Origin of the sequence: Burkholderia sp. AU17457, assembly GCF_002223255.1 — a bacterium.
Classification (GTDB): domain Bacteria; phylum Pseudomonadota; class Gammaproteobacteria; order Burkholderiales; family Burkholderiaceae; genus Burkholderia; species Burkholderia sola.
The window spans coordinates 1,605,208-1,719,061 of sequence record NZ_NKFB01000005.1 but is presented as its reverse complement, the minus strand read 5'-3'; the positions used below and the strand labels follow the sequence as shown (position 1 = coordinate 1,719,061).

Here is a 113,854-nt window from a genome sequence, read left to right as displayed (position 1 = left end):
CCGCATCGTGGTCACCTGAACGTGCTGAAGTCGGCACTGAGCCGGGCCGAGCGCGTCTGCGTGCTGATCGGATCGACCGACAAGCCTCGCACCATCAAGGATCCGTTCTCGTTCGACGAGCGCCGCCAGATGCTGGCTTCGCTGCTCGACGCGTCCGAGCGCGACCGCGTGACGATCGCGCCGCTGCAGGATTCGACCTACAACGACGGCGACTGGGTGCGCTGGGTGCAGGATGCGGTGGCCGGCGCGCTCGGCGACGTCGCGCAGCGCAAGGTCGGGCTGATCGGCCACGAGAAGGACGCCACGTCGTATTACCTGCGGATGTTCCCGCAATGGGAACTCGTCGACGTCGACGCGACGGAAGACATTTCCGCGACCGAGATCCGCGACCAGTACTTCGCCGAACGAACCAACAGCTTCGTGCAGTGGGCCGTGCCGGAACCCGTGTTCGGCTGGCTCGAGCGGTTCCGCACGCAGCCGGAATTCGCGCAACTGAAGTCGGAAGCCGAATTCATCGCCGCGTATCGCAAGGCCTGGGCGGCCGCGCCGTATCCCGTCACGTTCGTGACGGTCGACGCGGTGGTCGTGCACTCGGGGCATATCCTGCTCGTGCGCCGCCGCAGCGAACCGGGCCGCGGCCTGTGGGCGCTGCCGGGCGGTTTCGTGAACCAGGACGAGCGGCTCGATGCGGCGTGCATTCGCGAACTGCGCGAGGAAACCGGCCTCAAGCTGCCGGAGCCCGTGCTGCGCGGCTCGATCAAGGATCGTCAGGTGTTCGATCACCCGACGCGTTCGCTGCGCGGCCGCACGATCACGCACGCGTGCCTGTTCAACTTTCCGACCGGCGAGCTGCCGCGCGTGAAGGGCAGCGACGACGCCGACAAGGCGCGCTGGGTCCCGCTCAACGAATTCGCGCAGATGCGCAACGTGATGTTCGAGGATCACTTCGACATCGCATATCACTTCCTGGGGAAGCTGTGACGCGCTGATTCCCCGCATTCGGTCCGCCGCGACAGACGCGGCGGCACTTCAACGGCCTAGAGGAGCTCTAGCCATGCAAAACGATCCCGGCGGCTTTGCCGCGGTTCTCGCCAATCCGATTCTCAACACGGATTCGTACAAGGCTTCCCACTTCCTGCAATATCCGCCGGACGCATCGGCGATGTTCTCGTACGTCGAATCGCGCGGCGGCCGTTACGACCGCACGCTGTTCTTCGGGCTGCAGATGCTGCTGAAGGAGTATCTGTGCAAGCCGGTCACGCACGCGATGATCGACGACGCGCGCGATTTCTTCGCCGTGCACGGCGAGCCGTTCAACGAAGCCGGATGGCGTCATATCGTCGAGCACTACGACGGCTATCTGCCGGTGAAGATCCGCGCGGTGCCGGAAGGTTCGATCGTGCCGGTGCACAACGTGCTGATGACGGTCGAATGCGACGATCCGCAGGTGTTCTGGCTCGCGTCGTATCTCGAGACGATGCTGTTGCGCATCTGGTATCCGGTGACGGTGGCGACGCGCAGCTGGCATCTGCGGCAAACGATTCGCCGCTTCCTCGACAGGACCGACGACGATCTCGCGCAACTGCCGTTCAAGCTGCACGACTTCGGCGCGCGCGGCGTGTCGAGCGCGGAATCGGCCGCGATCGGCGGCGCCGCGCACCTCGTGAGCTTCATGGGCTCGGACACGGTGCTCGGCGTGCTGGCCGCGAACCGCTTCTATCGCGAGCCGATGGCCGCCTACTCGGTGCCGGCGGCCGAGCACAGCACGATCACGTCGTGGGGGCGCGAAGGCGAGGCCGATGCGTACCGCAACATGATCAGCCGCTTCGGCTTGCCGGGCGCAATCGTATCGGTCGTATCGGACTCCTATGATCTGTTCGCCGCGCTCGATCTGTGGGGCGGCGAACTTCGGCAGGCGGTGATCGATTCGGGCGCGACGCTGGTCGTGCGTCCCGATTCCGGCGACCCGGTGACGATCGTGCTGCAAACGGTGCGGGCGCTCGACGCATCGTTCGGATCGACCGTGAACGGCAAGGGGCGGCGCGTGCTGAACCACGTGCGCGTGATCCAGGGCGACGGTGTCGACGAGCAGTCGATCGAAGCGATCCTCGTCGCGCTCGACGATGCGGGCTATGCGGCCGGCAACGTGGTGTTCGGCATGGGCGGTGCGCTGTTGCAGCGGGTGAATCGCGATACGCAGCGCTTCGCGATGAAGTGTTCGGCCATCCGGCGCGGCGGCGTGTGGCACGACGTCCGCAAGGACCCGGTCACCGATCAGGGCAAGCGCTCGAAGCAGGGGCGGTTGACGTTGCTGCGCAATTGGCGCACCGGCGAGTATCGGACGGTGACGCTGCCGGTTGCGTGGGACGATCGTGTGCTGGAAGGCGAATGGGACGAGGCGCTCGAGACGGTGTTCGACACCGGGCGTCTGCTCGTCGATACGTCGTTCGCCGAGGTCAGGGCGAGGGCGCACGCGGGGGAGGTGTGACGCGGGCAGCGGGGTAACCCGTCGCGGGACGGCCGGTTCGCGTCACTTGCCGGCCAGCAAACGGCCGCCGGCATCCGCCGGCGCGCCGCCGCGCTCCACCACCCGCGCCGCGTCCATCGCCCGCGCGAGCGCATCGAACACGGCGGGCCCCTTGCAGCGCGACACGTTGAAGCGCAGGTACGACGTCGCGTTGCGCGACGCACTGAACACGTCGCCGGGTGCGAGCACCACGTCGTGGTCGAGCGCATGACGCGCGACGCGCGCCGCGTCGAGCCCGTCCGGCAATTGCGCCCACACGAACAGCCCGCCGCGCGGCTCCGTCCAGATGCCGAGCCCGGCCCGCGCGAGGCGCCGGATCGTTTCGCCCATCGCATCCGCGAGACGCGCGCGCAGGCTGTCGAGATGGCGACGATACGTGCCATCGATCAGCAGCCGATGCACGACGTTGGCGCCGATCTGCGCGTTGCCGAACGACGTCGCGAGCTTCAGGTCGACGAGCGCGTCGATCCATTCCGGCCGCGCGGCGACATAGCCGCAGCGGATCGCGGCCGACAGCGTCTTCGAGAAGCTGCCGATCGACACCACGCGCGACAGCCCGTCGAACGCCGCGAGCCGCGGCGCGGGCGTGCTCTCGAAATCCGCGAAGATGTCGTCCTCGACGATCAGCAGCCCGTGCTCGGCCGCGAGCGTCAGCAGCCGGTGCGCGACGGGCGGCGCGAGCGTCGCGCCGGTCGGGTTGTGCAGCGCGGCGTTGGTGATGTACAGGCGCGGTCGATGCTCGGCGAGGACTTGCTCGAAGCGCACGAGATCGGGCCCGTTCGGCGTGAACGGCACGCTGACGATTCGTGCACGGTGCGCGCGCAGCAGCGCCTGGAAGTTGAAGTAGCACGGATCGTCGAGCACGACGGTATCGCCGGGCTCCAGCAGCAGGCGGCACACGAGGTCGAGCGCATGCGTGCCGCCGTCGGTCAGCATGATCTGCGCGGGTTCCGCGTGAACGCCATGCTGCGCGAGCCGCCATGCGAGCTGCTGGCGCAGCGCGGGCAGGCCGAGCGGCGTCGCATAGTCGGTCAGCGCATCGGCTTCGTCGCGCGACACGGCGCGCAGCGCGCGACGCAGGCTTTCGTCGGGCAGCCACGACGCCGGCAGCCACCCGCAGCCGGGCTTCACCGACGTCGGCGCCGCCTCGAGCGACTGGCGCGACAGCCATAGCGGATCGAGTTCGCGATCGAGGCGCGGGCCCAGCTCGGCGAGCGCGAGCGGCGGCGCGTGGCCCGACACGTAGAAGCCCGAACCGCGCCGGGCGACGAGCACGCCTTCGCTCGCGAGCCGCTCGTACGCATCGACGACCGTCGATTTCGACACGCCGAGCCCGTCGGCCATCATCCGGATCGACGGCACGCGCGCACCGGGCATCAGCGCGCGGCTCGCGATCCGTGCGCGCAGGGTGTCCATGACGGTTTCCACGCGCGTGCGCGACGGCGCGGGCGGAGCGGGCATCGGGGCGGAAGGGCTCATGGCGAACGATGAACTGTACGGTTGGTTGTCCAGTACAGTTTGTCTGAATTGTATTGGGCTGTAGCTTACGCTGTTTTCGCCGGCGGCGGATCATCGGTCATCCATTCTCCATTCAGGGTTGACCGTGCAAAAGACGACCGACGGATGGCTCAGCGGCATGCTGGGCGTCATCATCTTCAGTGGCTCGCTGCCCGCGACGCGGGTCGCGGTGCAAGGGCTCGACCCGTTGTTTCTCACGTTCGCCCGCGCGACGATCGCCGGCGCGCTCGGCCTGCTGCTGCTCGTCGTGCTGAAGCAGAAGCGGCCGTCGCGCGCCGAGGCCGTGTCGCTGGCCATCGTCGCGCTCGGCGTCGTGGTCGGCTTCCCGTTGCTGACGGCGCTTGCGCTGAAGCACGTGACGTCCGCGCATGCGATCGTGTTCGTCGGGCTGCTGCCGCTCGCGACCGCGCTGTTCGGCGTGTGGCGCGGCGGCGAGCGGCCGCGGCTGCCGTTCTGGATATTCTCGATCGTCGGCAGCGGCGCGGTGGCCGCGTTCGCGCTGCGCAACGGCGGGCAGGCGTCGGTGATCGGCGATGCGCTGATGCTGGCCGCGATCGTCGCGTGCGGGCTCGGTTATGCGGAAGGCGCGCGCCTGTCGCGCCAGCTCGGCGGCTGGCAGGTGATCTCGTGGGCGCTCGTGCTGTCGCTGCCGCTGATGCTGCCGCTCACGTGGCTGACCTGGCCCGCGTCGTTCGACGGCGTCGATGCCGCCGCGCTGGGGGGGCTCGCGTACGTGTCGCTGTTCAGCATGTTGATCGGCTTCGTGTTCTGGTATCGCGGGCTGGCGCTCGGCGGGATCGCGGGCGTCGGCCAGTTGCAGCTGCTGCAGCCGTTCTTCGGCTTCCTGCTCGCGGCCGGGCTGCTGCACGAGACGGTGCCGCCGTCGATGGTCGTCGTGACGGTAATCGTGGTCGGCTGCGTGGCGGGCGCGAAGTACTTCTCGAAGATGGCGCCCGTGCAGCGCGCGGGGTGACGCAGACGCCGCGGCGTGCCGCGCATCGGGCCGACGTTACCCGATGCGATGGCGGCAAGCCGGTTGCGATCGATGCGCATGATCGCGATCGTGAGCCCGACGGCGAGACGCCAAGCAAAACGGCCAGGCTGCCGGCAGCGGCAAGCCTGGCCGTTGGCGTTCGTCACGCCGGACGCGGGTTACTCGAACGTTTCGAGCGCGAGCAATTCGCCGATCGTCTGCCGGCGACGGATGAGCCGCGGCGCGCCGCGATCGACCAGCACTTCCGGCGCGAGCGGCCGGCTGTTGTAGTTCGAGGACATCGACGCGCCATACGCGCCGGCGTCGTGCAGGAACAGCAGGTCGCCGATCTGCGGCTGCGGGAGTTTGCGGTGCGTGACCACGCCGCCTGCGTCCTGCGTGAACACGTCGCCCGATTCGCACAGCGGCCCGGCGATCGCGAGGTCGACGAGCGGCCGGCCGGCGGGCAGCGCGCCGTCGTGCGCGTGCACCGACACCGCGTGATAGCTGCCGTACATCGACGGGCGCATCAGGTCGTTGAAGCCCGCGTCGATCAGCACGAAATCGTGCTTCGGCCGACGGTTGACGGCCTGCACCTCGGTGACGAGCGTGCCGGCTTCGGCCACCAGAAAGCGACCCGGCTCGATCTCGATGCGCACCGGATGGCCGAGATGTCGTTCGATCCGCTTGCGCGCGGCGTCCCACTGGCTGAAGTAGTGTCCGACGTCGACGCGCGGCTCGCCGTCGCGATACGGAATCGACAGGCCGCCGCCGGCCGAGATCGCGTCGATGTCGTGGCCGAGCGACGTGACGAGATCGACCATCGCATCGCACACCTGCGACAGGTGGCCGTAGTCGACGCCCGAACCGATGTGCATATGGATCCCGACCAGCTTCAGCCCGTACTGGCGCACGATCTCGATCGCACGCGGGACGTCGTCGATCCAGATGCCGTGCTTGCTCTGCGGGCCGCCGGTGTTGGTCTTGTTGCTGTGGCCATGGCCGAAACCGGGGTTGACGCGCAGCCACACGCGGTGGCCGGGCGCGTGCTCGCCGATGCGCGCGAGCATGTCGAGCGAGCCTGCGTTCACGGTCACGCCGTGCTTCAGCACCGCCGCGAGCGTCGGGCGGTCGATCAGGTCGGCCGTGAACACGACGCCTTCCGGCTCGCCTGCGGGGCTGAACCCGGCCGCGAGGCTGCGCTCGATCTCGCCGAGCGACACGGCGTCGACGCATGCGCCTTCGTCGCGCATCAGCTTCAGGATATGGACGTTCGAGTTCGCCTTCTGTGCGTAGCGGATCACGTCGAACTGGCGCAGTTGGGCGATGCGGTCGCGGATGACGTCGGCGTCGTACACCCACAGCGGGGTGCCGTATTGCTGCGCGAGCGTCGCGAGCTGGCGGGAATCGAGGGACATGGCGGATGAATCGGATCGGGTGAACGGATAGCCGGATGATGCGCCTGATTGGCTATACAGTAAAATGCCTGTTCATCTTCATTCGATTCATTTCTGATATATAAGATCATGCTGACGCACCGTCATATCGAGGTCTTCCGTGCGCTGATGGTCACCGGCAGCACGATCCGCGCGGCCGAGATGCTGTACACGTCGCAGCCGACGATCAGCCGCGAGCTGGCGCGGATGGAGCAGGTCGTCGGCTTTGCGTTGTTCGAACGCGCGCACGGCCGGCTGCGCCCGACGATGGCCGCGCTCACGCTGTTCGACGACGTGCGGCTCGCGTATGTGGGGCTCGAACGGGTCGCGGCGACGGCCGCGCGCCTGCGCGAGTTTCGCGACGGGCAACTGTCGGTGATCGCGTTGCCGGCGTTCTCGCACGCGATCCTGCCCGGGGCGTGCCGGCGCTTTCACGACGCGCATGCGGGCGTCAGCGTGTCGGTCGCGACGCAGGAGTCGCCGGTGCTCGAAGAATGGCTCACCGCGCAGCGTTACGATCTCGGGCTGACCGAGCGCGACGTCGCGCCGGCCGGCACCGTGCTCACGCCGCTGCTCGAAGTCGATGAAGTGTGCGTGCTGCCCGATGGCCATCCGCTGCTCGCGCAGGACGCGATCGACCTGCTGGATCTCGCCGATCGCCCGTTCGTGAGCCTGTCGCTGAACGATCCGTATCGCATCCTGATCGACGAGGCGTTCGCGCAGCTCGGCGTCGCGCCGCGCTCGGTGGTGGACACGCCGTCGGCCGTGTCGGTGTGTGCGTTCGTGCGGCAGGGGCTGGGGGCCGCGATCGTCAACCCGCTCACCGCACTCGATTTCGTCGGCCGCGACCTGCACGTGCGGCCGCTGACGCGGTCGTTTCCGTACCGGGTCAGCGTGATCGTGCCCGAGCACCGGCCGAAGAACCTGCTCGTCGACGCATTCGCCGATGCGCTGCGCGCCGAAGCGAAGGCGATTCGCCGCCGGCTGGCCGCCTACCTCGGCTAGCGGCACCGCCGTATGATGGGCGTTTCGCCGCCATCGCCGTCATCGCCATTTTCCGGAATCCCGTCATGACCGACGCATCGTCCTTCCTCGAACAACCGACCCTCACCGGCGCACGTGTCGTCCTGCGCCCGCTCGATGCATCCGACCGGCAGGCGCTGCTGGACGCCGCGGCCGACGGCGAGTTGTGGAACCTGACGGTCACGGTCGTGCCGGGCGCGCAGACGATCGACGCCTACATCGACGCGGCGTTGCAGGGGCGGGCGGCCGGCACCGTGATGCCGTTCGCGATCGTCGATCGTGCGTCGGGCCGCGCCATCGGCAGCACGCGCTTCTGGAAGATCGACCGCCAGAATCGCAAGCTCGAGATCGGCCATACGTGGCTGAGCGAATCGGCGCAGCGTACGCGCGCGAATACCGAAGCGAAGCGATTGCTGCTGGCCTATGCGTTCGACACGCTGCAATGCGTGCGCGTGCAGTTCACGACGGACGAGCTGAACGAGAAATCGCGCGCGGCGATCCTGCGGCTCGCTCGGTGCGCTTCAGCATCATCGACGACGAATGGCCGGAAGTACGGGCGCGACTCGACGCGAAGCTGGCGACGTAACGTGTGACGGATGACGCGGGGCGCTTGATGCTTCAGTCGTGCGTCGCGCCGCCGGCAGGGGAGGCGGCGGCGCGACGGCGGGGGAAACGGTGCGCCGCGCGCGATGCGCGGCGCCGCACAGGATGAATTACTGCGCCGATGCGAGGTGATGACGCTGCGCGAGCTTCTGTGCATCCGCGTAGTGCGCCTGCAGGATCGGCAGCGCCTGGCGTGCGACTTCCTTCAGCTTGGTGTCGCGGCCCGATGCGATTTCGGCCTGGAACGCCGAGATCGCCTTCTGCTGGCCGGCGAGCGCGACCTGTTCGATATACGCCTTGTCGAACTCGGCGCCGCGCAGGCTCTTGATGCTGTTCAGCACTGACGTGTCCGGGTCGTTGGCCGGCACGTCGACGCCGCGCGGGCTGGCCGCGCGCATTGCCTGGATGATCTTCGCATCGTCGGTCGACACGCGTTGCGCGAACGCCTTGACCTGGCTGTCCGACGTGCGCGAATCGGCGATGCGCGCGGCGTCGTGCTGGGTCGACACGGTCTTCGTGCCGTCGGTGATGAAGGTCTGGTCGGCTTCGTGGATGCGCGTCGTGGTCGCGGCCGGCGCCGCCGATGCGCCGGGTGCCGGTTGCGCGGTTTGCGCGGTCGCCGTCACGGCGACGAGAAGCAGGCCAGCGGCAGACAAGGCAAGGCGCGAAATATGGGGAAAGCGGTTCATGGGACCTCCTTTCGATCGGGGCTCTGGTAAAAAAACGGATCGTGCGATCCGTCGCTGGGCGAGAGACCGGGCGCGCCCGGGCCGGATTCGACTGCCGCTCTGCCGCGGCGGCGTTCGAAGTGCTTTCCGGCCCGACTGATTCTAGGAGAGCGGTCGGGTAGCAGGTGCAACCGTGCTGTGGCTTGTGTAACGGTTGGTAAGACGAATCGATGGGCACGCGCGCAGGCCGGTAGCGCGTACCTGATGCGCGTGCGGCGGTGGCAATTTTTGCGTGCGCGTGGCGCATGCAATGGATGAGATGCGCGTGCGCGTCATCGGCACTTCAGCGACGTGATGCCGTCGCGGCTGTTGCCGTGGCGGCGCGTCGGGCGAGGGGCGGTGTGTGAGCGTGGCGTGCGTGAAAGCGTTACACGCGATCGAGCAGCGCATCGAGGCGCGGCAGCAACGGCGTCGCGCAATGTGCCTGCAATGCGTCGGGTGCCGTGTAGCCCCACGCGACGCCCTGAAATGCGATATGCGCACGCCGCGCCGCGTCGGCATCGCGGATTTCGTCGCCGACGTACAGCACTTCGTCGGCGCGCACACCGGCCTCGCGGACGAGCGCACGCAGGCGGCGCGCCTTGCCGAACAGCGGAATGCCGCATGCGAAATGGTCGACGCGCGCGCCGGCGCGCGGGCCGAGCCGGTCACGCACGATCTCCTCGGTATTCGACGTGGCGATCGCGACGCGGATGCCGCGCGCGGCGAGCGCGTCGAACGTTTCGGCGACGCCGGGAAAGAGCCGCACGTGCGCGACGCGCGGCCGCATCAGGCGGCGTATGTCGATCGTCACGCGCGGCACTTTCCACATCGGCACGTCGAGCGCGCGAATGATGTCGCGCGCCGACATCCCGCGCAGCGCCGGGCGCAGTTCGGGCGTGGCGTCGTGAAAGCCGTGCAGGCGCGACGCTTCCGACAGCGCGGCGAGAAAACTGTCGAGCGAATCGGCGAGCGTGCCGTCGAAGTCGAAGGCGATGAGGCGGTAGGTCATGAAGCAGCGTCTCGGGTTTATCGGCGGATGCCATTGTCGCCGAATCGAGGGTGGCAGTGCGGCTGTTCGTCCACGGCGGATTCCAGTGCCCCTTGTCCCGTATCCCACGGCGCGGTATCGTCGATGCTCCGCTTGCCGCCCCTCGAACCGGAGAACAGACGTGCCCGCAGCCACTCCCGCCACGCTGAGAATTTCCACCGACAAGCGCGAGCTCGACATCGACACGATCTTCGATTTCCTGCATCGCGACGCGTACTGGTCGCAGGGCATTCCGCGCGACGTGGTCGAGCGGGCGATCGAGGGCTCGCTGTGCTTCGGCGCGTATGTCGGCGACCGGCTCGTCGGGTTTGCGCGGCTCGTCACCGATCACGCGACGTTCGCGTATCTGTGCGACGTGTTCGTGCTGCCGGCCGAACGCGGCAACGGCTACGGCCGCGCACTGATCGACCATATATTCGCGCAGGAGATGGTGCAGCGGCTGCGCCGCATCATGCTCGTCACGACCGACGCGCACGAACTCTACCGGCCGGTCGGTTTCGGTCCTTCCGCGAACCCCGAGCGGCTGATGGAGATCCGCCGGCCCGACATCTACACGAAACGCTGACGCGGCGCAGCGCATACAATACGCGCTTTCCGTTTTTGCCGAAGAGAAGCACACCATGACCGAACAGGAAGCCGAACAGCTCGCGACGCACCGCCACTACAAGGGTGGCCTGTACCGCTACATCGGCGTTGCCCGCCATTCCGAAACCGAGGAATCGGTGGTCGTCTACGAGCATCTGTGGCCGCATGCGCGCGGGCTGTGGGTGCGCCCGGAAGCGATGTTCAACGGCAACCTCGAAGACGGCACCCCGCGTTTTCGCAAGCTGCGCGACTGAGCGGGCGGCACCGGAGCCGGTGTCTAGCCGGCGCTGCCCGGCTTGTCGTGCGGCGCCTGTTGCCGCAGCGCCATCGCAAAGAAGCGCCGGATTTCATCCATCAATTCCGCGCGGGCCGACGCGAAATCGAACGCACGCCGGTTTTCATGCGCGTAGCGCCGGCGCCAGTCGTCGGCCGCATGCCGCGCTTCGCGTGCGCGCAAGTCGTCGAGTTCGGGCGTGCGCAACGCGTGATCGGCGATCAGCGTCACGCCGTCGCGGCTGACCTCCAGCACGCCGCCCGCGACGAGCAGGCGGCGATGCTCGCCGGTCGGTGCATCGACGAGCATCACGACGCCCGGCCGGATCCGCGTGAGCAGCGGCGCGTGGTGCGGATAGATCCCCAGTTCTCCGCTTTCCCCGGGAACGACGACGAAATGCGCGTCGCCGGCATACAGCACCGCTTCCACGCTGACGATGTCGAGCCTCATCGACGTTTTCATGCGTACTCCTTCAGACCGCCGCCGCGCCGGCGACGATTTCGCACAGCTCGGTGGTGATCTGTGCCTGTCGCGTCTTCTGGTACAGGTGCCGCAGTTCGCGCAACACGCGGTCGGCATTGTCCGTCGCGGTCTGCATGCTGAACATCCGCGCGCATTGCTCGCATGCGTAGTTCTCGACGACGGCCTGATAGAGCGTCGCCTCGACGTAGCGCAGCAGCAACGTGTCGACGACCGGTTTGGGCGCGGGCTCGTACAGATAGTCGGACGCGGCCGCGCCGTCGGTCGGCGCGCCGGTGTCGAGCCCCACGATCGGCAGCATCGCATCGATGCGCGGCTCGTACGCGAGCGGGCTCGTCAGCCGGTTGTATGCGACGTGTACTTCGTCGAGCTCGCCGTTGACGAACGCGGTCAGCGGCACGAGCAGCGCACCGAGCAACTGCTCGAAGTGCGGCTCGGCGGCCAGGCCGCTCGCACGTGCGGCGATGGTCGCGCCGTGGCGCAGCAGCGGCGCGAGGCCGCGCGCCCCGATCACGCTCAGTTCGCACGCGACGCCGGCCCGGTCCCAGCGTTCGAGCGCATCCACGCATTCGACGAGCAGCCGCGCATTGAGCGGGCCGCACAGCCCGCGATCGGTGCTGACGACGATCAGGCCGACGCGGCGCACGGTATCGCGTCGCGCCATCAGCGCCGATACGTGGTCGGGACGGTCGCGCAGCACGCGTTCCGCCATCGCGCCGATGCGCGCCGCGTACGGGCGGAATTCGCGCGCGCGTCGCTGCGCGCTCGCCATCTTGGTGCGCGCCATCATTTCCATCGCCTTGGTGATCTTGCGCGTGGACGAGGTACTGGCGATTTTCGAGCGGATTTCGCGTATGTGCATGTCAGGGGGGCGTCGCGGCCATCCGGATGTCATCGTGCGGATTCATGCTATCGGGACTTCACCTGAAACAATTGACGGAAATCAAACGACTTCACCCGGTCCCGCACCAGAATCCGTTCACATGATCCTTGCGAAGGGGCAGCCGATGACCGAGTTGCGCACGCATCAGAAATACGAAGCGCTGATTGCGCGTTGCCGCGCATTGCGCCCGGTGACGGTCGCGGTCGCGCATCCCTGCGACGAGGTATCGCTGCACGCGGCGGCCGCCGCCGCGCGGGCCGGCATCATCGTGCCCGTGCTGGTCGGCCCGGTGGCGCGGATCACGATGCTCGCCGCGACGCTCGGTGTCGACCTGTCCGGCTATCGGCTCGTGGACGCGCCGCACAGTCATGCGTCGGCGGCGCGCGCCGTCGAGCTGGTGCGCGCGGGCGACGCGCAGGCGCTGATGAAGGGCAGCCTGCACACCGACGAGTTGCTGGCGGAGGTGGTGCGCGCCGACACGGGGCTGCGCACCGGGCGGCGCCTGAGCCACGTGTTCATCATGGACGTGCCGACTTACCCCAAGCCGCTGTTCATCACCGACGCGGCCGTCAATATCCGTCCGACGCTCGAACAGAAGGTCGACATCGCGCAGAACGCGATCGATCTCGCGCATGCGCTCGGCATCGCCCGGCCGAAGGTAGCGATCCTGTCGGCGGTCGAGACGGTCAGCTCGAAGTTGCCGTCGACGCTCGACGCGGCCGCGCTGTGCAAGATGGCCGAGCGCGGCCAGATCACCGGCGCGCTGCTCGACGGGCCGCTCGCGTTCGACAATGCGATCAGCCCGGAGGCCGCGCGGCTCAAGCATCTCGGTTCCGCGGTCGCGGGCGACGCGGACATCCTGCTCGTGCCCGACCTCGAGTCCGGCAACATGCTCGCGAAGGAGTTGACGTTCCTCGCGAATGCCGATGCGGCCGGCATCGTGCTCGGCGCGCGCGTGCCGGTGATCCTGACGAGTCGCGCCGACAGCGAACGCACGCGCCTGGCGAGTTGCGCGGTCGCGGCGCTCGTCGCGGCGGCGGCGCGCGCCACGGCGGCGCCCGTGGACGCGCCGGCGGTTGCGGCCGACGCACACTGACGAGGCCGCGATGCGACATCCCGTCCTGGTGCTCAACGCCGGCTCGTCGAGCCTCAAGTTCTCGGTCTACGACACGCGCGACGATCGTTCGCTCGATGCGGGCCTGCACGGACAGGTCGAGAATCTGCATGGCGCACCGCATCTGTTCGTGGCCGACGCGCACGGTGCGACGCTCGCCGATGGCCCCGTCGCGCGACCAGGGCATCAAGGCGCGATCGAGGCGCTGCACGCGTGGTTCGCGGCTCACGTCGGGCGGGAGGCCGCGTTCGACGGCGTCGGGCACCGGGTCGTGCATGGCGGCCCGTATTTCACCGCGCCGGTGCGGATCGACGCGCGCGTGCTCGATGCAATCGCGTCGCTTTCGCCGCTCGCGCCGCTGCACCAGCCGCATCACGTCGACGCGATTCGCGCGGTTGCCGCGGTTGCGCCGAACCTGCCGCAGGTCGCGTGTTTCGATACCGCGTTTCATTCGACGGTGCCGGCGCTCGAACGGGAGTTCGCATTGCCGCGCGCGCTGACCGGGCAGGGCATCGTGCGCTACGGGTTTCACGGGCTGTCGTACGAGTACATCGCGACCGCGCTCGCGGCCCTCGATCCGTCGTGGGCGCAGCAACGGACGGTCGTCGCGCACCTCGGCAACGGCGCGAGCCTGTGTGCGCTCGCGAACGGCCGCAGCGTCGCGACGACGATGGGGTTCACGGCCGTCGACGGGCTGCCGATGGGCACGCGTACGGGCGCGCTGGACCCGGGCGTGATCCTGTACCTGCAGCGTCACGCAGGCCGGTCGCTCGACGAGGTCGAGCATCTGATCTATGCCGAATCGGGCTTGCTCGGCGTGTCCGGCGTGTCGAGCGACATGCGCACGCTGCTCGCGAGCGACGCACCGTCGGCCGCGCATGCGGTCGAACTGTTCGCCTATCGCGCGGCCCGCGAACTCGCCGCGCTGGCCGGTGTGCTCGGCGGTCTCGACACGCTCGTGTTCACGGCGGGTATCGGCGAGCACGCGCCGCCCGTGCGTGAACGGATCTGCAGTCGCGCGGCGTGGCTCGGCATCGTGCTCGACGACGCGGCGAACGCCGCCGGCCTGCCGGTGATTTCGAGCGACGCGTCGCGCGTGACGGTGCGCGTGATCCCGACCGACGAGAACCTGATGATCGCGCGGCACACGCGCCGCGTGCTGGACGACGCGACTCCTTCCACGCCGTATCCGACCCGGTGAGACTTCCGATGACAGCACGCGACACGCCTTCCCCTGCCGTCAGCGCCCCCGCGCTGCCGATTTTCTGGCCGATGGCCGCCGCCACGGCGATGTTTGCGGCCGGCTCCGAGATCGCGGCGCGCAATCTCCGCTTCCTCGCGGAAGAGGAGAAGCTCCATTTCGAAGCGCATCCGGCGCTGGCATCGGCGAACCGGCCGTTGCTGGAGCTGCGGACGATGACGTTTCGCGATTATTCGGCCGCGCCGGCGCACGGGTTGCCGACGATCGTCGATGCGCCGTACGCGGGGCACAGCGCGATGATCGCCGACTACCAGCCGGGGCAGAGCCTGATGCAGACGCTGCGCGAGCACGGCGTGACGCGTCTGTACCTGACCGACTGGCGCTCGGCCACCGAGGACATGAAGGACCTCGAGATCGACCAGTATCTGGCCGAGCTGAACGTGTGCGTCGACGAACTCGGCGGCCGCGTGAATCTCGTCGGGCTGTGTCAGGGCGGCTGGATGTCCGCGATGTATGCGGCGCGTTTCCCGCACAAGGTCGCGAGCCTCGTGCTGGCCGGCTCGCCGATCGACACCGACGCGGGCGACGGCCCGATCAAGCGGATGGTGCACACGTATCCGACGTCGTTCTACGAGGAACTCGTCACGATGGGCGGCGGGCTGATGCGCGGGCGCTTCATGTTGCGCGGCTGGAAGAACATGCATCCCGACCAGCACTATCTCGCCGAGCACGTCGACCTGTACGAGCATCTCGACGATCCCGAATACCTGCGCAAGCGCGAGGTGTTCGCGAACTGGTACGAAAGCCCGATCGACCTGCCGGGGCGCTGGTACCTGCAGGCGATCGTGCATATCTTCAAGGAGAACCGGCTCGCGAAGGGCACGTTCGTCGCGCTCGGGCGCACGCTCGACCTGAAGGACGTCGCGTGCCCGACCTATCTGCTCGCCGGCGAGGCCGACGACATCACGACGCCGGAGCAGGTGTTCGGGGCGCGCGATCTTCTCGGGACGCCCGCGTCGCGGATCGAGAGCCGGCTCGTGCCGGGCGGCCATATCGGCCTGTTCATGGGGACGCGCACGCTGACGACGGTGTGGCCCGACATCGCGCGATGGATCGCGGCGCAGCGCTAGATCGACACGGGGGCGACATGACGTTGCGACACAAGCGGGGGCTCGTCGTCGGCATCGCGAACGAACAGAGCATCGCGTGGGGATGCGCGCGCGCGTTTTGCCGGGCCGGCGCCACGCTCGCGGTGACCTGGCAGTCGGACAAGACCTTGCCGCACGTCGAGCCGCTGTTCGCGCAACTCGACGCGCCGATCCGGATGCCGCTCGACGTCGGGCAGCCCGACCAGATGGCGGCGGTGTTCGATGCGATCGCGGCGCAATGGGGCGAGATCGACTTCGTGCTGCATTCGGTCGCGTTTGCACCGAAGGCCGATCTGCAGGGCCGCGTGGTCGACAGTTCGCCGGCAGGCTTCTCGTTGGCGATGGACACCTCGTGCCATTCGTTCATCCGGATGGCGAGGCTCGCCGAGCCGCTGATGACGCGCGGCGGGAGCCTGATGGCGATGAGCTATCTCGGCGCGGAGCAGGTCGTCGCGAACTACGGGGTGATGGGGCCGGTCAAGGCGGCGCTCGAAGCGAGCGTGCGGTACCTGGCGGCCGAACTCGGCGGCGCGGGCATTCGCGTCAACGCGATTTCGCCGGGCGTGCTGCCGACGCGCGCGGCGTCGGGCCTGCCGGACTTCGGCCGGCTGCTCGACGACACCGCGCGCCGGGCCCCGCTGCATCACACGCTGGATATCGACGACGTCGGCGCGTTCTGCGCGTTTCTCGCCAGCGACGGCGCACGGGCGATCACGGGCGGCACGCACTATATCGACGCCGGCATGCACATGCTCTAGCGCGCCAGCGGCACGCGGTGTTCAGGCTCGCGCGAATGCCTGCACGAGGGCCGGCGGCGCGTGGGCGACCGTGACCTCCGGCGTGCCGTGCCACGCCGCGAGTTTCTTCACGGCTTTCGCGACGTCGGCCGCGAGCCCGGTGCCGAACCGCACGCCCGGCTCGACATGCACGGCCTTCAGCTCGAACGTGCCGAGCGTGCGATGCGCTTTCGCATCGACGCGGCCCACCAGCCGGCCGCGATGCAGCACGGGCAGGCAGAAATAGCCGTAGCGCCGCTTGTGCTCGGGCGTATAGCACTCGATCGTGTAGTCGAAACCGAACAGCGTCGACGCGCGCCGCCGGTCCCACACGACCGGGTCGAACGGCGATAGCAGCGTCGTGACCGTCGAGCGCAGCGTGTCGGCAGCCGCCGCCGGCAGCAGCGCGTCGAGCGAGCGATGCACGTAGGCCGGTTCCTTCCAGTCGTCGATCTGCACCGGAATCAGGTCGCCGGCCTCGGCGAGCTGCTCCAGTTCCGCGCGGTACGAACGGCGCGGCAGCCGATAGTAGTCGGCCACCCAGTCCGCGCGCACGACGCCGAGCGCGCGGCACGTGTAGTCGAGCAGCGCAGGCAGCACCGCATCGCGCGGCGGCAGGTCGCGCGTATCGTCCCAGTCGGGCAGCACGCGTTCGCGCACGTCGTACACGCGCTGGAAATTGCGGCGCTCCGACACCATCAGGTCACCCGTCGTGAACAGCACTTCCAGGTGACGTTTCTCGGGCTTGCGATCCCACCAGCCGTTGCCCTTCACACCATCCTCGCGCGCGAAATCGGCCGACCGCACCGGGCCTTGCTCGCGAATCCGCGCAAGCAGCCGTTCGATCTCCGGACGATTCTGCTCGTGCCATTCGGCCGCATATTTCCAGCCCATCCCCGACGGATCGAGCATCTTGTAGCGCATCAGCCCGAACTGCTCGATCGGCAGGAAACACGCTTCGTGCGACCAGTATTCGAACAGGCGCGCCTCGGCGAGATGTTCGTCGAGCCAGTGCGGCGGGAAATCGCCGAGGCGGCTGAACAGCACGAGATACGGGCTGCGTGCGACGACGTGGATGGTGTCGATCTGCAACTGCGCCATCCGGCGGATCGTGTCGAGCACGTCGGACTTGGTCGCCTTGCGGCGCGGCGGGGTGAGCAGGCCCTGTGCGGCGAGATGGAGGGCGCGGGCGGCGGCGGGCGAGAGCGTGAGCATCGGCGGGACGGTCGAGGGTGGCGATCGGGAGCCACTTTAGCGCGAAAGCGGCGCGCGCGTGTGACGTGCGGCTGCAACGCGTCTGACAATGGTTGACAGATGCGTTTTGCAAGTTTCCCTATAGTGCAGTTCATGGCGCGACGATCAATGCGCGCAATGATTCCGCTTCCGACGCACATATGTCCATGGCACGCAGGAAGCGAATCCGGGATTCCCGACCCCCATCGGGAGACCCGGAGCCCTGAGCGGACATCCATGCGGCTGTGCACCGGCCCCGTGTGGATGTCCGCTGATTTTTTTGCTTTTCCGGTTTTTCATCCATTGCCGCGCGACGGGTCATGCCGCGGCGCCGGCCGCTTATGCCCGCTTGCCGCGCGCGACTTCGTCGCCGGCGCCGGGCGGCAGCCGCCGCGTGATCGGAATCGACGCGAACGAGCACAGCCCGACCACCAGGAACGCGGGCCAGAAATCCGACCACATCATCGTCTGGTGACCCTGGAGCCAGTGCGACACGTGCAGCACGAGGCCGGCCACCGTCACGCCGAGGCCGAGCGACATCTGCTGCACGACGCTGCCGAGGCTCGTCGCGCGGCCTGCGTCGCGCGGCGAGATGTCCGCGTAGATCATCGAATTCAGGCTCGTGAACTGCAGCGCGGGGAAGATGCCGCCGACGAGCACGATCAGCCAGATCGCCCAGGTCGCCATGCCGGGATGGAACACGCCGTACGCGGCGATCGCGAGGCCCGCGAATGCCGCGTTGTAGATCAGCACCGTGCGAAAACCGAAGCGGCGCAGCGTATGCGTGGCGGTCGAGCGGCTGACCGCGCCGCCGAGCGCGGACGCGCACGTGATGAGCCCCGAGTGGAACGCGCTCATGCCGAGCCCTTCCTGCAGCGCGAGCGGCAGCAGGAACGGCACCGCACCGAGCCCGATGCGGAACAGCGAGCCGCCGACGACGCTTGCGTGGTACGTCGGGATCTTCAGGAAACTGAGGTCGAGCACCGGGCGCGCCTTGCGGCGCGCGTACGGCACGTACAGCGCGAGCATCGCGGCGCCGGCCGCGCACATGATGATGGCGTTCGAGCGTGACGTGAGCGCACCGTCGATCAGCGTGAGACCCATCAGCAGCATCGCGGCGCCGCTGGCCGACAGCAGGAAGCCGAACCAGTCGAGCGGGCCCGGGTCGGGCTCGTGCGTGTTCGCGATGTGCTTGCTGGCGAGGTAGATCCCGTAGATGCCGATCGGCACGTTGATGAAGAAGATCATCCGCCAGTGCAGGTAGGTCGTGATGAAGCCGCCGACGAGCGGCCCGACCGTGGGCCCGAACAGCGCGGGAATCGCGAGGTAGTTCATCGCGCGCACGAGATCGGCGCGCGGCACCGCGCGGAAGATGATGATGCGGCCGACCGGGACCATCATCGCGCCGCCGACGCCCTGGATGAAGCGCGCGAACGTGAGCACGCCCAGAGAGTTGGACGCCGCGCACATCAGCGAGCCGACGACGAAGATGCCGATCGCGGTGCGGAACACGGCACGCGCGCTGAAGCGGTCGGCGAGCCAGCCGCAGATCGGGATGAACACGCCGAGGCCGACCACGTAGGCCGTGATCGCGATGTTCAGTGTGACGGGGTTGTGCCCGAAGTCCCTCGCCATCGCAGGCAGGGCGGTGACGATGATGTTCGCGTCGACGCTTTCCATGAACAACGCACAGGCAACGATGAGCGGTGCTAGAAAGACGGGCGACATGGGCAGGGCGCGCGGTAAAGACGCCATTATGCCCACAATGTGACCGTTGCGTCACGTACGACAACAGTTGTTCCGCATGTTGCAACAGTCGTCTTTTCCGGCGGGTGGCGCGGAAAGGACGACCGCGCACGTGCGAGCGTGCGCTCCTCTCCTGGGCGATGAACAACGCAGCATCGTCGTAGCGATGCGCACGCGTCTTCGATGCGAGGCAGGAGGCCGACACGGTGATCGCCGAACCGCGTGTCGTACGGTACGTCGACCGCGCGTTCGAGTCGGAATCCGCGACGAGGGATCGACGCTGGCCCGGTCATGTCGATTCCTTTTGACGACGTGGCCGTGCGTTTCTAGAATATGAGCACTTGCTCACATTCGAAAGCCGCCTTATCGTCATGTCCGAATCGTCGTCGCGCATTCCGCTGTCGCCGCGCAAGGCGCCGCGCCAACGCCGCTCGGTGGCCACCGTCGACGCGATCGTCGAGGCCGCCGCCCGCATTCTGGAGCGCGACGGCTTCGACGGTTACACGACGAACGCGGTGGCCGCGCTGGCCGGCGTGAGCATCGGCTCGCTCTATCAATACTTTCCGAACCGCGATGCGCTGACGGCCGCGCTCGTCGAGCGCGAGAGCGCGCATCTGCTCGACGACGTCGACCGGGCCGCCGCGCTGTCGTCCTGCGACGACGTGCTGCGCACGCTGGTGCGCGGGGCCGTCGCGCACCAGATGCGCCGGCCGGTGCTCGCGCGGCTGATCGATTTCGAGGAGGCGCGCTTGCCGCTCGGCGCACGCACCGCGCGCGTCGCGGACCGCATCCACGCGACCTTGCTGCATGCGCTCGGGCTGCGCGATGCGCCACGCGTCGCTGCACCCGACGTCGTCGCGCACGATCTGCTCGCGATCGTGAAGGGCATCGTCGATGCGGCGGGTGCGCGCGGCGAGACCGATGCGGAGGCGCTCGAAGCGCGTGCGTGGCGAGCGGTACGCGGCTATCTCCGCGAGTCGCGCGAATCGAAACTTGCTTGACACGCATGTTTCGTGCGACAGTCAGGCCCATTCGCACCACAACATGACGCGTATCGATCGAAGGCCATCGAGACGAACGCGCGCGCGAACGAGACCTCGTGCCGATCCACTCACCATTCGAAAGGAGGGGACACGCCATGACGTCACGTCGTGCCGCACCGCTTGCATCTCGCTTTCCGTCGCGTCAGTCGCCGCCCGCGCCGCGTCCGCGCTGGGCGGCCGCACTGGCCATCGCCTATCTCGCCGTCGCCGGCTGCGCCGCGCAGGCCGACAATGCGCACCAGGCCGCCGCGCAAGCGGCCAGCCAGGCCGCGTTGCCGGCCACCTCCGCAGCCGCGCCCGCATCCGGCACGCTGCTGCCGCCGCCGAGCCAGCTCTACGGCGACCTGTTCGTCGCGGTGCAAACCGCGCAGCTCTATCCCGACCAGAAGACCTTCGTCGACGCCACGCCCGATACCGATCCCGCGACGATCGTGCAGTTGTATCAGCAACAGAAATCGCAGCCGGGCTTCTCGTTGAAGGCGTTCGTCGACCAGCACTTCACGCCGCCCCCGGAAGGCGGCGTGACGCCGCCGCCCAACCAGACGCTGCGCCAGCATATCGACTGGCTGTGGCCGCAGCTCACGCGCACGAGCACCACGGCGCCCCCGTACAGTTCGCTGATTCCGCTGCCGAAGCCGTACGTCGTGCCGGGCGGCCGCTTCCGCGAGGGCTACTACTGGGACACCTATTTCACGATGCTCGGGCTGCAGGTGTCGGGGCGCGAGGATCTCGTCGACGACATGCTCGACAACTTCGCATACCTGATCGATACGATCGGCCACGTCCCGAACGGCAATCGCACGTACTACGCGAGCCGCTCGCAGCCGCCGTTCTTCGCGTACATGGTCACGCTCGCCGCGCGGGTCGAAGGCGACAAGGTCTACCAGAAATACCTGCCGGCGCTGCGCAAGGAGCACGCGTACTGGATGCAGGGCGAAACCACGACGCCGCGCGGGCAGGCGACGCGCAACGTGGTCGCGATGCCCGACGGCGCCGTGCTGAACCGCTACTGGGATGCGCGCGACACGCCGCGCGACGAGTCGTATCTCGAGGACGTGACGACCGCGAAATCGGTGCCGTCCCGTCCGGCGAACGAGGTGTACCGCGACCTGCGCGCGGGCGCCGAAAGCGGCTGGGACTACAGCTCGCGCTGGTTCGGCGACGGCAAGACGCTCGCGACGATCCGCACGACGTCGATCGTGCCGGTCGACCTGAACAGCCTGATGTTCCATCTCGAGACGACGATCGTGAAGGGCTGCGCGGTCACGCGCGACATCGCCTGCGTGGCCGATTTTTCAGCGCGCGCGGGGCGGCGTGCGGCCGCGATCAATCACTACCTGTGGAACCGTCGCGGCTATTACGGCGACTATGACTGGCAGTTGCGCAAGCCGCGCGACGGCGTGACGGCGGCCGCGCTGTATCCGCTGTTCGCGGGCGTCGCATGGCCGGAGCGCGCGAAGGCGACCGCGCGCGAAGTGCGCAAGACGCTGCTGCAGCCGGGCGGCCTCGCGACGACGACCGAGAACACGGGCCAGCAGTGGGATGCGCCGAACGGCTGGGCGCCGCTGCAGTGGATCGCGATCGATGGGCTGCGCCGTTACGGCGAAGCGGCGCTCGCGAAGGACATCGGCACGCGTTTCCTGTCCGACGTGAAGCAGGTGTACGCGGCCGAAGGCAAGCTCGTCGAGAAGTACGTGGTCGAGGGCACCGGCACGGGCGGCGGCGGGGGCGGCGAATATCCGTTGCAGGACGGCTTCGGCTGGACCAATGGCGTCACGCTGAAGCTGCTGGGGCTGTACGGCGAGTAACGCACGGCGGCGCGGGCCGCATGCCCGCACGGCAAGCAACCACACGGGCCGGACCGTCGCGCAAGCGGCCGACCGGCCCGTGTCTTGATGCGGCGGGTATCAGAACGTGATCGTCGTGCGCACGCCGACCACCGTTTCGTCGCCGATGCGCGCGCCGGCCGCGTTCGGGTTCGGGATGCCGCCGCCCGGACGGAAGAAGTGCTGCAGGTCGGCCTGCACTTGCCACCACGGCGCGACCTGATACTGGTACGTCGCCTCGATGACCGTCTCCGCGCGGCGCACCGGATAGCCGGGCGTCGTGTACGCGCCGGTGTCGCCGTCGAGGCCGCGCGCATGCGAGCCGATCTTCGCGTAGCCGATCGCGATGCCGGCGACGTCGTTGTCGCGTCCGACGAACGGCGCCTTCAGCGTCACGCCGGCGTTGGCCGCGAAATCGACGATGTTGCGGTCGCCCGGCGAGCCCATCACGCGCGCGAACACGCCGACCGAGCGCGGGCTGCCGGTCGACGGCCGCCACACCATCTGGTCCGCGACCGCATAGAAGCCGTAGTTGCCGCGATGCGTGGCGGGCGTGCCGTTGCTCGCCGGATCGGCGAGCGACAATCCGTCGGCGCCGTAGCGCGGATCGTTCGCGTGCTGCGACTGATACCAGACGCCGAGTTTGTACGTGCCGGGCAGGCCGGCCGGTTGCGGCGCCTTCGGATCGGCGGGCGGCGCGTTCAGCGCGTACTGCACTTCGCCGATCACGAATGCGCCGCTGCGCAGGTTGAAGTTGGTGCCGTGCGCGTTCAGCACCTGCGCGTCGCCGTCGCTGCGGCCGGCCGGGTTGCCGTCGAACACGCCGACCATTGCGGTCCACGCGTCGGCCGGCTTCGCGCGCAGCCGCACGCCGAGCGACGACAGCGGATACGCGGGACCGCCGGACGGCAGGTCGGTGGACGGCAGCACGGGCCAGCCGAACGTCGCGTTCATGAACGTCGCCGCGTTCTGGCTCACCATGAATTCCTGGTCGACGCTCTGCTGGCCGACTTTCACGTCGACCTTGCCGTCGAGCAGCGATTGCTGATACCAGAGCTCCCACAGGCGCGTGGTCGAATTGGCTTCGATGCCGGTCGCGGTCTGCAACGTCTGCAGGTAGCGCTGCGTGAGGTTGGTGCCGTGGATCTGCAGCCCCGACACGTTGAACGTGCCGCCCGGCAGGCCGATCGCCTTGCCGGTGTCGACGTCGAAACCGAACTGCGTGAGCCCCTGGTATGCGCCGCCGCGCCCCGTGCCGCCGGACGTGTTGTACAGGTACTCGCTGGTTTCCTGCAGGCTCAGCGTGACGCCGTGCGCGTCGAGCACGTCGCGCAGGCCGCCGATGTTGCCGAGCAGGTTCGATCGCTCCCACAAGCCGGTGGGAGCAGGCGCGGCAGCATCGGCGGCCTGTTGTTGCGCGGGGGCGGCCGCATCGCGCGCGCCGGCCGCCGGTTCGGTTGCGGCGGGAGACGTCGCTTGCGCGAATGCGGGTGCGGCGGCGAACGACAGCAGCAGCGCGGCGAGCGCATCGACGCGACGCTTGCGCGGGACGGGTGCGAGAGGATGCTTCATTTGGGCTCCGTTGGCAGTTTGATTAGTTGCGCTGAAGAAATGGGAACGGGGTGCGGGGGCGTATGGCGAGACGGCCCGCACGGACGGAGAGGGGGTTACGGCAGCCAGCCGCCGACGCGCCACACCTGCGCGAAGCCGACGCGTGGCGCGACCGAGCACAGCAGCGCGGCGAGCGCGAGCGCGGCGGCCGTCGCGGCGATCAGCACGCAGTCGAGCAGACGGGGCGGCGCCGGCACGTGGGCGAGCGCGCAGCCGCGCCAGTGGCCGAATGCCCGCGCGAACGGCGAGCGGCCGAAAAAAGAGCGGTCGCACGCGACGTGCACGACGCGCTTGAGTCTGACCGCGAACGATTGAAAGAACATGACGCTGCCTCCGTTCCGCCCGGCGAACGCCGGACGACGTGATCGAGCGCGGGTGCGTGACGCGACCCTGCGATCGGAGGATGGAACATAACGGAGCGTGCGACTGACGAACCGGCGATGGCCGGCCCGGGAGGACGCGCGCTAACCCGACGAATGCGAGCTAGCGGCGAAAGACATGCGTCTGGCTGCTATCTCGCGATGGCTTGGCCGGCCTGGACCGGCATCGAACTGCAACTGGAGCATGTGTCCACGGAGGGACTCCCTTGATGAATTGGGGCGGATTGTAGTCGCGACTTTTGCTGCGGCGCAAGCAAAAAACGCACGAAAGATGCGCTGTGTCGCGTGCGCGTCGCCGCGTGGCGGGGCTCTCTCGCGCGCGCCCGGCGATCGTGAAAAGGATGCGCGGCAGGGTGCCGTGCCGTTGCTCGCACGCATCGGCGCGCGGTGGCGCGATGACGGCGCTGAAAGGTTTCGGAACGTTATTTCAAGGGCAAATCTTTCAGTCGCGTCAGGCGGGGAATTTATTTCGAAAAATGGGGTTTCAAGGGGTTGACTTCACTTTCGGGCGGTCCATAGAATCCGCCATCTTCACTCTTGGGGCCGCCGCCTTGGACGCCTGCAGTAGTCGATCTTCGAACGAAATTTCCGCCTGAGCGACCGACGTCCGCGCCTCATCGAAGCCGCCGTTTGTCTCCCGGGCAAACGGTGCGCGCAGCAGTATGCCGCAGCAACTCCCTACGTGCACCCTGATTCGCGCCGGTTAGCGTGATGCGTTCCCGCATGCGCTGCCCGGTTTCACCGCCGCCAGGCAGGCGGCCGCGTTCGCGCATCCGTTCTCCGGGCGCGCGAATGCCGGCCCGCCCGCCGGACGGCGGTCAACCGTGTTCCCCGGAACACCGCACAGGAGCCGCCATGAACGACAGTGACAGTTGTCCCTTATGCCCGTTGCATACGCAGACCCTTTTGAACCCGGGTCGCGGGGACAATCCGGCCGCCTAGCCTGACACGTCGTTCAGGCGCCGGACTGGCCCCGCGCCCACGACGCGGCCGGCACGATGCCGTCGCCGCACGGAGCCAGACCATGAACTTCGGCCTTCTGCTGTCGAACCTTCCGCACGTCACGGAATCGCGCCCCCACTACGACGCGATGCTGACGCTCGACGCCCGTCCGCGGGTGTTCTCCCGCCTGCTGAACCAGCTGAAAGCATTGATCCACTGAACAGAAACGCCGAGCGCGCCTCGGCATGCGCACGCGCGCCCGCCTTCGAGCGGCCGTCCCGTGCGCATTCCAAGGTCACACGCTCATCGAATCGCATAACCCTTAGCCGTACGGAATACATCATGTCCACGCCCTCCAACGTCTCTCCACCGATCGCGGTCGAGCGCAACGCCGTACTCGACGAAGCCCATCTGGGCGACATCCGCGGTGCGCTCGGCACGATCTCGCACCACGACACCGGTGCGCGCGGCACGTGGTGGGCGCGCCTGCGCACGCTGCTCGCGATCATCGGCCCGGGCCTGATCGTGATGGTCGGCGACAACGACGCCGGCGCGTTCGGCACCTATACGCAGGCCGGCCAGAACTACGGCACGACGCTGTTGTGGACGCTGCTGCTGCTCGTGCCCGTGCTGTACGTGAACCAGGAAATGGTGCTGCGCCTCGGCGCGGTCACGGGCGTCGGCCATGCGCGCCTGATCTTCGAACGCTTCGGCAAGTTCTGGGGCGCGTTCAGTGTGATCGACCTGTTCCTGCTCAACGCACTGACCATCGTCACCGAGTTCATCGGCATCACGTTCGTGCTGGATTTCTTCGGATTGCCGAAGGTGGCCGGCGTGTGCGTGGCCGCGGCCTTGACGATGGCGGCCGTCAGTACCGGCGACTTCCGGCGCTTCGAGCGGTTCGCGATCGGGCTGTGCGTGCTGAGCCTGCTGCTCGTGCCGGTGCTCGTGTCGATCCACCCGCCGGTCGCGCAGATGACGCGCGATTTCTTCGTGCCGAACTGGCCCGCGCACGCGAAGCTGTCGGACGTGATGCTGCTCGTGATCGGTATCGTCGGCACGACGGTCGCGCCGTGGCAATTGTTTTTCCAGCAGAGCTACGTGATCGACAAGCGCATCACGCCGCGCTTCATGAAATATGAAAAGGCCGACTTGTGGATCGGCATCGCGTTCGTGCTGGTTGGCGCGGTCGCGATGATCGGCTTCAGCTCGGCGTTGTTCGGCGGCCATCCGGAAGCCGGCAACTTCACCGACGCGGGCGGGGTCATCGCCGGCCTGGAGCGGTATGCGGGCCGCACGAGCGCGACGCTGTTCGCGGTCGCGCTGCTGGACGCGTGCATCATCGGCGCGGCGGCCGTGTCGCTGTCGACCGCCTACGCGATCGGCGACGTGTTCAAGATTCGCCACTCGCTGCACCGTGGCGTGACCGACGCGAAGGGCTTTTATCTCGTGTATTTCGGCATCGTCGCGGCCGCGGCCACGCTCGTGCTGATCCCGGGCAGCCCGCTGGGGCTGCTGACCGAGGCCGTGCAGACGCTGGCGGGCGTGCTGCTGCCGAGCGCGACGGTGTTCCTGCTCGTGCTGTGCAACGACCGCCAGGTGCTTGGACCCTGGGTCAACTCGACGAAGCTCAACGTGTTCACGGGCGCGGTGATCTGGGTGCTGGTGCTGCTGTCGATCATCCTGACCGCGTCGGTGATGTATCCGGACATCAGCGGCGAAGCGATCGTCGACGTGCTGGTGGGCGGCACCGTGCTCGCGATCGCCGGCTATCTCGCGACGGTGCTGATTCGCCGCAACAAGCGCGTCGTCGAGCCGGCCGTCGATCGCTCGCTGCGCGACACGTGGCGCATGCCGCCGCTCGACACGCTCGAGTCGCAGAACATGACGCTCGCGACGCGGATCTGGATGGCGGTGCTGCGCGGCTATCTGGTGATCGCGGTCGGCCTCGTGATCGTGAAGGTCGTGCAGATGACGCTGCTGAAGTAACGGCGATCGTCTGCCAGGAAGCGGCGCCGGACCCGGCACCGCGCCGCAACCCGTCCATGCCGGCCCGCGAGGCCGGCATGTGCGTTTTACGCGGGCGATGACGCGCAACGGCGTTGCGCCGCCGCCGCGTGTCAGATCAGCTCGAGCTTCGACGTCAGGTACGTGAGCTGGATCCGGTTCGCGACGCCGAAGCGCTTGCGCAGCTTGCGCAGGTGATAGTCGACGTTGTGCGCGCTGGTGTCGAGGCGCCGGCCGATCTCCTTGTCGGACGCGCCTTCGGCGATGCCGAGCAGCAACTCCTGCTCGAACGGCGTGAGCCCGTTGACCGCACGCTCGCGCGACGTCGAGATCAGTTGCGGCGACGCGAACTTGTGGACCGACAGCCCGATCGACAGCGCCTGCTCGATCGTTGCCGGCGTGATCCATTCGCGCGTGCGACGCGGCGCGGTGAAGCTCATGAACGCGTGGAGCCGCGTGCCGGGCACGGCCATCGAATACATGATGCCGCTGCACATCCCGTCGTCCTGCATCGTCTGCAGGAAGCCGTCGAGCGCGGCCGGGCTCACCGACGGCGCGTCGTCGCGCTCGCGGTGCGCGCGGCGCAGCTGCTGCAGGTCCCACACGATCGGCATGTTGCACACGCGTGCGCCCAGCGTGCGCGGATCGACGTCGTGGTGGCTGTGCCGCACGTAGTCGCCGCGATAGGTGGCCGGCGTGAACGCTTCGTGCAGGTAGAGACTTTCGACGCGCTCGCGCGCGAATTCGAGTGCGAAATACGCGAACGTCGAGAACCCGGTCAGATGCAGCAGGCTCGTGACGATCCGGTTGCGCTCGGCCGTGCTCTGCGCGTGCGCGAGCGTATCGGCGACGCCGAGCTTCGGCGCGTGCGGCTGCGCGTCGTCGCCGCGCTTCACGTCGTCGCACCAGACGACCTGCACGGCGCGCTCGCGCAACGCGTCCGCGCCGGCGTTCGATCCGCGCGACGAGCGCGGCAAGCTGGTTGGGGCGACCGCTTCTTCATGCAATGCAATATCGGACATGAGCCATCCCTCGGAATCGACGCGCATCGCCTGGCGGCGGCCGTATCGTGTACGGCATTCGCGGCGGTGCGACCGAGCATCGTTGTGATTGCGCCGATCGTCATCCCTGACGAAACGCGGGGGCATTGTACAAAAATGCCGGTGTGTGGGTAATATGCCGTAATACTAATGGCGGCGAAAGGTTCATCTTCGAACGCATATAACGACGACCAGAAAATCATAAAGAAAAGACCGGATCGTGACGGGGCGCAGTTTCACATATTGGGAAAGGGCGGGCTCCTCATGACATATGCTGACGGCGCACCACGCGTCGAGTGGTTCTCACAAGCCGATATAGCGGCCGCTGCCGCTTATTCGAACGAATATCACGCAATCGAGCGTGACGTTTTTACCGGTATTCAAATAGCGCCAGGTAAAACCGACCTTGCGTCATTCGATTTCGCGCAATGCCATGCGCGATTGCGGCAAATCGGCTTCAGCACGCTCGGCTACGGCGCGTACGAAATGATCGGGCGCCGCATTCTGCGCGCGCATCTGCTGCGCGATCTCGCGCCGGCGACGTTCATGCAGCCGTTCATCGAAGGGATGCTGTACGAAAGCGACCCGCGCTTCGCGCAGGTGCGGCAGAGCGGCTTCCCGGTCGCGTGGCGGCTCGACGAGATCGAGGCGGTTGCGCAGGGCAGCGGCGACCGCAAGGTGCTCGCGCTCGCCGGCCACTTGCGTGCGCACGCAATGAACAGCGGCGTGATCTTCAGCCTGTCGGCGCCGCGCCTCGACCTGCGCGTCGCGGTGAACCTGACGTCGGAAACGCACGGGACCGAATGGATCGACGATCGCGTGATCGGCGGCGCGCTGTCGGTCAGTCTTGCCGTGCACCGCGTCGCGCTGCCGTTCCTCGAGGCGCGTGTCGCGCGCATGCGCGGCTTCGCGCTCGGCGACGAGCAGCAGCAGGTGCTCGACCGGCTCGTGCACGGGCTGTCCGACCAGGAGATCGCGAGCGCGCTGCGTACGTCGCTGCACAAGGTCGGGCACCATATCCGCTCGCTGGAAAAGCAGTTCAACGTACAGAACCGCGCGCAGCTCGCGTATCTCGCCGCGCGGCGGCTGCCGTCCTGACCTGACGCGTGCCGAACACGCGCCGGCGCCCCCTGCGCGCAATGGAAGCGGTTCCGGCGGCGCGTGCCCGAACCTGCCGCCGGGTTTCGTAGTCCGATTCGATCGTCTGACGAAAACGCGCTTTCACGCTACGAGGCGCGCTTCTTTTTCCGCCGTTTCCCGTCGCTACACTCGTCCCATTCAACGGTCCGCGCAGCACGGGGAAGGGTTGCCCGTGCCAGCCGGCGATAACGACAGGACAACGGCACGATGGCTGAACCGAAGGCGCTCCCCCGCGACTGGCAGCGGTTGTTTTCCGCCGGCCGCGGCGTGTCCGGACGGCGCCTCGGGGGCGCGTCGCCGCGCGCCGACCTGTTTCTCGCGACCTTCATCGTCGCGGTCGTCGCGCTGTTCATCCTGCCGCTGCCGCAGACCGCGCTCGACGGGATGATCTCCCTGAATCTCGCGGCGAGCGTCGTGCTGCTGACGGTGTCGACCTACGTGCCGTCGGCGGTCAGCTTCTCGTCGTTCCCCGCGTTGCTGCTGTTTACGACGCTGTTCCGGCTCGCGCTGAACATCGCGTCGTGCAAGCTGATCCTGCTGCATGCGAACGCCGGCCACGTGATCGACGCGTTCGGGCGGCTGGTGGTCGGCAACAACGTGGTGGTGGGCGGCGTGGTGTTCCTCGTGATCGCGGTCGTGCAGTTCATCGTGATCGCGAAAGGGTCGGAGCGGGTGGCCGAAGTCGGCGCGCGCTTCTCGCTCGACGCGATGCCGGGCAAGCAGATGAGCATCGATGCCGACCTGCGCGCGGGCATCATCAGCGCCGACGAAGCGCGCGAGCGCCGCGAGAAGCTCGAGCAGGAATCGCAGATGCACGGCGCGATGGACGGCGCGATGAAGTTCGTGAAGGGCGACGCGATCGCGGGCCTCGTGATCGCGTTCATCAACATCGTCGCGGGGATCGCGGTCGGCACGCTGATGCACGGGATGGACATCGGCGAGGCGCTGCAGCGTTACGCGATCCTGACGGTCGGCGACGGGATGGCGTCGCAGATTCCGTCCCTGCTCGTGTCGATCGCGGCGGGCATCGTGACGACGCGCGTCGCGACGCGCGATGCACGGCAGCGCCAGCTCGGCGAACAGCTCGGCGAGCAACTGGGCGCGCATCCGCGCGCGCTGCTGATCGCGGCGTTCGTGCTGACCGGTTTTCTCGTCGTGCCCGGTTTTCCGAAATGGTCGTTCGCGCTGATCGCGCTTGGCCTCGGCGCGTTTGCGTTCTCGCAACTGAAGCGCAAGACGTCCGCGCCGAGCTTCAACCTGATTCATGTCGCGGGGCGCGTCGGCGCGGCCGACGACGGCCAGCCCGCGAAGGTGTCGCACGCGGCGGGCGTCACGTCGCTGATCGCGGTGTCGCTGTCCGACGACCTGCGCACGGGCCTGAACCTCGCGCAACTGCAGGCGGCGCTGTCGAGCGCGAAGGCGCGCGTCGACGCGGACATCGGCACGGTGTTTCCGCGCATCACGCTGAACGACGACGAGGGCGCGCCGGCCGGCACGTACCGGATCTACCTGCAGGACGTGCTCGCCGCGCACGGCGCGCTGAAGCCGGGCTGGCTGCTGTGGGACGGCGTCGCGCCGCTGCCCGAGCGCGCGGAGCGCCAGCCGGCCGAGGCGTTCGGCCCGTTCGCGACCGCGCTGTGGATCAAGCCGGACGGCGCGGCGCCGGACGGCAAGTGGCTGTCGAGCGAAAGCGCGCTGGCCGCGCACGTCGAGCAGATCGTGCGCCAGCATGCCGACGAATTGCTCGGCATCCAGGAGACGCAGGCGCTCGTGCATCTGGTGCGCCGCGATCACCCGGAGCTCGTCGGCGAACTGACGCGGCTCGTGCCGCTGCAGCGCGTGACCGAAGTGCTGCGCCGGCTGCTCGCCGAACAGGTGCCGATCCGCAATTTGCGCGTGATCTTCGAGAGCCTGATCACGTGGGCGCCGAACGAGCCCGACGACGTGATCGCGCTGGTCGAACTCGTGCGCGTCGACCTGCGCCGGATGATCACCGATCGTCATGCGGGCACGGCGCGCCAGCTGCGGGTCGTGCTGTTCGAGCAGAACCTGCAGGAGCGGATCGAGCGCGCGGTGATGCGCACGAAGCAGGGCAATTTCCTCGCGCTGTCGAGCGCGGTCAAGCAGGACATCGGCGAGCAGGTGCGCGCGATCGTGCAGGCCGCGCAGGCGGCCGGCCCCGGCGGCCACGGCAATGCGCCGGGCGCCGCGCGGCTCGCGGTGATGGTCGCGCTCGGCGCGCGCCGCTACGTGAAGACGATCCTGCAGCCGGTGCTGCCCGAACTCGCGGTGCTGTCGTACCAGGAAGTCGAGGAGGACGTGCAGTTGCATACGGTCGGCTGGGTGAAGAACCCGCCGGACGACGGGACGGTCGGCGCGGGCGCCGACGTGCGCGCGCCGGGAGCCGTGCAATGACGAGCTCGACGATCCTCGACCTGACGCGCCAGGCGCTGATGCTCGTGCTGCTGCTGTCGCTGCCGATCGTGCTGATCGCGACCGTCACCGGTCTCGTCGTCGCGATCCTGCAGGCCGTCACGCAGGTGCAGGACGCCAACATCGGCATCGCGGTGCGGCTGATCGCCGTGATGGTCGCGCTCGTGCTGCTGTCGGGCTGGCTCGGCGGCGAAGTGCTGCGCTTCGCGCAGCAGGCGCTGGAACGCATGTTCGTTTCTTCCACAGGAGTCCTTTGATGCGTCGACGCGTCGCCTCGATCCGGTTTCAACCGCGCAGCCTGCAACGGGCCGCGCTTGCCGTGTGCGCGACCGCGCTGCTCACGGCGTCGCTGTGCATGGCGCCCGCGCAGCATGCGCGCGCCGCGGACCTGCGCTGGCGCAACAAGCCGTTCACGATCGTCGCGAACGGCAAGAAGATCGGCGACTTCATCCGCGAGCTCGCGTCGTCGCAGGGCGTGACGGCGGTGGTCGACCCGAAGGTCGACGGCGTGATCAGCGGCCGCTTCTCCGGCACGCCGCAGCAGACGCTCGACACGATCTGCTCGACCTACGGGCTCACGTGGTACTACGACGGCTCGTTCCTGTACGTCGATCCGGCCGACCAGTCGCAAACGCAGATGATCCCGATCCCGCCGAACGCGTCCGGCGAAATCGGCCGCGCGCTGCAGGCGATGCAGATTCCGGACAAGCGCTACACGCTGGTGATCAACGATCGCGCGAACAGCGTGTACGTGGCCGGCCCGCGCCGCTACGTCGAGCTCGTGCGGCAGGCGATCGGCTCGGTCGGCGATCCGTCGGCGAACGGCGCGCATGCGGACATCCGCGCGTTCCGGCTGAAATACGGCTGGGCGTCGGATTTCACGATCAACCGCTCGGGCAAGGAAGTGACGGTGCCGGGCGTCGCGACGATCCTGCGCCGGCTGTTCGGCAAGACCGGCGACACGGTCGCGGCGCCGTCGAGCACGCCGCTCGGGCAGGCCGCGCGCCAGGTGAAGCTCGGCTCGGGGCTGACGATCGCGGTGCCGCGCCTCGACTTCCCCGACATCTCCGGCGGCCCGCGGCAGGGCGGCTATGGCGGTGCGGACGGCCCCATGGGCGGCGGGTTCTCGCCGTTCTCGAACAACGGCGGCGGCGACACGCTGCCGCAAATCGTCGCCGATCCGGCGATCAACGCGGTGATCGTGCGGGACCTGCCGGAGAACATGTATCGCTACCAGTCGCTGATCGGCCAGCTCGACGAGCGGCCGCGCATCGTCGAGATCAACGTGACGATCATCGACATCAACGAGGATTCGCTCGACAGCCTCGGGATCGACTGGCGCCTGCACACGACGCACGGCGACGTGCAGATCGGCAACGGCCAGAACGCGCTGAACGGCAACACGCAGTACAACGGCGCCGGCAATCCGCCGCTGACGTTCGGCATCGGCACGTCGGAAACCGGGCAGACGGGCGCGTTCATGCCGACCGGCATCGCGCTGACCGCGTCGATCGGCGGGTCGCTGCGCAACTACCTGCTCACGCGCGTGAACGCACTCGCGCAAAAGGGTCAGGCGCAACTGCGATCGAAGCCGAAGGTGCTCGCGCTCGACAACACCGAGGCGATCCTCGAGAACCTCACGCAGTTCTACGTGCAGGTGCCGGGCTATCAGGATTCGTCGCTGTACAGCGTGACCACCGGCACCAGCATCAAGGTGACGCCGATGATCGTCGACGAGGCGATCCGCAATGCGGCCGCCGTGTCCGGCAACCCGCAGAGCGTGATGATGTCGATCGACATCCAGGACGGCAACATCGTGCCGGGGCAGGCCGTGTCGAACGTGCCGGTGATCCAGCAGCGCAACATCGTCACCAAGACGATGATCGACGAAGGCAAGAGCCTCCTGATCGCCGGTTTCAACGACGACGAGGTGCGGCTGAACAAGAGCGGCGTGCCCTGGCTGTCCGACATTCCGCTGATCGGCAACCTGTTCAAGTACACCGACAAGTCGGGCAACCACATGGAGCGGTTCTACCTGCTGACGCCGCGCGTCGTGACGAACGCGTCGATGTATGCGCCGGACGGCTCGCCCGTGAACCCGGGCGTCGACGGTCCGGCGAACCCCGAAGGGCTGTCGATGTATCGTCCGCCGGACAACGACGTCGCGGTGCCGCTGACGCCGAAGCCGCTGCCCGGCACGAAGTTCGGTCCGCCCGCGTTGCCGCCGCCGCCCGTGGGCGCGGCGTCGCAGCCCGCGGCGACGACCGCAGGAGTAGCCACGCATGTCGACGAGCATCATTGATCCGCACGGCGACGGCGCATTGCCCGGCGGCGCGGGAAGCGCGGGGGCCGGCTCGGCCGCGCTCGCATCGCCGTGGAATCTGTGCTTCCTGAGCGGGCCGATGTACGGCCGCACGATGTCGCTCGCGCGCGGCGCGAACTGGGTCGGCACGGCGGCCGACTGCGAAGTGATCCTGCCCGATCGCGAGATCGGCGCGAAACAGGTGTGCCTGCAGGTCGGCGCGCTCGCGGTGACCGTGCAGAACCACGGCGGCGACGCCGGCGCGCCGGTGCTGTTCAACGACGAGCCGCTCGGCGCCGGCCGCCGCTCGCTGACGCCGAACGACGTCGTGACGGTCGGCTCGATCCGGCTCGGCATCGCGCGGCATGCGCAGGCGAGCGTCGCGGTGCCCGACGAAACCGATGCGCCGGACACCGCGCGCGAGGCCGCGTGGCTCGGCTGGCTCACGGGCGGGCTGCGGCGGCTGGGCAGCCGGCGGCTCGTGATCGCGCTGGTCGCGCTGTGGGTCGGCGTGCTGCTCGGCGCGCTCGGCTACGGCTTCGTCGCATGGTCGGGGCGCCTGCCGTGGCAGCACGAATCGGTGCTCGCGCGCACGCACCGGCTGCAGCAGCTGCTGCACGCGTATCCGGAGCTGGCGGTCGCGCCGCGCGACGACGGCGTGATCGTGTCGGGTTACGTGAGCGATCCGGCCGCGCGCGAACGCGTCGCGCAGATCGTCGCGGGCGTCGACAACGCGGCGCTCGGCAACGTCTACGTGGTCAGCGATCTGGTCGCGACCGCGCAGACCTATTTCAGCGATACGGCACTGACGGTCACGTATCTCGGGCGAGGCCGGATCGAGCTGACGGGCACGGCCGCGCGTGCGCAGATCGAGCCGCGCATCCGCAACTACATGAAGGATGCCCGGCCGGCGCTCGAGGTGGTCGATCACGTGCGCGACGCCGATGCGGCCGCGCCGCGCACGGCGACGACGCTCGGCGGCACGGCAGGCATTCCGGAGATCACGACCGTGTTCGCCGGCGACGGCGACCAGCGCTACATCGAAACGATCGACGGCAGCCGCTATTTCGAAGGCGCACGGCTGAAGGAGGGCGCGACCGTCGTGTCGATCGGCCCGGACGAAGTGGTGTTCGAGCGCAACGGCCAACGCATCACGATGCCGCTCGGCGGCCCGTCCGCGCATGCGCCCGAGCAGGCGCCGGCGCCGCCCGTGGCGCCGCTCGCGAGCGGGGCGGCGGCGGGCGTCGCGCAGCCGGTGCCGGGGCCGACGCTGCTGCCCGATGCGCCGGCGACGCCGGCCGTCGCGGCGGCCGGCGCATCGAAGGGCGCGACGCACTAGCGTCGCGACAGGATTTGCGCATCGCGTCGCGCGATGCGCGCATTACGCGACACGCCGCGCATGCGGCGCGTCACGTCGCCGGCGGGGCATGGGGCCGCCGCCGGAAGGTGGAGTGTGGTTCACGTAAAGGAGCGAAGCATGGGTACCTCGGCAGCAGGTGGTGTGACGAATACGGGCGACGTGCAGAAGCAGGCCGACGACCTGACCAAGACGCAGCTGGAACTGACCAAGATCAATTTCCAGGTTCAGCAATCGACTGCGACGTTCGAAACCAGCAACGCAGTGACCGCGCAGGAAGGGACGGCGAACGCCCAGGTTGCGCAACACCTGAGTTCCGCCGGCCGCGCGTGACGCCGGTCGCCGGCCGAGCCGCGCGACGTCGCATGCCGGGGCCGCCCGTGACGGGCGCCCGGTGGGGCGTCGATGCGTGCCGGCCGGCCCGTTTCCGGCTTTGCCGGTCAAGGAGGACACGATCATGTCGGTAACAGGCGTAGGCGCGGCGCCGCCGGGCGCGGCGGCGCTCGCGAGTGCCGCGCAGCAAACGGGCGCGGCGTCCGATCCGGCGCAGGTGCGCCAGTTCGATGCGCTGATGCAGCCGGGCGCGTCGGCGGCCGCTCCGCCGTCTTCGTCGGGCGTCGCGATGGCGCGCGCGCCGGCGGATGCGGCGCCGGCCGTGCAGATGACGCCCGCGCAGGCGAACCAGTCGTCGCTCGTCGAGCGGTTGCGCACGTACGGCAACGATCTCGATTCGCGGTACGCGAACATCGACAAGCACCGCAACGAGATGCTGACGTCGATGGCGGACAGCCGCAGCGACCCGCTGATGACGATGGTGAAGGCGATGGATTTCCAGTGGACGGCAACCACCACGATTTCGGAATACCAGTTGAGCCTGTCGGTTGCGCAGGCGGCGAACGGCTTCACGCATACGGTGCTGAAGACGCAGGAGTGAAAGCGCGCGTGTGGACCATAGGGTCCCATGCGCACTGAAGCGGACAAACGATGACGACGATCGATTCGACGCCGCGCACGCATGCGTGGCGCAGCCGGGCGGCGCGCGCGCTGCTCGCGGGGCTGCTCGTGCTGTTGGCCGGGTGCCAGAAGGAGTTGTACTCGGGCCTGTCGGAGCGCGACGCGAACCAGATGATCGCGGTGCTCGGCGACGCGGGCATCAGCGCGTCGAAGGACAACGACGCGCGCGACACGTCGGACCGCAACGCATGGCTCGTGAGCGTCGCGGACGGCGACATGCAGGCGGCGCTCACGGTGCTGCACGCGAACGGGCTGCCGAAGCCGAGCTATGCGAGCCTCGGCGAGCTGTTCCAGAAGCAGGGCCTCGTGTCGACGCCGGCCGAGGAGCGCGTGCGCTACCTGTACGGCGTGTCGCAGGATCTGTCGCGCACGCTGCAGGACATCGAGGGCGTGGTGGTCGCGCGCGTGCAGGTCGTGATTCCGGAAAACGATCCGCTCGCGGACAAGATCAAGCCGTCGTCGGCCGCGGTGTACATCCGCTACCGGCCGGGCGTCGACCTGCGCGCGATGGCGCCGATGGTCAAGGATCTCGTCGCGCACAGCATCGAAGGGCTGCAGTACGACAACGTGTCGCTGTTCCTGCAGCCGGCCGCCGCGCGCGCGGCGCGCGTGGACGGGATCGGCAGCGCGGTGTCCGACATCCTGCGGTTGCGCTCGCCGCTCGGCTGGCTCGTGTTCGCGCTGATCCTGCTGACCTGCGCGGTGATCGCGCTGTCGGCCGCGCGACGCGGGATGTTCGGCGCGCGGCTCGCGGGCCTGGTCGGCGCGCCGCGCGGCGCGAGCGCCGGCGGTACGGCCGCGCAGCAGGCAGGCGGCGGGCTGCGCACGCCGGACGGCGCGCGCGACGGCGCATGAGCGATCCGCACGCGCTGTCGCCGGCCGCCGCGTCCGAGGCGGCGCTGCTGCCGTGGCTGCACCCGCTTGCGCCGCCGCCGGCCGCGCGCGCTGCCGCGTTCCATGCGCTCGTCTGCGATTTCAACCTGCGGCCCGACCGCTATCTGCACGTGACGCGCGTGCCGGCCGACTGGCCCGCGCGCTACCGTTCGCCGGACGCGTTCGGCGCGGCCGGCCGCAAGCTGCTCGCGCGGCACCTGCTCGACGTGAACGGCGTGGCCGACCGGCACGACTTCGACGTGGCGAACCCGTGCGCGCGTCTCGCGCTGCTGCCGGGCGCGGCGCTCGAGCAACTGGCCGCGTATGCGGGGCTGCTGCTGCATCGCGCGTGGCTGCGCGACGCGCTGGCCGGGCGCCGCATCCGCGCGGAAGTCGCGGCGCGGCTCGGCGGCGATGCGCTCGAACTCGCGCTCGAACGCGCGCCGGAATTCGGCGCGCTCGCGGAAACGCTCGAACCGTGGCGCGCCGATCCCGCCGCGCTGCCGGTCGTGATTCGCGCGCGCGGCGGGCGGCTGCTCGCGGATTTCATCGGCGTGGCCGGCGACGCGGTCGCGCGGCGCGTGCGCCTGAAATTCAATCGCGCGATCGACGACGAGGCGCCGTACTGGCTGAACCGCGCGCAGCGCGACCAGTTCGGCGAACTGATGTTCCTGTTTCTGATTCCCGAGAGGCTTGCGTCATGGGACTGGCTTTTCTGATCACGAGCGACAACCTGCAGCTGCTGTCGGAGCGCAAGGTGCTCAAGGAGCGCGAATACGCGGCGCTGCTCGACGCGTCCGCGGTGATCGCGACCGCGCATGAAGAGGCCGCGCGCATCGTCGCCGACGCGCAGCGCGAATTCGACAAGCGCCAGGCGGCCGGCTACGACGAAGGCATGCGCCGCGCGCAGCGCGAGCAGGCCGCGCAGGCATACACGCAGGCGCTCGCCGCCACGCGCACGATGGAGACGATGAAGGACGCGATGGCCGACATCGTCGTGAAGGCCGTGCGCGCGATCGTCGGCGAGATGAGCACGCAGAAGCTGTACGAGGCCGCGCTCGCGCGGATCGCGCCGCTCGTGCGCGACGAGGCGTTCCTGATCGTGCGCATCGCGCCCGGCCGCACCGACGAGATGCGCGACGCGCTCGACGGCGCGTTCGCGGGGCAGTCGAACCGGCAGAAGATCCGCATCGTCGAGGACGCGCAGCTCGAACGCCATGCGTGCACCGTCGAGACGCCGTCCGGGCGCATCGACGCGAGCCTCGACCTGCAGATCGACGCGTTGCGCCAGGCGATCCGCCGCGACGCACTGAAGGGCGCCGCGCGATGAACGCGCCGCTCGACGATCCGCAATCGTTCGGCGACGACGACGGTGCGCCGTTCGATCGCGGCCGCCTCGTCGGCGAACTCGACGCGGGGCTCGCGTTCTTTTCGCCGGTGTCGGTGCAGGGCCGCGTCAACCACGCGGTCGGGCAAATATTGAATGCGACGGGCATCCGCGCGCGGCTCGGCGAGATCTGCGAGCTGCGCACGCCGAACCAGCCGACGCTGCTTGCCGAGGTGGTCGGCTTCTCGCGACAGACGACGCTGCTCACGCCGCTTGGCGACGTGGCCGGGCTGTCGCCGGAGACGACCGTCGTGCCGTCCGGGCGCGAGCATGTGTTCCCGGTGGGCGAAGGGCTGTTCGGCCGCGTGCTCGACGGGCTCGGCCGGCCGCTCGACGATCGCGGGCCGGTGACGGGCGCCGCGTGGGTCTCGACGCAGCAGGACCCGCCGAACCCGCTCGCGCGCAAGATGATCGACACGCCGTTTCCGACCGGCGTGCGCGTGATCGACGGCCTGATGACGCTCGGCGTCGGGCAGCGCGTCGGCATCTTCGCGCCGTCGGGCGTCGGCAAGAGCACGCTGCTCGGGATGATCGCGCGCGGCGCGCAGGCCGACGTGAACGTGATCGCACTGGTCGGCGAACGCGGCCGCGAGGTGCGCGAATTCATCGAGCACAGCCTGTCGCCGGAGGTGCGCGCGCGTTCGATCGTCGTCGTGTCGACGTCGGACCGCCCCGCGATGGAGCGCGTGAAATCCGCGCTGGTCGCGACCGCGATCGCGGAGCACTTCCGCGATGCGGGCAAGCGCGTGCTGCTGCTGGTCGATTCGCTGACGCGCTTCGCCCGCGCGCAGCGCGAGGTCGGCTTGGCGAGCGGCGAGCCGCCGACGCGGCGCAGCTTTCCGCCGTCGACGTTCGCGGTGCTGCCGCGCCTGCTCGAGCGCGCGGGGCAGGGCGCGCACGGATCGATCACCGCGCTCTACACGGTGCTCGTCGAAGGCGACGAGGAATCGGACCCGATCGCCGAGGAAGTGCGCTCGATCCTCGACGGCCATATCGTGCTGTCGCGCAAGATCGCGCTCGCGAACCGCTATCCGGCTATCGACGTGCTCGCGAGCCTGTCGCGCGTGATGCCGCTCGTCGCGAGCCGCGCGCATCAGCATGCGGCCGCGCGCGTGCGCGAGCTGATCGCGAAGTACCAGGAAATCGAGCTGCTCGTGCAGATCGGCGAGTATCGCGAAGGCAGCGACCGGCTCGGCGATCTCGCGCTGCGTGCGCGCGATGCGATCGGCGCGTTCTGCGCGCAGGCGTCGGACGAGGACGTGCGTTTCGACGTGCTGCTCGCGAAACTGACGAAGCTGGCGAACGATCATGTCTGAAGCCGACGATCGTCTCGTGCTCGCGACGCTCGCCCGCCTGAAGCGCGTGCGCGAGATGCGCAGCCAGATCGCGCGCGTCGCGGCCGCGCGCCAGCAGGGCATCGCCGCGCAGAGCCGGCGCGCGCTGGCGGCCGCGCAGGCGCAGCTCGCGCAGCAGGTCGCCGCGAAGGCGGCGATCCAGACGCGGCTCGCCGACGACGTGCGCGAAGCGCGTGCATTGCAGGACGCGGCGGCCGATACGCGCACGTTCGACCGGCATATCGGCACCGCGAACGCGTCGGTGAGCGAGGCCGCGCACGTGCATCGCGGCCACGAGGCGACGCTCGCCGACCTGCAGCGCGCCGCACGCAAGGCGAAGGCCGCCGAGGACAAGCTGGAGAAGGCTGGCGAGAAGGCGCTGCACGCGCGCGCCGCGCGGATCGAGCGCGACGCCGACGAAGTCGCGGACGGCTACGCGGTGCGGCGCTTCGCGACGGGCGGCACCTGGGTGGCCGGCGCGGGCGACGCGGCCGGTCATGCGTCCACGCCGCCGGAGGCCGCGGCCGCGTTCGACGCGGCGATGACCGAAGCGGAAACCGGTGCCGACATCACGGCTGAAACCGACCCGTCCGCCTCGCCCGACGATCCCGCCCCGAGCGCCGCCGCGGAGCGCCGATGCTAGACCAGGCCGCGGGCTTCAACGACGTCGCCGGCATGCTGCGGCCGCTGCTCTACGTGATGCCGCGCCTGCTGCCGATCATGTTCGTCGTGCCGGTGTTCAACGAGCAGATCATCACGGGCCTCGTGCGCAACGGGATCGCGGTCGTGATCGCCGCGTTCGTCGCGCCGACGATCGATGCCGCGCAGGTGGCCGCGCTGCCGTTCCTGATGTGGTGCCTGCTCGTCGCGAAGGAGGCGGTGGTCGGCATGCTGCTCGCGGGCGCGTTCAGCGCGGTGCTGTTCGCGATCCAGGGCGTCGGCTACCTGATCGACTTCCAGACCGGCAGCGGCAGCGCCGCGTTCTTCGATCCGATGGGCGGGCACGAGGGCGGCCCGACTTCCGGATTCCTGAATTTCGTCGCGATCGCGCTGTTCGTCACGGCGGGCGGGTTGCAGGTGCTCGTGCAACTGTTCGCGCAGTCGTACGCATGGTGGCCGATCGGCTCGCTCGGCCCCGATTTCTCGTCGATGCTGCAAACCTTCATCGTGCGGCAGACCGACACGATCTTCGAATGGATGGTGAAGCTCGCCGCGCCGGTGACGATCGTGCTGGTGCTCGTCGAACTCGGCATCGGCCTGGTCGGGCGCGCGGTGCCGCAGCTCAACATCTTCGTGTTCTCGCAGCCGCTGAAGAGCGCGCTCGCGCTGCTGATGATGGCCCTGTTCCTGCCGGTGGTGTACGCGTCGCTGCATTCGCTGCTGAGCCCCGACAGCGGGCTGATGGCGCTGCTGCGCGCGCTGTTCGCCGCGCACGGCGGCGGCTGAGCGCGCCGGAGCCGACATGGCCGAAAAAGACCAGAAGCCGACCGCGAAGCGCCTGCGCGAGGCGCGCGAGAAGGGCGACGTACCGAAGAGCGCGGAAACGGTGTCGTCGGCGTTCTTCGTCGGCGTGTGCGTGGCGCTCGCGGTGGGCATCGGTTCGCTGTTCGGGCGATTGCAGGCGCTGTTCCGGCTCGTGTTCGACGCGGTCGGCGCGGCCGATCCGTCCGCGCGGCTCGCGGTGCTGATCGACGGCGCCGCGCGCGACTGGGCGACGCAGTCCGCGCAGATCGTCGCGGCCGGGCTGCTGGCGGGGCTGCTCGCGGGCTTCGTGCAGGTGGGCGGCGTGATGGCGTGGAGCCGCCTCGTGCCGCAGCTGTCGCGGCTCAACCCGGCCGAGGGGATGAAGAACCTGTGGTCGCTGCGCAACCTCGTCAACCTCGCGAAGATGCTGCTGAAGACGGCGCTGCTCGTCGCGACGCTCGGCTGGCTGATCGTCGAGTCGCTCGATCCGTCCGTACAGTCGGGCTTCACGCGGCCGGTCTCGATCCTTGCGCTGATCGTGAAGCTGCTGATGCTGCTGTTCGGCTGGGCCGCGCTGATCTACATCGTGATGGCGCTGATCGACATCGTGCACCAGCGGCACGAATTCAACCAGAAGATGAAAATGTCGATCGACGAAGTGCGGCGCGAGCACAAGGAGGACGAAGGCGATCCGCACATCGAGGCGAAGCGCCGCCAGCTCGCGCGCGAAGTGCAGTTCGCGTCGCTGCCCGACCGGGTCGGCTATGCGTCGGTGGTCGTCCATTCGCCGCGCGTCGCGGTCGCGCTCTATTACGGCGGGATGGGCTCGCTGCCGTGGGTGCTCGCGCGCGGCGAGGGCGACGCGGCCGAGCGGATCGTGCGGCTGGCCCGCGACGCGCTGCGCCCGACGCTCGCGAACGTCGGGCTCGCGCAGGCGCTGTACGAGACGACGCCCGAGAACGGCACGATCCAGCCGCAGCACTTCCGCGAGGTCGCGCAGTTGCTGAAATGGGCGACCGGCGCCGTGTGACGCGGCGTGATGCGGTGGCGTCATGACGGCATGCGCCCCCTTTTTCCTGCCTTGCCGGCCCGCCGGATTCGATATGGCCCCGTCATGCGGCCATCTGCACGCGCAACTTGACGTCCATTTTTTTCCGGATGATGCCCGCATTCACTGGTGAATTATTGCTGATTTATTTCTTCGTAATATGGCTCGACCGTCATGCCCGACGGCGGGCCGCGAGGTGCGCGGTGCGTGACGGAACAGGTCAACAGGGGCAGACAAATCAATGTGCGGAATCGACGGCTTTCTGAATAGCGTCGCCTTCGATGAGGAGACAGCGCGCGGCACGCTCGCGCGAATGACGGCGAGCCTCGCGCATCGCGGGCCGGACGGGCAGGGCATCTGGGTCGACCCGGATGCCGGCATCGCGCTCGGCCACCGGCGGCTCGCGATCGTCGACCTGTCGGTGCACGGCCGACAGCCGATGGCTTCCGCGTGCGGCCGCTACGTCCTCGTCTTCAACGGCGAAATCTATAACCATCGCGAACTGCGCGCGGAGCTCGAGCGCACGGGGCGCGCACCCGCGTGGCGCGGCCACTCCGACAGCGAGGTTTTGATCGCGGCGATCGTCGCGTGGGGCGTCGAGGCCACGTTGCGCCGCGCGACCGGCATGTTCGCGTTCGCGCTGTGGAATCGCGCGTCGCGGGTGCTGACGCTCGCGCGCGACCGGATCGGCGAGAAGCCGCTCTACTACGGCCGGATCGGCGACGCGCTCGTGTTCGCGTCCGAGCTGAAGGCGCTGCGCGGCTATCCGGGCTTCGACGGCACGATCGACCGCGACGCGCTGTGCCTGTACCTGCGCCAGTCGAGCGTGCCCGCGCCTTACACGATCTATCGCGGCATCCGCAAGCTGCCGCCCGGCACGTATATCCAGTTCGAACATGCGCGCGACACGCCACGCGTGCGGGCGTACTGGACGCTGGAGCAGGCGATCGAGGCGGGCCGCGCGCAGCCGTTCGAGGGCAGCGCCGGCGAAGCCGTCGATCAGCTGGACACGATCCTGCGCCAGGCCGTCGCGCGGCAGATGGAAGCCGACGTGCCGCTCGGCGCATTCCTGTCGGGCGGCATCGATTCGTCGGCGATCGTCGCGCTGATGCAGGCGCAATCGGCGTCGCCGGTCGACACGTTTACGATCGGCTTTCACGAGGCCGGCTACGACGAAGCCGGTTACGCGAAGGCGGTCGCGCGCCATCTCGGCACGCGCCATACCGAGCTTTACGTGACGGCCGACCATGCGCTCGGCGTCGTGCCGAAGCTGCCGTCGATCTACGACGAGCCGTTTTCCGATGCGTCGCAGATCCCGACCTTTCTCGTCTCCGAACTGACGCGCCGGCACGTGAAGGTGAGCCTGTCCGGCGACGGCGGCGACGAACTGTTCGGCGGCTATACGCGCTATTTCCTGACGCCGCGCCTGTGGCGCAAGCTGCATCGCGTGCCGGCCGCGGTGCGCGCGCGGATCGCCGCCGCGCTGCATGCGTTGCGGCCCGATCACGCGGACCAGCTCGCGGCCGTCGCGCAGGGGGCGTTCGGCGGCGGCGTGGAAGCGCGCGAATCGTCGTCGCGCATCGGCGATCGCCTGCACAAGCTCGGCCATGTGATGACCGCCGAGAGCCGCATCGGGCTGTACCGGCTGCTGATGTCGTCCGTGCATCACCCGGAGCGCATCGCGCTGGCGGGGCAGGAGCCGCCGACGCCGCTCGACACGGTGTCCGCGTGGCCCGCGCACCTGAGCTTCGCCGAGCAGGCGATGGCGATCGACACGCTCACGTACCTGCCGACCGACATCCTCGCGAAGGTCGATCGCGCGGCGATGGCCGTGAGCCTCGAAACGCGCATGCCGTTCCTCGATCATCACGTCGTCGAATTCGCGTGGCGCGTGCCGGCGTCGGTGCGCTTGCCGGAAGGGCAGTCGAAGGCGCTGCTGCGCCAGCTGCTCGACCGGTACGTGCCGTCCGCGCTGATCGACCGGCCGAAGCAGGGCTTCTGCGCGCCCGTCGACCACTGGCTGCGCGGCGCGCTGCGCGACTGGGCCGACGCGCTGCTGCGGCCGTCGCGCCTGCGCGAGGAAGGCTTCTTCGATGCGGCGGCGGTGGAGCGGCTGTGGCGCCAGCACCAGACGGGCCGGATGAACTGGCAGCACCAGCTGTGGACGGTGCTGATGTTCCAGGCGTGGCTGGAACATCAGCGGGCGGCATGATGCGGCGTGCCGTGCGCGACCGGCGTGCGCGGCGCCACGCGCGCCGCGCGCCGGGATCAGCCCACGATCAGCGGCGTGCCGACCGACAGGCGGTTCGGATCGCGTGACACCGACGGATTGAGCTGCAGGATCTCGTTGAACGCGCGCGTATCCTGCTCGCCGCGCGTCATCGCCTGCTGATCGGCGCGCGACACGTGCGCGGCGTCGAGCAGCGACTGGCGATGCTGGTCGGCGATGACCCACAGCGAATCGCCGGCGACGACGATGTAGGGCTGCGTCGACGCGGACGGTTGCGCGGTCGACGGCGTGGCGCTGGGCGACGGAGAAGCCGGCGCGGCAGGCGACGCACTGGGCGATGCGCTCGCCGAAGCGCTTGGCGCGGCGCTCGCCGAAGGGCTTGCCGACGCGCTCGGCGACGCACCGGGCGCGAGATTCGATTGCGACGAATTCGAATTCGACTGATTCGACGAACCGGACCCCGAGCCGAAGAACGTCGTCAACAGACCTTCGATCAGCTTGTACGCGAACGCGCCGACGGGAATCAGCACGACGGCCGTCGGGATCTTCTTGATCAGCGGCGTCGCGTTCGGGAAATGCGTGTTCAGACGCCCGCCGAGCAGCAGCGCGGTGGACACGCCGGTCGCGATCGCGAGGTCGTAATGGCCGCCGCTCCACTGCACGCCGGTGCCGAGGCCGCCATACGCGACGGCCATGAAGTCGCTCGCCGAATCGGTGAAGCGCACGATGCGGCTGCGCTTGTCGGCATTCACGCGGTGCGCGCCGATCGTGTAGACGAGGCCCGCATACGTGGCGCCGAACGCACCGCTCGCGATGGCGGCCGAGCCGTAGGCGAGATCGAACGCCCCATGTGCGTGCACCACGCCGCTGATGCCGACCGCGAGCGTCGCGGTCGACGTGATCGCGGCGCCCGCGCGGCCCGCGATCCCGAACAGGTGACGCGGGTTGCCGGTATGGAGCTGCTGCAGCGACGTGCCGCCGACCGTGCCCTGCATCTGCGCGAGCACGTCCGCGGCGAGCGCCTTGATGTGGGTGGTCGCGTCGTCGAAACTCATCAGCCCGACACGGTTCAGCTCGACATACTGCGCGGCCAGCGTCCGCGCTTCGTTCGAGATCTGCTCGAGCTGCGCGCGGCGGTTCTGGCCGTAATCGTGCGCGCCCGACCGCAGCTGCCGCGACAGCGTCACTTCGAGCCGCGTGAGCACCGCCTGCGCGGCCTTCGGATCGCCGGCCTGCAGGCTGCGCACCGCACCCTGGTGCATGACCTGGAACACGCGACCAAGACGCGAGCCCAGCAGGAACGACGACGTCGCGCTGCCCAGCATGTCCTGCCGCAGCACGTGCGTCGCGCCGAGCGTATCGGCGATCACGAGCGCGCCCGCACCGGTGACGAGCGAGCTGAAACCGATCGACTTCCACAGCTCCGCCTTGCGGAACGACGGCCGATGCACGCGCAGCGCGTTGATCTGCGCGAGCGCCTGCAGTTCCTCGATCATCTTGGCCTGTTTCGGGTTCGCCGCGATCTGCCGGCCGACGCTGATGGGTTTCGACGGATCGTTCTTCAGCGCTTCGCGCTCGACGACCGACTGCCAGTACGCGCGACTGTCGGGCAGCGGCCCGGCGGGATCGGCGGTCGACACGACGGTGCCGCGTGCCGGCGCGCGGCCGCCGGCTTCCGCGAGCCAGCGTTCGCCGAAGCGGCGGGCGAGTTTTTCGGTGCGCGTGGCGGGCGGATGATCGGCCGACGCCCACTGCGTCATCGCATGCTCGATCGTCGCCTTGCGCGCCTGGTTGACGAGCGCGGTCGTGTTGCGTTCGTACAGTTCGCCGCGCAGCGTCGCGAGCGCGTCGTCGGACAGTCCTTTCGACTTGCCGATGCGCGCGATCTCCGCGAACAGCACCTGCTGCTGGTTCGCGAACGCCTCGGGGCTCACCGGTTCGAAGACGCGCGTGAGCGCATCGGCGCCGTGCAGCCGCGCGAACTTGCCGTGGCGGTCGGTCTGGTAATAGTCGACGATCCGTTCCGCCAGCGCCCGCGTCAGGTCCTGGTTCGCGATGAAGTCGGCGCCGTGCGTGCCGTACGACAGCCCGACATGCAGCCAGTCGATCGCCTTGCGGTCGAGCAGCGCATCGAGCAGCTCGACGTGACCGGCGCCCGGTACCGGCTCGAGCACGGCGTCCCACCCGTGAAAGCTCAGCATCACGTTCGGCGCGGGTTCGCCGGCGTGATCGTGCGACCACGTCTCGAACGACGTCATCAGCCGCGTGTATTCGGCATAGCTGTCGTTGGTGCCGGCGATCGTGCGGCGGTCGTCCGCGGAGACGAGCGGGCGGCCCGACGCGGCTTCGAGACGAAGCTGGAAGCCGTGGCGCGACGCCGCGGTGAGCCATTTGTGCAGATGCGCGATGTCGTCGAGCTCGAGCGTGCGCGTGGTGCCGTCCGGCGCCTCGCGCGTGATCGTCGCGTCGGCCTCGTTGTAGCGCGCGCCGATCGGGGACCCGAACTGGCGGGCGCGCCGGATGAACGCCGGATCGTGCTTGCCGCCGCGCGCGGCCGCGAGCGTGTGCGGATCGACCGGAATCGACACGACCGGCATCGCGCCGCCATATTGCTCGACGTAGCGCACCGCGAGCGCGGGATCGTCGCGCAGGTTGAACGCACGCGCCATCGGCGCGACGCGGTCCTGGATCTCGGCCGGCGCGCGCACGAACGCCTGGATCGCGCGCTTGTCGATCATGCGTGCCGCGCTGTGGCGCGTGGCGTACGCCTGCATCCACTTCACGAAGCGGTTGTGATCGCCGCCGGGATCGGCGACCAGCCCGCGCGACGGCATGCTCGACACCTCGCGCGCGAGACCGATGGGGATGCCGAGCGCCTTCAGCATCGGTGCGTCGGCCAGGATCGTCTGCGGTTCGTCGGTCAGGGCGAGGCCGCCGGCATCGGGCTGGTTCTTGCGTGCGGTGACCGCCTTCACGCGGTCGATCGTCGGGAACCAGTCGGCCACCTTGGCGGCGCCGTAACGCATCACCCATTCCGCGACCGTGCTCGAACCCAGGCTCGGCTGGTATGGCCGCAGCGTCAGCGGCTTGGCCGCCGGCGTTTTCGGCGGCTTCGGCGCGGCCGGCGCGTTCGATGCGTTTGCCGCATTCGCGGCGCGGCGGTTGCGCCGGCCGCGCTTGCCGCGCAGCGCATTGCGCACCCGGCCGGCGGGGCCCGTGGGGCCGCCGCCCGCCGGCTGCGCGGCTTGCTGGGCCGCGGCGAGGTCGGCCTGGGCGGCTTTCACGCGGTCGATCTGGCCGGCGATCTGCGTGCGGATCCAGCGCGTCGCGAGGTCGAACTTCTGCGGCAGCGCATCGAAATACGACTTCTCGTCGAGCAGCTGCGTGAGTCGTTGCGCGAGCGCGGCTTTCTGCGTGGCGGTCGCGCGCGGATCGAACGCCTCGGGCGCGAGTGTCGACAGCAGGAAGTGCTGGTTCGCGCCGAACGGGCCGCGCCCGAGCGGCATCTCGTCGAGCGGGCGGCCCGCGTCCGGGTGGTCGCGCAATTGTTCGGCGTTGTCGTACCAGAGCGCGTTGCCGTCGTGAATCGCGATGATGCCGCGGCGCGTATGCAGCGATTCGGCAACCGGATGATCGGTTTCATACACGTACACGTAGTGATCGCCGCGCAGCGCCTTCAGCTCCAGCGCGCGCATCAGGTGCAGCGTGTTCGCGCCGCTGAAGTCGATCGCGAGCTGCTCGCTGTCCGGGACGAGCTTCGGCGGCAGGAACGGACTGTCGGTGCCTTCGATCTCGGCGATCTTGCGGCGCACGCCGGGGTCGGCTTTCGCGAGGCCGCGCTGCACGCGCGTGCCGAGTTTCTGCATCGGCGGCTTCTCGTCGCCGAGCGCCTTGCGCATTTCCGCCGGCGCGAAGCCGCCGTAGCGCTCGACCGTGTCGTGCGTGACGTCCGTCACGACGAAGCGCACGCCGCGACGGCCGCCGGACAGGTTGCGCGCGCGTCGGCGGAACGCGGCGCCGAGATCGCGCGGCGCGATCGTCGCGTCGCCGAGCGAGGTCGACTCGTGATAAGTCCAGTCGTGCGCGGCGTTGCGCGTCGCGTAGCCGAGCACCTTGCCGGTTTCCTTGTCGATCGCGTAAAGCGTCGCGCCGTCGCCGGCCGCTTTCGCCGCCTGCTTCGGCCGGCGAAAGCGCGGCGCGTCGGCAAGCGAGTTCAGCGTCGTGACGACGTCCGCGTCGGGCGTCGCGGCCGCCTGTTCGGCTTCCCAGGTGCGGCCGTCGCTGCGCGCGGTGATCCGCGCGGCGCCGCCGTACTCGCGCAATTCCGCGAGCGACACGGGCGACACGTAGAAATCGACATTCACCCGTTCCGCGCCGCCGTTGTCCTTCAGCGCGCGATAGACCGCGTCCGGGATCGGCACGGCCGGATCGGCGGACGTCTTGTCGACGAACGTACCGTTCTCGTCGGTGCGCATGCTGGCAACGAACTTCGGTTGCGCATGGCGTGCGTCGATCGACGCGTCCGGCCGCGCTTCATGCTCGGCGATCAGCACGTGCGCATTCTTGCCGAACGCGTCCTTCATCTGCTCGAGCGACGCGAGTTGCGAACCGTCGATGCGGATCAGGTCGCGCTTGCCGTGCGAGGCGAGGTGATCGAGCGCATGCTGGCGGCGCGCGGCGTCCGCCGTCGCCGCGGGCACTGGCGCATTCGACGCCGGCTGCGGCGCGGGCGCCGGCATCTCGCGCGGCACGCCGAGTGCGTGCATCGCGTCGGCCTGGCTCGCGTAGTACGCGCGATAGGTCGCGTGGCCCGGCACGGACGGCGCGACGTCGCCGAAGGCGGCCGCGAGCCGGCGCAGCCCGGCTTCGTCGCCGGGCATCACGTGGTCGGCTTCGCGTGCGATCGCATCGGGCAGGCGGGCGTCCCTGGCGATGTCGATGCCGCCATCGTCGAGGATTTCGCGGCGCACCGCGAACGCGTTCGCCTGCGCACGCGCTTCGGCCATCAACGCGCTGTCGGTCAGCGCCTCCGGCGACGAGCGGTCGAGCGCGAGGCGGCGCGTGATCGTCTCGACCGCGTGCTGCGCTTCGTGCGCGAGCGTGTAGACGAGCGTGCCGGCGCCGTGGAACTGCCCGTCGAGCACGATCCGCTGCTTCGCGGTATCGATCCGGCTGCCGCGCCCGGGCCGGCCCACCACGATTTTCCAGCCGGCCTCGCCGGCCAGCGCGACCTGCTGGCGCAACAGGCTCGAGCGGTCGACCAGCGCATGGGCGGCCTTGGGTAGCGGCGCGCCGCCGAACCGCATCCGGATGCGCGTGATGACGGACGGCTTCTGCACGAACGCGTCGGGCGGCAAGTGCTCGGTGATGCCGGGATGCGCGAGCTCGATCGCGCCGCGCGCGATGCCGTCCTCGAGCATCACGCGCAGCGTGCCGATCTCGCGGACGATGCCTTCCACGTTCAGCTTCGGCGCATCGGTCATGACCGTCGACGGGTCGCTCAGGTAGAAGTCGCCGCGCGCGTCGAACACGCCTTCGAAGTCGTAGTACAGACGGTGCCGCGCGGTGATGTCGCGCGCGCGGTCGAGCTGCGCGAAGGCGTCGCGGGTGACGCGCGACGGCAGCATGCCGGCCATCACGTCGTGGCTGCTCAGCGATGCGAACGGCGCGTACATCACGGCCACGCGATCGAATGCCGCGAACGGGCCGCCGACCGTGAGCGTGCGCAGCCCGTGCGCGCGCAGCGCCGCGAGGCCTTCCTGTTCGAGCCGGATCGATTCGATGTGGCCGAGAATCGCGCGATTGTCCGTGCCCTCGTAGAGGCCGATCGCATTGCGGCGGCCCAGTTCGAACACGGTCTTCTCGATGCCGGCGCCGGTTGCCGCGCCGGTGAAGCGCTCGACCGTCACGCGTGCGGCCGGGTCGCCGCTCACGTGGACGCCGTTGCCGTCGACGTCGAGCGCGCCCAGGTCCGGGCGCTGGTGGGGCGCCGGATCGTAGCGCAGCCACGCGTTGGTATGGCTGAGCCGCGCCTCGGCGCCGAGCCCGACCGCGATCGTCGGCGGTGCGTAGACGGGGCGCTGCCAGACGTTCGCGAGCCAGGCGGCGGCGTCGCGGCCGTTGCGTGCCGACAGAATCACCGACGAGCCGGGCAGGCCGAGCACCGAGCGGTGCGCGAGCGTGACCTCGACCGGCGTGTACGGCCGTCCGTCCGGATCGACGAGACGGCCTTGCGCATCGGTGACGCCGTGCACGATCACGATGCGGCCGTCGCGGTCGTAGGACAGCGGGCCCGAGCGGTCCAGCGTCAGCGCGTCGACGCCGGCGACCGGCTTGCCGTCGAACGGCGATGCCTTTACCGGACGGGCGCGCGACCATGCCGTTTCTTCGGCGAGCGTCGCGGCCGTCTCGCGCGGCGCCGGCATCGTGACGCCGGTGCGCTGCGCGGCCTGTGCGTGGCGCCGATACAGCTCGCCGTAGGTGATGCCGCCGTCGAGCGACGTCGGGCTGTGCTCGAACGCGTCGGCGAGGCGCGCGAGCGAGGCGGCATCGCCGGCCCGCGCGCGGCCGTATTCGTTGGCGATCGCGTCGGGCAGCGCGACGTGGCGGCCGATGTCGATGCCGAGGTTCGCGCGGATCTCGTCGCGCACCGCGAAGGCATTGACCTGCGCGCGCGCCTCGGCGAGCAGCGCACTGCGCACGTAGCGCTGCGTCGAGCCGTAGTCGAGCCCGAGCGTGCCGGTCGCGGCCTCGAGCGCATGACGGGCTTCGTGCGCGAGCACGTAGACCATCGATCCGGTCGACTGCAGACCACCGTCGATCGTGACGCGCCGCCGTCGCGTGTCGATCTTGCTGCCGCCGCCGGGCTTGCCGCGCACGACTTTCCAGCCTGCGTCGGCGCCGAGCCGAAGCTGTTGCGACAGCAGGCTCGATGCGTCGATCAGCCGGTACGCTTCCTTCGGCAGCGGGGCGCCGCCGAAGCGCATCCGCACGCGCGTGATGACCGACGGCTTCTGCACGAACGCATCGGGCGGCGGCGTTTCGGCGAGCCGCGGATGCGCGAGTTCGACGTTGCCGCGCTCGAGGCCTTGCGTCAGCGCGCGCTCGATCACCGCGAGCCGCTGCAGCGTGGTGAAATGCTCGCCCGCGCCCATGCCGATCGCACCGGGGTCGCTCAGCAGGAAATCGCCGCCGCGCGTGAAGAGGCCTTGCAGGTCGAAGCCGATGCCCGTGCGTTCGACGACTTCGCGAATCTGCCGGATGTGCTCGAGCGCCGCGCGCGACACCACGCGCGGCAGCGCACCCGTCTCGAAGCCGAAGCTGTGGAACACGCCGAGCGGCCGGTACAGCACGGCGACGCGGTTCAGTGCGGAGAACGGACCGTCCATCGTCACGGTCTTCAGCCCGTACGAGGCGAGATCGTCGAGTGCGATGCTCTCGTCGATCGCGGCCTCGATCTGACGGGCTTCCGACGTATGCGGGCCGTTGTCGTACACCGCGAGCGCGGCATCGTGGCCGAGCGCGAACACGGTTTTTTCGGCGCCCGAGCCGAGCAGCTCGCCGACGTGGCGCTCGGCGTCGATCCGCACCGCCGGATCGCTTTCGAGGTGCACGCCTTCGGCGTCGGCCGCCAGTTCCCCGAGATCGTGCGGTGCCGCGGGCGCCGGGTCGTAGCGGCGGAACACGCCGGTGTCGAGCAGCGCCGCGCGTTCGCCGACCGCGTGCGGGGGCGGCGCATACACCGGCCGCTGCCACAGATTCGCGAGCCCGGCGGCAGCCGCCTCGCCGCCGTGCTTCGCGGACAGCACGATCGAATAGCCATCCTTGACCAGGAACGACGGCGCCTGGTCGAGCGCGTATTCATGCACGCCGGCCGGCCGCCCGCCCGCGAGCAGCGTGCCGTTCGGCAACGTGTCGGCGTGCAGCATCAGCACGCCTTCGTCCTGCAGCATCGTGAAGTGGCGGCTGCGCGCCGCCTGCAGGTCGGCCGCCGAGGGCACGGGCCCGTCGCCGAACGGCGACGCATATTCGGCATGCGCGCGGCTCCATGCCACGCGTTCGTCGAAGCTGCGCACGCCGTGCGGCGCGCCGCCGGTCTCGTGCGTCTGCGGCGCGGGCATCCGGCGCGGGATGCCGCCGCGGCGCTTCTGGCGCGACCATACGTCGTCGTAGAAATCGCGGTAGGTCTCGCCGTCGCGGCCCGACACGGGCGCATCGGCGAATGCGTCGACGAGGCGTCCGACCGTGCCCGCATAGTCGTGCGACGGTGCGCGCCATGCGGCGCCTTCGCGCTCGATCGCGTCCGGCAGGCGCACGTGCGCGGCAATGTCGCCGCCGCCCGCGAGCTCGATTTCGTAGCGCGCCTCGAACGCGTTGATCTGCGCGCGCGCCTCGGCTTCGAGCGCCTTGCGCGTGAAGCGGCTGCGGTTGCCGTAGTCGAGGTTCAGCACGCCGGCCATCGCCTCGACCGCGTGGCGCGCTTCGTGCGCGAGCGTATACGTGATGCTGCCCGGATGCTGGAGCGCGCCGTCGATCGTCACGCGGCGCTTGCGCGGGTCGATGCGGCTGCCGCCGCCGCGCTTGCCGAGCGTCACGCGCCAGCCGGCGTCCTGCAGCATGCGCAGTTGCGTGGCGAGCGTGCCCGACTGCATCGCGAGCGCCTGCGCGGCTTCGGGCAGCGCCGCGCCGCCGAAGCGCATCTGCATCCGCGTGATCCAGCCCGGCTTCGAGGCGCCGGGGTCGGGCGGGGCGGTCTCGGTCGTTTCCGGGTGGGCGGCGGCGAGGCCGATGTCGTCGTTCGCCGCGGTGCGACGTTCGCCGCCCGTCGGCGCACGGGCGGCCTGGCCGTTTGCGTCGTCGGGCGCGCGTGTGCCGCGGTCGGCCGCGGCGGTTTCGCGTTCCGCCGTCCGCTCGGGTGCGCCGGGGCGTTCCGGCTTGACGAGCACGAGCACGCGGTTCGGCGCGCTGAACACGCCATCGAGCGCGTTGACCGGCTCGGGCGGCGCAGCCGTGCGCGGCATCGCCGGTTCGTTCGGGCCGCGCTTGCCGGCCAGCACGATCACCGTGTCGTCGGCAGGCGTGCGGGGCGCAGCCGGCGGCGCTTCGTCGGGCGCGATGCCGGCCGGCAGGCCGGCTTCATGGGCCGCGACCGCCTCCGGCGCCGGATCGAAGCGCAGCACGCGCGCGCCTGCGCGCAGCTGGCCGTCCGCACCGAACGCGTCGGGCGCGGCCGCATAGACGGGCTTCTGCCAGCGGTTCGCGAGCTCGGGCGCGAGCGCCGCGTCGTGTTCGCCGGCGACGACGATCACCGGTTCCTCGAGATCCTGCGGGCGCGGCGACGACGGCCGCGCGCCCGGCGCGTCGGGTGTCGCGCCGCTGCGCACCACGTAGACCGTGCGATCGCCGACTTCCATCGGCTCGGCGCTCGGCCCGCGCGGCACGGCGATGCCGGCCGGATCGGACGTCGCCGCGCGCGTGACGGGCGCGTCGTCCGTCAGGTCGACGACCTTCGCGTTGACGCGCGGCGGCGCGCCGTCCGGCTTCGCGCGCGTGCCCGGGCCGGCCGGCTCGTCGGCCGCGACGGGCCGCCAGCGCATCGATTGCGTGTCGGCGCTACGCCGGTTGGTGCTCGCGGTCGTGCTGCGTTCGGCATCGGTTTCGTCGCGCTGCTGCTGCACGCGGGCGTGTTCCTCGCTGGTGCGGCGCGTCCTGCGCGCGTCGGCGGACACGCTCGCGGCTTCGCCTTCGGCCGCCGTCTGCGCGAGGCGACGCGGCGCCTGCGCGCCGGCGACCGTCTGCCGATAGGCGTCGCCGGCCTGGTCGAGCACGTGTTGCAGCACGTCGAGCGGCGTCTTCGCGACGATCTTCGGCGTCACGCTCATCTCGCCCTCGGGGCCGAACGACATGCGCTCGCCGGTGCCGGTCACGTCGTCGACGCGCGTGCCATTGGTCCATGCCTTCGGCGACACCGAGACGACGGACAGCGTGCCGTCCTCGCCGAGCACCACTGATTTGCCCGGCGGCAGGCGCTTCCCGGATGCGCGGTCGAGCACGCGAATCGGCGTGTTGTCGTAGGTCAGCACCTTGTCGCCCACGCGCAGCGTGCCGTCCGGCGACACCTTGACGGCTTCGCCGTCGAGCGTCACGCGCGTGCGGCCGGCCGCGAGCGACGACGCGTCGCCGCTGTTGAGAATCCGGCCGATCGTCCGGCTGTCGACGGTGACGGTCTTGCCGTCTGTCCCGCGGATCGGCACCGGCCGGCCGGTGCGCGCGCGCACCGACGTCACCGCGCGTTCCTTGAGGCCGCCTGCGGCCATCAACGCGACGTTGGTGATCCCGGACTTGAGCTGCTCGCCGGCGGCCTTCTTGTCGCCGGTGACGAAATAGTCGTAGCCCGCTTCGCCGAACGCCTCGACCGCGCCGCCCACGCCCGTCACGACCGCGGTGGTCCGCGCGCCGGTGGCGAGCACCGACGCGACCTTCGGCGTGCGCGTGAGCGCCGTGACCGCGCGCGTGAACAGCTTGCTGCCGGCCAGCTTCGCGGCGCCCGCCACGCCCATCGGCACGAGGTTGATGAAGTCGGCCCGCGCGCCCGGGTCGGTAAACGGATTGAGACTGCGCCCGTGGTCGGCGCGATTGGCCAGATCGAGGCCGGCGCTCGTCATCGTCGCGCCGATCGCCGTGTACATCATCCCCGCACCGAGGATGTTCAGCGGCACGCCGACGATCGCGCCGATGCCGGTGCCGTCGAGCAGCGTGCCGAGACCTTCGAGCGCCATCCCGCCGACCATCATGCCGATGTTCAGGCCCGTGCTCGTCAGCGTGTTCAGGAAACTGTCGAAGCCGCTTTCGTGATGCGCGGCCTTCGACACGAGCTGCAGCGTGCCGTCCGCGTTGTGGCCGGTCGCGATGTCGACCGTGCCGTCCGTCGACAGCTCGTTGTTGTCGATGTAATCGTTGATGTCGTCGTAGTTGCTCGCCGTCTCGTCGACGTACTGCGTGCCGTCCTTGCCGCTGACCTTGAACAGCGCGCTGGTGGTCATGCCGGCATCCTTGGCGGCGTAGACCATCGGCAACACGCTGACCTGCGTCGTCGCGCCCCCGCCGATCGACAGCAGCTTGTCGCGCACGCTGTTGATCGTCTTCAGCTTGTCCTTGTCGGTGTAGCGCGCGACGTCGTCCTTCGTCGGCGATACGGGATCCGAACCATCGCCCGATGCCGCGCCGTTCTGGACGTCCGGCTGCATGCCGAGCGCGACGCCGATCAGGTTGCGCTGCTCGTTGTCGGTCAGCTTGCCGAACGCGATCGTGCCGCCGTTGTTCGTGCTCGCGCTGGCCGCGTCGAGCAGCGAGTTCGACAACTCGCCGCGATGCGCTTCGTAGAAATCGTGCAGCGCCTTCTTGTAGTCGTTCTCGGCGTCCGAACCGGGCGCCGCATAGCGCAGCCGTTCGTCGAGGCCGGCGTCGAACCTGTCCATCAGCACCTGCTGGTGCGACGTCTCGCTCAGCAGTTGCAGGCGCTGCACCGCGTTGTCGGCCTGCGTGACGGCTGCCTTCGCCTTGTCGAGCTCGTCCTGATACAGGTTCGGACGCGGCGCCGACGGCGCCGGGATCAGGTCGTCGCCCGCGACGGTGCGAAAGCGCATCGGCGGCGGATTCGCGGCGGCCCAGTCGTCGTACTTCTTCTGCACCGACTCGAGCGTACTCTTCGCCTGCGTCTGCTTGATGCGCGCCTGCGACAGCGCGAGCTGGGTCGCGCGCTCGTTGACCGAATCCGACATCCGGCTGTCGGCCGCGCGGATCGCGCCCGCGACGGTCTGCATGCGTTTCACGTCGAGCATCGTCGGGCCGGCCTGAGCGGCGGACGGCCCCGACGACTGCGGCAGCAGGAACGGGCTGTCGAGCAGCGGCGACGCGGGCAGCGACGATGCGCCATTGGACCCGGGCAACGTCGGCGAGGCCAGCGGCGACGCGCTCGGCAGCGTCGGCGTGCCGGTGGGAGCGGCCGACGTCGCCGTCGACAACGACGATGCGGGCAGGCTCGGCAGGCCGTTCGCGGTCGACAGCGACGGCGTCAGCAGCGGCGGCTGAAGCCCCGGTTTCGTGAAGATCGATTGCGCGTTCACCTGCGCCTTGATCCGCGAGGCCTGATCGTCGTACTGCTGCGCGAGCGTCGCGCCGTACGCGACGACGAATCCGTCGTGCGCGATGCTCGCCTGCTGCTTCGCCTGATCGAGCTTCGCATACGCATCGCCGAGGTCCAGATCGACCTGCGGATCCTTGATCATCGCGTGCGGATTGGCCTTGTGCCACGCGCTGGATGCGTCCTGCTTCTTCGTATAGTCGGCCTGCAGCGTGTCGACCTGCCGCTGCGCGGACAGCATCTGCAGATAGCCGCCGCTCGTGTTCGCCGCCGTCTGCGCGCGGGCGAGCGCGGTCTTCGCGTCCGACACTTCGTTCGGGACGACCACCGTCGGTCCTTCCTTGCCGCTGGCCGAATCGTAGCGCTGCTGCGCGTTCGTGAGCGCCAGGCTGTCATTGGCCGCGCCGTACGCGGCGTTCGCATAGTTCGCATCCTTCGCGGCGGACGTGACGGCCTGCTGCGCGGCATCCTGCGAAGCGGGCGCATCGGGCATCGTGACCTTCAGCTCCAGCGGCTGCAGCGCGTCGTTCAGCCGCCCGACGCCCGCATCGAGCGCGGCCTTGTAGTCCGGATCGGCGAGGTACGACTGGAACTGCGTATACGCGAGATTGGAATTCGCGACGTCCGCGAAGTATTTCGACGCACCGACGGCCGCCTTCGCGCTCGCGGTCTGCCAATTGTCGTAGAGCCGGATCTGCAGCGGGTTCTTGCAGTCGCCCGGTTGCGGCACCCAGTTCGGATCGTTCGCATGATCGGGGAAGGCGTCCAGCAGCGCCTTGAACTGCTGGTCGGCCGCGTGCTGCGCGTCGCCGGGGTCGGTCACCTTGCCGGAATCGTCGATCTTCATCCCGGCCGGCATGTCGGCGTTCGCCTGTTCGCCGTACAGGATCATGTAGCCGGCGTCGGTCGTCACGTTCAGCTCGCGCTGCGCGGTGTCGGCCGTCGTGCGCGCCTTCGCGTAGTCGGCCTGGGCGGTCTTGCGGTCGTCGGCCGTCGACTCGGGATCGCGGTTGACCAGATGCAGCACGTTCTGCGCGCCTTGCAGCGTCTGCGACGCGTTGTCGTACTTCGTCTGCGCGTCCTGGATCGCTTTCTGCACCGCGCGCGTCTTGTCGTTCTCGACCGTGATCTCGGGCGGCGGCGCCGTATATTGCGCGGCCATGCTCTGGATCAGCGACGTCGCGGACTGGATCTCGGCATTGGTCGGCTTCGACGGATCGGTGGCCAGCGACGCGGTGACGGGAATCGGCGGAGCGGCGGTCGGGTTCGCGGGCCCGGCGGCCGGGTCGTCCTTCTTCGGCGGCGGCGGGGGCGGGGGCGGCGGTGCAACGACCGGATTCAGCGTTTCCGACAGGAAGCGCTGCCAGTTGACACCCAGTCCCAGTCCGTCGATCAACAGCATGCTCGTCTCCGTTGAGCCGCGCGATGCGCGGCACGCGCGGCGTCCTGCACGCCGCGACGTGATCGTTCGAGTGTACGGACCCACCCGGCGACGGGAACGCCGCTGTTTCGTAGCGGCGGGAAGCGGCCGGCGCCCCGGCGTCGCGCGGGCTACGAGATGCGCGCGGCGGGCGGAAGCCAGGCCGCGCGACGTCGTTCGGACCCCTGAAAGCGGCGCGGGCGCGCGTGCCCGGCGCCGCCCGCGATCATGCGATCACTGATCGAGACACCGCACGCACAGCCGCTTCGCCTGGCTCGCCGGCAAGCCGCGGCACATCATCACGACCGGGCGCGCATGGCACGACGGTGCGTCGGCGGAGGCGGCCGGCAACGGCAGCCTGCGCGCGCGATCGGGCGGCGTGGTCGCGGCCGCGTCCATGCGTCGCTGCCGCGCCGGCGGCGGCACGTCGCGCACGACCGGGATCGGCTCGATGCCGCCTTCGTGCGCGTTGCGATGCGCGCTCGCGACGACGCGGCTCACGTAGCCGCTCGAGAAGCCGGTCGTGAAGTTGCCGCTGTAATAGCACGACAGCGCCGCGCGCAACGCGGCCTGCGTCGCGCGGCCGGTGCCCGACGAGCGCGCGAAGCATTCGGTCAGGATCGCGCCGCCGGCCCGCAGGTTGCGGCACGGCTCGAACATCGTCGCTTCATCGAGCCCGTATTTCGCGAAATTGCGTTCGTTCACCTGCGCGAGACCGACGCTGTAGCTGAAGCCGCGCGACGACAGTTCGCGCGCGGTCGCGCGCGCCTCGTCGAGCGAGGCGGGCTGGCGCGCCAGATGCCCGCCGACCACGCCGATCGCATACGGATTGAAGCCCGACTCGGTGCGCACGAGCGCGGCGAGCGTATCGGGGTCGACGTTCGGCGCGCACGCGCGCGCCAGTTGCGCGAAACCGGCGGCGGCGCCGGCTGCCTGCGCGACGCCGTGCGGCCCGCACGCGAGCGCGATCAGTGCGCACACGCACGCGGCGGCGGTTCGCAGGGCGCGTGCGCGCATCATCCGGCTCCGGCGACCCGATACGACAGCACGAGCCCGTGCACGAGCAGCGACCAGCCGTCGAGGGCGACGAACAGGAGCAGCTTGAACGGCACGGAGATCGTCGTCGGCGAGATCATCTGCATCCCGAGCGCCAGCAGGATGTTCGCGACCAGCAGATCGACGACGATGAACACGATGTAGATCACGAAGCCGATCTGGAATGCCTTCGTCAGCTCGGCGAGCGTGAAGCTCGGCACCAGCACGAGCAGGTCGTCGTCCTTGATGCCGTCCGCGCGGTTCTTCGGCCAGACCGACGTCGCGGTGCGCACGAAGAATTCGCGATCGCGCTGGCGCGTATGCGAGACGAGGAAATCCTTGATCGGCGGCAGCGCGGCATCGGCGAGCGCGCCGATGTCCGAGGTCGACAACTGTCCCGATGCATCGAAATGGCGCGCCTGCAGCGCGTCGCGGATCGACATCCCGACGGGCGCCATGATGAACAGCGACAGGATCAGCGCGATGCCGTTCAGCACCAGGTTCGGCGGCACCTGCTGGATCCCGAGCGCGGAGCGCAGCAGGCCGAGCACGACCACCAGCTTCGTGTAGCTCGTCACCATCAGCGCCGCGAACGGCGCGATGCCGAGCGCGGCGATCACCGCGATCAGCGCGACCGGATTCGGCAGGTTGCCCATCGTTCAGCGCTCGCGCGGCGCGGGTTGCGTCAGCGTGACGACGCGTACGCCGAGCTTCTGGCCGACCGCGATCAGATGACCGGTGCCGATCAGCATCCCGTTCGCGACGAGATGGATCACGCTCTGGTTGATGCCCTGCTGCAGCTCGATCACGGCGCCCGGCTGCAGCGCGCTCAGTTCGCCGAGCGGCATCGACGTGGGCGGCAGCTCGAAGCGCAGGTCGACCGCGAGGCCGTCGAGCGAGCGCGGGGCGTCGGCGGGCGGCGCGTCGTGCGTCGTCGGCGGCGCGGAGTCGGTGCGGGTCGGTTCCAAAGGCATCTCCCTGATTCGTTCGACGGTCAGCCGGTTGCCCGACGGCCGTCCGGTGATCTCCCACGCCGGCGCGGCGGGCAGCCGCGCGACGCACAGCAGGTTCTGCTCGTGCGCCTGCCAGCGCTCGATCGCGATGATGTCGCCGCCGACGACGTCGGCCAGTTCGGCCGTCGTCAGCTCGGTGCGGCCGATCTCGAACACGAGCGGCACGGGCAGGCTCGCGTAGGCCGCGCGCGCGTCGGCGAGCGCGGCCGGCGCGGCCGCGAAGAACACGGCCAGCGCATCCGGCGCGTCGAACAGCAGCGCGCCGTGGCAGCGCCACGCGGCGTCGGCGCGCCGCAGCTCGAACCGCAGCGCGGCCGGCGAGGCGCGCCAGGCCGGCGCGCCGTCGGGCGGCGGCAGCAATTCCACGCGCTGCCGCGTCGCCGCCTGCAGCACGGCCGCGAGCGGCGCGGCGAGATCGGCGAGCAGCGCCGCGCGGATCACGGCCGGGACCGCCGGGTCGGCCGCATCGCCGAGCCATTCGGTTTCCGCGATCGGGTCGATCCACAGCGTGCCGGTGGCCGGGCCGACGACGAAGCGGTACGCGTGCGCATCGGCGGCCGGCTCGGCGTCGACGCGCCAGCGTACCTCGTACGCGTGCTCGCCGAGCGTGACCGGGACGGCGCCCGTCGCGCAGTACGCATGCGACAGCCCGCGCGCGGCGGCGGCGGACAGGCGCGGCAGGTAGGGCGACGCGTCGAGCGCGACCGCGGCCGGCGCGGCGGCGGGCGGCGGGGAAGCGGCGGGCATGGCCCGGTTCGCGGCGTCGCCGGCGTCGGCATTCGTCAGGAACAGCGCAGGCACGGCGGGATCGGGGCGGATTCGGCGTCGGTTCGACGGGTTGTTCTGGTGCCGGCGGCGCCGAGGGGCGCGCGGCTGCTGCGTCGATTGTAGGGACGGCGATGGCCGCGTGCCGCGCCGGAATCCGTAGTCGCGACCGTCGTGCGCAGACGACGGGAGCGGGGCGCTACGAAGCGCGACGAAGTGCGACGGCGTGCGGCGGCGTGCGATGAAGCGGGCGGCGGCGTGCGATGAAGCGGGCGGCGCGACGGCTGGCGGTCAAAGGCAACCGCCGCGCGGAGGCGGCGGTCGGGGCGTGACTGGCTGACGGGGCCGGACGGCGGGCAGGCCGCATCCGGCTGACCGGCCGCGAAGGGCTGCGAATCCGCGCAGCGCGGTGGGGAGGCGTTGCCGGCGCGCCGCGAACGGGCGGCGCGCGGGTGCAGCGTTACGCGTAGTCGGCGGCCATCGCCGGCTGCGGCGCCGCGCGCACGATCGGCGCCGCGTCGTGGCGCTCGACGTGCGTCATCGCCGCACCGAACAGCACGAGGCGATAACCGACCGCGTAGATCGGGATGATGCGCAGGTTCTTGTCGTGTTCGAGCTGCAGCTTCGAACGGATCCGCGAGATATGGGTGTCGAGCGTGCGCGACGACACGCCGAGCTCGCGGCCCCACACGGCTTCCTGGATTGCCTGCCGCGGCACGACCTTGTTCATGTTGTCGAGCAGGAATTCGACGACGTCGAATTCGCGCGGGGTCACGTCAACGACCTTGTTGTCGATTTCGATCGTGCGGCGGACGAAGTTGATTTTTATGTTGTCGATGTACAGGTATTTGCAATCCATGGTGGCCCTCGCATGTCCGTAAAGGAGTGTTTGCGGGGTGCTGTGCTGCAACTTCCGGGCCAGGGGGAGGGCTGTGAGGCGGTGCGGGCAGGCGGCAATGGCGTGGACGGCGGGGAAGCGTTGAATTTAAAAGAATTTTTAACCGGGAACACCGGGCGGCCGATGAAACGGGCACGGTAATAGTGAAGGATTGTTACGTAGCATCGGGTGGCGACGTTACGGGCGTTACGTCTGACGTAACGTGGGAGGAGGTCCGGCCTTGGGGGGAGGCCGGATGAGATTGAGGGTGGATAACGAACCCTACGTCGAACCCTGCATCGGCGGCCGAAAAACACCGGCCACGGCGCATACCTCGCGCCGCAGCCGGCGTCCCGACACATCACGCCTTCGCGTTCTCCGCCGAATCGAACGGCAGCACGTAATGCCGCTTGCCCGTCGCCGCGAAGATCGCGTTCGCCACGGCCGGCCCGATCGGCGCGACGCCCGGCTCGCCGACCCCGGTCGGCGCCTCGGCCGACGGCACGATATGCACCTCGACCTTCGGCATCTCGGCCATCCGCAGCACGTGATAGCCGTCGAAGTTGCGTTGCTCGACCTGGCCGTCCTTCAGCGTGATCGCGCTGTGCATCGCCGCGCCGAGCCCGAAACCGATGCCGCCCTCCATCTGTGCGGCGACGATGTCGGGATTGATCGCGATCCCGCAGTCGACCGCGCACACCACGCGCTCGACCTTCACCTTGCCGTCCGCATCGACCGACACCTCGGCCACCTGCGCGACATAGCTCTTGAACGCCTCGGCCACCGCGATCCCGCGCCCGCGGCCCTTCGGCAGCGGCTTGGCCGGATCCCAGCCGGCCTTTTGCGCGGCCAGCTCCAGCACCGCGCGCATGCGCGGCTCCTTCGCGAGCAGGTCGCGGCGGAACGCGTACGGGTCCTTGCCGGCCGCATGCGCGGCTTCGTCGATGAACGCCTCGACCGCATAGGCCGTGTGAGAGCTGCCGACCACGCGCCACCACAGCACCGGCAGACCGACCTGGGTGGTGGTGAGTTCGACCGACACGTTCGGCACCGCGTACGGCAGGTTCGCCGCGCCCTCGACCGACGTCGCGTCGATTCCGTTCTTGACCATGAATGCCTCGAACGGCGTGCCGGCGAGGATCGACTGGCCGACGATCCGATGACGCCAGCCCACCAGCCGGCCGTCCGCGGTCAGGCCCGCGTCGAGCTTGTGGAAGTACATCGGCCGGTAGAAGCCGCCCTGGATGTCGTCCTCGCGGGTCCACTGCAGCTTGACCGGCTTGCCGTCTGCGCCGAGCGCCTTCGCGATCGACACGGCCTCGACCACGTAATCCGACCATGCGTTCGCGCGCCGGCCGAAGCTGCCGCCCGCATACAGCGTATGGATCCGCACCTGCTCCGGCTTCAGTCCGGCCGTCCTGGCCGCGTTGCCTTGGTCGACGGTCTGGAACTGGTCGCCGGCCCAGATCTCGCAGCTGTTCGGCGTCAGCTTGACGACCGCGTCGAGCGGCTCCATCGGCGCATGCGCGAGATACGGGAATTCGTACGTCGCGCTGATCTTGCGCGCCGCGCCGGCGATCGCCGCATCGGCATCGCCGTCCTTGCGCGCGGACGCGCCCGGCTTCTCGGCGAGTTGCCGGTATTCGCGCATCAGCGCATCCGAGCTGCGCTTCTCCGCCTTCGTTTCGTCCCAGTCGATCTTCAGCGCGTCGCGGCCCTGTTTCGCGGCCCAGAAGCCCGTCGCGACGACCGCGACGCCGCCCGGCACCTGCACGACCGAGACGACGCCCGGCACGGCCTTCGCGGCCGTCGCGTCGAACGATTTCACCGTCGCGCCGAAGCGCGGCGGCCGCTGCAGCAGCGCGACGCGCATGCCGGGGAACGTCGTGTCGAGCGTGAAATGCGCGGTGCCGTTCGATTTCGACGATGCGTCGACGCGCGGAATCCTGTGCCCGATCAGCTTGAAATCGGCCGGCTGCTTCAGCGTGACCTTGTCCGGCACCGGCAGCTTCGACGCATCGGCGACGAGCGTGCCATACGCGGCCGTCTTGCCGCTCTTCGCGTGCGTGACGACGCCGTTGGCGGTGGTCAACTCGGCGGCCGGCACCTTCCAGCGGGCCGCCGCGGCCGACACGAGCATCGCGCGCGCCTTGCCGCCCGCTTCGCGCAGTTGCTGCCACGAGTTCGCCATGGCCGAGCTGCCGCCCGTGCCCTGCATCGTGCCGAACGCGAGGTTCGCGTAGCGCTTCGCATCGGCCGGCGCGCTTTCGACGCGCACGCTCGACCAGTCGGCATCGAGCTCCTCGGCGACGATCGTCGCGATGCCCGTATATGCACCCTGGCCCATTTCGACGTGCTTCGCGATCACCGTGACGGCGCCGTCGGGCGTGATGCGCAGGAATGCGTTCGGCGCGAAATCGCCGGCCGGTGCGGTCGCGGCGAGCGCGCGGCGGCCGAGGCCGGCCCAGTCGAAGCCGATGGTCAGGCTGACGGCGGCAGCGGCGCCCGCGGCTTTCAGGAACGTGCGGCGCGACGGGCGCACCGCATCGGTGTGGTCGAGTTCGATCGTCATGGTCAGGCTCCCAGCGTCGCGGCCGCATCGTGGATCGCGGCCCGGATGCGGGCGTAGGTCGCACAGCGGCAGAGGTTGCCGTTCATCGCGGCGTCGATGTCCGCGTCGGTCGGCTTCGGGTTCTGTTCGAGCAACGCGGTGGCTGACATGATCTGGCCGGACTGGCAGTAGCCGCATTGCGGCACCTGCAGCTTGACCCATGCGGCCTGCACGGCCTTCGCGGGCTTGCTTTGCACGCCTTCGATCGTCGTGACGTGCTTGCCCGCGATGGCGGCGAGCGGCAGCACGCACGAGCGCACGGCCTGGCCTTCGAGATGGATCGTGCACGCGCCGCACTGCGCCATGCCGCAGCCGAACTTCGTGCCGGTCAGTCCCGCGTGTTCGCGAATCGCCCAGAGGACGGGCATCGACGGATCGGCGTCGAGCGTGACGTTCTTGCCGTTCAGGACAAACGAGGTAGGCATGTTGTGTGTCTCCGTGGGGAAAACCCGCCTTACGGACAGGTTAGCCGGGAGTGTGCGCGAGCAGCCGGTTTTTGCGTCTACCCAATCCTGCAAATTTATTGAACAATCCTGCAAATCCCCGGCACGCCGCAGGCCGTTTCGCTATGCTCGCGCGACACGGGAAATTATTCGAGGATGCGTCATGGACATGACCGATATCGTGGCGTCGCGCGAATCCGGGCGACGCGAACTGGCGTCGCTGATCGGCCGTTTCGCGCCGGCGGACGGCTCGCATTCGACGGCCGTGCCGGGCCTGATGCTGCATCGGCACACGCGGCCGGTCGATCTCGGCTGCGGCGTATCGCGCGCCGCGCTGGTCATCGCCGCGCAGGGCGCGAAGCGCGTGATCGTGGCCGGCCAGGCTTACGAATACGACACCCACAATTGCCTGATTACGTCGATCGACTTGCCGATCCTCTCGCGCGTGACGCGTGCGTCGGCGGACGAGCCGTACCTGTGCCTGTCGCTGACGCTCGATCCGCAGCGCATCGTCGAGCTGGCGGCCGAGATGCGGCTGCCCGAGCCCGACGCGGGCCCGGAAGGCGAGGGGATCGCGCTCGCGGAACTGACGCCGCCGCTGCTCGACGCGGCGCTGCGGCTGCTGCGGCTGCTCGATACGCCGGCCGACATCGCGGTCGTCGCGCCGCTGATCGAAAAGGAGGTGCTGTATCGGCTGATGACGAGCGGGCAGGGCACGCGGCTGCGGCACATGGCGATCGCGGGCAGCCAGACGCACCGGATCGCGCGCGCGATCGAATGGATCCGCGATCATTTCGCGGAGCCGATGCGCGTCGAATCGCTCGCGCAGGCGGTCAACATGAGCGTGTCGTCGCTGCACCATCATTTCAAGCACGTGACGACGCTGAGCCCGCTGCAGTACCAGAAGCAACTGCGGCTGCACGAGGCGCGGCGGCTGTTGCTGCGACAGGGCGGCGACGTCGGGTCGGTGGCGGCCGTCGTCGGCTACGAAAGCGCGTCGCAGTTCAGCCGCGAATACAGCCGGCTGTTCGGCGCGCCGCCGATGCGCGACGTCGTGCATCTGCGGAAGAAGGAGCTGCTCGGCTGACGGGCGGCCATCGATCGTCATTTCGCGACGGCGGCGCGTTGCGCTCGAGGATGTCGGCCGCGACGCGTGGCGGGCTCCGGTCTTGCGCAGTGCCGGGTCGCGCCACGGTTCGCGACTGAAATCGCCGCTCATCCGACGCAGGCCTTCATCGATATCGAACGTTTGTGTCTCACGCGTGAGTCTCGGGGGGCAGGGAAGTACCCACGGAGATGGCTGGATCGATACGGTTCGATGCGACGAAACGCGCGATGAGTCAAGCTTTCACGAGATTGAAGACGTGAAAGCTGTTTTGAATCGAAATGTTTCAGTGATGAGAATCAAGCGGGTAACTGACTGAGGGTGTCTATTCGATGAATCGACCGCCGTCGCTTCGTGCGCGAAAGGTGAATCGAATGGGAATGAAAAAAATGAAGGTGCCCGTCTGTGTCGGAATCGGACGTTTTCATTTGTTCGGTTATTGCGCCCGAAACATACCGGATGGCACGATTTTTCGCCGCGTGATCGTGCGGGTATTTTCACGGATGAATCAAATTCCTTTTGCATTTCAGGGTGAACCCGTGTTTCGGCCGTATCGGCGGCCGTTCGGTGGGGCGCATCGAGCGACCGGCCCTCGTTCGTCGGGGTAATGGACGGCTGCTGGCATGCCGCGACACGCGGTTTGTCAGCGGAAACGCGCGAACCCCGAGCGGGGAGTCGAGATTCGCCTCTCAAGATTGAAACACCCGTTCGCACGGGTGTCCGTCAACGCCCGGCAAGCCGGATTCTTCCATCAAATCGCGGTATTGCGTCACGATCTTCAATGATCGCTTTAGGGCGCGCCCCGTTATCGCGATACATTCATGAAACAAAAAAACGCCGTTTCCGGAGAAATGATCAGGCCTGACGGCCGCACGCCGGATGCAATGCTCGGTGGAATATCGCATGGCATGGGGTTTGCGATATGGGACGTACCGGCGAGCGGTCGACACGATGCAACAACGATGTGGGGGCGACCCGTTCGTCACGAGCCTGTCGGGGAAATGGCGATGAACACTATAAGCAGTGGCATGACCTGCGCGTGGGTTGCGCACCAAAGGGGTAGTCGGAACGATCGGGGTAGCGCTTGCGACGCAGTGCCAGCGTCGTCGGTAGCGCCTTGCCGATTTCCCGTCCTCCGCGCGCGCCGCATGCGGGCGCGGTCGTCGCTTCGCGCGGCAACCGGCCGACAGCGGTGCTCCACTTCATTCGGCATTCCCGGATGGGGCCTGCTGTTCGTGCCGGACAGCGTGGCGCCGATTCCTCTTCAACCGTGCAGCGCCGTTTCGATCGCGCCGGGCCAGTCCCTGCGCCGGCCGGACTAGATCGAACGCGCGTCGCCCGGGTTATCCGGAAGGCCTTGCTTCGTCAGCTCAGGGAGCAGACATGTCGTCTGGCTGCAATGCCGGCCCGTTATCGCCCGAATGAAGGGCACGTGTCGAGCGGGCGCTGCATTTTGCGGTAGTCAATACATTCGCCAATTTTCAATTCCGGAAACGGGTGCCAGTGCCGGCATTCGTTTTCGACGTGGTATTGAAAATCGCGAGCCGGAAAGATGTGTGCGTCATTTCGGTTAATTGAATCTAGGGTGTTTTTTAGACCGTCAGCAATGGTCGTAAAAATAATAGAAAACACCTACGCTTGAATTTTGGACAATTTAAAAACATAAAACTAGACTTCGTCTGGCAAAAAATAAAAAGCCGATTCGCGATAGAACAATGATTTGTGAATTTTATAGTAATCCTTATTTTTGAGGATTGCTCGCGGCTGGAAGGTCGATGGCGTGCGATCTTCCGTGCTCATTCTCTCCACGCCGTTAGGAGTCCACCATGAAGAAGCTTCTGATTGCAGCAGCAGTTCTGGCGGTTTCGGGTGCAGCGTTTGCCGGCAGCGGCACGGTGTCGAGCAGCAACTCGTCGAGCGGCGGCCAGACGATGGCCGGGGTCACCGGGTTCGGTCACTTCTCCGCGACCGATTCCGGCTCGGCGCTCGGCGCAGCCGGCGCATTGGCCGGCGGCCCCGGCAGCGGCTCGATCTCGTATACGAGCCACACGCAAACGTCGACGGTCGGCGGCTTCGGCTTCGGCGGCTCACAAGCGGGCGGCAGCAGCGGCGCGAACGCGGGATCGACCGGCTGGACGTATCACCACTAAGCCGCGACGCGTAGCGTTCGTCATTGGCTGGCGGGTCGGATGCCGGGCCTTGCCCCGTGCGGGCAGGCCCGGCTCCGCCACCGTTCGAACTTCCTCACGGCAAGGAATTGCTATGAAAGCCAAAGTCATTTTAGCGACAGCGCTCGCCGTCATTTCGTCCGCTGCGTTGGCGGCCGGATCGTCCACGACCAACCAGACGCAATCCGTTGCGGCGGGTGTTTCCGGTTCGGTGCTGGTCGGCTCCGGCAGCTATACCAGCAATTCGACTTCGACGGCCGGCGCGAATGCAGGCAGTACCGTGACACCCGCCGGCTCTGCCGGCACGGCGTCCGCGTATCACAACTCGACTTCGACGGCCAGCGGTTCGGGCACGAACGGGGGCGCGTTCGCGGCAGGCGGCGGGATCGGCGCCGCGGGTTCGTTCGCCGGAAACGGCAGCACGAACGAGAACGCGAATGCGCTTTCGGGAGGGGTGACCGCCACGATCGTACTTGGCGCGAACCACTACACGGCCACGGGCGCGAACGACCACGGGATGGCCAACGCGGGGGCCGTGGGGTGGACGGGCGGCGGCGGGTCGGGCGCGATCGCGGGCTCGAATCACTACAACACATCGACCGTGTGGAGTACCGGTCCGGCCGGTTCGCCGTCCGCATCGGGCGGAAGCCAGGGCGACTCGAGCGCGACCGGGAGCAGTCGTTAGTCAGGGGTGGGGGGGACCAGTTTCGCAGCGACGCTGGTCTCTTTTCCGCATTGTTGTCACGTAAGGAGTTGGCATGAAGCAGAACCTGATTGCCGCCGCTCTGATGCTCGCGTCTCTGACGGCGTATGGCGCCGACCGTGCTCCCGATGGTGTGCAATCGACTATGCAGACGTCAAACAACCCCGACCAGACAACCAAACCGTCAGAGCAACACACGCTTTCGTCGGGCAGTGCCATCGGCGGACCGGACACCCAGCAATGGCAGGGCATGTCGGCCGGCTCGTGGTCCCAGCTGGGCAGCGGCTGGAAGCAGTTCGGGGAAGCAGCGAAAACTGAAGGCATTCAGGGGAATTAGTACGGTTGCCTGGGTGGGAGGTCAAACCTCGTCCGGAGAGTGAAATGAACAGCAACAGGATCAAGGTGGCATGTGCGGCGATGTTCGCGATGACCACGATCGGTGCCCATGCGCAAACCGCCGATTCGACGTCGAGCGCGCAATCGTCGACGTCGTCGACCGCGATCAGCCAGGGCGGTGGGTCGAGCATGAATACGAACACCACGAGTTCGCGCGGCGGCAATGCCACCAGTTCCAGCGGCGTGCGCGGCAGCGGCAATTCGAGCGTGAACGTCAACGTGACGATGCCGTCCGGCACGGCCGGCGGCAACGTGACGCCGCAGAGCGTGAACTCGCTCCAGTCGTCCGGGGCGCCCGGCACCAACCCTTACAACACCCAGATCTCGGAAAACGTCAATTACTCGGGCACGCAGACGATCAAGACGAACCCGTCGATCCAGGCGCCCGGCCTCACGACCACGTTGTCCGATACCTGCATGGGCTCGGTGAGCGTCGGCGTGTCGTTCCCGGGGTTCGGCGCGACGGGCGGTACGACGCTGGTCGACCAGGCCTGCGTGCGGCGTCTCGATGCGCGTGAATTCCGTGCGATGGGCCTGACCGACGTGGCGCTCGCGCTGCTGTGCCAGAGCGACGCGAACCGGCGCGCGGTGGAAGCGACCGGACACCTGTGCCCGGGCACGAGCGCGCCGCTCGCGCGTTCGAACGTGGCGCCCAGCGTCGAAGCGACCGTCGCGGACGACATCAAGTATCGCGATCCGATCGTGCGCAACCGGATGGGCCTGCCGCCGCTTGGCTCGGCCGCGCCGGCGCCCGCACCGACGCGTCCGATCGAGACGGCTTCGATGCGCGCTGCGCCGGTTTCCGTGCCCGTGCCGGTTCCGGCGATGGCGCCTGTCGCCGCCGCTCCGGGCGTCGCGGCGCCGGCCGTGGCTGCAGTCGCGCCGGCTGTCGCAGCGCCGACGGCTGCCGCTGCGGTCCCTGCGGCAGCCGCACCCGTCGCGCCTGTTGCGGCCGCCGCCGCGCCCGCGGCGTCGGTCGTTCCGGCGGCCGCGATGGCAGCCGTGCCGGCTGTGGCCGTCATCGCCGCGCCGGCTGTGGCCGACAACGCATCGCCAGCACCTGCCGCGCCGGTGGCCGATACGAAGGCGCCGGAGCCCGCGCAGCCGATCGCCGACAAGGTGCCCGAGCCTGTGCCTGCCGCTGCCGACAGGGCCCCGGAGCCTGCGCCGATCGTTGCTGACCAGGCCGCCGAACCTGCGCCGGCCGTTGCCGACAAAGCGCCCGAGCCTGCCCCGACCGTCGCCGGCAACGCATCGAAGCCGATGCCGGCCGCGACCGACGCTGCGCAGGCCGCAGGCGAGCCGGTGGCCGAACCGATGCCGGCGGCAGCCGTCGCCGCGGCGCCGGCAGCCGACACGAAGGCTGCAGCGCCCGCGCCGCAGGCAATCACCGAAGCGCGTGCACCGGAGGCCGCGCGGCCTGCGATCGCCGCGGCGTCCGCCGACATGCAGGCAGCCGACGCGACCGTGCCGGACGCGGTCGAAGCGGCTGGCACAGCGGCTGCACATGCGGCCGGCATGCGTGCATTGACCGATCCGCTGCAAGCATTGCCGCCGGCCACGGTCGACCGGCAGGCCGCACCGGCTGCACCGGTCGCGCCGGCGCCGACCGTCATCTCGACGAGTACCTCGTCGTGAGCGTGCGGGCCGGTCTGCCGTACGACCGGCGCGCCGGTCGCGCGGCAGGCGTTCGGCCCGATGCCCGACCGTCTTTCCGGTTTGACGGGTGTTGTTCCGATCCCCGAGGTCAACACCTCTTTTTGCGTGACGAGGATGCAGGGAGGGCCTCAATCATGAGGATCTTTTGGGTCGCTTTGCTGCTGGCCAGCGTGCAAGCCGCTGCGCAGTCGGTTTTCCAGAATCCCGCGGTCTTCGTCATCCTGAACGAGCAGACCCTCGCGAACGCCGCGAGCGTGCAGCAGGCGCTATCGACGCTCGGCCGTCCCGACAACACGGCATGCGCGCCGATGATGATGATCGGCGACCCGCAGATGGTCTACATGATGCCGGAGGCGGGCCACGCGCCGTCGTGGCAATCGCCGGTGTACGGCCGCGGTGCGCCGTTCGACGCGCAGAGCGGGCCGAAGCCGATCGGCAGGACGGTCGGCGCGATGCAGCACACTGGGGACATGCAGACGCAACCGTGGAGCGACGGCAGCGCGATCACGCAGAAGATCGCGGGCGAGTCGAGCGTCACGGCGGCGGACCGGGTGAACGAATGGCGGCACACCGGGCTCGACAGGATCGAGACGGCCCGCGCGTCGGACGTGACGGTGAACGGCAAGACCTACCGCGCCTACCGCGACGATCTCAACGGCCAGGCGCAACCCGTCGTCGAGCCGCAGATCTACACGCAGCGCGTCGTGTTCTGCCGATGACGCATCGATTCGAGGACGGAGCGGCGTCGCGCCGCGGGACTGCGAGCCCGCGACGCGCGATCGGGAAACGGCTGCTCCGATACACAACCTTATGCGGCGAGGCGATCGTGAACCAGTGCTGTCAGTTCGGCATGTCAGGCCCGCAGGATGTCGAACGGCGGGTGAGCGCGCTGCCGTTCGTCGCGGTCCGTCACCCCCCCGTCGGGCCGTCGCGGCCGCTCGTCTACCTGTCGCGGCAACACGATGCCGCGCTCGTCGATGTGCTCGCGTCGCGCGGCTGGGACGTGAGGCGCGCCAGAACCGTGGCGGACGCGCTGAATCTCGTCAAGGCGAACCGTCCGCACGCGGGCATCGTCGATTTCGCCGGTTTCGCGGCGCCGGACGTCGCGTCGTTCGAGGCGCTGCTGCGCGACCCGCGCGTCGGCTGGGTCGCGCTCGCCGACGGCGAGCGGCTGCGCGACATCACGATCGCGCGCCTGATCCGCCGCTGCTGCTTCGACTATGTGCGCAATGCGGCGGCCTATACGACGATCGGTTATCTCGTCGGCCATGCATACGGGATGCTGACGCTCGCGGACGGCGATCCGGCCGCGGAAGCACCGCCGCCGGGCGGCGCGATGATCGGCGCGTGCGACGCGATGCGCCGGCTGTTCGCGACGATCCGCAAGGTCGCGAACACCGAGGCGAGCGTGTTCATCGCCGGCGAATCCGGCACCGGCAAGGAGCTGACGGCGGCGGCGATCCACCGGCAGTCGCAGCGTGCCGACGCTCCGTTCGTCGCCGTGAACTGCGCGGCCATCCCGACGACGCTGCTGCAATCCGAATTGTTCGGGCACGAGCGCGGCGCGTTTACCGGCGCGCACCAGCGCACGATCGGCCGCATCGAGGCCGCGCACGGCGGCACGCTGTTTCTCGACGAAATCGGCGACATGCCGTTCGAGAGCCAGGCGAGCCTGCTGCGGTTCCTGCAGGAGGGCAAGATCGAGCGGCTCGGCGGGTACGCGTCGATTCCGGTGGACGTGCGGATCGTGTCGGCGACCCACGTCGATCTCGAGGCCGCGATGCAGGCCGGGCGATTCCGCGCCGACCTGTACTACCGCCTGTGCGTGCTGCGTATCGACGAGCCGCCGCTGCGCATGCGCGGCCGCGACATCATGCTGCTCGCCGATGACGTGCTGCGGCGCTATCGCGGCGACGGCTCGTACCGGATTCGCGGCTTCACGCCGTGCGCGATCGCGGCGATCCACAACTATCCGTGGCCCGGCAACGTGCGCGAGCTGATCAACCGGATCCGCTTCGCGGTCGTGATGACGAACGGCCCGCTGATCTCGGCCGCCGATCTCGAGCTGCGCCCGTACACGTCGTTGCGGCCGCCGTCGCTCGCGCAGGCGCGCCGGCAGGCCGAGCGGAACGCGATCGAGGAAACGCTGCTGCGTCACCGCCACCAGCATGCGGACGCCGCGGCGGAGCTCGGCGTCTCGCGCGCGACGCTGTACCGTCTGATGAACACGCACGGGCTGCATGGCTGACACGCCGCGGCGCGCGAGCGCTCAAGACCTCGCGGCGGCAGCCGTTAAAACATCAAATGGCCCCGGCCGGCGCGCGCATCGATGGGCGCGCAACCGGCACGCGGCGCATCACGTTCATCCGAGGTCATCGTGGCAGAGTGCAGTCAGTGCGGCAGGACGTTCCTGGTCGGCGGGCAGTCGATCGACGGCCGCCGCTATTGCAGCCCGGCATGCGCACGGGCGCATCCGGTCGTCGTCGAGGCCGAACGGGTGCCCGACGCGAAGGTGCGGCAGTACGTCGACGACTGGCGCTACGGGCCCTGTCCGATCTGCCTGCGCGAAGGGCAGCCGGTCGACGTCCACGCGTCGCATCGCGTCGTGTCGCTCGTGTTCGTCACGCGCTGGGCGACGCGGCGCCACGTGTGCTGCCGCCGTTGCGGCCGCAGAAAGCAGGCGGTCGCGCTGCTCGCGTCGGCCACGCTCGGCTGGTGGGGGCTGCCGTGGGGCATCGTGCTGACGCCGATCCAGCTCGCGCGCAACCTGCTGGGCCTGGCCGCACGCGATCCCGAGGCCGCGACGCCGCAGTTCGAGGCGCTCGTGCGGCGCAAGCTGGCCGCCCGCCGGCTCGCCCGCGCGGAGCGGGGCGCCAGCGCCTGATCGCGCGCTTCGGCGCGCCGTGCGTGCTTGCCTGGGGCCCGTTCGCTTAGGGCCCCGTTACTAGCGTGAACAGGCCCTATGCCGGCCGGTCGAAGCCCGATGCGACCCAGCGTTCGGCACTGGCCTTGTTGAGCTTGAACCCGGCCGACACCTTCGCTTCGGCCAGCAGCTCGCCATACGGATCGAACGCCTTGAGCTGCGCATACGGCTCGAACTCGTCCGGCACGATGTCGAGCGTCACCGACACATCCTGCCCGGCTTCGTCCTGCACCGTCACTTCCTTGTGCAGCAGCGCGCGCCGCTGCTGCTCGTGCCGCATCAGCACTTCGGTCGCGGTTTTCACGAGCGTGCGGAACGCGTTCGCGTCCATCGGCTTCGGGTTCTTCTTGTCGCGACCCATGGTCCACGGCCCGACGAGCGCGGGCTCGGACTCGCCGTCCTTGACCATCTCGACGGCCCAGCCGTCGTCGTCTTCGTTCTTGATGATGCGGGCGGTCCAGCCGTTGTCGCGCCAGAGGCCGTCTTCGTGGATGGAGGTGTCGTCGGATTGCAGGTCGGAATCGGTCATGAGGAAAGCGGGAGTACGGGCAAGCCGGCGAAAGGGCGGTGGCGCGCGGCCGGCATCGGCGCGTCGCTCGCCGCCGGCGGCCCGGGGTGGCATGCAAACGCCGGATTTTACCTGCTGGCCGGCCGTGCGGCGTGCAATACCGGCCATTGGGCCAATGCCGCGACGGTCGATCGGCGGCCGCCGGGGCGCCGAGCCGGTGCAAATATCAAACGCGTATTACGTCTTCGGCGGCCAATTCGTACGCCGTCCGATATCGCGCGCGGGCAGACATTCATAGAATCGACATTCAGGCTAAAAATAGCCTGAATGTCCTTTCAACGCCCAACCGGTCGTGTGCGTTTCGCGTGGCGCGGCCGGTGAACCACCAGGAATTGCGCATGAGGAAATTCAATGTTCGCATCGTCGTCGCGTACGACTGGCCGTTGACGCTGGCCGGTATCGAACAGATCGCAGGCGGCGCCTGCGCGATCGAGCTCGCGGCGGTCTACCGGAGCGCGGCCGAACTGGTCGCGTCGCTCGGCGGCGTCGATTGTGACGTCGTGCTGGTCGACTATACGATTCGCGGCGACGAACAGATGGACGGCCTCGCGCTGTTCGACTGGCTGCGCCGCACGCGGCCGAACGTCGGGATCGTCGCGCTGGTCGCGAACGAGAATCCGCTGATCTTCCGGTCGATCCTCGCGGTTGGCGGCGTGAGCGTCGTCAGCAAGCTCGACGAGGTCGGCCATATCGTCACGGCGATCCATTCGAGCTACAGCGGCGCGACCTACCTGTCGCCGTCCGTGCGCCGCGCGGTCGATGCGCTCGGCACGCGCGGCGATGCGCCCGTGAAGCTGTCGGCGCGCGAGATCGAGGTGATTCGCCTGTATCTGTCGGGCGTGCCGATCAAGACGATCGCGCAGCGCCTGAGCAAGGGCAAGCAGACGGTCAGCGCGCAGAAGATCAGCGCGATGAAGAAGCTCGGCGCGAGCAACGACGTCGAGCTGATCCAGCGCGCGGCGGGGCTGGGGCTCGGGAGCGGAGAGGCCGCGCTGCGGGCGGGCAGCGCGGCGTGAGTGCGGGGCGGGCCTGCCGTCAGGCCGGCAACGCGAACCGCGTCACCGCGTCGCGCAGCGCCTCGGCCTGATCGCGCAGCGAATGCGCGGCGGCCGCGGCCTGTTCGACGAGGGCCGCGTTCTGCTGCGTGACCTGATCCATCTCGCCGACCGCGCGGTTGACCTGCTCGATCCCGGCGCTCTGCTCGCGCGAGGCGTGGCTGATTTCGTCGAGGATCTCGTTCACGCGCCGCACCGACTGCACGATCTCGGCCATCGTCTCGCCCGCGTGCGTGACGAGCGTCGCGCCGTGCTGGACCGTCTCGTTCGACGACACGATCAGCGACTTGATCTCCTTGGCCGCCGTCGCCGAGCGTTGCGCGAGCGACCGCACTTCGGCCGCGACGACCGCGAAGCCGCGGCCCTGTTCGCCTGCCCGCGCCGCTTCGACGGCCGCGTTCAGCGCGAGGATGTTGGTCTGGAACGCGATCCCGTCGATCACGCCGATGATGTCGCCGATCTTGTGCGAGCGGTCGGTGATCTCGTTCATCGTGCGCACGACGTCGTCGACCACTGCGCTGCCGCGCGTCGCGACCTGCGCGGCCTGGCCGGCGAGCGACGCGGCCTGCGCGGCGCTGTCCGCGTTCTGTTTCACGTTCGCGGTCATCTCGTCCATGCTCGACGCGGTCTGCACGAGCGCGGCCGCCTGTTCCTCGGTGCGCTGCGACAGGTCGGTGTTGCCGGACGCGATCTCGCTCGCGCCGACGTTGATGTTCTCGGTGCCCATCCGGACGCGCGACACCATGTCGATCAGCCCGCCCTGCATCGTGTGCAGCGCATGCAGCAGGCTGCCGCGATCGTCGTGCTTCACGGTCACGCGCGCGGTCAGGTCGCCCTGCGCGATGCGCTGCGCGGCGTCGAGCGCCGCTTCGAGCTCGCCGCCGAGGCTTGCGCGCACGCTTTTCAGCACCAGCACCATCACGGCTGTCGCGATCGCGCCGAGCACGGCCGTCATCGCGAGCCAGCGGCCGACGCTCGCGAGCACCGCCGAGCGCACGTCGTCCATGTACATGCCGGTCACCAGATACCAGTCCCACGGCGCGAAGCGCTGCACGGCGCTGGTCTTGTCCTGCGGCTTGTCCGCGCCCGGCTTGGGCCACAGATATTCGACGAAGCCCTTGCCGCCTGCCGCGTTGCCGGCCTTCACGATCTCGACGAACAGGTGCTGGCCGTTCGGATCGGTGAAATTCGACACGTCCTTGCCGTTGAGTTCGGCCTTGATCGGATGCATCACGATCACCGGCTTCGAATCGTTGACCGACACGTAGCCGTCGGCGCCATGGCGCATTGCGGCGATCGCCTCGAGCGCCTTCTGCTTCGCATCGGCTTCCGGCAGCGCGTTCTGCTGCGACAGTTTGTAGTAGTGGTCGGTCACGCTCGCGGCCTGCGCAACCAGCGACGCAAGCTGGTCGCGGCGGTCCGCGATCATCGACGCGCGGGTCTGCCATGCGCCGAGCCCGGCGATCACGAGCAGGCCGAGCCACAGGATGACGATCATCGAGGCGAGTTTCTGATTCAGGGAGAGATTGCGCATGGTATGAGGTCGGTCAGTCGTGGAAGCTCGCCGCGGCGGCGTGACGGGATACATGTCTTGACGGCGCGCCATGCGCGTCGCCGTAGACGGGAAATCCCTTAGAAGATGCTGCGAAATTAATCGGACGCTGTCTTGCGTTTGTTCCAGCAAATCAAGCAGCACGCGACCGAGAGGAATGCCTCGTGCACGTGTGCGCACCGTTCGTAGCGAATCTTGAGGCGGCTGCGAAAAAGTTAACAAACCTAAGCCGTGATTTCGCAACAGCTTCTATGCGACGCGTTATAAGGCGTCGCGCCGGATCGGAAAACGAACCCCTCCGCGCCTTCACAGGCCGCGGGTGGGTGCGATACAGTGACCGGGATTCATATGGAGAATTCGAGTTGTGGCCGTAACTATCGACATTGGCTCAGGAAAGCGCGCTACGCTGTCCAGTGACAGCGGGGCAATTCGGTCTGCGGAACAGCGCGCGGCTGTCTCAGAATTAATGCTCCATTGGCCGAAGTATTCCGCATTGATGGCGGAGGCTGCCAGCTACCTTCGGGAACTGGGGCTTGCCGGGTCGTTGTCCGGCGATCCCGTCGCCGCGCTTAGGTCAGCGATAGAGGACGGCCGGGTTACCGTGTCGATCGATAGGCCCGTGGCAAGTGGGGGTGCTGGGGGCGGTGGCAGACCATCAACACCGCCTTTCCCAAAGGGCAGGAGGTTTCCCAGTGTGCCGGGGATGGCTGCGCTTCCAGTGGACAAGCCGATACCGTCTTGGGCCGTACCAAGCGATGTGTCAGCCGGTGAACTCATGAGTTACCTTCAAAGTGTCGCTGCCGGTACTGGCGGCGCACTAGCAGGCGGTACGCCTCAACTTGCGAACTCGTTTGGATGGGAGGCACCGCTAGGTGATGCGAACGTGTTTGACTACGCTGATAGCCCTGTGAGCGGTGACATTCAAGAGCTAGCGGCAAGCACGACTAACCCGAACTTTGCGGCGAAAATGCTTGGTTACCAGCGCAAAATCTTCGGCAACATGATCCACCAAATGAAAGACGCGAATGATTTGGGAGGGGCCGATAACGTTCTCTGGCACGACAACGGAGACGTTGAATTCAAAGGTGTCGTGATCGACAACATGCACAACTACGGGGACTGAGCGGATCATGAAAAAACAGCAACTTGCACATGCATCATTCTCTATTTCAGGCGATCGCGTCGTCCCCAAATTTTGGACAGACTATTTCCGCGTCGTACCCGATACGGAGGTAACGAAAGGGGAACGGGTAAACGATCCGACAGGACAGGGGCGCGTCATAACGCGTCGCACGAGTGTTTGGGCGGTTCGCAGTGACGGGGCTGTCCACAGTGATCAACTGGAACCCCATCTTCGCTATCTCATCAAGCATCTGTCGTTGCCGCGCCCGGACTTGCGCGGGCTTATCGACGGCGCGGGCGCTCGGGTCCGTCTCCGCTGCTATTGGGACAACGAGAGCGGTAAGCGCGTGCCGGACGTGCCGGACGATATCCGGGCTCTTGTCGAATCGCTCGGAGGCGAAGTCGAAATCGATGAATACCGATAGAGCGGATCAACGCACCACTGAGAAGTACATGGCATTGCATTGGAGGGTTGTTCAGTCAAGCGACATACTATCCAACTGAGCGTGCTTGTTGTCGTATGTGCGGCGATTTTTTTGAAAATATAGATGGATAACAAAGATCATATAAAGGACACTTTCGATCTTGAGAGAGCTAGGGCGATCGACGCATTTGCGAACATTGAGAGCCAGCTTTGCTGGGTTATGGCTGACGCGGGAAAAATTGACCATCAGATTGCATTTGTCATTTTTTACTAAAATATTTCAATGAGTCCACGGATTGAAATCGTGACCGCCATTCTGGCGGCGTCCTGCGGAGATCAATTCAAGAAATTTTGGGGTTAGGTGCGCAAGATCGTTGATTCGCTAAATAAGCAAAGAAATAAAATCGTGCGCTGGAATGATTGCCCTGTATTCGAAGGGTCGGATATAAGGTATGTGGCTGAAGTTTTGATTCATCCCGTTATAGGCAATAAAAATGAAAAAATCCGCCAACTTGCGATTGATGATTTTCGCCAATTTATTAAAAAGGCGAAATACACCTATAAGGTTCTTGGGGTGTTTGGAAGGTGTTTTGATGAAAAGTTGGGTGGCGCGATAGTTCGTCGTGACATTGAAAAATTTTCAGATGCGGAGATTACATTTCCGCCACCTAAAAATGATTTATTTTTCAGCTAAATGATTTCTCGTTTTCGTTAGAAGGACAGCGTACCGTACGCTGCCCCTGAGATCTCTTCGGTCGGCTGGGGACACCCACGGAAATCCACGAAGAACCAACAAAAGCCCCGGCACCTTCATTAGGTCCGGTTTTTTTCATTTACTCTACAAGGATGACGTCGCGCAGTGCTGCTTTTTCTGCAAGCGTCGATTGACCGGTACAGACGCGGCTCGACGCTCAAAGCGAATGCGAGGACGACGAAAATTGTGCAGCCATGCGGAGTACGCTCGACCACCCAGCGGAGCTTGCCTAGTCCGCTGCCGCATTCCATACGGCGCCGGGCGATCACGTGTTCGATCACCGAGGATGAATCGACCGCTGCCCGTGAGAAGTCGAGTTCGCCGGCTTCGCGTAACTTCGCAAGCAGCAGTGCGTGCAACGCGCTCCATACGCCGGCCCTTTGCCAGTCGCGCAAACGCTTCCAGCAGGTCGGCCCTGAGCCAAATCCAGCTTGGTTCAGAGGTCGCACCAGCGTATCCCGGTCTTAAATACGTTCAGGATGCCGTTCAGTGCAGCCCGGTTGGAGACCGGAAGCCGTCCTGGGTGTTTCTTGCGGCGTGGCTTTGGCCGTGGCAGCACTCTTAGAAGCGGCCATTTACCGAAGTCCGCGACGCGGGCGCGGGCATCTATGCATATGCATAACCGAGGCCGCTATACTGTCGGGCGATGGTCGGCGTCGCGCCCGCGCGGGCGGCAGCGCGACGCCGATGAAACCGAAAGGAGGCAACGATGCGGATTCTGGTGGTAGGGGCCGGCGCGGTCGGCGGATACTTCGGCGGCCGGCTGGCCGCGGCGGGGCGCGACGTGACGTTCCTGGTGCGCGACGGCCGCGCGGCCGCGCTCGCGCGCGACGGGCTGCTGATCCGCAGCCCGCGCGGCGACCTGACGCTCGCAAACGTTCAGACCATACGCGCGGGCGACGCGGGCGCCGGCGTCGCGCCGTTCGACCTCGTGCTGCTGAGCTGCAAGGCGTACAGCCTCGACGACGCGATTGCATCGTTCGCGCCGTTCGTCGGCCCGCAGACGCTGATCCTGCCGATGCTCAACGGGATGCGTCACGTCGACGTGCTGCGCGAGCGTTTCGGCGCGTCACAGGTGCTCGGCGGGTTGTGCGTGATCGCGGCGACGCTCGATCGCGAGCAGCGCATCGTGCACCTGAACGACACGCACGGCGTGACGTTCGGCGAGCTTGCCGGCGGTGAATCGCCGCGCGTGCGCGCGGTGGCCGACGTGCTCGGCGGCGCGGGCTTCGACGCCACGCTCAGCGACGATATCACCGCGCGGATGTGGGACAAGTGGGTGTTCCTCGCGACGCTCGCCGCGAGCACGTCGCTGTTTCGCGGGTCGATCGGCGACATTCTCGCCGCGCCGGACGGCCGCCGCCTGCTCGAGACGATGCTCGCCGAATGCAGTGCGATCGCCGAACACAACGGCTACCGGCCCGACCCGGCGGCCAGCGAGCGGATGCAGCGGATGGTGCTGACGCCGTCGCCGCTGACGGCGTCGATGCTGCGCGACGTCGAGAATCATGCGCGCGTCGAAGCCGATCACGTGATCGGCGACCTGCTCGCGCGACGCGATCCGCAGGCGGCCGATACGCTGTCGCTGCTGCGGATCGCGTACAACCACCTGAAGGCATACGAGGTGCGCACGGCGCGCGAGCACGCGGCGGCGTAAGCCGGCGCGGACGGGCGGCACGGGCGGCGCGGGTGGCCGCCGCACCGTTGCGCGCTGCAACAAATTTGCCGTCCGGCGCCATTTCCACGCGCGGACGGCAAAAAAGTATCGAAAATCAGGCGTAAAGTTGGTGGAGCCGCGCGCGCGATCGACCTACATTGCTTCCCATGCGACCGGTCGCGGTGCCGCGCGAGACACGCGGCGCACGCGCGCACAGCCGAACAGGCCGGCCAGCGAACCATGGGAATGGAGACGCCAACATGATGCACCCCGATCTCGAAGTGGTCGAAGTGCGACGCGACGAGTCGTTCAAGGTCTGGTCGCACGGCTATCCGTACCGCACGATCCGCTGGCATTTCCATCCTGAATTCGAGCTGCACCTGATCGTCGCGACGCACGGCAAGTATTTCGTCGGCGATCACATCGGTTCGTTCGGCCCAGGCCATCTCGTGCTGCTCGGCCCGAACCTGCCGCACAACTGGGTCAGCGACATGGCCGAAGGCGAAACCGTCGAGCGCCGCAATCTCGTGATCCAGTTCGATCCGTCGTTCGTGCGTCGCTGCATGGACGCGTTTCCCGAATGCCGTGATGCACAGACGCTGCTCGACGACGCGCGGCGCGGCGTCGGCTTCGACGGGGCGACGAGCGCCGCGATCGCGCCGTTGTTCGACGAATTGCTGACCGCGCGGGGCATGCGCCGTATCGCGCTGTTCATGACGATCCTCGAACGCCTGTGCGATGCGGCCGAGCGCACGCTGCTCGCGAGTCCCGCGTACGACCAGGCCGACGTCACGCCCACGCGCCTGAGCCACGCGCTGTCGTATATCGGCAAGAACCTCGCGTCCGAGATGCGCGAATCCGATCTCGCGCAACTGACCGGGCAGAGCGTCAGCGCGTTCTCGCGCGCGTTCCATCGCCATACGGGCATGCCGTTCGTCCAGTACGTGAATCGTCTGCGGATTGAATCAGCCTGCCAGATGCTGCTCGCCGACGACGCGAGCATCACCGACATCTGTTTCCAGGCCGGCTTCAACAACGTGTCGAACTTCAACCGCCAGTTCCGCGCGGTGAAGGGGATGGCGCCGTCCGAATTCCGTGCGCTGCAACGCCTGAACGCGCGCAGCCGCGAGCTGGCGCTGCACGCGGCGCCGACCGGTAACCCGCTGCCGCCGCGCGTGCTGACGCCCGGTGCGCCCGAACTCATGCCGCAGCCCGGATGATCGCCGGGCCGTTGCCCGCCCGCGTTTTCCCCGCCGTTTTACCCAGCCGATCGCGTCGCTCACGTCGCGAGGGGCGCATTCACCCACGAAAAAGCCGCACACAATTCTGGAGACACCGTCATGACGCACGCATCGCCCGCTTCATCCCCCCGTCGCGCCGCCCGCCTGGCGGCCGTTGCCGCGCTCGCCGTCGCGGCCCTGTTGCCCGCCGCCGCGCACGCTGCGCCGCTGCGGATCGGCATGACGTTCCAGGAGCTGAACAACCCGTACTTCGTGACGATGCAGAAGGCGCTGAACGATGCGGCCGCGTCGATCGGCGCGCAGGTCGTCGTCACCGACGCGCATCACGACGTCAGCAAGCAGGTGAGCGACGTCGAGGACATGCTGCAGAAGAAGATCGACATCCTGCTCGTGAACCCGACCGATTCGACCGGCATCCAGTCGGCGATCACGCAGGCGAAGAAGGCCGGCGCGGTGGTCGTCGCCGTCGACGCGAACGCGAACGGCCCGGTCGATTCGTTCGTCGGCTCGAAGAATTACGACGCGGGCGTGATGTCGTGCGAATACCTCGCGAAGGCGATCGGCGGCAGCGGCGAGGTCGCGATCCTCGACGGCATTCCGGTCGTGCCGATTCTCGAACGCGTGCGCGGCTGCAAGGCCGGGCTCGCGAAATTCCCGAACGTGAAGCTCGTCGATACGCAGAACGGCAAGCAGGAGCGCGCGACCGCGCTGGCGGTCACCGAAAACATGATCTCCGCGCATCCGAACCTGAAAGGCCTGTTCAGCGTGAACGACGGCGGCTCGATGGGCGCGCTCGCCGCGATCGAGGGGTCCGGCAAGGACATCAAGCTGACGAGCGTCGACGGCGCGCCCGAGGCGATCGCCGCGATCCAGAAGCCGAACTCGAAGTTCATCGAGACGACCGCGCAGTTTCCGGCCGACCAGGTGCGCATCGCGCTTGGCATCGCGATCGCGCGCAAGTGGGGCGCAACGGTGCCGAAGGCGATTCCGGTCGACGTGAAGGTCGTCGATCGCGGCAACGCGAAGGGCTTCAGCTGGTGAACGACGTGCGAAGCGACGCGAAGGGCGGCGGCGCGGCCGACGCCCTTCGCACGGAGAAGCCGATGGACACGATACTCAGGCTCAGCCACATCACGAAAAGCTTTCCCGGCGTGAAGGCGCTGTCCGACATTCATCTGGAGATCGCGCGCGGCGAGATTCATGCGCTGCTCGGCGAGAACGGTGCGGGCAAGTCGACGCTGATGAAGATCCTGTGCGGCATCCATCAGCCGGATGCCGGCACGATCGAGATCGACGGCGCCGCGCGCCATTTCGCGGACTATCACGACGCGGTCGCGGCCGGCGTCGGCATCGTGTTCCAGGAATTCAGCCTGATTCCGCACCTCGATGCCGTCGACAACCTGTTCCTCGGCCGCGAGCTGCGCAACCGCTGGGGCGCGCGCGACCGCAAGCGGATGCGCGCCGCGGCGGCCGCCATCTTCGCGCGGCTCGGCGTGGCGATCGATCTCGATGCGCCGATCCGTGCGCTGTCGGTCGCGCAGCAGCAGTTCGTCGAGATCGGCAAGGCGCTGTCGCTCGACGCGCGCATTTTGATCCTCGACGAACCGACCGCAACGCTCACGCCGGCCGAGGCCGAGCACCTGTTCGCGATCATGCGCGAATTGAAGCGGCAGGGCGTCGCGATGATCTTCATCTCGCATCACCTCGACGAGATCTTCGCGGTGTGCGACCGCATCACGGTGCTGCGCGACGGCCAGTACGTCGCGACGACCGAGGTTGCGCACACCGACGTCGAGCAACTGGTGCGCATGATGGTCGGCCGCCGGATCGAGAGCAGCTTTCCGCCGAAGCCGGCGCTGCCGGCCGACGCGCCGGCCGTGCTCGAGGTCGATGCGCTGCAGATCGAGCGCGATGGCCCGGTGAACCGCTTCGTGTTGCATGCAGGCGAGATCCTGGGTTTCGCGGGGCTGGTTGGCTCGGGCCGCACGGAAACCGCGCTCGCGGTGATCGGCGCGACGCGTGCGCACCGCAAGGCACTGCGTGTGCGCGGCGCAGCGGCGAAGCTCGCCGATCCGGCCGACGCGCTGCGTGCCGGTATCGGCATCCTGCCGGAAAGCCGCAAGACGGAAGGGCTCGTCACGTCGTTCTCGATTCGCGACAACATCTCGCTGAACAACCTCGGCAAGTACCGGTCGATGCGCTGGCTGATCGACCGGCGCGGCGAGGCGCGCACGACATACGACGTGATGCGGCGCGTCGGCGTGAAGGCGCCGTCGATCCACACCGAGGTCGCGACGCTGTCCGGCGGCAACCAGCAAAAGGTCGTGATCGCGCGCTGGCTGAACCATCACACGTCGGTGTTGATCTTCGACGAGCCGACGCGCGGCATCGACGTCGGCGCGAAAGCCGAAATCTACGGGCTGATGCGCGAACTCACCGCGCGCGGCTACGCCATCATCATGATCTCGTCCGAATTGCCGGAAATCGTCGGCATGTGCGATCGCGTCGCCGTGTTCCGGCAAGGCCGCATCGAAGCGACGCTCGCCGGCGACGAGATCGATCCCGACACGGTCATGACCTATGCCACGGCCGGCACGCGAGGAGCGACCCATGAACCTGCCTGATTCTTCTTCCACGCCATCCACGACGCTCGCCGCCACGGCCGGCGATGCGCCGCCGCCGCGCCCGATGTGGGCGCAACTGCGCCGCTCGACGCTGTTCTATCCGCTCGTCGGCCTGATCGTCGTGTGCATCGCGATGATGATCGCGAGCCCGAGCTTCCTGTCCGCCGCGAACCTCGAGAACGTGCTGCGCCAGGTCTCGATCAACGCGATCATCGCGGTCGGCATGACCTGCGTGATCCTGACGGGCGGGATCGACCTGTCGGTCGGCTCGGTGATGGCGCTGTCGGGCACGCTCGCGGCCGGACTGATGGTCGCGGGCGTCAACGCAGTCGCCGCGCTCGCGATCGGCATCGCGGTCGGGCTCGGCTTCGGCTTCCTGAACGGCGTGTTCGTCGCGTTCGCGGGCATGCCGCCGATCATCGTCACGCTCGCGACGATGGGCATCGCGCGCGGCCTCGCGCTGATCTACACGGGCGGCTATCCGATCGACGGGCTGCCCGACTGGGTCGCGTTCTTCGGCAGCGGCAAGGTGCTCGGCGTCCAGGCGCCGGTGCTGATCATGCTGGTGGTCTACGCGATCGCATGGCTGCTGCTCGACCGGATGCCGTTCGGCCGCTACGTATACGCGATCGGCGGCAACGAGCAGGCGACGCGGCTTACCGGCGTGCGGGTCGCGCGCGTGAAGCTGATCGTCTATACGCTCGCCGGGCTCACGTCGGCGCTTGCCGCGATCGTGCTGACCGGGCGCCTGATGAGCGGGCAGCCGAACGCGGGCGTGGGCTTCGAGCTCGACGCGATCGCGGCCGTCGTGATGGGCGGCACGTCGATCTCCGGCGGGCGCGGCGCGATCCTCGGCACGCTGGTCGGCGCGCTGCTGCTCGGCGTGCTCAACAACGGACTGAACATGATCGGCGTGAACCCGTACGTGCAGAACGTGATCAAGGGCGGAATCATCCTGCTCGCGATCTACATCAGCCGCGAGCGATCGCGGTAACGCTTGATTAATCCGGTATCCGAATCACTCATAAAAGAGACAACTCATGACGATATCCGAAGCCCAGCCGCGCATGACCGCGGTCGTCTGCCACGGCCCCGAGGACTATCGCGTCGAACAGGTCGCGAAGCCGCACCCCGGGACGAACGAGCTTGTGATCCGCATCGCCGCGTGCGGGATCTGCGCGAGCGATTGCAAGTGTTACACCGGCGCCAAGATGTTCTGGGGCGGACCGAGCCCGTGGGTGAAGGCGCCGGTGATTCCCGGCCATGAATTCTTCGGCTATGTCGAGGCGCTCGGCGGCGGCGCGGCCGAGCATTTCGGCGTGGCGCTCGGCGACCGCGTGATCGCCGAGCAGATCGTGCCGTGCGGCAAGTGTCGCTATTGCAAGTCGGGCCAGTACTGGATGTGCGAGGTGCACAACATCTTCGGTTTCCAGCGCGAGGTCGCCGACGGCGGGATGGCCGAGTACATGCGCATTCCGCCGACCGCGATCGTTCACAAGATCCCGCTCGGCGTATCGCTCGAGGACGCGGCGATCATCGAGCCGCTGTCGTGCGCGATCCATACGGTGAATCGCGGCGACGTCCAGCTCGACGACGTCGTCGTGATCGCGGGCGCCGGCCCGCTCGGGCTGATGATGACGCAGGTCGCGCATCTGAAGACGCCGAAGAAGCTCGTCGTGATCGACCTGATCGACGAACGGCTCGAACTTGCGCGCCAGTACGGCGCCGACGTGACGATCAACCCGCAGCGCGACGACGCGCGCGAGATCGTCCGCGCACTCACCGACGGCTACGGCTGCGACGTGTACATCGAGACGACCGGCGCGCCGGTCGGCGTGAACCAGGGGCTCGACCTGATTCGCAAGCTCGGCCGCTTCGTCGAATTCAGCGTGTTCGGCGAGGATGCGACCGTCGACTGGTCGATCATCGGCGACCGCAAGGAGCTCGACGTACGCGGCGCGCATCTCGGGCCATACTGCTATCCGGTCGCGATCGACCTGCTCGCGCGCGGGCTCGTCACGTCGAAGGGCATCGTCACGCACGGCTTCGCGCTCGAGGACTGGGACGACGCGATCCGCGTCGCGAAATCGCCCGAATCGATCAAGGTGCTGCTGAAGCCGGCCCGCTGAACGCCGGCGTGCGCCTCACCGGAGACATCATGGAATACGTCATAGGCGTCGATATCGGCACGCAGAGCACCAAGGCGCTGCTGGTCGACCGGCACGGCACGATCGTCGCGCGACGCTCGGCCGGCTACCAGCCCGATACGCCGCGCCCGCTGTGGGCCGAGCAGTGGCCTCAGGTGTGGTTCGACGCGGTGCTCGACTGCATCGCCGGCTGCGTGAGCGACGCGCGCGCGCAGGGCGTGCCGGCCGATGCGATCCGGGCGGTGTGCGTGAGCAGCCTGTACGGCGGCTCGGGCATCCCGGTCGACATCGACATGCGGCCGCTGCATCCGTGCCTGATCTGGATGGACCGGCGCGCGACCGCGGAAGTCGACTGGGTCAACGAACACGTGAACGTCGAGCGGCTGCGCGTGATCACCGGCAACGGCGTCGACAGCTACTACGGCTTCACCAAAATGCTGTGGCTGCGCGACCAGCGGCCGGACGTGTGGGCGAACGTGCGCTATTTCCTGCCGCCGAACGCATACGTGATCTACCTGCTGACCGGCGAAGTCGCGGTCGATCACAGTTCGGCCGGCAATATCGGCGGCGTGTACGACGTCGCGCGCCGCGAGTGGTCCGACGACGCGCTCGACATGCTCGGCATTCCGGCGACGATGATGCCCGAGCGGCTCGTCGATTCGACGGACGTCGTCGGCGGCTTGCTGTCGCAATGGACCGCGCAACTCGGGCTGCCGGCCGGCACGCCCGTGGTCGCGGGCGGCGTCGATGCGGCGGTGGCGACGTTCGCGGCCGGCGCGACGCGTACCGGGCAGCACGTCGCGATGATCGGCACCAGCATGTGCTGGGGCTATGTGAACCGGCACGTCGATGCGCGGCACGGGCTCGTCAGCATGCCGCACGTATTCGACGGGCAGCGCGACCTGTATGTGTTCGGCGGCGCGATCACGGCCGGCGCGTCGGTCGCGTGGTTTCGCGACCAGTTCTGTCACGCGGAAATCGATGCGGCGAGCCTGCTGCCGCACGGCGATCCGCACGTGCTGCTCGAGGAGGCGGCCGAGCGCGTGCCGGCCGGCGCGGACGGCGTGCTGTTCCTGCCGTACCTGATGGGCGAGCGCAGCCCGGTGTGGGATGCGAAGGCGAGCGGCGCGTTCGTCGGGCTGAGTCTCGCGCATACGCGTGCGCATCTTTATCGCGCGGTGCTCGAAGGCGTCGCGTTCGCGTTGCGCCATAACATCGAGGCCGGCCGCCGTGGCGCGGTGGCGCTGGACGACCGACTGATCGTCGTCGGCGGCGCCGCGCATTCGGCGCTATGGATGCAGATCATCGCGGACGTGACGGGCTTTCCGGTGTGGACGATCGAGCAGGACGTCGAAGCCGCGATGGGCGCCGCGCTGCTCGCGGGTGTTGGCGCAGGGCTCGTGTCGCGCGACGACGCGCAGGGCGGCTGGGTCACGCTCGTCGAGCGCGCACGGCCCGATGCCGACCGCGCGAAAACATACGACGCGCGTTTCGCGCTCTACACGGCGCTGTATCCCGCACTCAAGCCGATCATGCACAGGCTGGACACATCCTCATGAACACACGATTCGATTTCGGCGGGGCGACGGTGCTCGTCACGGGCGCGTCGAGCGGCATCGGCCGCGCGTGCGCGGTCGCGCTCGCGCACGCAGGCGCGCGCGTCGTCGCGGCGGCGCGCGACATGGCCGCGCTCAACGCGCTCGCCGGCGAGATTGCGTGCGATACGCTGCGCATGGATGTCGGCGGCGACGAATACGCGATCGATGCCGCGCTCGACCCGTACGATGCGTTCGACGGCCTCGTCAATTGCGCGGGGATCGCATCGCTGGAACCGGCGCTCGATGTCGACGCCGCGCATTTCGATCGCGTGATGGCCGTCAATGCGCGCGGCGCGGCGCTCGTCGCGCGAGCCGTGGCGCGCAAGATGATCGAGCGCGACGGACGCGGCGCGGCGAACGCACGCGGCAGCATCGTCAACGTGTCGAGCCAGGCGGCGCTCGTCGGCCTGCCCGCGCATCTGAGCTATTGCGCGTCGAAGGCGGCGATGGACGCGATCACGCGCGTGCTGTGCATCGAACTCGGGCCGCACGGCATTCGTGTGAACAGCGTGAACCCGACCGTCACGCTCACGCCGATGGCGCAGTTCGCGTGGAGTGAACCGGAGAAGCGCGCACCGATGCTGGCCGCGATTCCGCTCGGCCGCTTTGCGCAGCCGGACGAAGTCGTCGAGCCGGTCCTGTTCTTGCTGAGCGACGCGGCGTCGATGATCAGCGGCGTGTCGCTGCCGATCGACGGCGGGTATACCGCACGCTAGACCGCGTCGCGGAAGTCGCGGGTCGAGTGCGCGGCGCGGCCGGCGCGCGGCTAGACCGGATCCTTGCTCGGCGGTCCGTCCGGCTGCTGCGGGTTGTCGTGATGGCCGGGCGGCGACGAGAACGGATCGTCTTCCGGATCGCGGTTCGGGTCGGCCGGTGGCTCGGGCGTCGGGGTCGTGTGGTCGCTCATGGAGAACTCGTGGCGTGCGTGACGGCGGTGGCGCGGCGGACGCGCCTCGTCTCCGTTATAGCCAATCGGGCGCGTGTTTGCAGCGGGATTCTTGCGACGGCTTGTCGGTCGTCGGAGAAATCCGCTTATTGGCGCGGTGCGTGCGTGAACGTGCGGGCCCGCGCAATCGAAGTCAGCGCAAATCCGCCGGTGTATCGACGTCGCGCAGGATGCCGGGATCGTCGACATCGAGCAGGGTCACCGGCGCGCTGGCGAACAGCGCGCGGGCGCCCGCGTCGCCGTCGAGGGCGGCGAGCGCCTCGAAGTGGTGCGCGGCAAAACCGACCGGATGGCCGCGCACGCCGCGATGCGCGGGCGCGACGATCGACGCGTCGTCGGCTTCGAGCGCGCGTGTGACCGTTTCGTATGTGGAAGCCGCGATCCACGGCATGTCGCCAAGCGCGACGAGCCAGCCGCTCGCATCGGGCGCGGTGCGGACGCCGGCCGCGAGGCTCGCGCCCATGCCGCGCAACGCGTCGGGCGCATAGACGACCTGACAGCCGGCTTCGTTCAGCAGAATCGCGAGCTTTTCGGCGCCGGGGCGCACGACGGCGATCACGTCGGCGGTTGCGGCCGCGAGATGGCGGGCGGCAGCCACCGCCACCGGCGTGCCGTCGGGAAGCCGGGCGAGCAGCTTGCTGTGCAGGCCGCTCGGGTCGAAGCGTTGACCAAGGCCGCCGGCGAGCAGGACGCCGGTCGCGAGTGACGCATAGGACATCGGCGCGCGGGGAGTGAGGCAGGTGCTGCGATTGTGCGGGAGCACACGGGGATCGGCAAGTGAGGATGTTACCGAGTCACGCGTGCCGGATCGGGAAAACCGTCATCGCGACGCTTCCCCGAGCATGCTTTCGTCGACAGGACCGTAAATTGCATGCGATTCGTTCTGCATGACGGCCCAATAGCGGTCGCCGAATGACCAATGCCACCATTCGGACGGGTAATTCGTGAAGCCGACGCGGGTCAGTGGCACAACGACGGTTGCGGGCCACGCGCCAATGTCGAGCGCGGCGGTCGTGGTCGGTTTGATCAGACGAATCGCCAATATGCCAGAGTCTGGCGGAAGATGCGCGGCGGTTCGACCCACGGACGGGTGGCGCTCACCAAAGCGTCTTGACGTGCGCGTACGCGCGGATTTTTTCGTCGCGGGTGACAAGCGGCGCGCCGAGCCGCCGCGCGGTCGCGACGATCATGCGATCGGCAGGATCCTTGTGGAACGTGCCGGGCAAGTCGGTGGACTTCGCGGCGATGTCGGCATCGACGGGCACGAACCGCATGCCGTCGATCTGCGCGACGGTGGCGAGCCACGCGTCGACATCCATCGTCAGGGCGAGGCGGTCGTTGCGCACCAGCATCGCGATCTCCCACGCGGAGATGGCCGATGCGGCGAGCGCGCCTTCGCTCCGTGCGCGATCGATCGCGCTTCTCGCCTTCTTGCTGAGCGCAGGGTCGCCACCCACCCACCACACCAATGCATGCGTATCCAGCACGATCACCGCGACGCCTCCCAATCATCTTCCGCAATCGGATCGAGAGGATTGTCGTAGCGCATGACCGACCCGCGCAATATGTCCAACGGCTGAGCTTCGCGCGAGCGATACGGCCGGATCTCGAGCGTCGGCTTGCCGTGGTCGGTGACGATCAGGCTTTCGCCCGACGCCTCGACGAGCCGGAAGTATTCGAGTGCGCGAGCCTTGAATTCGGATTTCGATACGGGAGCGTGCGGCATCATGGTATGAGCATGGTCATTTGACGATGGTCATTTTAGACCCGCATTTCGACGCGGCGCAAGCGCTGTGGAGCGTGAGCGGCTCACGCTACGCATCCGCCCACTTCCTCAACAGGTTGTGATAAATCCCGGTCAGCGAAATGACCATCGGGTCCTTCGCGCCTTTTTCCGCCGACAGCGCCTGAATCTGCGTATCGAGCTGAAACAGCAGCGTGCGATCGCCATCGTCGCGCACCATGCTCTGAATCCAGAAGAACGAAGCCACGCGTTCGCCCCGCGTGACGGGCGTCACGTGATGCAGGCTCGACGCCGGATACAGCACGAGATCGCCTGCCGGCAGCTTCGCGCGATGCACGCCGTACGTATCCTCGACGCACAGCTCGCCGCCGTCGTACGCGTCGGGTTCCTCGAGAAACAGCGTCGCCGACAGGTCGCTGCGCACGCGGAAATCCGTGCCGCGCAGCAGCCGGATCGCGTTGTCGACGTGCGTGCCGAACGTCTCGCCGCCTGCATAGCGATTGAACAGCGGCGGAAACACCTTGAGCGGCAGCGCCGCCGAAAAGAACAGCGGATGGCGGGCAAGTGCGTCCTGGATCGCGTCGCCGACGGTGCGTGCGACCGGGGACCCTTCCGGCAATTGCCGATTGCGTTTCGCGAGTGCAGATTGCGCGCCGGACGTCGCGTTGCCGTCGATCCATTCGGCGGCATCGAGCAGGTCGCGGCATTGCGCGACTTGCGCCTGGGTCAGTACACCGGGGATATGAAGCATCATGATGCGGATTCCATGGCGTGCGGCGCCAGCTGCATGGCCGCCGAACGAAAAGCGTCGATCGGCGACGACACGAGATACGCGCGCATCTTCGCGATGAACGCAGGCGTCGCGGTGGTCGGCACGCGCGCGAGCCAGACGAGCGCTTCGTCGACGCGCCCGCGCTCGGCGAGCAGCCGCGCGTAGTTGAACTGGCCGCGAAAATCGCCGGCAACGGCCGCACGGCGATAGTGATCGAACGCGGCGTCGATATCGACCGATACGACCCAGCCGTCCTCGTAGAAGCCGCCGATCAGGTTGATCGATTTCGCGTGACCGAGCGCGGCCGCGCGGCGGAACCAGTCGAGCGCGTCGGCGCGGTTCTCGTCGACGCCGTTGCCGAGGGCGAGTGCGGTCGCGTAGTTGTACATGCCCCAGTCGAGGCCCGCCTGCGCGGCGAGCCGATACCAGTACACGGCGACCGGCGCGCAGGCGGCCGTGCCCCAGCCGAACTCGTGGCAGCGCCCGAGCATGTTCATCGCCATCGGGTGGCCCGCCCGCGCCGCATGCCGGAACCAGTTGAGCGCGGCGGCCGGATCGCGTGCGACGCCGTGCCCGTCGAGCAGGTATTGCCCGTACACAGCCTGCGCATCGACGATGCCGTGGTCGGCCGCCGCCGCAACCCACGCGGCGGCGCGCTCGGGCGGCCCGGCCAGGATGTCGGCGAACTCGCGCGGCGATACCGATGCGAGCGCCTTCAGCGATACGGCCTCCATCGATCAGTAGCGCGCGTTCAGCGTAACGAACGCCGAGCGGCCCGGCGCGATCGACGCATAGTGCGCCGGATACGCCTGATCGAAGTAGGTGCGGTTGAACAGGTTGTTCACGTTCAGCTGCAGGTCGAGCTTCTTGTTGATCCGGTACTGCGCCATCGCGTCGAAGCGCCAGTACGACGGCACGGCGCGCAGGTTCGCGGGATCGCCGAACACTTCCGACATGTAGAACGCGCCGCCGCCGACCGTGAATTTCGGCGTGACGTCGTAGTTCGACCACATCGTGAGGCTGTGCTTCGGCGTGTTCGGGAAGCGGTTGCCGTTGTTCGCGGCGTCCTTGCCGTTGTCGCGCAGTTGGCTTTTCATGTACGTGTAGCCGCCGAACACCTGCCACTGCTTCGTGATCTGGCCGGCGACGCCGAGTTCGAGGCCCTGTACGCGCTTGTTGCCGACCATCGCGTACTGGTTGTTCGGCAGCGTCACGCGCGCGTTCGTCGTGTCGATCTGGAACAGCGCGGCCGTCAGCGACAACTGGTCGTTCAGCATGTTCCACTTGGTGCCGAGCTCGATGCTGCGGTTCTTCTCGGGCGCCATCTGGTCGGCGTTCGGGCCGACGCCGCCGCGGCCCGGCGTCAGCGACTGCGTTTCGCTGCCTTCGCCGAGCAGCATGCCGGCCGGCGTCGACGACGTCGCATACGACGCGTAGATGCTGCCGTTCCGCGCGGGCTTGAACACGAGGCCGGCCTGCCAGTTGAAGAGCGTGTCGTCGCGCGTATAGGTCTTGCCGCCATTCGCCTTGGTATCGGTGAAGCGGGTCGAGTAGTCGTCGACGCGCACGCCGGCGTTCACCTGCCAGCGCGGCGTGATCTCGATCGTGTCGAAGCCGTAGATCGATTTCGTCGTGGTGCGCGCATGCGCGTAGTCGTTGTTGCGCGTGATCGAGCCGGCCCACGGATCGTTCGGGTTCGGCGACCAGAGGCTCGTGCAGTTGTAGCCCGACGCGGCGCCGATGCCTTTCTGGCAGATCGTGCCCTTGTCGGTTGCGACCGTGTACGAATCGCGCTTGCCCCATTCGCGGGACAGCTCGATGCCGGTCGTGAAGCTGTGCTTGAACGGGCCCGTGCGGAATTCGCCGAACAGCTCGGTCAGGTTCGCGAGGCTGTTGATCGAGCTGTCGCGGTTGTTGTTGCGGCGCCAGACCTTGCCGTTGACCACGTTGCCCTGGCTGTCGTCCGGCTGCGTCCAGATGTAGTCCTGCGTCGATTCCGTGTAGCGCGTGGTGTTGCGCACCGTGAGGTTCGGCGTGATGTCGTGCTCGATCTTGATCGTGCTGATGTCCGACGTGGTCTTGCGGAAGTCGCGGTCGATCAGGCCGTAGAAGTTGTGGCGATCGACGGGCGCCGGATAGATCGTGCCGACGTTCGCGGGCTTGTTCGACGTCGTGTAGAAGTACGGGATCCCGCCGTCGGGCATGTCGTCGGTCGACAGGTGGTAGTAGCTCGCGGTCACGCGCGTCGGCGTGCCGAGGCCGAACGCGATCGACGGCGCGACGCCCCAGCGCTCGTTGTTGACGGCGTCGCGGCCGGCGACGTCGTTGTTGTGGCTCATCAGGTTCAGGCGGAACGCGGCGTGATCGGCGAACTGCCAGTTGCCGTCGGCGGTGAAGCGCCGATAGCGGTCGGTGCCGAGGCCCGCGCTCGCGGCGGCCGTCGTGCCGAGATGCGGCGCCTTCGTGATCAGGTTGATGCTGCCGCCCGCGCCGCCACGGCCGCCGTATGCGCCGTCGGAACCCTTGGTGATCTCGACGCGCTCGGTATTGAAGATCTCGCGGGTGGTGGCGCCCGTGTCACGCATGCCGTCGACGAACATGCTGCCCTGCGTGTCGTAGCCGCGGATGAACGGACGGTCGCCGAGCGGGTTGCCGCCTTCGCCGGCGCCGAACGTGATGCCGGGCACCGTGCGCAGCGCTTCGGTCAGCGTCGCCGCGCCGCTGCTCTGGATCAGTTCCTGCGGGATCACGGTGACGGATTTCGGCGTGTCGACGAGCGGCGCGGTGAATTTCGCGGAAGCGGAAAAGTCGGCCTTGTAGCTGTGCTCGGTCTTGCCCTGGATTTCGATCGGCGCGAGGTGGCCTTCGGGGCTGACGGGCGCCGCGGGCGGCGTGCCGTCGGCAAACGCGGGGCTCGCGGCGAGCACGCTGCACAGGGTGGTGAATTTACCGAGCTTTGGCTCGTCGGGACGGGACTTCATGGTGCTTCGACCTCGCGATGTGGCCCCGGGGCGGTGCGTTGCGGAAATGTGCACGCCGCCGGGAATTATTACGATTTGTTTTCAGGCGGCATTCTATGTAATTTCTTGTTGAATGAGAAGCGTTCTTGTTCTCGTTTGCGGGAGGATTGTTGACGAATGTTGCGGAGGGTTGGCGAGGGCTTGCAGGGCCGCGAGGATGGCCGAACGGCCGAATGGAAGAGGTGGGGCGGGCGGCTTACAGTGGTCGAATCTTCTTTCGGCTCAAATGACAGCAAGATGTTAATATGACTGCATTGCAAGCAAATGTAGTGAGGCGCATCATGCCGGTGATTACTGTTCGAAATTTGCCCGACGAAGTGCATCGCGCGCTTCGAATCCGGGCTGCGCAACATGGCCGCAGTACCGAAGCCGAGGTACGCGACATCCTCGAGCAAGCCGTGCAGCCCGGCGGGCGGCCCAGGCTTGGGACGCTGCTGGCGGAAATGGGGCGGGAGGCCGGTGGCATCGATTTCGACGTTCGGCGCGATACATCGCCAACCGATCCGATGAGCTTCGAATGATCCTCGTCGATACCAACGTCATTTCCGAGCCGCTGCGGCGCGAGCCGAACCCAGCCGTGATCGAATGGCTCGACGCGCAGAATGTCGAGACGCTGTTTCTTGCTGCGATCAGTCTGGCGGAAATGCGATTCGGCGTGGCGGCGTTGCCGGAGGGACGCCGGCGGGACTGGCTCGAGCAAAGTATCGAGCGGCGCGTCGTGCCGTTGTTTCGCGGCCGGATCCTGCCGTTCGACGATGCGGCCAGCAAGGCGTACGCGAGCCTTCGCGCGAAAGCGCGTGGTATGGGCAACGCGATGGCGTCTGCCGATGGCTTCATCGCTGCAACCGCCGTCGCGAACGGCTTGATCGTGGCCACGCGCGATGTCGCGCCGTTCGAGGCAGCGGGCCTGCGCGTGATCGACCCGTGGGCCAACTAACGCGGGGTTGCGTGCGCCTGCATTAAAAATGAAAAACGCGCCGTGCAAGTCGGCGCGTTGAATGCGTTACGTCTGCGCGCGGCCCTTGAACTGAAGCGATCTCCCGTGAAGGCGCACGACACCGGCCGCGGTCAGTCGATTCCGTGAAACACGGCATCCTCCGGGCCGAGGTACGCCGGCGGACGCCACGTCGCATCGCGCATCGAGTGCTGGACGAGATTCTCGACACCCAGCAGCACCGCGAAGATCGCCATTCGCACCGGAATGCCGTTGTCGGTCTGCCGGAAGATCGCGAGACGCGGGTCGCGGTTCAGGTCGACCGACAGATCGTTCGCGCCGGGCCGGCTGTCGCGCGGCAGCGGATGCATGATCAGCGTGTCGGGCTTGCATACCGAATCGACGAGCGCCTGGTTGATCTGGAAATCCGGCGTATAGCCTTCGAACGACTCGTCGGTGAAGCGCTCCTTCTGGATCCGCGTTGCATAGACCACATCCGCGCCGCGCAGCCCGGCCGCGAGGTCGTTCGTCTGCTCGACCACATGGCCGTTCGTCGCGATCTGCTCGACGATGTAGGCCGGCATCTCGAGCGTCGGCGGCGACACGAGCGTGAACTTCAGCCCGCGGTACAGCGCGAGCAGCTTGACGAGCGAGTGCACGGTGCGACCGTATTTCAGGTCGCCGACCAGCGCGATGTGCGCGCCGTCGACGATCTTGCCGAGTCGCGAGAATTCGCGCTGGATCGTATACAGGTCGAGCAGCGCCTGGCTCGGGTGCTCGCCGGGGCCGTCGCCGCCGTTGATCACCGGCAGATTGGTCGCGCGGGCGAATTCGGCCACCGAGCCTTTTTCCGGATGACGGATCACGAGCGCGTCGACGTAGCCGGCCATCACGCGGCTCGTGTCGTAGATCGATTCGCCCTTGGCCATCGACGAGAACGTGAAGCCGGTCGTGTCGCACACCGAGCCGCCGAGCCGGCAGAAGGCCGCGCCGAACGACACGCGCGTGCGCGTGCTGGCCTCGAAGAACAGATTGCCGAGCACCGCGCCTTCGAGCACGCGCGAAATCTTGTGGCGCCGCGCGATCGGCTGCATGACGTCGGCCACGCGGAACAGCGCCTCGACCGAATCCCGCGAGAATTGGTCGACCGAGATCAATTGCGGCTTGCCTTCGAACAGGAACTGCTTCGCAAGCCCCTGCTTGTCTACGCTTTGCGTATACTTCTCGCCGTCCGGCTCCGAGCGTTCGACGATTTCCGACACGAAGCGCTCGACGATCTCGGGCATCCCGCGCGATTCCTGCGAATCGTCCGGCAGCAGCCAGGTATCCAGTGCGCGCCGGCTGACGCCGATGCGATTCGCGAATGCCTCCCGCGTCATGTTGAGGCGGCGCATCGCGTCGCGGAGGAAGGCTTGCTGGGGAACGGTCATCGGCGGCTCCTGGGGTGGAAAATATACGCGGTGCGTATATTAGTTCCTGGCGCAATGAAGTCAAGAAAAATCTGCGAGCACGCGCGGTGTGGCGCGCAGGGCACGCGGCGGGGCCGTACTGGCGCGCGGCGCGGCTCTCCGTATAATCAGGTCAGGCCCCGTGTCCGGCAGCGTGCCGGGCGCCACGCCACACACGATTCACACGATCCGCCCGGTCGGGCTTGTTGATTCCAAGGAGAATGAGAATGACGCGTACGATTGCTGCAATGCTGCTGGTGCTGACCGCCGCGCTCGCCGGTTGCAATACGGTCGCCGGCGTGGGCCAGGATATTTCGAAGGGCGGCCAGGCGATCAGCGATTCGGCTGAAAAGGCCAAGTAAGCCGACCGGTTCCGGCATGCAGAAGGCGCCGGGCCTTCCCGCGATGGCGGGGCGGCCCGGCGCTTTTTTTGTGCGCGAGTCGACGCCGGCGGCGTCAGGCGCGTTCCACGAACGCGTAACGGCCTTCGACCTTGCGCGGCGTGAACCAGCCGTAGTCGGGGAACAACCGGTTGCGGACGAACCACACGTAACCCACCAGCACGACCGTGATCGCGAGGCTCGGCAGCGCGGCCGCCGGATCTCGGCCGAGATCGGCGACGGTCTTCGGCATCTGCAACAGCGACAGCAGGATGAACGCGTGATACGCGCCGACACGATGGGTCGCAAAGCCCCAGATGAACAGCAGCGACAGCGGCACGGTCAACGCAACGAATACGGTGACGAGGACGGTGCCGGCGCCGGATGCGAAGAAGTAGTACGCAAGCATCAGGCTGATGACCAACTGGGCGATGCCGAGCGCGATCAGGATCCGGATGTGCACCTTGTTCTTGCGGCAGCGTTCGGGGTCCGGGCGCGACGCGATCAGGTGCGCGAGCACGCGATCCTTGAGCCCCTGTCCGGACAGTTCCGCCAGCGCGTCGGCCTTCCTCGTTCCCGCGGACAGCAGCGCCGCGATTCTTGTTTTGGCTTCCTTCCTGTTCATTGCTTGGCGGATTGTTGTTCGAGGGTGGTCAAAGGGGGCAGCCACGCGAATATTGCATCTTGCGCAGCCGTGCGCAACGGTTTTGCGGTGTGCGGACACATTCTTGCAGTCGCCGGCTGCGTGGCGGCGAAGGCGGGAAGCGGCAGGCGATGCGACGGCACGGAGCCGCCGCCGTTTCCGCCGGGACGCGATGAGCGCGAGTCAGTCGCAGGCGGTCCGCGCAGCGAGCGTCGTGCGTGATTCGACGGACGGCCCGCGTCGTCGCGTCGCGCCGACGAGCATGCCGGCGACGACGAGCGCGATGCCGGCGATACGCGTGCCGGTCAGCGCTTCGCCGAACAGCGCGACGGCGAACAGCACGGCCGAAACCGGCGCGACCGCGGTGAACAGGGCCGCCTCGGTGCCGCTCGTGCGCGCCGAACCCGCATACCAGCACAGGTAGCCGAGCACGGTCGGAATCAGCGCGTAGTACGCGATCGCCGACACGGCGCCGACGGTCCAGCCGCTCTCCACCGCACGCCATTCGAACGCGGCCGGCACGAGCGCGAGCGCGAAGCCGAGGCCTGACATCGCGGTGGAAAGCGCAAGCGGCGGCAACGGCGCGGCAAGCCGCCGGTTGAGCAGGATGAAAACCGCTTCGCATGCGACGGCCGCCAGTACCAGCGCATCGCCGGCAAGCGTCTGCAGCGACGGCATCGCGTGCCCTGGCGCGAACGTGACGAACAGCACACCGGCGGTGGCGAGCGCGGCAGCCAGCCAGTCGCGCGGCGTCTGCGCCTCGCGCAGCACGACGGCCGCGATCAACGTCGACATGGCCGGCAGCGTGCCGAGCATCACCCCCGCATCGAGCGGCGACGACAGCTTCGTCCCGCTGATCAGCAGCACCGTATAGCCGACGCCGCCCGCCGCCGCCTGGATGATGAGCAGCACGGCGTCGCGTGCGGAAACGCGCGGCCAGCGCATGCGCTGCGCGCGCATCAGCGCGAACAGCAGCGGGGTCGCGATCAGGAAGCGCAGCGCGGTGGCCGCGAACGGCGGCAGGCCGCCGGCCGCGAGGCGGCTCGCGATGACGGTGCTGCCGACGCCCGCCATCGCGGCGGCGAGATAGAGATAACCGATCAGTCGTGTCTTCATGCGCCGCATCGTCGCGTACCGGGCGCGGAACGTCTTGAACGAAATTGCAGCGGCGGGGGCGTTGAATACGGTGCGCCGTCGACATGCCAGGACGCAATGGGGCGCGGCTCACGTTGAGCAGCAACCGCCTGCGAATGCAGTGCGCCCGACGGCGTCGCGCTGCGCGCGCGACGGCGCGGCTTAGCCCGCCTGCGTAAACCGCCCCGGCGTGATCCCGAACTGGCGCGCGAACGCGCGCGTCAGGTGGCTCTGATCGGCGAAGCCGGCTTCAGCCGCGGCATCGGCGATCGGCAGGCCGCCGGCTAGCAACGCGCGCGCCAGCCGCGTGCGCGACTGAACCAGATAGGCATGCGGCGTGATGCCGAGCTCGCGCGCGAAGCCGCGCAGCAACTGGAAGCGGCTGACGCCACTCAGGTCGGCCAGTTCGGCGAGCGACACGGGTGCGGCCGGCGCCGCGTCGAGCCGCTCGCGGGCGACGCGGACCGCCGGCGCGACGCCGGCCGCCGGCAGCGTGCGGTTTGCGTGCCGGGCGAGCAAACCGGCGACGAGCATCACGAGCGCTTCGTCGCGGGCCAGCGGCTGGGTTTCGCCTGCGACGATGCGCGCATGCAGCCGGCCGACGGCGGCCGCGAGCCACGCGTCGCGCACGGCCGGATGCGCGAGCTCGACGCCGCCGACGCCTTCTTCCGCCGCGACGCCCGCGACCAGCGCGGGGGCAAGGTACAGCATCCGCCAGCGCCGGCCGGTGCCGGCTTCGAGCGGCGAGCCGTCGTGCATCTCGCCCGGGTTGACCATGATCGTGTCGCCGGCCAGTGCGTCGACCTGCCCGCGGCCGCTCCACGACCGATGCGCACCGCTGACGATCACGCCGACCCCGAATTCGTCGTGCGCGTGGCGCGGAAACGCGCGATCGGATTCGAGGGTGATCGCCTCGATGCCTTCGCCGGTGCGTCGGTAGTGGGTGACACGGTGCATGTGCGCTCCTCGCGCCGGTGGCGGCGCGGATCACGTGCACTTTAGCGCGTTCCGGCGCCGCGCGCCCTTCATCCGTTTGGCGGATACCGCGCGGCGCGCACAACCCGCACCATGTGCGCATGAGCAGCGTACACGGCCCGCCGGGCCTGAAGCTGCGCGGGAGAGGGCAGGTGGAACGACAGGATCCGGTATTCATTCAGGTGGGCGCGCTGGCGGACGGCTTCGCGCCGGACGCGAACGTCCTCGCCCCCGTCGACGCACTCGTCGGGCGGACGCTGACGCTCGGCGACGCATCGGGCGCGTGGCGGGTCTATACGTTCGAGCCGGGCGCGCTGCAGTGGCGCGATGCGGCGACCGGTACGGATGGCCGCGCGGCGTGCCGCGTGACGCGGCTGCGCGACGGGCTGTACTTCGTCGACTACATCGATGCCACCGCTCGGGCGACGTCGGTGAGCCTCGTGATCGATCTCGACACCGGCGTGTGGACGTCGGTCGTCGGTACGCTGCCGACGGAAGCCGACACACGCATCGATGCGTTCACGCGCGTCACGCACGGGCTGCCGCTGACGGCGGTCGATGCGCAATTCCGACACGGTGCGCTCGGCGGCCACGCCCGGCCGGGGCCGCTGCACGCGCCGACGCGCGAGCTGATCGGCAAGCGGACGATGTACCGCTACAGCCCGACCGAATGCTACGAGCACATCTACCTGAACGAGAATTTCTACGCGTGGCAGTGCCTGCAGGGCGTCGAAGGCGGGCTGGCCGATGTCGACCGCTGTCATTACTTCAGGATCGCAGACGAGCTTTACTTGTTCGTGTGGCGTGAGAAGGTGGTGCCGACGCTCGGCGTCGTGCTGATCGATTTCGCGCAGCGCAAGACCGACGGCAAGATCTTCGGCTATCAGGGCAGCGATTTCGGCTCGTTGTCGAATTTCCAGATCGGTGCGTACGCGCAGGTGCTGAACGAAACCGTGCATCCGCTCGGCGACGAGGCGCAGCGATGACTGCCGTGCTCGGCAGCGGCCGCTTGCGTGCGGATTTCAGCGGCCGTGTCGTGCTCGTCACGGGCGCCGCGCAAGGGATCGGCGCGGCGATCGCGCGCCGTTTCGCGGAATCCGATGCGTTCGTCGCAGTCGCCGACCTGAACGGCGATGCGGCAGCCGCGCAGGCCGACGCGCTGGCCCGCGCGGGCGGCGATGCACGCGCGTACCGGGTCGATGCCGCGAGCCGGGCCGAACTCGATGCGCTCGTCGTGGCGGTCGAGCGCGACGGCGGCCGGCTCGATGTCGTCATCCACAATGCCGCGTATTTTCCGTTGACGCCATTCGCGCAGATCGACGAGCCGACGCTCGACCGGACGCTGTCGGTCAACCTGTCGGCGTTGTTCTGGCTTGCGCAGGCCGCGTTGCCGGCATTCGAGCGCGCGGGGGCCGGGCGGCTGCTCGTCACGTCGTCGGTGACGGGGCCGCGCGTCGCCTATCCGGGGCTTGCGCATTACGCGGCGTCGAAGGCCGGCGTGAACGGCTTCATTCGGGCGGCGGCGCTGGAGCTGGCGCGCCGCAACGTGACGGTCAATGGCGTCGAACCGGGGATGATCCGCACGCCGGCGGCCGGCAATCTCGGCGACGCGTCGGTCGCGGCGCAGATCGCGCACGACATTCCGCTGGCGCGGCTGGGCGAGCCGGACGACATCGCGAACGCGATGCTGTTTCTCGCGTCGGCCGACGCGGCATACATCACCGGGCAGACGATCGTCGTCGACGGCGGGGCGACGTTGCCGGAGAGCGGGGCGGTGCTGGGAGAAGGGTAGCGGCGAGCCAGCGAGGGCGGCGGCCGCGGCGAGCCGTGCGGTCATCTGCTGGCGGCCCGCGCCATGGGGCCGTGCCGCACGCCGCCGCCGTGACTACAGCCAGCCGTTGCGGATGAATTCGACGATCGAATAGCGACGAGGCTCGAGATCGTGCTGCCGCACGGCCTCGACGATCCGCGATACGCCATCCGCATAGGGCGTATCGCCGGATACGCGCGATTCGAACTGCAGGCTGCAGGCGCCGTCGTCGATGCGTATCCGATGAACCGCATGGCGGCCGAGCTGATCGGCCGGGATGCCGAATTCGCTGTGCTGAACGGCCGGGTCGCGAACGGAGCGGATGGCTTCCGGTCGCACGCCGAGCGACTGGGCGATGCCGACGGCCGTGCCGGGGACGGACGTCTTGCCGGCCTGATGCGACTCGGTCACGCTGATCTCGCAGTCGCGGAACAGGTGGCCGCTGGTTTCCAGCATGCTCATGAACTTGAGCATCAGGATGTTCGTGTTCGGACACAGCACGACCGGAAAGCCGTACGTTCCTGTTTCGAGGTCGGAGCCGGTCGACAACTCGACGAGCGGGGACGCGGTGGCCTGGCAGAACGCGATCGCCGCGGCGAGTTCGCGGCCGGAACCGGCGTGGACGACGATCGACCGGGCGTCGGTTCGCGTGCTGTCCGACCACGGCATCACGCGACAGGTGGCCGGATCGAGCTTGTGCGAGCCGAGCAACTCGTTGGCGAGCTTGCCGGTTCCGATGACGAGTACTTGCATGGGATGGGCGGGTTGAGGTTCGGGATGCGAGTCGGCGGTGGCGCGGGCCGTCGGCGGGCCAGCCCGGCTGCGTTGTCGCGGGCCATGAGTGCCGGGCATCGCGCATTATGCCCGGCCGTCCGACTGCGTGCTCGTCGACCCGCGCAGGCATCGCACCGTCTCGCGACGTATGGGCCGCGATCTGTTTCGCGATGCCGCCGACGGGTCGCCGCCGGCCTCCCGTCGACCTGTCGCCGATTCCCCTCCCGGCCAGCCACGGTCCGCCGACGGACGAACCGCGCGACCGCACCCTCATCCCGTGCGCACGAACGCGTGAACGGCGCTACGCTGTCGGCATTTCATCCCCATTACCCTCGATCCAGGAGAACACATCGATGGAACACGACCTGAAAGGCAAGGCAGTCGCGATTACCGGCGGCTTCGGTCATCTGGGCGTCGCGACGGCCGCGTGGCTCGGCGAGCGCGGCGCACGCGTCGCGCTGATCGGCCGCGGCGAGGCGCCGGCGGCGCAGGCGCTGCCCGGCGTGCAGGCCGATGCGCTGCGCATCGGCGGCATCGACCTCGTCGATCCGCAGGCCGCCGTACAGGCGCTCGACACGGTCAACCGCGAATTCGGCCGGGTCGACGCGCTGCTGAACATCGCCGGCGCATTCGTGTGGCAGACGATCGCCGACGGCGATGCCGCCACGTGGGACCGCATGTACGAACTGAACGTGAGGACGGCGCTGAACGCGTCGAAGGCCGCGCTGCCGTACCTGGTGGCGAGCCAGGCCGGTCGCATCGTCAACATCGGTGCGGGCGCGGCGTTCAAGGCCGGCGCGGGGATGGGTGCGTATGCTGCCGCGAAGGCGGGTGTCGCGCGGCTCACCGAGGCGCTGGCGGCGGAACTGCTCGATCGCGGCGTGACCGTGAACGCGCTGCTGCCGAGCATCATCGACACGCCGCCGAACCGCAAGGACATGCCGGACGCCGATTTCTCGCGCTGGGTCCGCCCCGAACAGCTCGCGGCGACGATCGGATTCCTGCTGTCGGCCGACGCGCAGGCGATCACCGGTGCGTCGATTCCGGTGAGCGGCCGCGTCGCGTAGTGCGCCGGGGGAGGGCTCGCCAGGTCCGGCCGTGCGTACAATGTCGCACCGGATTGCGCGACCCGGACCCGAGACCGAACCCGACACCATGACTCAGCCCACCATCCTGATCGTCGAAGACGAACAGGCGATCGCGGACACGATCGTCTATGCCCTCGGCACCGACGGCATGCAGACCGTTCACTGCACGCTCGGGCAGGTGGCGCTCGACCGCCTGCGCGACACGCGTGTCGATCTCGTGGTGCTCGACGTCGGCCTGCCGGACCTCAGCGGCTTCGAGGTATGCCGGCGGCTGCGCACGTTCACCGATGTTCCGGTGATTTTCCTGACCGCGCGGCACGACGAGATCGACCGGATCGTCGGGCTCGAGATCGGCGCCGACGATTACGTCGTCAAGCCGTTTTCGCCGCGCGAGCTGGCTGCACGGGTGCGCGTGATCCTGCGCCGCTTCCGCCGGGTGGCCACACCGGAGCCGGCGCCCGCGCCCGCGTCGGCCGACGCGCCTGCACCGGTCGCCGCCGGTTTCACGCTCGATGCCGACGGCGCGCGGGTGGCGTGGCTCGGCCACGCGCTGGACCTCACGCGCTACGAATTCGGGCTGCTTGCGTTGCTGGTCCGGCATCCGGGCCGCATCTACTCGCGCGAACAATTGATGGATCTCGTGTGGCACGAGGCGCCCGATTCGGCCGACCGCACGGTCGACACGCACATCAAGACGCTGCGCGCCAAGCTGCGCGCGATCGATCCCGAGCGCGACCCGATCCGCACGCATCGCGGGATGGGTTATTCGCTGCAACCGTAACGATCGACACCGCCCATGCATATCGGCCTGCGCATCTTCTTCGGATTTTTCCTGATCGTCGGCCTGGCCGCGCTGATCACGCTGCGCGTGTTCGTGCAGGAAGTGAAGCCCGGCGTGCGCGAAGCGATGGAGGACACGCTCGTCGATACCGCGCAGGTGCTGGCGACGCTGGCGGCCGACGACATGGCGACCGGCCATATCGCCGACGGCGCGTTCGCGCGGCAGCTCGGGAAACTGCACGAGCGCCCGGTCAGCGCGAACGTGTGGGGCATTCAGAAGAACGCGATCGGCTACCGTCTCTACATCACCGACGCGCACGGCATCGTCCGCTACGACTCGTCCGGCAGCGCGGTCGGGCAGGACTATTCGCGCTGGAACGACGTGTACCGGACGCTGCGCGGCGAATACGGCGCGCGCAGCACGCGCAGCGATCCGAACGACGACAGCAGCACCGTGATGCACGTGGCGGCGCCGATCCGGCGCGGCAACGAGATCATCGGCGTGCTGACGATCGCGAAGCCGAACCAGACGGTCGCGCCGTTCATCGCGCGCAGCCAGCGCAAGATCATGCTGTACGGCGCGTTGCTGATGGGCGGCGCGATCCTGATCGGCGCCGCGTGCACGTGGTGGCTGGTGCTCGGGCTGCGGCGCCTGCAGCGCTATGCGCGCGCGATCGCGGCCGGCGAGCGCGCGTCGATGCCGCTGCAGGGCGCGAACGAGCTGGCCGAACTCGGGCGCGCGGTGGAAAGCATGCATCAGCGGCTGGAAGACCGGCAGTACGTCGAAACCTACATCCACACGCTCACGCACGAGATGAAGAGCCCGCTGGCCGCGATCAGCGGCGCGGCCGAGCTGTTGCAGGAAGACATGCCGGTCGCGAACCGCCGGCGTTTCACCGAGAACATCCGCCGCCAGGCCGGCCGCCTCGAACAGATGATCCGCAAGCTGCTCGCGCTGGCCGAGGTCGAGCAGAAGCAGCGGCTGTCGGTGCACGAGCCGGTCGCGCTGCGGCCGGTGCTCGAACAGCTCGTCGACGATATCGAGCCGCGCGCGCGGCAGCGCGGCGTGAGCCTGCGGATCGAAGCGAACGATGCGGCTGACGGGGCCGATGCGCCGGTCGTCGACGGCGATCCGTTCCTGCTGCGGCAGGCGCTCGGCAACCTGCTCGACAACGCGCTGGATTTCGCGCCGCAGGGCAGCACGATCCGGATCGCGCTCGAGCGGCAGCCGGCGGGCAAGGCGCACGTCGCCGTGGTGCGCGTCGCCGACGACGGCCCCGGCGTGCCCGACTATGCGCTGTCGCGCGTGTTCGAACGCTTCTATTCGCTGCCGCGTCCCGACGGGCAGGATCGCAGCACGGGCCTCGGGCTGTGTTTCGTCCGCGAAGTCGCGATGCTGCACCACGGCCGGGTCGCGCTCGCGAACCGCGCGGAAGGCGGCGCGTGCGCGACGCTCACGCTGCCGTCGGCGGGCTGACCGCGCGCTTCACGCTCGCCACACATTCGCTTCACGCCGGCTTCAATCGCCCTTCACCGGGGCCGCTCATGCTGACCGTACCTTCCACTCCGGTACCTGTCAGCAATGAATCGAGTCCTGTTGTTCAAGTCCATGATCACCGCGCTCCTGGCGCTCGCGATCCTGATCCCGCTGCAGATGGTCCAGAGCATCGTGCGGGAACGCGCCGACTATCGGCAGAGCGCGCTCCAGAGCATCTGGGCGAGCTACGCGGGCCCGCAGACGGTGACGGGGCCGGTGCTCGTCGTCCGTTACACGGAAGTCACGCGCGTCAGCGACGACGTGCGTGCCGGCGGCAAGGCGAAAACCAGCCTGAAAAGCGAGACGAAACGGCTGCTCGTGTTTCCGAAGACGCTGAACGTGGACGGCACGCTGTCGGTCAGCGTGCGCTATCGCGGCATCCACAAGGCGCTCGTGTACGGGCTCGACAGCCGGATGACGGGCACGCTGCCGCTGCCGGACCTGAAGAAGCTGCCGCAGGCCGACGGCCACGTGAGCTTCAAGATCGACGGCGCGTATGTCGCACTCGGCATCGGCGACCTTCGCGGGTTGAAGGCGCAGCCCGACCTGCGCATCGAAGGCAAGCGGATCGACGTGGAGCAGGGCACGCGGCTCGAGGGCCTGCGCCAGGGCGTGCATGCGAACGTCGATCTCGCGGCGCTGGCGGACGCAAACGCAGGCGCGGCGGTCGTGCCATTCAGCATCGGCCTGCCGCTGGCGGGCGCCGAATCGGTCGCGTTCGCGCCGGTGGGCGACCAGAACGACTTCTCGCTGAAATCGACGTGGCCGCATCCGAGCTTCGGCGGCGAATTCCTGCCGGCCGATCGCACGATCGACGCGCGCGGCTTCGTCAGCAACTGGCACGTGACGTCGTTCAACACGAAGGCGCGCGAGCAAGTGGCGGCCGGCGCCGGCGACGGCGAGATCGAGATGGCGTCGGTGTCGGTGATCGAGCCCGTGAACGTCTATCTGCAGGCCGAGCGCGCGACGAAATACGGCGCGTTGTTCGTGATGCTCACGTTCGCGAGCTTCTTCATGTACGAGCTCGTGAAGCGGCTGCGCATTCACCCGATCCAGTACACGCTGGTCGGCCTGTCGCTCGCGCTGTTCTTCCTGCTGCTGCTGAGCCTGTCCGAGCACATTGCGTTCGGCTATGCGTATCTCGCGGCGAGCGGCGCATGCATCGGGCTGCTCGGCTTCTACCTGTCGTTCGTGCTGCACAGCGTGAAGCGCGGCGCGACGTTCACGACGCTGCTCGCGATGCTGTACGGGGCGCTCTACGGACTCCTGCTGTCGGAAGACAATGCGCTGATGCTCGGTTCGCTGCTGCTGTTCGCGATTCTCGCCGGCATCATGATGCTCACGCGCCGCGTCGACTGGTATTCGCTCGGCGCCGCGTGGCAGCCGCTGGCCGACAAGCCGGCGGCGGTGAAGCCGGGCGCGTCGGCGAAGTAGGCGAGCGAGCGGGTGGGCTCGGCGATCGCGCAGTGAGGGACGCGTTCGTCGTCGCCCGCCCGGCTTGCCGAACGCGGCGGCGGCCCGGATCGCCCTATACTGACCGCCCCACATTACCGGACCACGCCGTGCCGAACCAAGCTTCCGGAGATCCGTCCATCGACGATCCCCGTCCGACCCCGCCCATCCAACCCGAACTGGAAGACTGCTGCAACAGCGGCTGCTCGCCGTGCGTCTTCGACCTGTACGACGAAGCGCTCGCGCGCTATCGCGTCGAACTGGCCGAATGGGAGGCGCGGCAGGCAGAGCGCGAGCATCGCAAATAAACCGGACGCCGGCGAGCGGCCATGCGTTGCATGCGCCGCGTCTGTTGCCGGTGTTGGACTGACGAGGCCAATCCCGTGGCGCACCAGGCGTCACGCATCCGCATGCAGCCGCCGATGCAGCGGCCCGAGCGCCATCGACAATGCAATGCAGCCCAGCAACACGATCGTCAGCGTGAACATCGACGTCCTGAACCCCTGCACGTAATCAAGTGCGGCCGGATGGACGCCGAGCCGCGCGAAGAACACGCCGCCGATCGTCGCGGCGCCGACCGCCGCGCCGATCTGCAGCATCGCACTGACCATCCCCGACGCGACCCCCGCGCGCGCCGCATCGACTTCCGCGAGCACGATCCGCACGACCGACGGCAGCACGAGCCCTTGCCCGATGCCGATCGCCGCGATGCCCGCATAGAAGCCGGGCCCCGGCGCGCTGTCGCGGGCGAGCGCGGCGGCGATCGCGACGCCGGCCGCGAGCATCGCGAAGCCGAGCGTGAGCACGCGATATCCGCCGAAGCGGGCGACGAGGCGCGTCGTCAGCAGCGGGCTCGCGAGGAAGCCGAGCCCGAGCGGCAGGATCGCGAACCCGGACGCGAGCGGCGACCAGTTCAGGCAGCCCTGCAGATAGATCCCGTAGCTCAGGAAGAACGCGCTGAGCATGTAGAACAGGAACGCGAGCAGAAGCCCGAGCGCGACGACCGGGTTGCGGAACAGCCGCACGTCGAGCAGCGGATCGTGGCCGCGCGCGAGCCGGCGCGCTTCGACCGTCAGCAGCGCGCCGAGCATCGGCAGCGCCCCGATGCCGCACGCGATCATCCACAGCGGCCAGCCGGCTTCCCGACCGTGCGTGAGCGGGTACACGATCATCAGCAGGAACAGCGACATCAGCACCGTGCCCGGCACGTCGATGCGCTGGCCGCGCGGCGCGCGGTTTTCCGGGATGAAGCGCCAGCTGCCGAGCAGCGCCAGGATGCCGATCGGCAGATTGACGAGAAAGATCGCGCGCCACCCGAGCCCGAACGGATGCAGGCTGATCAGCGCGCCGCCGCCGAGCTGGCCGATCACGGCCGCGAGGCCGAACGCGAACCCGTAGAAGCCCATCACGCGCACCTGTTCCTGCGGGCTGAACACGCTGCGGATCGTCGCGAGCACCTGCGGCGCGAGGATCGCGGCGAACAGGCCCTGCAGCACGCGGCCCCCGACGAGCACCGTGCCGTTGTCGGCGAGCCCGCACAGCGTCGACGCGAGCACGAAGCCGGCCATGCCGACCATGAACATGCGCTTGCGTCCGTACAGGTCACCGAGCCGCCCCCCGGTGATCTGGACGACCGCGTTCGCACACGCATAGGCGGACACGACGAGCTGCAACTCGGCCTGGCGCGCGCCAATGCCGTCGCGAATGGCCGGGAGCGCAAGATTCACGATGAAGTAGTCGAGCGGCGGCAGAATGGCGCCGACCAGCAGGACCACGAGCGCCCAGCCGTGGTGGCCGCGCGGCGTCGCCGCGGCAGCCGCGCCGGCCGGCGCGCAGGGAGCGAGGGTGTTGTTCGTCATGATGAAAGCAGATCCAAAGAATGAGGGCCGGATAGACGATCGACGCAATCCGGCCGTTGACCTCTTATTCTGGGTATCGCCCGTGATTCGGAAAAGCGGGAAAGAGTGGTAGCATCCATCGGGTTATTCGATGGATGGAGGATGGCGATGCGCGGTTTCGACCTGGATCAGTTGCGCACTTTCGCGGCGGTCGCGGACGCCGGCAGCCTGACGGCCGCCGCGCCGCTCCTGCACCTGTCGCAGTCGACGGTCAGCGAGCAGGTGCGCAAGCTCGAATCGCGCGCCGGCGTGCCGTTGTTCGTGCGCAGCAAGCGCGGCGTCGAGCCGACGCCGGCCGGCTCGCGGCTGCTGCAGCACGCGCGGCGCATCGTCGCGCTGAACGAGGCCGCGTTCGACGAGCTGCGCGGGCAGGCGATCAAGGGCGAGCTGCGCGTCGCGATCACCGACTACTACCGCACGAATGAAGTGGCGGGCATGCTGGCGCGGCTGCGGGAGTGCTACCCGCAATTGAGCCTGCACGTGAGCGCGATGAAGAGCGCGGAGATCGAAGCGGCGCACGCACGCGGGCAGATCGATCTCGGCGTGGTGATGAACATGTCGAGCGGGCCGTTCCGGCCGGTGTCGGCCGACACGCGCTGGGTGCTGCGTCGCGAACCGTTGTCATGGGTCGCGTCGCCGGCGCTCGCCGAGCAGTTGCCCGAGCCGCTGCCGCTGGTGCTGCTGCCGGACGACTGCATGATGCATCAGGTCGCGGTGCGCTCGCTCGACGAGCAGCACACGCCGTACGTGCTCGTGCACAGCGCGTCGGGCGTCGCGGGGTTGCAGTCGATGCTCGCGGCGGGGCTTGGGGTCGGCTGCCTGTGCGCGTCGGCGATCGGTGACGGCCTGATGCGGCTCGGCACCAAATACCGGCTGCCGCCGCTGCCCGACGCGGTGTTTTCGCTGACGCCGCCGCTGCCGGGCGAACGTGAAACCGTCACCCAGGCGCGCGAGGTGCTGTCGCGTCAACTGCTGATGTAAAACCATGCCGCGCGACACGCGGCGGCGCGTCATCGAGAGGCGCGCCAGGGGGCCACGGACATGAACGATGAGCTGAAGAGCGAGATGGCCGCGAAGCTGCAGGATGCGCTGGAACGCGTGGTCGACGAGCGTTCGCTGATTCACTTCCTGCGCGTGCTCGGCCTGGCACACGGAGCGGCAGCTCGAGGCCGACGCGCCGCTGTCGCCATACGCGCACGCCGCGCTCGGTTGGGAAAATCGTTCGATCGGCGAATACCTGGAAGCGATGATCGACTGGGCCGAGGCGTCGGAAGAGGGGCTGCGCTTCTATGACGTGCCCGACAATCCTTGGCGGCGCATCGCCGATATCCTGTTCGCCGGCAAAATCTACGAATAGCGGCGGCCGCGCTATTCGTGCCCGCGGCTTTCTACTCGGCGACCTCACCGTCCGCATACGCACGCAGCCCGTTGGCCAGTGCATCGAACACGGCGCGGCAGCGCGGGCTCGTCCGCAGGTCTTCGTGCATCACGACCCAGGTTTCCAGCCGCATCGCGGGCCCGTCGGGCAGCACGCGCACGAGCCGCGCGTCGCGTTTCGCGAGCGCCGTCTGGCAGAAGCCGATCCCGTAGCCGGCGCGGATCATCGCGAGCTGCGCGAGATTGCTGTCGGTGCGTAGCGCGAACGCATCGCGCTTCCAGAGCGGCAGTCCACGCCCCGCCGAGCGGATGAACGGCGTGACCGTATCGAAGCCGATCAGCGCGTGATGCGCGAGTGCGTCGCTCGTCGCGGGCGCGCCGTGGTGCGCCAGGTAATCGTCGCGCGCATACAGCCCGACCTCGATGTCGCCGACGCGTCGCGCGACGAGCGCGTCCTGCGCGGGCGGCGCCATCCGGACCGCGATGTCGGCCTCACGCTTCAGCACGTCCTGGATGCGGTCCGTCGGCACCAGTTCGATCACGAGCCCCGGATGGTCGCGCCGTAACTGCGCGAGCATCGGCGGCAGCACCTCGACGGCGATCACGTCGCTGGCCGAGATCCGCACGATGCCGCGCACGCCGGCGCCGTGGCTGGCCGCCGCGCGCTCGAACGCGGCCGCCGCGCTGCGCAGCGCCTCCGCATGGCCGCGCAGCGCGAGCGCGGCCTCCGTCGGCAGCAGGCCCGACGGCGAGCGCGTGAACAGCGTCTGGCCGAACGCGGCTTCGAGCGCCGCGACGTGGCGGCCGGCCGTCGGCTGGGTGATGCCGAGCGCGCGCGCCGCGCCGGACAGCGAGCCTTCCGTCAGCACCGCGAGGAAGGTGCGGTAGCGTTCCCAGTTCAGATCGGTGGTCATGCATAAATGTATAGCCGATCTGCCAGGTTCGGCAATTCCTTGATAGCGACCGGCGCGCCAGAATGCGTGTCGTGAGGGTGTCATTCAAGGAGAGCGGCAATGTTGGCAAACGCAGGCGGGGCGCAACGGCAGGCACTCGTGCTGGGTGCGAGCGGCGGGATCGGCGGGGAAGTCGCGCGGCAATTGCGCGATGCGGGCTGGCGGGTGCGCGCGCTCAAGCGCGGGCTTGACGCCGGGGGCGTGGAGCGCGACGGCATCGCATGGTTGCGCGGCGACGCGCTGGATCGCGAGGCGGTGGTGCGCGCCGCGCGCGGCTGCAGTGTGATCGTGCATGCGGTGAACCCGCCCGGATACCGGAACTGGGCCACGCAGGTGCTGCCGATGATCGACAACACGATTGCGGCGGCCCGGGCCGCGCAGGCCACCGTCGTGCTGCCGGGCACGGTCTACAACTTCGGCACCGATGCGTTTCCCGTGCTGCGGGAAGATGCGCCGCAGCATCCGGCGACCCGCAAGGGCGCGATCCGCGTCGAACTGGAGCGGCGGCTGCAGGACGCGAGCGTGCACGGCGTGCGGGCGATCGTCGTGCGGGCCGGCGATTTCTTCGGGCCGCAGCTCGGCAACAGCTGGTTCTCGCAGGGGCTGATCAAGCCGGGGCGGCCCGTCGCGACCATCAGCGTGCCGAGCCGCGGCGTCGGCCATCAATGGTCGTACGTGCCGGACGTGGCCCGCACGATGGTCGAGCTGATCGAGCGGCGCGAGACGCTGGAGCCGTTCGCGCGTTTTCATCTGGGCGGGCATTGGGATGAAGACGGCATGCAGATGGCGCAGGCCGTGCAACGCGTCGCGCAGCGGCACGGCATGCGGCCGACGCTGCGCGACTTCCCGTGGTGGCTCGTGTGGGTGGCCGCGCCGTTCGTCACGACGCTGCGCGAATTGCTCGAGATGCGTTACCTGTGGCGCGAACCGATCCGGATGGACAACGCGCGCGTGACCGCGGTGCTCGGCCGCGAGCCGGTGACGCCGCTCGATACGGCGGTGGAGGCGACGCTGGCGGGGCTCGGGTGTCTCGGGTGAGCCACGGTCGTCGCGGATGTCGCGCGGCTCTGCTATGATCCGCGCTTCCTTCCTCGACGCTGCTGCAGGAAGGTACCCACGACCGCCGGAATGCCGGGGGTCGCGTCGTACCTTTTTCATTTCCAGCAGCGATGTCTACTTTCCCTCGTCTGAAAAAAGCCTTGCAGCGGCAAGGCATCCATGTCGACCATCAGGCCGGCATCTACCATTTGCGCAATGAACAGTCGCAGGCTTCCGTGCTGCTGCCCGATTCGCTCCCGCTCGAGGAGAAGGCCGTGCAGCAGCTGCTCGCGTTCGCCGCGGTCCGGTCGCCCGATGGCCGCCACGGCGTCTGCAAGGCGTGCGCGACGCCCGATTTCCATCCGGGCGGCGTCGCGCCGGTCGGCTCGGTCGTCGCGACCGACGACGCGTTCGTGATTCCGGCCGCGATCGGCACCGAC

General features: G+C 68.4%; 96 protein-coding genes and 3 pseudogenes (2 of these 99 running past the window's edge). 64 read left to right on the top strand and 35 right to left on the bottom strand.

Features of this window, described 5'->3' with window-relative positions; genetic code table 11:
- Both CFB49_RS24970 and CFB49_RS24965 read left to right on the top strand, forming a co-directional pair.
- On the top strand, positions 1-981 hold the 3' portion of the coding sequence (locus CFB49_RS24970; protein ID WP_069617299.1) for a bifunctional nicotinamide-nucleotide adenylyltransferase/Nudix hydroxylase. Its footprint begins 60 nt before the window's first position; 981 of the gene's 1,041 nt are visible here — the last part of the coding sequence; its start codon lies off the left edge, out of view; it ends in the stop codon at positions 979-981.
- A gap of 73 nt (positions 982-1,054) precedes the next feature.
- Complete coding sequence (locus tag CFB49_RS24965) at positions 1,055-2,488, top strand: nicotinate phosphoribosyltransferase (RefSeq protein ID WP_089492595.1); 1,434 nt, start codon at positions 1,055-1,057, stop codon at positions 2,486-2,488.
- 42 nt (positions 2,489-2,530) lie between these two features.
- Here the strand turns inward: CFB49_RS24965 and CFB49_RS24960 are convergent, their stop codons facing one another.
- Positions 2,531-4,006 carry an aminotransferase-like domain-containing protein gene (locus CFB49_RS24960; RefSeq protein ID WP_089492594.1) on the bottom strand — a complete coding sequence of 492 codons (1,476 nt, stop codon included), beginning with the start codon at positions 4,004-4,006 and terminating at the stop codon, positions 2,531-2,533.
- A gap of 124 nt (positions 4,007-4,130) precedes the next feature.
- On the opposite strand from CFB49_RS24960, the gene CFB49_RS24955 reads away from it, so the two are divergent.
- Complete coding sequence (locus CFB49_RS24955; protein WP_089492841.1) at positions 4,131-5,018, top strand: DMT family transporter; 888 nt, start codon at positions 4,131-4,133, stop codon at positions 5,016-5,018.
- Positions 5,019-5,197: 179 nt separating this feature from the next.
- Here CFB49_RS24955 and lysA read toward each other — a convergent pair whose 3' ends face one another.
- Positions 5,198-6,496, bottom strand: coding sequence for a diaminopimelate decarboxylase (gene lysA / locus CFB49_RS24950; RefSeq protein WP_256979920.1), 1,299 nt, complete (start codon positions 6,494-6,496; stop codon positions 5,198-5,200).
- Between the two features lie 48 nt (positions 6,497-6,544).
- Here lysA and CFB49_RS24945 point away from each other — a divergent pair, with 48 nt between their 5' ends.
- Together CFB49_RS24945 and CFB49_RS24940 are read left to right on the top strand one after the other, a co-directional pair.
- Complete coding sequence (locus CFB49_RS24945) at positions 6,545-7,459, top strand: LysR family transcriptional regulator (protein WP_089492592.1); 915 nt, start codon at positions 6,545-6,547, stop codon at positions 7,457-7,459.
- A 65-nt stretch (positions 7,460-7,524) separates the two neighbouring features.
- Positions 7,525-8,063 (top strand): annotated as a pseudogene (locus CFB49_RS24940) (GNAT family N-acetyltransferase).
- A gap of 127 nt (positions 8,064-8,190) precedes the next feature.
- On the opposite strand, the gene CFB49_RS24935 reads toward CFB49_RS24940, so the two are convergent.
- Positions 8,191-8,769, bottom strand: a complete 579-nt coding sequence (locus CFB49_RS24935) for a DUF4142 domain-containing protein (protein WP_089492591.1) — start codon at positions 8,767-8,769, stop codon at positions 8,191-8,193.
- Between the two features lie 406 nt (positions 8,770-9,175).
- Entirely contained in the window at positions 9,176-9,799 is a 624-nt protein-coding gene (locus CFB49_RS24930) for an HAD hydrolase-like protein (protein WP_089492590.1), read from the bottom strand.
- A gap of 160 nt (positions 9,800-9,959) precedes the next feature.
- On the opposite strand from CFB49_RS24930, the gene CFB49_RS24925 reads away from it, so the two are divergent.
- Entirely contained in the window at positions 9,960-10,403 is a 444-nt protein-coding gene (locus tag CFB49_RS24925; protein ID WP_089492589.1) for a GNAT family N-acetyltransferase, read from the top strand.
- 55 nt (positions 10,404-10,458) lie between these two features.
- Positions 10,459-10,677, top strand: a complete 219-nt coding sequence (locus CFB49_RS24920; RefSeq protein WP_006480837.1) for a DUF1653 domain-containing protein — start codon at positions 10,459-10,461, stop codon at positions 10,675-10,677.
- 23 nt (positions 10,678-10,700) lie between these two features.
- Here CFB49_RS24920 and atpC read toward each other — a convergent pair whose 3' ends face one another.
- Positions 10,701-11,159 (bottom strand): ATP synthase F1 subunit epsilon, encoded by a 459-nt coding sequence (gene atpC / locus CFB49_RS24915; RefSeq protein WP_069617290.1) that lies wholly within the window; start codon positions 11,157-11,159, stop codon positions 10,701-10,703.
- Positions 11,160-11,169: 10 nt separating this feature from the next.
- Entirely contained in the window at positions 11,170-12,039 is an 870-nt protein-coding gene (gene atpG / locus CFB49_RS24910; protein ID WP_069617289.1) for an ATP synthase F1 subunit gamma, read from the bottom strand.
- Between atpG and CFB49_RS24905 the strand changes: the two genes are divergently transcribed.
- Genes CFB49_RS24905 through fabI form a run of 4 tightly spaced genes read left to right on the top strand, consistent with a single transcriptional unit; the run spans position 12,032 to position 16,281 of the window.
- Complete coding sequence (locus CFB49_RS24905; RefSeq protein ID WP_306426992.1) at positions 12,032-13,156, top strand: phosphate acetyltransferase; 1,125 nt, start codon at positions 12,032-12,034, stop codon at positions 13,154-13,156. The two genes, atpG and CFB49_RS24905, sit on opposite strands and share 8 nt — an antisense overlap.
- Before the next feature lie 10 nt (positions 13,157-13,166).
- Positions 13,167-14,375 (top strand): acetate/propionate family kinase, encoded by a 1,209-nt coding sequence (locus CFB49_RS24900; RefSeq protein ID WP_089492588.1) that lies wholly within the window; start codon positions 13,167-13,169, stop codon positions 14,373-14,375.
- An 8-nt stretch (positions 14,376-14,383) separates the two neighbouring features.
- Positions 14,384-15,505 (top strand): alpha/beta fold hydrolase, encoded by a 1,122-nt coding sequence (locus tag CFB49_RS24895; protein WP_089492587.1) that lies wholly within the window; start codon positions 14,384-14,386, stop codon positions 15,503-15,505.
- A 17-nt stretch (positions 15,506-15,522) separates the two neighbouring features.
- The gene (gene fabI / locus CFB49_RS24890; protein ID WP_089492586.1) at positions 15,523-16,281 is read left to right on the top strand and encodes an enoyl-ACP reductase FabI; all 759 of its coding nucleotides are present in this window, start codon (positions 15,523-15,525) and stop codon (positions 16,279-16,281) included.
- A 21-nt stretch (positions 16,282-16,302) separates the two neighbouring features.
- Here fabI and CFB49_RS24885 read toward each other — a convergent pair whose 3' ends face one another.
- Both CFB49_RS24885 and CFB49_RS24880 read right to left on the bottom strand, forming a co-directional pair.
- Positions 16,303-17,514, bottom strand: coding sequence for a winged helix-turn-helix domain-containing protein (locus CFB49_RS24885; RefSeq protein ID WP_089492585.1), 1,212 nt, complete (start codon positions 17,512-17,514; stop codon positions 16,303-16,305).
- A 357-nt stretch (positions 17,515-17,871) separates the two neighbouring features.
- The gene (locus CFB49_RS24880) at positions 17,872-19,260 is read right to left on the bottom strand and encodes an MFS transporter (RefSeq protein WP_069617284.1); all 1,389 of its coding nucleotides are present in this window, start codon (positions 19,258-19,260) and stop codon (positions 17,872-17,874) included.
- Positions 19,261-19,649: 389 nt separating this feature from the next.
- Between CFB49_RS24880 and CFB49_RS24870 the strand changes: the two genes are divergently transcribed.
- Together CFB49_RS24870 and treA are read left to right on the top strand one after the other, a co-directional pair.
- Entirely contained in the window at positions 19,650-20,279 is a 630-nt protein-coding gene (locus CFB49_RS24870) for a TetR/AcrR family transcriptional regulator (RefSeq protein WP_069617283.1), read from the top strand.
- A 137-nt stretch (positions 20,280-20,416) separates the two neighbouring features.
- Positions 20,417-22,129, top strand: a complete 1,713-nt coding sequence (gene treA / locus CFB49_RS24865; RefSeq protein WP_089492584.1) for an alpha,alpha-trehalase TreA — start codon at positions 20,417-20,419, stop codon at positions 22,127-22,129.
- Between the two features lie 99 nt (positions 22,130-22,228).
- On the opposite strand, the gene CFB49_RS24860 is transcribed toward treA, so the two are convergent.
- Complete coding sequence (locus tag CFB49_RS24860) at positions 22,229-23,719, bottom strand: carbohydrate porin (protein WP_089492583.1); 1,491 nt, start codon at positions 23,717-23,719, stop codon at positions 22,229-22,231.
- 95 nt (positions 23,720-23,814) lie between these two features.
- Complete coding sequence (locus CFB49_RS24855) at positions 23,815-24,081, bottom strand: hypothetical protein (protein ID WP_069617280.1); 267 nt, start codon at positions 24,079-24,081, stop codon at positions 23,815-23,817.
- Positions 24,082-25,162: 1,081 nt separating this feature from the next.
- Between CFB49_RS24855 and CFB49_RS36450 the strand changes: the two genes are divergently transcribed.
- On the top strand, positions 25,163-25,300 hold the full coding sequence (locus CFB49_RS36450; protein ID WP_176730164.1) for a hypothetical protein: 138 nt from the start codon (positions 25,163-25,165) through the stop codon (positions 25,298-25,300).
- Between the two features lie 122 nt (positions 25,301-25,422).
- Positions 25,423-27,069 (top strand): NRAMP family divalent metal transporter, encoded by a 1,647-nt coding sequence (locus tag CFB49_RS24850; RefSeq protein WP_089492582.1) that lies wholly within the window; start codon positions 25,423-25,425, stop codon positions 27,067-27,069.
- Positions 27,070-27,200: 131 nt separating this feature from the next.
- On the opposite strand, the gene CFB49_RS24845 is transcribed toward CFB49_RS24850, so the two are convergent.
- Positions 27,201-28,109, bottom strand: a complete 909-nt coding sequence (locus CFB49_RS24845) for a helix-turn-helix transcriptional regulator (RefSeq protein WP_069617480.1) — start codon at positions 28,107-28,109, stop codon at positions 27,201-27,203.
- A 282-nt stretch (positions 28,110-28,391) separates the two neighbouring features.
- Here CFB49_RS24845 and CFB49_RS24840 point away from each other — a divergent pair, with 282 nt between their 5' ends.
- The 15 genes from CFB49_RS24840 to asnB all read left to right on the top strand — a co-directional run bounded on the left by CFB49_RS24840 (position 28,392) and on the right by asnB (position 44,691).
- The gene (locus CFB49_RS24840; RefSeq protein ID WP_069617278.1) at positions 28,392-29,225 is read left to right on the top strand and encodes a helix-turn-helix transcriptional regulator; all 834 of its coding nucleotides are present in this window, start codon (positions 28,392-28,394) and stop codon (positions 29,223-29,225) included.
- Positions 29,226-29,474: 249 nt separating this feature from the next.
- Positions 29,475-31,682 carry a type III secretion system export apparatus subunit SctV gene (gene sctV, locus CFB49_RS24835; RefSeq protein WP_069617277.1) on the top strand — a complete coding sequence of 736 codons (2,208 nt, stop codon included), beginning with the start codon at positions 29,475-29,477 and terminating at the stop codon, positions 31,680-31,682.
- Positions 31,679-31,957, top strand: coding sequence for a type III secretion system export apparatus subunit SctS (gene sctS / locus CFB49_RS24830; RefSeq protein WP_006480854.1), 279 nt, complete (start codon positions 31,679-31,681; stop codon positions 31,955-31,957). Before sctV ends, sctS begins: the two co-directional genes overlap by 4 nt.
- A complete protein-coding gene (sctC, locus tag CFB49_RS24825; protein ID WP_089492581.1) occupies positions 31,957-34,002 on the top strand; it encodes a type III secretion system outer membrane ring subunit SctC in 2,046 nt (681 codons plus the stop codon). The genes sctS and sctC overlap by 1 nt, the downstream gene beginning before the upstream one ends.
- Entirely contained in the window at positions 33,983-35,341 is a 1,359-nt protein-coding gene (gene sctD, locus CFB49_RS24820) for a type III secretion system inner membrane ring subunit SctD (RefSeq protein WP_089492580.1), read from the top strand. Before sctC ends, sctD begins: the two co-directional genes overlap by 20 nt.
- A 138-nt stretch (positions 35,342-35,479) precedes the next feature.
- Entirely contained in the window at positions 35,480-35,692 is a 213-nt protein-coding gene (locus tag CFB49_RS24815) for a hypothetical protein (RefSeq protein ID WP_006480857.1), read from the top strand.
- 124 nt (positions 35,693-35,816) lie between these two features.
- Positions 35,817-36,293 (top strand): hypothetical protein, encoded by a 477-nt coding sequence (locus CFB49_RS24810; protein ID WP_089492840.1) that lies wholly within the window; start codon positions 35,817-35,819, stop codon positions 36,291-36,293.
- A gap of 50 nt (positions 36,294-36,343) precedes the next feature.
- The gene (gene sctJ / locus CFB49_RS24805; RefSeq protein ID WP_089492579.1) at positions 36,344-37,228 is read left to right on the top strand and encodes a type III secretion system inner membrane ring lipoprotein SctJ; all 885 of its coding nucleotides are present in this window, start codon (positions 36,344-36,346) and stop codon (positions 37,226-37,228) included.
- Complete coding sequence (locus CFB49_RS24800; RefSeq protein WP_069619390.1) at positions 37,225-37,965, top strand: SctK family type III secretion system sorting platform protein; 741 nt, start codon at positions 37,225-37,227, stop codon at positions 37,963-37,965. Before sctJ ends, CFB49_RS24800 begins: the two co-directional genes overlap by 4 nt.
- Positions 37,947-38,576 carry a type III secretion system stator protein SctL gene (gene sctL, locus CFB49_RS24795; RefSeq protein ID WP_027781117.1) on the top strand — a complete coding sequence of 210 codons (630 nt, stop codon included), beginning with the start codon at positions 37,947-37,949 and terminating at the stop codon, positions 38,574-38,576. Before CFB49_RS24800 ends, sctL begins: the two co-directional genes overlap by 19 nt.
- The gene (sctN, locus tag CFB49_RS24790) at positions 38,573-39,949 is read left to right on the top strand and encodes a type III secretion system ATPase SctN (protein WP_089492578.1); all 1,377 of its coding nucleotides are present in this window, start codon (positions 38,573-38,575) and stop codon (positions 39,947-39,949) included. Before sctL ends, sctN begins: the two co-directional genes overlap by 4 nt.
- Positions 39,942-40,610: a hypothetical protein gene (locus tag CFB49_RS24785; protein WP_089436815.1), complete on the top strand. Its 669-nt coding sequence runs from the start codon at positions 39,942-39,944 to the stop codon at positions 40,608-40,610. Before sctN ends, CFB49_RS24785 begins: the two co-directional genes overlap by 8 nt.
- Complete coding sequence (sctT, locus tag CFB49_RS24780) at positions 40,604-41,413, top strand: type III secretion system export apparatus subunit SctT (protein WP_089492577.1); 810 nt, start codon at positions 40,604-40,606, stop codon at positions 41,411-41,413. The genes CFB49_RS24785 and sctT overlap by 7 nt, the downstream gene beginning before the upstream one ends.
- Positions 41,414-41,429: 16 nt before the next feature.
- The gene (locus CFB49_RS24775; RefSeq protein ID WP_089492576.1) at positions 41,430-42,461 is read left to right on the top strand and encodes an EscU/YscU/HrcU family type III secretion system export apparatus switch protein; all 1,032 of its coding nucleotides are present in this window, start codon (positions 41,430-41,432) and stop codon (positions 42,459-42,461) included.
- Between the two features lie 259 nt (positions 42,462-42,720).
- A complete protein-coding gene (gene asnB / locus CFB49_RS24770; RefSeq protein ID WP_089492575.1) occupies positions 42,721-44,691 on the top strand; it encodes an asparagine synthase (glutamine-hydrolyzing) in 1,971 nt (656 codons plus the stop codon).
- A 56-nt stretch (positions 44,692-44,747) separates the two neighbouring features.
- Here the strand turns inward: asnB and CFB49_RS24765 are convergent, their stop codons facing one another.
- From CFB49_RS24765 to CFB49_RS24735, 7 genes are all read right to left on the bottom strand, one after another.
- Positions 44,748-58,253, bottom strand: a complete 13,506-nt coding sequence (locus CFB49_RS24765) for an LWXIA domain-containing protein (RefSeq protein ID WP_089492574.1) — start codon at positions 58,251-58,253, stop codon at positions 44,748-44,750.
- Positions 58,254-58,505: 252 nt separating this feature from the next.
- Complete coding sequence (locus CFB49_RS24760; RefSeq protein ID WP_089492839.1) at positions 58,506-59,288, bottom strand: lytic transglycosylase domain-containing protein; 783 nt, start codon at positions 59,286-59,288, stop codon at positions 58,506-58,508.
- Complete coding sequence (gene sctR, locus CFB49_RS24755; RefSeq protein WP_006480865.1) at positions 59,288-59,962, bottom strand: type III secretion system export apparatus subunit SctR; 675 nt, start codon at positions 59,960-59,962, stop codon at positions 59,288-59,290. Before sctR ends, CFB49_RS24760 begins: the two co-directional genes overlap by 1 nt.
- 3 nt (positions 59,963-59,965) lie before the next feature.
- Positions 59,966-61,120 carry a type III secretion system cytoplasmic ring protein SctQ gene (gene sctQ, locus CFB49_RS24750; RefSeq protein ID WP_089492573.1) on the bottom strand — a complete coding sequence of 385 codons (1,155 nt, stop codon included), beginning with the start codon at positions 61,118-61,120 and terminating at the stop codon, positions 59,966-59,968.
- A gap of 424 nt (positions 61,121-61,544) precedes the next feature.
- The gene (locus tag CFB49_RS24745; RefSeq protein ID WP_069619381.1) at positions 61,545-61,943 is read right to left on the bottom strand and encodes a winged helix-turn-helix domain-containing protein; all 399 of its coding nucleotides are present in this window, start codon (positions 61,941-61,943) and stop codon (positions 61,545-61,547) included.
- Positions 61,944-62,322: 379 nt separating this feature from the next.
- On the bottom strand, positions 62,323-64,533 hold the full coding sequence (locus CFB49_RS24740; protein ID WP_089492572.1) for a xanthine dehydrogenase family protein molybdopterin-binding subunit: 2,211 nt from the start codon (positions 64,531-64,533) through the stop codon (positions 62,323-62,325).
- A 2-nt stretch (positions 64,534-64,535) separates the two neighbouring features.
- Positions 64,536-64,997, bottom strand: a complete 462-nt coding sequence (locus CFB49_RS24735) for a (2Fe-2S)-binding protein (protein WP_069619379.1) — start codon at positions 64,995-64,997, stop codon at positions 64,536-64,538.
- Between the two features lie 181 nt (positions 64,998-65,178).
- Between CFB49_RS24735 and CFB49_RS24730 the strand changes: the two genes are divergently transcribed.
- The 8 genes from CFB49_RS24730 (at position 65,179) to CFB49_RS24690 (ending at position 73,930) form a co-directional block, all read left to right on the top strand.
- Entirely contained in the window at positions 65,179-66,102 is a 924-nt protein-coding gene (locus CFB49_RS24730) for an AraC family transcriptional regulator (RefSeq protein ID WP_069619378.1), read from the top strand.
- A 1,844-nt stretch (positions 66,103-67,946) separates the two neighbouring features.
- Positions 67,947-68,270, top strand: coding sequence for a hypothetical protein (locus CFB49_RS24720; RefSeq protein ID WP_069619377.1), 324 nt, complete (start codon positions 67,947-67,949; stop codon positions 68,268-68,270).
- Between the two features lie 112 nt (positions 68,271-68,382).
- On the top strand, positions 68,383-68,973 hold the full coding sequence (locus CFB49_RS24715) for a hypothetical protein (RefSeq protein ID WP_069619376.1): 591 nt from the start codon (positions 68,383-68,385) through the stop codon (positions 68,971-68,973).
- A 73-nt stretch (positions 68,974-69,046) separates the two neighbouring features.
- Positions 69,047-69,328 (top strand): hypothetical protein, encoded by a 282-nt coding sequence (locus tag CFB49_RS24710; RefSeq protein WP_069619375.1) that lies wholly within the window; start codon positions 69,047-69,049, stop codon positions 69,326-69,328.
- A gap of 44 nt (positions 69,329-69,372) precedes the next feature.
- Entirely contained in the window at positions 69,373-71,025 is a 1,653-nt protein-coding gene (locus CFB49_RS24705) for a chemotaxis protein CheA (protein WP_089436812.1), read from the top strand.
- Positions 71,026-71,180: 155 nt separating this feature from the next.
- Complete coding sequence (locus tag CFB49_RS24700; RefSeq protein ID WP_069619373.1) at positions 71,181-71,765, top strand: hypothetical protein; 585 nt, start codon at positions 71,181-71,183, stop codon at positions 71,763-71,765.
- A gap of 131 nt (positions 71,766-71,896) precedes the next feature.
- On the top strand, positions 71,897-73,294 hold the full coding sequence (locus tag CFB49_RS24695; protein WP_089492571.1) for a sigma-54 dependent transcriptional regulator: 1,398 nt from the start codon (positions 71,897-71,899) through the stop codon (positions 73,292-73,294).
- A gap of 129 nt (positions 73,295-73,423) precedes the next feature.
- A complete protein-coding gene (locus tag CFB49_RS24690; RefSeq protein WP_089437125.1) occupies positions 73,424-73,930 on the top strand; it encodes a hypothetical protein in 507 nt (168 codons plus the stop codon).
- A gap of 76 nt (positions 73,931-74,006) precedes the next feature.
- Here CFB49_RS24690 and CFB49_RS24685 read toward each other — a convergent pair whose 3' ends face one another.
- Entirely contained in the window at positions 74,007-74,498 is a 492-nt protein-coding gene (locus CFB49_RS24685) for a hypothetical protein (protein ID WP_069619372.1), read from the bottom strand.
- Between the two features lie 377 nt (positions 74,499-74,875).
- Here CFB49_RS24685 and CFB49_RS24675 point away from each other — a divergent pair, with 377 nt between their 5' ends.
- Positions 74,876-75,553 carry a response regulator transcription factor gene (locus CFB49_RS24675; RefSeq protein WP_069619371.1) on the top strand — a complete coding sequence of 226 codons (678 nt, stop codon included), beginning with the start codon at positions 74,876-74,878 and terminating at the stop codon, positions 75,551-75,553.
- 19 nt (positions 75,554-75,572) lie between these two features.
- On the opposite strand, the gene CFB49_RS24670 is transcribed toward CFB49_RS24675, so the two are convergent.
- Entirely contained in the window at positions 75,573-77,126 is a 1,554-nt protein-coding gene (locus tag CFB49_RS24670) for a methyl-accepting chemotaxis protein (RefSeq protein ID WP_069619370.1), read from the bottom strand.
- A 793-nt stretch (positions 77,127-77,919) separates the two neighbouring features.
- Between CFB49_RS24670 and CFB49_RS37100 the strand changes: the two genes are divergently transcribed.
- The 3 genes from CFB49_RS37100 (at position 77,920) to CFB49_RS35925 (ending at position 79,384) form a co-directional block, all read left to right on the top strand.
- Positions 77,920-78,267, top strand: a complete 348-nt coding sequence (locus CFB49_RS37100; protein WP_306426991.1) for a hypothetical protein — start codon at positions 77,920-77,922, stop codon at positions 78,265-78,267.
- Between the two features lie 7 nt (positions 78,268-78,274).
- Positions 78,275-78,691, top strand: a complete 417-nt coding sequence (locus CFB49_RS24660) for a DUF4279 domain-containing protein (protein ID WP_084044318.1) — start codon at positions 78,275-78,277, stop codon at positions 78,689-78,691.
- A 453-nt stretch (positions 78,692-79,144) separates the two neighbouring features.
- Positions 79,145-79,384 (top strand): hypothetical protein, encoded by a 240-nt coding sequence (locus CFB49_RS35925; RefSeq protein WP_179234942.1) that lies wholly within the window; start codon positions 79,145-79,147, stop codon positions 79,382-79,384.
- Between the two features lie 207 nt (positions 79,385-79,591).
- Here the strand turns inward: CFB49_RS35925 and CFB49_RS24655 are convergent.
- Positions 79,592-80,054, bottom strand: a pseudogene (locus CFB49_RS24655) (transposase); the annotation flags it as partial.
- Positions 80,055-80,153: 99 nt separating this feature from the next.
- Between CFB49_RS24655 and panE the strand changes: the two are divergent.
- The 8 genes from panE (at position 80,154) to CFB49_RS24615 (ending at position 89,427) form a co-directional block, all read left to right on the top strand.
- The gene (gene panE / locus CFB49_RS24650) at positions 80,154-81,101 is read left to right on the top strand and encodes a 2-dehydropantoate 2-reductase (RefSeq protein ID WP_069619367.1); all 948 of its coding nucleotides are present in this window, start codon (positions 80,154-80,156) and stop codon (positions 81,099-81,101) included.
- Between the two features lie 260 nt (positions 81,102-81,361).
- On the top strand, positions 81,362-82,321 hold the full coding sequence (locus CFB49_RS24645) for an AraC family transcriptional regulator (protein WP_089436809.1): 960 nt from the start codon (positions 81,362-81,364) through the stop codon (positions 82,319-82,321).
- A 120-nt stretch (positions 82,322-82,441) separates the two neighbouring features.
- On the top strand, positions 82,442-83,383 hold the full coding sequence (locus CFB49_RS24640) for a substrate-binding domain-containing protein (protein ID WP_089492570.1): 942 nt from the start codon (positions 82,442-82,444) through the stop codon (positions 83,381-83,383).
- Between the two features lie 62 nt (positions 83,384-83,445).
- Positions 83,446-84,966, top strand: a complete 1,521-nt coding sequence (locus tag CFB49_RS24635) for a sugar ABC transporter ATP-binding protein (protein ID WP_069619396.1) — start codon at positions 83,446-83,448, stop codon at positions 84,964-84,966.
- On the top strand, positions 84,953-85,960 hold the full coding sequence (locus tag CFB49_RS24630) for an ABC transporter permease (RefSeq protein WP_089436808.1): 1,008 nt from the start codon (positions 84,953-84,955) through the stop codon (positions 85,958-85,960). The genes CFB49_RS24635 and CFB49_RS24630 overlap by 14 nt, the downstream gene beginning before the upstream one ends.
- Before the next feature lie 46 nt (positions 85,961-86,006).
- Positions 86,007-87,095, top strand: coding sequence for an alcohol dehydrogenase catalytic domain-containing protein (locus CFB49_RS24625; protein WP_089492569.1), 1,089 nt, complete (start codon positions 86,007-86,009; stop codon positions 87,093-87,095).
- Between the two features lie 29 nt (positions 87,096-87,124).
- Positions 87,125-88,672 (top strand): FGGY-family carbohydrate kinase, encoded by a 1,548-nt coding sequence (locus CFB49_RS24620; RefSeq protein ID WP_089492568.1) that lies wholly within the window; start codon positions 87,125-87,127, stop codon positions 88,670-88,672.
- Complete coding sequence (locus tag CFB49_RS24615) at positions 88,669-89,427, top strand: SDR family oxidoreductase (RefSeq protein ID WP_089492567.1); 759 nt, start codon at positions 88,669-88,671, stop codon at positions 89,425-89,427. The genes CFB49_RS24620 and CFB49_RS24615 overlap by 4 nt, the downstream gene beginning before the upstream one ends.
- 50 nt (positions 89,428-89,477) lie before the next feature.
- Here the strand turns inward: CFB49_RS24615 and CFB49_RS36440 are convergent, their stop codons facing one another.
- The 7 genes from CFB49_RS36440 to CFB49_RS24580 all read right to left on the bottom strand — a co-directional run bounded on the left by CFB49_RS36440 (position 89,478) and on the right by CFB49_RS24580 (position 95,154).
- Positions 89,478-89,618, bottom strand: a complete 141-nt coding sequence (locus CFB49_RS36440) for a hypothetical protein (protein WP_012339712.1) — start codon at positions 89,616-89,618, stop codon at positions 89,478-89,480.
- 172 nt (positions 89,619-89,790) lie between these two features.
- Positions 89,791-90,375, bottom strand: coding sequence for a nucleotidyltransferase family protein (locus CFB49_RS24610; RefSeq protein WP_069619361.1), 585 nt, complete (start codon positions 90,373-90,375; stop codon positions 89,791-89,793).
- Between the two features lie 379 nt (positions 90,376-90,754).
- Complete coding sequence (locus CFB49_RS24600) at positions 90,755-91,150, bottom strand: type II toxin-antitoxin system VapC family toxin (RefSeq protein WP_089437124.1); 396 nt, start codon at positions 91,148-91,150, stop codon at positions 90,755-90,757.
- Entirely contained in the window at positions 91,147-91,386 is a 240-nt protein-coding gene (locus CFB49_RS24595; protein WP_021158157.1) for a type II toxin-antitoxin system Phd/YefM family antitoxin, read from the bottom strand. Before CFB49_RS24595 ends, CFB49_RS24600 begins: the two co-directional genes overlap by 4 nt.
- An 85-nt stretch (positions 91,387-91,471) precedes the next feature.
- Complete coding sequence (locus CFB49_RS24590; protein ID WP_089492566.1) at positions 91,472-92,155, bottom strand: Fe2+-dependent dioxygenase; 684 nt, start codon at positions 92,153-92,155, stop codon at positions 91,472-91,474.
- Complete coding sequence (locus CFB49_RS24585; protein WP_089492565.1) at positions 92,152-92,907, bottom strand: tetratricopeptide repeat protein; 756 nt, start codon at positions 92,905-92,907, stop codon at positions 92,152-92,154. The genes CFB49_RS24590 and CFB49_RS24585 overlap by 4 nt, the downstream gene beginning before the upstream one ends.
- Before the next feature lie 3 nt (positions 92,908-92,910).
- Positions 92,911-95,154: a TonB-dependent receptor gene (locus CFB49_RS24580; RefSeq protein WP_089492564.1), complete on the bottom strand. Its 2,244-nt coding sequence runs from the start codon at positions 95,152-95,154 to the stop codon at positions 92,911-92,913.
- A 320-nt stretch (positions 95,155-95,474) separates the two neighbouring features.
- Between CFB49_RS24580 and CFB49_RS24575 the strand changes: the two genes are divergently transcribed.
- Positions 95,475-95,714, top strand: coding sequence for a FitA-like ribbon-helix-helix domain-containing protein (locus tag CFB49_RS24575; RefSeq protein ID WP_089437123.1), 240 nt, complete (start codon positions 95,475-95,477; stop codon positions 95,712-95,714).
- Entirely contained in the window at positions 95,711-96,130 is a 420-nt protein-coding gene (locus tag CFB49_RS24570) for a type II toxin-antitoxin system VapC family toxin (RefSeq protein ID WP_069619354.1), read from the top strand. The genes CFB49_RS24575 and CFB49_RS24570 overlap by 4 nt, the downstream gene beginning before the upstream one ends.
- Positions 96,131-96,261: 131 nt before the next feature.
- On the opposite strand, the gene CFB49_RS24565 is transcribed toward CFB49_RS24570, so the two are convergent.
- Positions 96,262-97,557: an aspartate carbamoyltransferase gene (locus CFB49_RS24565; RefSeq protein WP_069619353.1), complete on the bottom strand. Its 1,296-nt coding sequence runs from the start codon at positions 97,555-97,557 to the stop codon at positions 96,262-96,264.
- A 245-nt stretch (positions 97,558-97,802) separates the two neighbouring features.
- Between CFB49_RS24565 and CFB49_RS24560 the strand changes: the two genes are divergently transcribed.
- The gene (locus CFB49_RS24560; RefSeq protein WP_050017418.1) at positions 97,803-97,937 is read left to right on the top strand and encodes an entericidin A/B family lipoprotein; all 135 of its coding nucleotides are present in this window, start codon (positions 97,803-97,805) and stop codon (positions 97,935-97,937) included.
- Between the two features lie 94 nt (positions 97,938-98,031).
- Here the strand turns inward: CFB49_RS24560 and CFB49_RS24555 are convergent, their stop codons facing one another.
- The 3 genes from CFB49_RS24555 to CFB49_RS24545 form a co-directional block, all read right to left on the bottom strand.
- A complete protein-coding gene (locus tag CFB49_RS24555) occupies positions 98,032-98,580 on the bottom strand; it encodes a permease (RefSeq protein WP_069619352.1) in 549 nt (182 codons plus the stop codon).
- A gap of 201 nt (positions 98,581-98,781) precedes the next feature.
- Positions 98,782-99,714, bottom strand: coding sequence for a DMT family transporter (locus CFB49_RS24550; protein WP_089492838.1), 933 nt, complete (start codon positions 99,712-99,714; stop codon positions 98,782-98,784).
- Positions 99,715-99,894: 180 nt separating this feature from the next.
- A complete protein-coding gene (locus CFB49_RS24545; protein ID WP_089492563.1) occupies positions 99,895-100,689 on the bottom strand; it encodes an AraC family transcriptional regulator in 795 nt (264 codons plus the stop codon).
- A 170-nt stretch (positions 100,690-100,859) separates the two neighbouring features.
- Between CFB49_RS24545 and CFB49_RS24540 the strand changes: the two genes are divergently transcribed.
- Both CFB49_RS24540 and CFB49_RS24535 read left to right on the top strand, forming a co-directional pair.
- Positions 100,860-101,693 carry a molybdenum cofactor biosynthesis F family protein gene (locus CFB49_RS24540; protein WP_089492562.1) on the top strand — a complete coding sequence of 278 codons (834 nt, stop codon included), beginning with the start codon at positions 100,860-100,862 and terminating at the stop codon, positions 101,691-101,693.
- Positions 101,690-102,499: an SDR family oxidoreductase gene (locus CFB49_RS24535; protein WP_089492561.1), complete on the top strand. Its 810-nt coding sequence runs from the start codon at positions 101,690-101,692 to the stop codon at positions 102,497-102,499. Before CFB49_RS24540 ends, CFB49_RS24535 begins: the two co-directional genes overlap by 4 nt.
- Positions 102,500-102,592: 93 nt before the next feature.
- Here the strand turns inward: CFB49_RS24535 and CFB49_RS24530 are convergent, their stop codons facing one another.
- Positions 102,593-103,270, bottom strand: a complete 678-nt coding sequence (locus tag CFB49_RS24530) for a dihydrodipicolinate reductase C-terminal domain-containing protein (protein ID WP_069619347.1) — start codon at positions 103,268-103,270, stop codon at positions 102,593-102,595.
- 374 nt (positions 103,271-103,644) lie between these two features.
- Between CFB49_RS24530 and CFB49_RS24525 the strand changes: the two genes are divergently transcribed.
- The 5 genes from CFB49_RS24525 to CFB49_RS24505 all read left to right on the top strand — a co-directional run bounded on the left by CFB49_RS24525 (position 103,645) and on the right by CFB49_RS24505 (position 108,456).
- Positions 103,645-104,358 (top strand): SDR family NAD(P)-dependent oxidoreductase, encoded by a 714-nt coding sequence (locus tag CFB49_RS24525; RefSeq protein ID WP_089492560.1) that lies wholly within the window; start codon positions 103,645-103,647, stop codon positions 104,356-104,358.
- Between the two features lie 88 nt (positions 104,359-104,446).
- A complete protein-coding gene (creB, locus tag CFB49_RS24520) occupies positions 104,447-105,160 on the top strand; it encodes a two-component system response regulator CreB (RefSeq protein WP_089492559.1) in 714 nt (237 codons plus the stop codon).
- A 15-nt stretch (positions 105,161-105,175) separates the two neighbouring features.
- Complete coding sequence (creC, locus tag CFB49_RS24515) at positions 105,176-106,636, top strand: two-component system sensor histidine kinase CreC (protein WP_089492558.1); 1,461 nt, start codon at positions 105,176-105,178, stop codon at positions 106,634-106,636.
- A gap of 105 nt (positions 106,637-106,741) precedes the next feature.
- Positions 106,742-108,130 (top strand): cell envelope integrity protein CreD, encoded by a 1,389-nt coding sequence (gene creD / locus CFB49_RS24510; RefSeq protein ID WP_089492557.1) that lies wholly within the window; start codon positions 106,742-106,744, stop codon positions 108,128-108,130.
- A 128-nt stretch (positions 108,131-108,258) separates the two neighbouring features.
- Complete coding sequence (locus CFB49_RS24505; protein WP_069619342.1) at positions 108,259-108,456, top strand: oxidoreductase-like domain-containing protein; 198 nt, start codon at positions 108,259-108,261, stop codon at positions 108,454-108,456.
- A gap of 90 nt (positions 108,457-108,546) precedes the next feature.
- Here the strand turns inward: CFB49_RS24505 and CFB49_RS24500 are convergent, their stop codons facing one another.
- Positions 108,547-110,007 (bottom strand): MFS transporter, encoded by a 1,461-nt coding sequence (locus CFB49_RS24500; protein ID WP_089492556.1) that lies wholly within the window; start codon positions 110,005-110,007, stop codon positions 108,547-108,549.
- Positions 110,008-110,154: 147 nt separating this feature from the next.
- On the opposite strand from CFB49_RS24500, the gene CFB49_RS24495 reads away from it, so the two are divergent.
- Both CFB49_RS24495 and CFB49_RS37095 read left to right on the top strand, forming a co-directional pair.
- Positions 110,155-111,027 carry a LysR family transcriptional regulator gene (locus tag CFB49_RS24495; protein ID WP_050017430.1) on the top strand — a complete coding sequence of 291 codons (873 nt, stop codon included), beginning with the start codon at positions 110,155-110,157 and terminating at the stop codon, positions 111,025-111,027.
- 60 nt (positions 111,028-111,087) lie between these two features.
- Positions 111,088-111,403, top strand: a pseudogene (locus CFB49_RS37095) (DUF7660 family protein).
- Between the two features lie 31 nt (positions 111,404-111,434).
- Here CFB49_RS37095 and CFB49_RS24485 read toward each other — a convergent pair.
- Entirely contained in the window at positions 111,435-112,337 is a 903-nt protein-coding gene (locus CFB49_RS24485) for a LysR family transcriptional regulator (RefSeq protein WP_069619339.1), read from the bottom strand.
- 99 nt (positions 112,338-112,436) lie between these two features.
- Between CFB49_RS24485 and CFB49_RS24480 the strand changes: the two genes are divergently transcribed.
- A complete protein-coding gene (locus CFB49_RS24480; RefSeq protein WP_089492555.1) occupies positions 112,437-113,414 on the top strand; it encodes an NAD-dependent epimerase/dehydratase family protein in 978 nt (325 codons plus the stop codon).
- 131 nt (positions 113,415-113,545) lie between these two features.
- A protein-coding gene (locus CFB49_RS24475; RefSeq protein ID WP_069619337.1) for an RtcB family protein crosses the window boundary here: on the top strand, positions 113,546-113,854 show its start. It continues 1,083 nt past the right edge of the window; the window shows 309 of its 1,392 coding nt (coding positions 1-309); its start codon is at positions 113,546-113,548; the stop codon falls past the right edge of the window.

Bases quoted from the DNA above. Each gene is read 5' to 3' on its own strand.
- CFB49_RS24965 (WP_089492595.1), top strand. From the start codon at position 1,055: ATGCAAAACGATCCCGGCGGCTTTGCCGCGGTTCTCGCCAATCCGATT.
- CFB49_RS24960 (WP_089492594.1), bottom strand. From the start codon at position 4,006: ATGAGCCCTTCCGCCCCGATGCCCGCTCCGCCCGCGCCGTCGCGCACG.
- CFB49_RS24945 (WP_089492592.1), top strand. From the start codon at position 6,545: ATGCTGACGCACCGTCATATCGAGGTCTTCCGTGCGCTGATGGTCACC.
- CFB49_RS24935 (WP_089492591.1), bottom strand. From the start codon at position 8,769: ATGAACCGCTTTCCCCATATTTCGCGCCTTGCCTTGTCTGCCGCTGGC.
- CFB49_RS24930 (WP_089492590.1), bottom strand. From the start codon at position 9,799: ATGACCTACCGCCTCATCGCCTTCGACTTCGACGGCACGCTCGCCGAT.
- CFB49_RS24920 (WP_006480837.1), top strand. From the start codon at position 10,459: ATGACCGAACAGGAAGCCGAACAGCTCGCGACGCACCGCCACTACAAG.
- atpC (WP_069617290.1), bottom strand. From the start codon at position 11,159: ATGAAAACGTCGATGAGGCTCGACATCGTCAGCGTGGAAGCGGTGCTG.
- CFB49_RS24905 (WP_306426992.1), top strand. From the start codon at position 12,032: ATGTGCATGTCAGGGGGGCGTCGCGGCCATCCGGATGTCATCGTGCGG.
- atpG (WP_069617289.1), bottom strand. From the start codon at position 12,039: ATGCACATACGCGAAATCCGCTCGAAAATCGCCAGTACCTCGTCCACG.
- CFB49_RS24900 (WP_089492588.1), top strand. From the start codon at position 13,167: ATGCGACATCCCGTCCTGGTGCTCAACGCCGGCTCGTCGAGCCTCAAG.
- CFB49_RS24895 (WP_089492587.1), top strand. From the start codon at position 14,384: ATGACAGCACGCGACACGCCTTCCCCTGCCGTCAGCGCCCCCGCGCTG.
- fabI (WP_089492586.1), top strand. From the start codon at position 15,523: ATGACGTTGCGACACAAGCGGGGGCTCGTCGTCGGCATCGCGAACGAA.
- CFB49_RS24885 (WP_089492585.1), bottom strand. From the start codon at position 17,514: ATGCTCACGCTCTCGCCCGCCGCCGCCCGCGCCCTCCATCTCGCCGCA.
- CFB49_RS24880 (WP_069617284.1), bottom strand. From the start codon at position 19,260: ATGTCGCCCGTCTTTCTAGCACCGCTCATCGTTGCCTGTGCGTTGTTC.
- CFB49_RS24870 (WP_069617283.1), top strand. From the start codon at position 19,650: ATGTCCGAATCGTCGTCGCGCATTCCGCTGTCGCCGCGCAAGGCGCCG.
- treA (WP_089492584.1), top strand. From the start codon at position 20,417: ATGACGTCACGTCGTGCCGCACCGCTTGCATCTCGCTTTCCGTCGCGT.
- CFB49_RS24860 (WP_089492583.1), bottom strand. From the start codon at position 23,719: ATGAAGCATCCTCTCGCACCCGTCCCGCGCAAGCGTCGCGTCGATGCG.
- CFB49_RS24855 (WP_069617280.1), bottom strand. From the start codon at position 24,081: ATGTTCTTTCAATCGTTCGCGGTCAGACTCAAGCGCGTCGTGCACGTC.
- CFB49_RS36450 (WP_176730164.1), top strand. From the start codon at position 25,163: ATGAACTTCGGCCTTCTGCTGTCGAACCTTCCGCACGTCACGGAATCG.
- CFB49_RS24850 (WP_089492582.1), top strand. From the start codon at position 25,423: ATGTCCACGCCCTCCAACGTCTCTCCACCGATCGCGGTCGAGCGCAAC.
- CFB49_RS24845 (WP_069617480.1), bottom strand. From the start codon at position 28,109: ATGTCCGATATTGCATTGCATGAAGAAGCGGTCGCCCCAACCAGCTTG.
- CFB49_RS24840 (WP_069617278.1), top strand. From the start codon at position 28,392: ATGACATATGCTGACGGCGCACCACGCGTCGAGTGGTTCTCACAAGCC.
- sctV (WP_069617277.1), top strand. From the start codon at position 29,475: ATGGCTGAACCGAAGGCGCTCCCCCGCGACTGGCAGCGGTTGTTTTCC.
- sctS (WP_006480854.1), top strand. From the start codon at position 31,679: ATGACGAGCTCGACGATCCTCGACCTGACGCGCCAGGCGCTGATGCTC.
- sctC (WP_089492581.1), top strand. From the start codon at position 31,957: ATGCGTCGACGCGTCGCCTCGATCCGGTTTCAACCGCGCAGCCTGCAA.
- sctD (WP_089492580.1), top strand. From the start codon at position 33,983: ATGTCGACGAGCATCATTGATCCGCACGGCGACGGCGCATTGCCCGGC.
- CFB49_RS24815 (WP_006480857.1), top strand. From the start codon at position 35,480: ATGGGTACCTCGGCAGCAGGTGGTGTGACGAATACGGGCGACGTGCAG.
- CFB49_RS24810 (WP_089492840.1), top strand. From the start codon at position 35,817: ATGTCGGTAACAGGCGTAGGCGCGGCGCCGCCGGGCGCGGCGGCGCTC.
- sctJ (WP_089492579.1), top strand. From the start codon at position 36,344: ATGACGACGATCGATTCGACGCCGCGCACGCATGCGTGGCGCAGCCGG.
- CFB49_RS24800 (WP_069619390.1), top strand. From the start codon at position 37,225: ATGAGCGATCCGCACGCGCTGTCGCCGGCCGCCGCGTCCGAGGCGGCG.
- sctL (WP_027781117.1), top strand. From the start codon at position 37,947: ATGGGACTGGCTTTTCTGATCACGAGCGACAACCTGCAGCTGCTGTCG.
- sctN (WP_089492578.1), top strand. From the start codon at position 38,573: ATGAACGCGCCGCTCGACGATCCGCAATCGTTCGGCGACGACGACGGT.
- CFB49_RS24785 (WP_089436815.1), top strand. From the start codon at position 39,942: ATGTCTGAAGCCGACGATCGTCTCGTGCTCGCGACGCTCGCCCGCCTG.
- sctT (WP_089492577.1), top strand. From the start codon at position 40,604: ATGCTAGACCAGGCCGCGGGCTTCAACGACGTCGCCGGCATGCTGCGG.
- CFB49_RS24775 (WP_089492576.1), top strand. From the start codon at position 41,430: ATGGCCGAAAAAGACCAGAAGCCGACCGCGAAGCGCCTGCGCGAGGCG.
- asnB (WP_089492575.1), top strand. From the start codon at position 42,721: ATGTGCGGAATCGACGGCTTTCTGAATAGCGTCGCCTTCGATGAGGAG.
- CFB49_RS24765 (WP_089492574.1), bottom strand. From the start codon at position 58,253: ATGCTGTTGATCGACGGACTGGGACTGGGTGTCAACTGGCAGCGCTTC.
- CFB49_RS24760 (WP_089492839.1), bottom strand. From the start codon at position 59,288: ATGCGCGCACGCGCCCTGCGAACCGCCGCCGCGTGCGTGTGCGCACTG.
- sctR (WP_006480865.1), bottom strand. From the start codon at position 59,962: ATGGGCAACCTGCCGAATCCGGTCGCGCTGATCGCGGTGATCGCCGCG.
- CFB49_RS24745 (WP_069619381.1), bottom strand. From the start codon at position 61,943: ATGGATTGCAAATACCTGTACATCGACAACATAAAAATCAACTTCGTC.
- CFB49_RS24740 (WP_089492572.1), bottom strand. From the start codon at position 64,533: ATGACGATCGAACTCGACCACACCGATGCGGTGCGCCCGTCGCGCCGC.
- CFB49_RS24735 (WP_069619379.1), bottom strand. From the start codon at position 64,997: ATGCCTACCTCGTTTGTCCTGAACGGCAAGAACGTCACGCTCGACGCC.
- CFB49_RS24730 (WP_069619378.1), top strand. From the start codon at position 65,179: ATGGACATGACCGATATCGTGGCGTCGCGCGAATCCGGGCGACGCGAA.
- CFB49_RS24720 (WP_069619377.1), top strand. From the start codon at position 67,947: ATGAAGAAGCTTCTGATTGCAGCAGCAGTTCTGGCGGTTTCGGGTGCA.
- CFB49_RS24715 (WP_069619376.1), top strand. From the start codon at position 68,383: ATGAAAGCCAAAGTCATTTTAGCGACAGCGCTCGCCGTCATTTCGTCC.
- CFB49_RS24710 (WP_069619375.1), top strand. From the start codon at position 69,047: ATGAAGCAGAACCTGATTGCCGCCGCTCTGATGCTCGCGTCTCTGACG.
- CFB49_RS24705 (WP_089436812.1), top strand. From the start codon at position 69,373: ATGAACAGCAACAGGATCAAGGTGGCATGTGCGGCGATGTTCGCGATG.
- CFB49_RS24700 (WP_069619373.1), top strand. From the start codon at position 71,181: ATGAGGATCTTTTGGGTCGCTTTGCTGCTGGCCAGCGTGCAAGCCGCT.
- CFB49_RS24695 (WP_089492571.1), top strand. From the start codon at position 71,897: ATGTCAGGCCCGCAGGATGTCGAACGGCGGGTGAGCGCGCTGCCGTTC.
- CFB49_RS24685 (WP_069619372.1), bottom strand. From the start codon at position 74,498: ATGACCGATTCCGACCTGCAATCCGACGACACCTCCATCCACGAAGAC.
- CFB49_RS24675 (WP_069619371.1), top strand. From the start codon at position 74,876: ATGAGGAAATTCAATGTTCGCATCGTCGTCGCGTACGACTGGCCGTTG.
- CFB49_RS24670 (WP_069619370.1), bottom strand. From the start codon at position 77,126: ATGCGCAATCTCTCCCTGAATCAGAAACTCGCCTCGATGATCGTCATC.
- CFB49_RS37100 (WP_306426991.1), top strand. From the start codon at position 77,920: ATGAGTTACCTTCAAAGTGTCGCTGCCGGTACTGGCGGCGCACTAGCA.
- CFB49_RS24660 (WP_084044318.1), top strand. From the start codon at position 78,275: ATGAAAAAACAGCAACTTGCACATGCATCATTCTCTATTTCAGGCGAT.
- panE (WP_069619367.1), top strand. From the start codon at position 80,154: ATGCGGATTCTGGTGGTAGGGGCCGGCGCGGTCGGCGGATACTTCGGC.
- CFB49_RS24645 (WP_089436809.1), top strand. From the start codon at position 81,362: ATGATGCACCCCGATCTCGAAGTGGTCGAAGTGCGACGCGACGAGTCG.
- CFB49_RS24640 (WP_089492570.1), top strand. From the start codon at position 82,442: ATGACGCACGCATCGCCCGCTTCATCCCCCCGTCGCGCCGCCCGCCTG.
- CFB49_RS24635 (WP_069619396.1), top strand. From the start codon at position 83,446: ATGGACACGATACTCAGGCTCAGCCACATCACGAAAAGCTTTCCCGGC.
- CFB49_RS24630 (WP_089436808.1), top strand. From the start codon at position 84,953: ATGAACCTGCCTGATTCTTCTTCCACGCCATCCACGACGCTCGCCGCC.
- CFB49_RS24625 (WP_089492569.1), top strand. From the start codon at position 86,007: ATGACGATATCCGAAGCCCAGCCGCGCATGACCGCGGTCGTCTGCCAC.
- CFB49_RS24620 (WP_089492568.1), top strand. From the start codon at position 87,125: ATGGAATACGTCATAGGCGTCGATATCGGCACGCAGAGCACCAAGGCG.
- CFB49_RS24615 (WP_089492567.1), top strand. From the start codon at position 88,669: ATGAACACACGATTCGATTTCGGCGGGGCGACGGTGCTCGTCACGGGC.
- CFB49_RS36440 (WP_012339712.1), bottom strand. From the start codon at position 89,618: ATGAGCGACCACACGACCCCGACGCCCGAGCCACCGGCCGACCCGAAC.
- CFB49_RS24610 (WP_069619361.1), bottom strand. From the start codon at position 90,375: ATGTCCTATGCGTCACTCGCGACCGGCGTCCTGCTCGCCGGCGGCCTT.
- CFB49_RS24595 (WP_021158157.1), bottom strand. From the start codon at position 91,386: ATGATGCCGCACGCTCCCGTATCGAAATCCGAATTCAAGGCTCGCGCA.
- CFB49_RS24590 (WP_089492566.1), bottom strand. From the start codon at position 92,155: ATGATGCTTCATATCCCCGGTGTACTGACCCAGGCGCAAGTCGCGCAA.
- CFB49_RS24585 (WP_089492565.1), bottom strand. From the start codon at position 92,907: ATGGAGGCCGTATCGCTGAAGGCGCTCGCATCGGTATCGCCGCGCGAG.
- CFB49_RS24580 (WP_089492564.1), bottom strand. From the start codon at position 95,154: ATGAAGTCCCGTCCCGACGAGCCAAAGCTCGGTAAATTCACCACCCTG.
- CFB49_RS24575 (WP_089437123.1), top strand. From the start codon at position 95,475: ATGCCGGTGATTACTGTTCGAAATTTGCCCGACGAAGTGCATCGCGCG.
- CFB49_RS24570 (WP_069619354.1), top strand. From the start codon at position 95,711: ATGATCCTCGTCGATACCAACGTCATTTCCGAGCCGCTGCGGCGCGAG.
- CFB49_RS24565 (WP_069619353.1), bottom strand. From the start codon at position 97,557: ATGACCGTTCCCCAGCAAGCCTTCCTCCGCGACGCGATGCGCCGCCTC.
- CFB49_RS24560 (WP_050017418.1), top strand. From the start codon at position 97,803: ATGACGCGTACGATTGCTGCAATGCTGCTGGTGCTGACCGCCGCGCTC.
- CFB49_RS24555 (WP_069619352.1), bottom strand. From the start codon at position 98,580: ATGAACAGGAAGGAAGCCAAAACAAGAATCGCGGCGCTGCTGTCCGCG.
- CFB49_RS24550 (WP_089492838.1), bottom strand. From the start codon at position 99,714: ATGAAGACACGACTGATCGGTTATCTCTATCTCGCCGCCGCGATGGCG.
- CFB49_RS24545 (WP_089492563.1), bottom strand. From the start codon at position 100,689: ATGCACCGTGTCACCCACTACCGACGCACCGGCGAAGGCATCGAGGCG.
- CFB49_RS24535 (WP_089492561.1), top strand. From the start codon at position 101,690: ATGACTGCCGTGCTCGGCAGCGGCCGCTTGCGTGCGGATTTCAGCGGC.
- CFB49_RS24530 (WP_069619347.1), bottom strand. From the start codon at position 103,270: ATGCAAGTACTCGTCATCGGAACCGGCAAGCTCGCCAACGAGTTGCTC.
- CFB49_RS24525 (WP_089492560.1), top strand. From the start codon at position 103,645: ATGGAACACGACCTGAAAGGCAAGGCAGTCGCGATTACCGGCGGCTTC.
- creB (WP_089492559.1), top strand. From the start codon at position 104,447: ATGACTCAGCCCACCATCCTGATCGTCGAAGACGAACAGGCGATCGCG.
- creC (WP_089492558.1), top strand. From the start codon at position 105,176: ATGCATATCGGCCTGCGCATCTTCTTCGGATTTTTCCTGATCGTCGGC.
- creD (WP_089492557.1), top strand. From the start codon at position 106,742: ATGAATCGAGTCCTGTTGTTCAAGTCCATGATCACCGCGCTCCTGGCG.
- CFB49_RS24500 (WP_089492556.1), bottom strand. From the start codon at position 110,007: ATGACGAACAACACCCTCGCTCCCTGCGCGCCGGCCGGCGCGGCTGCC.
- CFB49_RS24495 (WP_050017430.1), top strand. From the start codon at position 110,155: ATGCGCGGTTTCGACCTGGATCAGTTGCGCACTTTCGCGGCGGTCGCG.
- CFB49_RS24485 (WP_069619339.1), bottom strand. From the start codon at position 112,337: ATGACCACCGATCTGAACTGGGAACGCTACCGCACCTTCCTCGCGGTG.
- CFB49_RS24480 (WP_089492555.1), top strand. From the start codon at position 112,437: ATGTTGGCAAACGCAGGCGGGGCGCAACGGCAGGCACTCGTGCTGGGT.